The organism is Streptomyces sp. NPDC052023 (assembly GCF_044548465.1).
Taxonomy (GTDB): Bacteria; Actinomycetota; Actinomycetes; order Streptomycetales; family Streptomycetaceae; genus Streptomyces.
This window is the reverse complement of record NZ_JBIUBW010000002.1, coordinates 26772-137610: the sequence shown is the minus strand read 5'-3', so window position 1 is coordinate 137610 and position 110839 is coordinate 26772. Positions and strand designations below refer to the sequence as shown.

104 protein-coding genes, 9 tRNA genes, 1 other RNA gene and 4 pseudogenes (1 of these 118 running past the window's edge) are annotated in these 110839 nt (G+C 70.9%); 58 read left to right on the top strand and 60 right to left on the bottom strand.

Annotation, left to right across the window (positions count from 1 at the left end):
- From ACIHCM_RS04740 to ACIHCM_RS04730, 3 genes are all read left to right on the top strand, one after another.
- A protein-coding gene (locus tag ACIHCM_RS04740) for an ArnT family glycosyltransferase (protein WP_399889084.1) crosses the window boundary here: on the top strand, positions 1-86 show its 3' end. Its footprint begins 2068 nt before the window's first position; the window shows 86 of its 2154 coding nt (coding positions 2069-2154); the start codon falls outside the window, past its left edge; the stop codon is at positions 84-86.
- A 58-nt stretch (positions 87-144) separates the two neighbouring features.
- Complete coding sequence (locus ACIHCM_RS04735; protein ID WP_399889081.1) at positions 145-1647, top strand: MFS transporter; 1503 nt, start codon at positions 145-147, stop codon at positions 1645-1647.
- Between the two features lie 129 nt (positions 1648-1776).
- On the top strand, positions 1777-2538 hold the full coding sequence (locus tag ACIHCM_RS04730) for a TetR/AcrR family transcriptional regulator (RefSeq protein ID WP_399889078.1): 762 nt from the start codon (positions 1777-1779) through the stop codon (positions 2536-2538).
- A 207-nt stretch (positions 2539-2745) separates the two neighbouring features.
- On the opposite strand, the gene ACIHCM_RS04725 is transcribed toward ACIHCM_RS04730, so the two are convergent.
- The gene (locus ACIHCM_RS04725) at positions 2746-3216 is read right to left on the bottom strand and encodes a PPOX class F420-dependent oxidoreductase (RefSeq protein ID WP_399889075.1); all 471 of its coding nucleotides are present in this window, start codon (positions 3214-3216) and stop codon (positions 2746-2748) included.
- 56 nt (positions 3217-3272) lie between these two features.
- On the bottom strand, positions 3273-3626 hold the full coding sequence (locus ACIHCM_RS04720; RefSeq protein ID WP_399889072.1) for an STAS domain-containing protein: 354 nt from the start codon (positions 3624-3626) through the stop codon (positions 3273-3275).
- Positions 3627-3829: 203 nt separating this feature from the next.
- Between ACIHCM_RS04720 and ACIHCM_RS04715 the strand changes: the two genes are divergently transcribed.
- Positions 3830-4594 carry a GAF and ANTAR domain-containing protein gene (locus ACIHCM_RS04715; protein ID WP_399890533.1) on the top strand — a complete coding sequence of 255 codons (765 nt, stop codon included), beginning with the start codon at positions 3830-3832 and terminating at the stop codon, positions 4592-4594.
- 12 nt (positions 4595-4606) lie between these two features.
- On the opposite strand, the gene ACIHCM_RS04710 is transcribed toward ACIHCM_RS04715, so the two are convergent.
- The 3 genes from ACIHCM_RS04710 to ACIHCM_RS04700 form a co-directional block, all read right to left on the bottom strand.
- On the bottom strand, positions 4607-5428 hold the full coding sequence (locus tag ACIHCM_RS04710; RefSeq protein ID WP_399889069.1) for a YceI family protein: 822 nt from the start codon (positions 5426-5428) through the stop codon (positions 4607-4609).
- 77 nt (positions 5429-5505) lie between these two features.
- On the bottom strand, positions 5506-8013 hold the full coding sequence (locus ACIHCM_RS04705; protein ID WP_399889066.1) for an MFS transporter: 2508 nt from the start codon (positions 8011-8013) through the stop codon (positions 5506-5508).
- Positions 8014-8030: 17 nt separating this feature from the next.
- Positions 8031-8480 carry a MarR family winged helix-turn-helix transcriptional regulator gene (locus ACIHCM_RS04700; protein WP_393113888.1) on the bottom strand — a complete coding sequence of 150 codons (450 nt, stop codon included), beginning with the start codon at positions 8478-8480 and terminating at the stop codon, positions 8031-8033.
- Positions 8481-8662: 182 nt separating this feature from the next.
- On the opposite strand from ACIHCM_RS04700, the gene ACIHCM_RS04695 reads away from it, so the two are divergent.
- Positions 8663-8857 (top strand): hypothetical protein, encoded by a 195-nt coding sequence (locus ACIHCM_RS04695; RefSeq protein WP_399889062.1) that lies wholly within the window; start codon positions 8663-8665, stop codon positions 8855-8857.
- 8 nt (positions 8858-8865) lie between these two features.
- Here ACIHCM_RS04695 and ACIHCM_RS04690 read toward each other — a convergent pair whose 3' ends face one another.
- The 5 genes from ACIHCM_RS04690 to ACIHCM_RS04670 all read right to left on the bottom strand — a co-directional run bounded on the left by ACIHCM_RS04690 (position 8866) and on the right by ACIHCM_RS04670 (position 12634).
- The gene (locus tag ACIHCM_RS04690; RefSeq protein WP_399889060.1) at positions 8866-9660 is read right to left on the bottom strand and encodes a hypothetical protein; all 795 of its coding nucleotides are present in this window, start codon (positions 9658-9660) and stop codon (positions 8866-8868) included.
- 49 nt (positions 9661-9709) lie between these two features.
- On the bottom strand, positions 9710-10645 hold the full coding sequence (locus tag ACIHCM_RS04685) for an RNA polymerase sigma factor SigF (RefSeq protein ID WP_399889057.1): 936 nt from the start codon (positions 10643-10645) through the stop codon (positions 9710-9712).
- Between the two features lie 423 nt (positions 10646-11068).
- Positions 11069-12019 carry an RNA polymerase sigma factor SigF gene (locus tag ACIHCM_RS04680; RefSeq protein ID WP_399889054.1) on the bottom strand — a complete coding sequence of 317 codons (951 nt, stop codon included), beginning with the start codon at positions 12017-12019 and terminating at the stop codon, positions 11069-11071.
- Positions 12020-12164: 145 nt separating this feature from the next.
- Positions 12165-12458 (bottom strand): Dabb family protein, encoded by a 294-nt coding sequence (locus ACIHCM_RS04675; protein WP_399889051.1) that lies wholly within the window; start codon positions 12456-12458, stop codon positions 12165-12167.
- Complete coding sequence (locus ACIHCM_RS04670) at positions 12455-12634, bottom strand: hypothetical protein (protein WP_393113901.1); 180 nt, start codon at positions 12632-12634, stop codon at positions 12455-12457. Before ACIHCM_RS04670 ends, ACIHCM_RS04675 begins: the two co-directional genes overlap by 4 nt.
- A 151-nt stretch (positions 12635-12785) precedes the next feature.
- On the opposite strand from ACIHCM_RS04670, the gene ACIHCM_RS04665 reads away from it, so the two are divergent.
- From ACIHCM_RS04665 to ACIHCM_RS04650, 4 genes are all read left to right on the top strand, one after another.
- Positions 12786-13379: an HhH-GPD-type base excision DNA repair protein gene (locus ACIHCM_RS04665; RefSeq protein ID WP_399889047.1), complete on the top strand. Its 594-nt coding sequence runs from the start codon at positions 12786-12788 to the stop codon at positions 13377-13379.
- Positions 13380-13446: 67 nt separating this feature from the next.
- On the top strand, positions 13447-14124 hold the full coding sequence (locus ACIHCM_RS04660) for an HdeD family acid-resistance protein (RefSeq protein ID WP_399889044.1): 678 nt from the start codon (positions 13447-13449) through the stop codon (positions 14122-14124).
- A gap of 481 nt (positions 14125-14605) precedes the next feature.
- Positions 14606-14935, top strand: coding sequence for a hypothetical protein (locus ACIHCM_RS04655; protein WP_399889041.1), 330 nt, complete (start codon positions 14606-14608; stop codon positions 14933-14935).
- A 48-nt stretch (positions 14936-14983) separates the two neighbouring features.
- Positions 14984-15109: a hypothetical protein gene (locus tag ACIHCM_RS04650; RefSeq protein WP_365450025.1), complete on the top strand. Its 126-nt coding sequence runs from the start codon at positions 14984-14986 to the stop codon at positions 15107-15109.
- 20 nt (positions 15110-15129) lie between these two features.
- Here the strand turns inward: ACIHCM_RS04650 and ACIHCM_RS04645 are convergent, their stop codons facing one another.
- On the bottom strand, positions 15130-16719 hold the full coding sequence (locus ACIHCM_RS04645) for a helicase HerA-like domain-containing protein (protein WP_399889037.1): 1590 nt from the start codon (positions 16717-16719) through the stop codon (positions 15130-15132).
- Positions 16720-16823: 104 nt separating this feature from the next.
- Here ACIHCM_RS04645 and ACIHCM_RS04640 point away from each other — a divergent pair, with 104 nt between their 5' ends.
- Together ACIHCM_RS04640 and ACIHCM_RS04635 are read left to right on the top strand one after the other, a co-directional pair.
- Positions 16824-17120, top strand: a complete 297-nt coding sequence (locus tag ACIHCM_RS04640) for a type II toxin-antitoxin system VapB family antitoxin (protein WP_003991361.1) — start codon at positions 16824-16826, stop codon at positions 17118-17120.
- Positions 17121-17268: 148 nt separating this feature from the next.
- Positions 17269-17889 (top strand): LytR C-terminal domain-containing protein, encoded by a 621-nt coding sequence (locus ACIHCM_RS04635; protein WP_399890530.1) that lies wholly within the window; start codon positions 17269-17271, stop codon positions 17887-17889.
- A 785-nt stretch (positions 17890-18674) separates the two neighbouring features.
- On the opposite strand, the gene upp is transcribed toward ACIHCM_RS04635, so the two are convergent.
- A complete protein-coding gene (gene upp, locus ACIHCM_RS04630; protein WP_393113913.1) occupies positions 18675-19310 on the bottom strand; it encodes a uracil phosphoribosyltransferase in 636 nt (211 codons plus the stop codon).
- Positions 19311-19406: 96 nt separating this feature from the next.
- Between upp and ACIHCM_RS04625 the strand changes: the two genes are divergently transcribed.
- The 4 genes from ACIHCM_RS04625 to ACIHCM_RS04610 all read left to right on the top strand — a co-directional run bounded on the left by ACIHCM_RS04625 (position 19407) and on the right by ACIHCM_RS04610 (position 21127).
- Positions 19407-19610: a hypothetical protein gene (locus ACIHCM_RS04625; protein ID WP_399889033.1), complete on the top strand. Its 204-nt coding sequence runs from the start codon at positions 19407-19409 to the stop codon at positions 19608-19610.
- A 303-nt stretch (positions 19611-19913) separates the two neighbouring features.
- Entirely contained in the window at positions 19914-20450 is a 537-nt protein-coding gene (locus tag ACIHCM_RS04620; RefSeq protein ID WP_399889030.1) for a hypothetical protein, read from the top strand.
- Positions 20451-20506: 56 nt separating this feature from the next.
- Positions 20507-20938, top strand: coding sequence for a tRNA adenosine(34) deaminase TadA (gene tadA, locus ACIHCM_RS04615; RefSeq protein WP_399890526.1), 432 nt, complete (start codon positions 20507-20509; stop codon positions 20936-20938).
- Between the two features lie 101 nt (positions 20939-21039).
- A tRNA-Ser gene (locus ACIHCM_RS04610) sits at positions 21040-21127 on the top strand.
- A 62-nt stretch (positions 21128-21189) separates the two neighbouring features.
- On the opposite strand, the gene ACIHCM_RS04605 is transcribed toward ACIHCM_RS04610, so the two are convergent.
- From ACIHCM_RS04605 to ACIHCM_RS04585, 5 genes are all read right to left on the bottom strand, one after another.
- Complete coding sequence (locus tag ACIHCM_RS04605; RefSeq protein WP_399889027.1) at positions 21190-23088, bottom strand: copper resistance CopC/CopD family protein; 1899 nt, start codon at positions 23086-23088, stop codon at positions 21190-21192.
- 184 nt (positions 23089-23272) lie between these two features.
- On the bottom strand, positions 23273-24037 hold the full coding sequence (locus ACIHCM_RS04600) for an SDR family NAD(P)-dependent oxidoreductase (RefSeq protein WP_399889023.1): 765 nt from the start codon (positions 24035-24037) through the stop codon (positions 23273-23275).
- Positions 24034-24507: a cupin domain-containing protein gene (locus tag ACIHCM_RS04595; RefSeq protein WP_399889020.1), complete on the bottom strand. Its 474-nt coding sequence runs from the start codon at positions 24505-24507 to the stop codon at positions 24034-24036. The genes ACIHCM_RS04600 and ACIHCM_RS04595 overlap by 4 nt, the downstream gene beginning before the upstream one ends.
- Positions 24504-25112: a GNAT family N-acetyltransferase gene (locus tag ACIHCM_RS04590; protein WP_399889016.1), complete on the bottom strand. Its 609-nt coding sequence runs from the start codon at positions 25110-25112 to the stop codon at positions 24504-24506. The genes ACIHCM_RS04595 and ACIHCM_RS04590 overlap by 4 nt, the downstream gene beginning before the upstream one ends.
- Positions 25105-27210 (bottom strand): penicillin acylase family protein, encoded by a 2106-nt coding sequence (locus ACIHCM_RS04585; protein ID WP_399889013.1) that lies wholly within the window; start codon positions 27208-27210, stop codon positions 25105-25107. The genes ACIHCM_RS04590 and ACIHCM_RS04585 overlap by 8 nt, the downstream gene beginning before the upstream one ends.
- Before the next feature lie 92 nt (positions 27211-27302).
- Here ACIHCM_RS04585 and ACIHCM_RS04580 point away from each other — a divergent pair, with 92 nt between their 5' ends.
- The 5 genes and pseudogenes from ACIHCM_RS04580 to ACIHCM_RS04560 all read left to right on the top strand — a co-directional run.
- Entirely contained in the window at positions 27303-28013 is a 711-nt protein-coding gene (locus ACIHCM_RS04580; RefSeq protein WP_399889010.1) for a siderophore-interacting protein, read from the top strand.
- Positions 28014-28323: 310 nt separating this feature from the next.
- Positions 28324-28686: pseudogene (locus ACIHCM_RS04575) on the top strand (DNA-formamidopyrimidine glycosylase family protein); the annotation flags it as partial.
- Between the two features lie 141 nt (positions 28687-28827).
- Positions 28828-29847: a hypothetical protein gene (locus ACIHCM_RS04570; RefSeq protein WP_399889007.1), complete on the top strand. Its 1020-nt coding sequence runs from the start codon at positions 28828-28830 to the stop codon at positions 29845-29847.
- 121 nt (positions 29848-29968) lie between these two features.
- Positions 29969-30397: pseudogene (locus tag ACIHCM_RS04565) on the top strand (zinc finger domain-containing protein); the annotation flags it as partial.
- Between the two features lie 260 nt (positions 30398-30657).
- Positions 30658-30932, top strand: a pseudogene (locus ACIHCM_RS04560) (response regulator transcription factor); the annotation flags it as partial.
- 37 nt (positions 30933-30969) lie between these two features.
- On the opposite strand, the gene ACIHCM_RS04555 reads toward ACIHCM_RS04560, so the two are convergent.
- From ACIHCM_RS04555 to ACIHCM_RS04540, 4 genes are all read right to left on the bottom strand, one after another.
- Entirely contained in the window at positions 30970-31161 is a 192-nt protein-coding gene (locus ACIHCM_RS04555; protein WP_393113935.1) for a hypothetical protein, read from the bottom strand.
- A gap of 74 nt (positions 31162-31235) precedes the next feature.
- A complete protein-coding gene (locus tag ACIHCM_RS04550) occupies positions 31236-31457 on the bottom strand; it encodes a hypothetical protein (RefSeq protein ID WP_393113937.1) in 222 nt (73 codons plus the stop codon).
- A gap of 406 nt (positions 31458-31863) precedes the next feature.
- Complete coding sequence (locus ACIHCM_RS04545; protein WP_399889002.1) at positions 31864-33099, bottom strand: SWIM zinc finger family protein; 1236 nt, start codon at positions 33097-33099, stop codon at positions 31864-31866.
- Positions 33096-35903, bottom strand: coding sequence for an SNF2-related protein (locus tag ACIHCM_RS04540; protein ID WP_399888999.1), 2808 nt, complete (start codon positions 35901-35903; stop codon positions 33096-33098). Before ACIHCM_RS04540 ends, ACIHCM_RS04545 begins: the two co-directional genes overlap by 4 nt.
- A 295-nt stretch (positions 35904-36198) precedes the next feature.
- Here ACIHCM_RS04540 and ACIHCM_RS04535 point away from each other — a divergent pair, with 295 nt between their 5' ends.
- Complete coding sequence (locus ACIHCM_RS04535; RefSeq protein WP_399888996.1) at positions 36199-36447, top strand: hypothetical protein; 249 nt, start codon at positions 36199-36201, stop codon at positions 36445-36447.
- A complete protein-coding gene (locus ACIHCM_RS04530; RefSeq protein ID WP_399888993.1) occupies positions 36444-36845 on the top strand; it encodes a DNA-binding protein in 402 nt (133 codons plus the stop codon). Before ACIHCM_RS04535 ends, ACIHCM_RS04530 begins: the two co-directional genes overlap by 4 nt.
- A 535-nt stretch (positions 36846-37380) precedes the next feature.
- Here the strand turns inward: ACIHCM_RS04530 and ACIHCM_RS04525 are convergent.
- Positions 37381-37596, bottom strand: coding sequence for a hypothetical protein (locus ACIHCM_RS04525; protein ID WP_399888990.1), 216 nt, complete (start codon positions 37594-37596; stop codon positions 37381-37383).
- Between the two features lie 379 nt (positions 37597-37975).
- Positions 37976-39472: an NAD(P)-binding domain-containing protein gene (locus ACIHCM_RS04520; RefSeq protein ID WP_399888987.1), complete on the bottom strand. Its 1497-nt coding sequence runs from the start codon at positions 39470-39472 to the stop codon at positions 37976-37978.
- Between the two features lie 104 nt (positions 39473-39576).
- Between ACIHCM_RS04520 and ACIHCM_RS04515 the strand changes: the two genes are divergently transcribed.
- On the top strand, positions 39577-40635 hold the full coding sequence (locus ACIHCM_RS04515) for a flavin-containing monooxygenase (protein ID WP_399888984.1): 1059 nt from the start codon (positions 39577-39579) through the stop codon (positions 40633-40635).
- 47 nt (positions 40636-40682) lie between these two features.
- Entirely contained in the window at positions 40683-41060 is a 378-nt protein-coding gene (locus ACIHCM_RS04510) for an ArsR/SmtB family transcription factor (RefSeq protein WP_399888981.1), read from the top strand.
- Positions 41061-41079: 19 nt separating this feature from the next.
- Here ACIHCM_RS04510 and ACIHCM_RS04505 read toward each other — a convergent pair whose 3' ends face one another.
- From ACIHCM_RS04505 to ACIHCM_RS04485, 5 genes are all read right to left on the bottom strand, one after another.
- Positions 41080-41319, bottom strand: coding sequence for a hypothetical protein (locus ACIHCM_RS04505; protein WP_399888977.1), 240 nt, complete (start codon positions 41317-41319; stop codon positions 41080-41082).
- Positions 41320-41354: 35 nt separating this feature from the next.
- Entirely contained in the window at positions 41355-42020 is a 666-nt protein-coding gene (locus ACIHCM_RS04500) for a hypothetical protein (RefSeq protein WP_399888973.1), read from the bottom strand.
- A 148-nt stretch (positions 42021-42168) separates the two neighbouring features.
- Positions 42169-43233 carry an ArsO family NAD(P)H-dependent flavin-containing monooxygenase gene (locus ACIHCM_RS04495; RefSeq protein ID WP_399888970.1) on the bottom strand — a complete coding sequence of 355 codons (1065 nt, stop codon included), beginning with the start codon at positions 43231-43233 and terminating at the stop codon, positions 42169-42171.
- On the bottom strand, positions 43230-44009 hold the full coding sequence (locus ACIHCM_RS04490; protein WP_399888967.1) for an aquaporin: 780 nt from the start codon (positions 44007-44009) through the stop codon (positions 43230-43232). The genes ACIHCM_RS04495 and ACIHCM_RS04490 overlap by 4 nt, the downstream gene beginning before the upstream one ends.
- Positions 44006-44314, bottom strand: a complete 309-nt coding sequence (locus ACIHCM_RS04485; protein WP_399888965.1) for an ArsR/SmtB family transcription factor — start codon at positions 44312-44314, stop codon at positions 44006-44008. The genes ACIHCM_RS04490 and ACIHCM_RS04485 overlap by 4 nt, the downstream gene beginning before the upstream one ends.
- Before the next feature lie 91 nt (positions 44315-44405).
- Here ACIHCM_RS04485 and ACIHCM_RS04480 point away from each other — a divergent pair, with 91 nt between their 5' ends.
- The 8 genes from ACIHCM_RS04480 (at position 44406) to ACIHCM_RS04445 (ending at position 50556) form a co-directional block, all read left to right on the top strand.
- Entirely contained in the window at positions 44406-44819 is a 414-nt protein-coding gene (locus ACIHCM_RS04480) for an arsenate reductase ArsC (RefSeq protein WP_399888962.1), read from the top strand.
- Positions 44816-45793 carry a thioredoxin-disulfide reductase gene (gene trxB, locus ACIHCM_RS04475; protein ID WP_399888959.1) on the top strand — a complete coding sequence of 326 codons (978 nt, stop codon included), beginning with the start codon at positions 44816-44818 and terminating at the stop codon, positions 45791-45793. The genes ACIHCM_RS04480 and trxB overlap by 4 nt, the downstream gene beginning before the upstream one ends.
- Positions 45794-45810: 17 nt before the next feature.
- Positions 45811-46134 (top strand): thioredoxin, encoded by a 324-nt coding sequence (gene trxA / locus ACIHCM_RS04470; protein WP_399888957.1) that lies wholly within the window; start codon positions 45811-45813, stop codon positions 46132-46134.
- Positions 46135-46208: 74 nt separating this feature from the next.
- Positions 46209-47642, top strand: coding sequence for an FAD-dependent oxidoreductase (locus ACIHCM_RS04465; protein ID WP_399888954.1), 1434 nt, complete (start codon positions 46209-46211; stop codon positions 47640-47642).
- An 82-nt stretch (positions 47643-47724) separates the two neighbouring features.
- A complete protein-coding gene (locus tag ACIHCM_RS04460; RefSeq protein WP_399888951.1) occupies positions 47725-48420 on the top strand; it encodes a helix-turn-helix domain-containing protein in 696 nt (231 codons plus the stop codon).
- Entirely contained in the window at positions 48413-49075 is a 663-nt protein-coding gene (locus ACIHCM_RS04455; RefSeq protein WP_399888948.1) for an arsenate reductase ArsC, read from the top strand. Before ACIHCM_RS04460 ends, ACIHCM_RS04455 begins: the two co-directional genes overlap by 8 nt.
- A gap of 425 nt (positions 49076-49500) precedes the next feature.
- Positions 49501-49815, top strand: a complete 315-nt coding sequence (locus tag ACIHCM_RS04450) for a type II toxin-antitoxin system RelE/ParE family toxin (protein WP_399888944.1) — start codon at positions 49501-49503, stop codon at positions 49813-49815.
- 231 nt (positions 49816-50046) lie between these two features.
- Positions 50047-50556 carry a toll/interleukin-1 receptor domain-containing protein gene (locus ACIHCM_RS04445; protein WP_398015190.1) on the top strand — a complete coding sequence of 170 codons (510 nt, stop codon included), beginning with the start codon at positions 50047-50049 and terminating at the stop codon, positions 50554-50556.
- A gap of 126 nt (positions 50557-50682) precedes the next feature.
- On the opposite strand, the gene ACIHCM_RS04440 is transcribed toward ACIHCM_RS04445, so the two are convergent.
- Entirely contained in the window at positions 50683-52137 is a 1455-nt protein-coding gene (locus tag ACIHCM_RS04440; protein ID WP_399888941.1) for a toll/interleukin-1 receptor domain-containing protein, read from the bottom strand.
- A gap of 397 nt (positions 52138-52534) precedes the next feature.
- Here ACIHCM_RS04440 and ACIHCM_RS04435 point away from each other — a divergent pair, with 397 nt between their 5' ends.
- Entirely contained in the window at positions 52535-53023 is a 489-nt protein-coding gene (locus ACIHCM_RS04435) for a TIR domain-containing protein (protein WP_399888938.1), read from the top strand.
- Complete coding sequence (locus ACIHCM_RS04430) at positions 53017-53880, top strand: HIT family protein (protein WP_399888935.1); 864 nt, start codon at positions 53017-53019, stop codon at positions 53878-53880. Before ACIHCM_RS04435 ends, ACIHCM_RS04430 begins: the two co-directional genes overlap by 7 nt.
- A 54-nt stretch (positions 53881-53934) precedes the next feature.
- Here ACIHCM_RS04430 and ACIHCM_RS04425 read toward each other — a convergent pair whose 3' ends face one another.
- The 7 genes from ACIHCM_RS04425 to ACIHCM_RS04395 all read right to left on the bottom strand — a co-directional run bounded on the left by ACIHCM_RS04425 (position 53935) and on the right by ACIHCM_RS04395 (position 61852).
- Positions 53935-54933, bottom strand: a complete 999-nt coding sequence (locus ACIHCM_RS04425; protein ID WP_399888932.1) for a thiopeptide-type bacteriocin biosynthesis protein — start codon at positions 54931-54933, stop codon at positions 53935-53937.
- Entirely contained in the window at positions 54915-56147 is a 1233-nt protein-coding gene (locus ACIHCM_RS04420) for a lanthionine synthetase C family protein (protein ID WP_399888929.1), read from the bottom strand. The genes ACIHCM_RS04425 and ACIHCM_RS04420 overlap by 19 nt, the downstream gene beginning before the upstream one ends.
- The gene (locus tag ACIHCM_RS04415) at positions 56144-59209 is read right to left on the bottom strand and encodes a lantibiotic dehydratase (protein ID WP_399888926.1); all 3066 of its coding nucleotides are present in this window, start codon (positions 59207-59209) and stop codon (positions 56144-56146) included. The genes ACIHCM_RS04420 and ACIHCM_RS04415 overlap by 4 nt, the downstream gene beginning before the upstream one ends.
- A 119-nt stretch (positions 59210-59328) precedes the next feature.
- Positions 59329-59520 carry an FxLD family lanthipeptide gene (locus ACIHCM_RS04410; RefSeq protein WP_012380187.1) on the bottom strand — a complete coding sequence of 64 codons (192 nt, stop codon included), beginning with the start codon at positions 59518-59520 and terminating at the stop codon, positions 59329-59331.
- A 52-nt stretch (positions 59521-59572) separates the two neighbouring features.
- Positions 59573-60805 carry a methyltransferase, FxLD system gene (fxlM, locus tag ACIHCM_RS04405; RefSeq protein WP_399888923.1) on the bottom strand — a complete coding sequence of 411 codons (1233 nt, stop codon included), beginning with the start codon at positions 60803-60805 and terminating at the stop codon, positions 59573-59575.
- A 205-nt stretch (positions 60806-61010) separates the two neighbouring features.
- Positions 61011-61430 (bottom strand): DUF6415 family natural product biosynthesis protein, encoded by a 420-nt coding sequence (locus tag ACIHCM_RS04400; protein ID WP_399888919.1) that lies wholly within the window; start codon positions 61428-61430, stop codon positions 61011-61013.
- Positions 61427-61852 carry an ATP-binding protein gene (locus ACIHCM_RS04395; protein ID WP_121548484.1) on the bottom strand — a complete coding sequence of 142 codons (426 nt, stop codon included), beginning with the start codon at positions 61850-61852 and terminating at the stop codon, positions 61427-61429. Before ACIHCM_RS04395 ends, ACIHCM_RS04400 begins: the two co-directional genes overlap by 4 nt.
- 589 nt (positions 61853-62441) lie before the next feature.
- On the opposite strand from ACIHCM_RS04395, the gene ACIHCM_RS04390 reads away from it, so the two are divergent.
- Both ACIHCM_RS04390 and ACIHCM_RS04385 read left to right on the top strand, forming a co-directional pair.
- The gene (locus ACIHCM_RS04390) at positions 62442-63344 is read left to right on the top strand and encodes an XRE family transcriptional regulator (RefSeq protein WP_399888916.1); all 903 of its coding nucleotides are present in this window, start codon (positions 62442-62444) and stop codon (positions 63342-63344) included.
- Entirely contained in the window at positions 63341-63868 is a 528-nt protein-coding gene (locus tag ACIHCM_RS04385) for a GNAT family N-acetyltransferase (protein WP_399888913.1), read from the top strand. Before ACIHCM_RS04390 ends, ACIHCM_RS04385 begins: the two co-directional genes overlap by 4 nt.
- Positions 63869-64058: 190 nt before the next feature.
- Here the strand turns inward: ACIHCM_RS04385 and ACIHCM_RS04380 are convergent, their stop codons facing one another.
- The 4 genes and pseudogenes from ACIHCM_RS04380 to ACIHCM_RS04365 form a co-directional block, all read right to left on the bottom strand.
- Positions 64059-65828 carry a relaxase/mobilization nuclease domain-containing protein gene (locus ACIHCM_RS04380; protein ID WP_399888911.1) on the bottom strand — a complete coding sequence of 590 codons (1770 nt, stop codon included), beginning with the start codon at positions 65826-65828 and terminating at the stop codon, positions 64059-64061.
- A complete protein-coding gene (locus ACIHCM_RS04375) occupies positions 65818-66495 on the bottom strand; it encodes a plasmid mobilization protein (protein ID WP_399888908.1) in 678 nt (225 codons plus the stop codon). Before ACIHCM_RS04375 ends, ACIHCM_RS04380 begins: the two co-directional genes overlap by 11 nt.
- A 338-nt stretch (positions 66496-66833) precedes the next feature.
- Positions 66834-67796 carry a DUF2637 domain-containing protein gene (locus ACIHCM_RS04370; RefSeq protein WP_399888905.1) on the bottom strand — a complete coding sequence of 321 codons (963 nt, stop codon included), beginning with the start codon at positions 67794-67796 and terminating at the stop codon, positions 66834-66836.
- Between the two features lie 426 nt (positions 67797-68222).
- A pseudogene (locus ACIHCM_RS04365) lies at positions 68223-69499 on the bottom strand (DUF3631 domain-containing protein).
- 293 nt (positions 69500-69792) lie between these two features.
- On the opposite strand from ACIHCM_RS04365, the gene ACIHCM_RS04360 reads away from it, so the two are divergent.
- The 3 genes from ACIHCM_RS04360 (at position 69793) to ACIHCM_RS04350 (ending at position 72050) form a co-directional block, all read left to right on the top strand.
- Positions 69793-70308, top strand: coding sequence for a helix-turn-helix domain-containing protein (locus ACIHCM_RS04360; RefSeq protein ID WP_399888902.1), 516 nt, complete (start codon positions 69793-69795; stop codon positions 70306-70308).
- 189 nt (positions 70309-70497) lie between these two features.
- Entirely contained in the window at positions 70498-70803 is a 306-nt protein-coding gene (locus tag ACIHCM_RS04355; RefSeq protein ID WP_398015178.1) for a helix-turn-helix domain-containing protein, read from the top strand.
- A gap of 11 nt (positions 70804-70814) precedes the next feature.
- On the top strand, positions 70815-72050 hold the full coding sequence (locus ACIHCM_RS04350) for a tyrosine-type recombinase/integrase (RefSeq protein ID WP_399888899.1): 1236 nt from the start codon (positions 70815-70817) through the stop codon (positions 72048-72050).
- Between the two features lie 93 nt (positions 72051-72143).
- Here the strand turns inward: ACIHCM_RS04350 and ACIHCM_RS04345 are convergent, their stop codons facing one another.
- Positions 72144-72932: an HNH endonuclease gene (locus ACIHCM_RS04345; RefSeq protein ID WP_399888896.1), complete on the bottom strand. Its 789-nt coding sequence runs from the start codon at positions 72930-72932 to the stop codon at positions 72144-72146.
- A 175-nt stretch (positions 72933-73107) separates the two neighbouring features.
- Positions 73108-73195 (bottom strand) — tRNA-Ser (locus ACIHCM_RS04340).
- Positions 73196-73268: 73 nt separating this feature from the next.
- Between ACIHCM_RS04340 and ffs the strand changes: the two genes are divergently transcribed.
- The 6 genes from ffs to ACIHCM_RS04310 all read left to right on the top strand — a co-directional run bounded on the left by ffs (position 73269) and on the right by ACIHCM_RS04310 (position 82614).
- An RNA gene (gene ffs / locus ACIHCM_RS04335) (signal recognition particle sRNA small type) lies at positions 73269-73363 on the top strand.
- A gap of 84 nt (positions 73364-73447) precedes the next feature.
- The gene (locus tag ACIHCM_RS04330) at positions 73448-75793 is read left to right on the top strand and encodes a DNA polymerase III subunit gamma and tau (protein ID WP_399888893.1); all 2346 of its coding nucleotides are present in this window, start codon (positions 73448-73450) and stop codon (positions 75791-75793) included.
- A 177-nt stretch (positions 75794-75970) separates the two neighbouring features.
- Positions 75971-77224, top strand: coding sequence for a phosphoribosylamine--glycine ligase (gene purD / locus ACIHCM_RS04325; protein WP_399888890.1), 1254 nt, complete (start codon positions 75971-75973; stop codon positions 77222-77224).
- Between the two features lie 304 nt (positions 77225-77528).
- The gene (locus ACIHCM_RS04320; RefSeq protein ID WP_399888887.1) at positions 77529-79790 is read left to right on the top strand and encodes a hypothetical protein; all 2262 of its coding nucleotides are present in this window, start codon (positions 77529-77531) and stop codon (positions 79788-79790) included.
- Between the two features lie 312 nt (positions 79791-80102).
- Entirely contained in the window at positions 80103-81602 is a 1500-nt protein-coding gene (locus ACIHCM_RS04315) for a N,N-dimethylformamidase beta subunit family domain-containing protein (protein ID WP_399888884.1), read from the top strand.
- 112 nt (positions 81603-81714) lie between these two features.
- The gene (locus ACIHCM_RS04310; RefSeq protein WP_399888881.1) at positions 81715-82614 is read left to right on the top strand and encodes a phosphoribosylaminoimidazolesuccinocarboxamide synthase; all 900 of its coding nucleotides are present in this window, start codon (positions 81715-81717) and stop codon (positions 82612-82614) included.
- Between the two features lie 64 nt (positions 82615-82678).
- Here the strand turns inward: ACIHCM_RS04310 and ACIHCM_RS04305 are convergent.
- From ACIHCM_RS04305 to ACIHCM_RS04270, 8 genes are all read right to left on the bottom strand, one after another.
- Positions 82679-82751, bottom strand: a tRNA-Gly gene (locus ACIHCM_RS04305).
- A gap of 23 nt (positions 82752-82774) precedes the next feature.
- Positions 82775-83383 carry a response regulator gene (locus ACIHCM_RS04300; protein ID WP_399888879.1) on the bottom strand — a complete coding sequence of 203 codons (609 nt, stop codon included), beginning with the start codon at positions 83381-83383 and terminating at the stop codon, positions 82775-82777.
- Positions 83380-84609, bottom strand: coding sequence for a sensor histidine kinase (locus tag ACIHCM_RS04295; protein ID WP_399888876.1), 1230 nt, complete (start codon positions 84607-84609; stop codon positions 83380-83382). Before ACIHCM_RS04295 ends, ACIHCM_RS04300 begins: the two co-directional genes overlap by 4 nt.
- Positions 84610-84629: 20 nt before the next feature.
- A complete protein-coding gene (locus ACIHCM_RS04290) occupies positions 84630-85394 on the bottom strand; it encodes an ABC transporter permease (RefSeq protein ID WP_399888873.1) in 765 nt (254 codons plus the stop codon).
- Positions 85391-86350, bottom strand: a complete 960-nt coding sequence (locus ACIHCM_RS04285; protein WP_399888870.1) for an ABC transporter ATP-binding protein — start codon at positions 86348-86350, stop codon at positions 85391-85393. Before ACIHCM_RS04285 ends, ACIHCM_RS04290 begins: the two co-directional genes overlap by 4 nt.
- Before the next feature lie 133 nt (positions 86351-86483).
- Positions 86484-86556: transfer RNA gene (locus ACIHCM_RS04280), tRNA-Gly, on the bottom strand.
- Positions 86557-86651: 95 nt separating this feature from the next.
- Positions 86652-86723 (bottom strand) — tRNA-Gly (locus tag ACIHCM_RS04275).
- A gap of 152 nt (positions 86724-86875) precedes the next feature.
- Positions 86876-87193, bottom strand: a complete 318-nt coding sequence (locus tag ACIHCM_RS04270) for an Lsr2 family protein (protein WP_365454801.1) — start codon at positions 87191-87193, stop codon at positions 86876-86878.
- Between the two features lie 310 nt (positions 87194-87503).
- Here ACIHCM_RS04270 and purS point away from each other — a divergent pair, with 310 nt between their 5' ends.
- From purS to purM, 7 genes are all read left to right on the top strand, one after another.
- A complete protein-coding gene (gene purS, locus ACIHCM_RS04265) occupies positions 87504-87767 on the top strand; it encodes a phosphoribosylformylglycinamidine synthase subunit PurS (protein WP_399888867.1) in 264 nt (87 codons plus the stop codon).
- Positions 87764-88444, top strand: coding sequence for a phosphoribosylformylglycinamidine synthase subunit PurQ (gene purQ, locus ACIHCM_RS04260; protein ID WP_399888864.1), 681 nt, complete (start codon positions 87764-87766; stop codon positions 88442-88444). The genes purS and purQ overlap by 4 nt, the downstream gene beginning before the upstream one ends.
- The gene (purL, locus tag ACIHCM_RS04255; RefSeq protein WP_399888862.1) at positions 88441-90699 is read left to right on the top strand and encodes a phosphoribosylformylglycinamidine synthase subunit PurL; all 2259 of its coding nucleotides are present in this window, start codon (positions 88441-88443) and stop codon (positions 90697-90699) included. The genes purQ and purL overlap by 4 nt, the downstream gene beginning before the upstream one ends.
- Positions 90700-91056: 357 nt before the next feature.
- A complete protein-coding gene (locus ACIHCM_RS04250) occupies positions 91057-91854 on the top strand; it encodes a sterol carrier family protein (RefSeq protein ID WP_399888859.1) in 798 nt (265 codons plus the stop codon).
- A gap of 39 nt (positions 91855-91893) precedes the next feature.
- Positions 91894-92706: an META domain-containing protein gene (locus ACIHCM_RS04245; protein ID WP_399888856.1), complete on the top strand. Its 813-nt coding sequence runs from the start codon at positions 91894-91896 to the stop codon at positions 92704-92706.
- A gap of 61 nt (positions 92707-92767) precedes the next feature.
- Positions 92768-94294: an amidophosphoribosyltransferase gene (gene purF / locus ACIHCM_RS04240; protein WP_399888853.1), complete on the top strand. Its 1527-nt coding sequence runs from the start codon at positions 92768-92770 to the stop codon at positions 94292-94294.
- Between the two features lie 40 nt (positions 94295-94334).
- Positions 94335-95435: a phosphoribosylformylglycinamidine cyclo-ligase gene (gene purM / locus ACIHCM_RS04235; RefSeq protein WP_399888850.1), complete on the top strand. Its 1101-nt coding sequence runs from the start codon at positions 94335-94337 to the stop codon at positions 95433-95435.
- A 71-nt stretch (positions 95436-95506) separates the two neighbouring features.
- Here purM and ACIHCM_RS04230 read toward each other — a convergent pair whose 3' ends face one another.
- Entirely contained in the window at positions 95507-95758 is a 252-nt protein-coding gene (locus tag ACIHCM_RS04230; protein ID WP_393113676.1) for a DUF3073 domain-containing protein, read from the bottom strand.
- A gap of 303 nt (positions 95759-96061) precedes the next feature.
- A complete protein-coding gene (locus tag ACIHCM_RS04225) occupies positions 96062-97162 on the bottom strand; it encodes a Leu/Phe/Val dehydrogenase (protein ID WP_399888847.1) in 1101 nt (366 codons plus the stop codon).
- Positions 97163-97382: 220 nt separating this feature from the next.
- On the opposite strand from ACIHCM_RS04225, the gene ACIHCM_RS04220 reads away from it, so the two are divergent.
- Positions 97383-98234, top strand: coding sequence for a hypothetical protein (locus ACIHCM_RS04220; protein WP_399888844.1), 852 nt, complete (start codon positions 97383-97385; stop codon positions 98232-98234).
- Between the two features lie 511 nt (positions 98235-98745).
- Positions 98746-98952, top strand: coding sequence for a developmental transcriptional regulator BldC (bldC, locus tag ACIHCM_RS04215; protein WP_003949541.1), 207 nt, complete (start codon positions 98746-98748; stop codon positions 98950-98952).
- 415 nt (positions 98953-99367) lie between these two features.
- On the opposite strand, the gene ACIHCM_RS04210 is transcribed toward bldC, so the two are convergent.
- From ACIHCM_RS04210 to ACIHCM_RS04185, 6 genes are all read right to left on the bottom strand, one after another.
- Positions 99368-99565: a DUF6274 family protein gene (locus ACIHCM_RS04210; RefSeq protein WP_399888841.1), complete on the bottom strand. Its 198-nt coding sequence runs from the start codon at positions 99563-99565 to the stop codon at positions 99368-99370.
- Between the two features lie 353 nt (positions 99566-99918).
- Positions 99919-99993, bottom strand: a tRNA-Asp gene (locus ACIHCM_RS04205).
- A 93-nt stretch (positions 99994-100086) separates the two neighbouring features.
- Positions 100087-104016, bottom strand: coding sequence for an ATP-dependent RNA helicase HrpA (gene hrpA / locus ACIHCM_RS04200; protein ID WP_399888838.1), 3930 nt, complete (start codon positions 104014-104016; stop codon positions 100087-100089).
- 131 nt (positions 104017-104147) lie between these two features.
- Positions 104148-104224, bottom strand: a tRNA-Phe gene (locus tag ACIHCM_RS04195).
- Positions 104225-104246: 22 nt separating this feature from the next.
- Positions 104247-104321: transfer RNA gene (locus ACIHCM_RS04190), tRNA-Asp, on the bottom strand.
- A gap of 189 nt (positions 104322-104510) precedes the next feature.
- Positions 104511-105503 carry a CHAT domain-containing protein gene (locus tag ACIHCM_RS04185; RefSeq protein WP_399888835.1) on the bottom strand — a complete coding sequence of 331 codons (993 nt, stop codon included), beginning with the start codon at positions 105501-105503 and terminating at the stop codon, positions 104511-104513.
- A gap of 125 nt (positions 105504-105628) precedes the next feature.
- Between ACIHCM_RS04185 and ACIHCM_RS04180 the strand changes: the two genes are divergently transcribed.
- Positions 105629-105949: a hypothetical protein gene (locus ACIHCM_RS04180; RefSeq protein WP_399888833.1), complete on the top strand. Its 321-nt coding sequence runs from the start codon at positions 105629-105631 to the stop codon at positions 105947-105949.
- Between the two features lie 70 nt (positions 105950-106019).
- Here ACIHCM_RS04180 and ACIHCM_RS04175 read toward each other — a convergent pair.
- Positions 106020-106092: transfer RNA gene (locus ACIHCM_RS04175), tRNA-Glu, on the bottom strand.
- Between the two features lie 80 nt (positions 106093-106172).
- Positions 106173-107702: a metallophosphoesterase gene (locus tag ACIHCM_RS04170; protein WP_399888831.1), complete on the bottom strand. Its 1530-nt coding sequence runs from the start codon at positions 107700-107702 to the stop codon at positions 106173-106175.
- A 139-nt stretch (positions 107703-107841) separates the two neighbouring features.
- Here ACIHCM_RS04170 and ACIHCM_RS04165 point away from each other — a divergent pair, with 139 nt between their 5' ends.
- The 3 genes from ACIHCM_RS04165 to ACIHCM_RS04155 all read left to right on the top strand — a co-directional run.
- Positions 107842-108192 carry a metallopeptidase family protein gene (locus tag ACIHCM_RS04165; protein WP_399888828.1) on the top strand — a complete coding sequence of 117 codons (351 nt, stop codon included), beginning with the start codon at positions 107842-107844 and terminating at the stop codon, positions 108190-108192.
- Positions 108193-108268: 76 nt separating this feature from the next.
- Positions 108269-108808 (top strand): hypothetical protein, encoded by a 540-nt coding sequence (locus ACIHCM_RS04160; RefSeq protein WP_399888825.1) that lies wholly within the window; start codon positions 108269-108271, stop codon positions 108806-108808.
- Positions 108809-109047: 239 nt separating this feature from the next.
- The coding region (locus ACIHCM_RS04155) for a DEAD/DEAH box helicase (protein WP_399888822.1) at positions 109048-110839 on the top strand (1792 nt) is incomplete at its 3' end.

Genomic DNA, 110839 nt, shown 5'->3' with positions numbered 1-110839 from the left:
AGATCACCTCCTGGGTGGAGGAGAACTTCAAGGAGGTGACGGTGGGTTCGGCCACGTTCTACGACCTGACGCAGCGAGCGAGCTGACTCCTGCCAGAAGGCCTCGCCTTGTACGGCGTACAGGATCTGTTCTACGGTGTACAGCATGTCGACGACCCCCCCTGCGCAGGCCGCGGAGCGGATCCCCGGGCCGGTCCCGACCGGTCACCCGCAGCGCTGGCTGATCCTCGGTGTCATCTGTCTCGCACAGCTCACCGTGCTGCTGGACAACACCGTGCTGAACGTGGCGATCCCCTCCCTCACCCAGGAGCTGGACGCCGCCACCTCCGACATCCAGTGGATGATCAACGCCTACTCCCTCGTGCAGTCGGGCCTGCTGCTCAGCGCGGGCAGCGCGGCCGACCGTTACGGCCGCAAGAAGATGCTGCTCGCCGGTCTGACGCTGTTCGGCATCGGCTCGCTGGTGGCCGGGGTCGCGGACACCAGCGGGCAGCTGATCGCCGCGCGGGCCGGGATGGGCGTCGGCGGTGCGCTGCTGCTGACCACCACGCTCGCCGTGGCGATGCAGATCTTCGCGCCCGAGGAGCACCCGAAGGCGATCGGTATCTGGAGCGCCGTCAACGCGCTGGGCTTCGCGACCGGCCCGCTGATCGGCGGATTCATGCTCGACCACTTCTGGTGGGGCGCGATCTTCCTGGTCAATCTGCCGGTCGTGGCGATCGGCCTGGTCGCGGTGGTGGCGCTGGTGCCCGAGTCGAAGAACCCGCAGGGTGACCGGCCCGACCTGCTCGGCGCGTTGCTCTCCACGATCGGCATGGGCTCGCTCGTGTTCGCGATCATCTCCGGTCCTGAGCACGGGTGGACGTCCGGCCAGGTGCTGGCCGCCTCAGGCGTCGCGGTGGTCGTCCTCGCGCTGTTCGGCTGGTGGGAGAGCAGGATCCCGTACCCGATGCTGGATCTGCACTTCTTCCGCGACCAGCGGTTCACGGGCGCGGTGGCGGGCGCGGTGCTGATCACCTTCGGGATGGGCGGCGCGCTGTTCCTGCTCACCCAGCATCTGCAGTTCGTGCTCGGGTACGAGCCGCTGGAGGCCGGCCTGCGGACGGCGCCGCTCGCCCTCGTCGTGGTGCTGCTCAACTTCTCAGGGCTGTCGGCGAAGTGGATGGTGCGGCTCGGCACGCCGGTCTCCATCGGGCTCGGCATGGTGATGATGTCGGGCGGGCTGGTGTCGATCGCGACGCTGGCCTCCGAGGGGTACACCGGGACGCTGCTCGGGCTGGTGCTGATCGGCGTGGGCTGCGCGATCGCCAACCCCGCGATGGCGCACGCCATCATGAGCGCGATTCCGCCCGCCAAGGCCGGTATGGGCGCCGGGATCAACGGCACGCTGGCGGAGTTCGGCAACGGCCTGGGCGTCGCCGTGCTCGGCGCCGTGCTCAACTCCCGGTTCGTGGCGCTGATTCCGGTGGCCGCGACGTCGCTGCCGGCCGCGCTGGCCTCGGCGGGGTCGTCCGCGGAGCGGCAGGAGATCACCGAGGCGTTCTCCTCCGGGCTGCGGACCAGCCTGCTGGTCGGTTCGGTGGCCGTGCTGCTGGGCGGGTTCCTGGCGGCCGCGTTGCTGAAGCGGGCGGAACGGGCGGACGCCTGAGAACTCCAGGGGCGCTGTCCCTGTGGCGGGTACCGGCCACAGGACGTGGCGCGGGCGGTTCCCCACGCCCCCTGCCGGGCGTCGAGGCCTAGCCTTGTGATCAGAACCCACTGTCGAGGAAGGTGCGCCATGGCGAAGGCAGCGGCGGGGCGGGCGGCGCGGACCAGCGTCTGGCTGGAGGAGAAGACGCGCCGCAGCGGCGGCCGGAGCGCTCAGCCGTCGGGCCTCGACCGCCGGCGGATCACCGAGGTGACCGTGCGGCTGCTCGACGCCGAGGGCCTCGCCAAGTTCTCGATGCGGCGCCTGGCCACCGAGCTGAACGTCACCGCGATGTCCGTCTACTGGTACGTCGACACCAAGGACGACCTCCTCGAACTCGCCCTGGACGCCGCCTTCGGCGAGCTGCGGCTGCCCGACCCGGACACCGCCGGGGACTGGCGCGACCAACTGCGGGCACTGGCCACCGAGTACCGGGCGCTGCTGGTGCGCCACCCCTGGCTGTCGCCGCTCGCGGGGACGTACCTCAACATCGGGCCGCATCACCTCGCCTTCCACCGTGTCGTCCAGCGGGTGATGCGCAGGACCGGGCTCCCGGCGCACGGCGTGACGGGCGCCATCTCGGCGGTCTTCCAGTTCGTCTACGGCTACGGCACGATCGAGGGCCACTTCTTCGCCCGCGCCGCGGAGACCGGTATGACCCCGGACGAATATTTCCAGGAGGCCATGAGTTCGGTGACCGACGTGCCGGAGACCGCCGAGGTCGTCGAGGAGTCCAAGAGTCTCATGGCGGCCCGCGGGGGCGACACGGTCGCGGAGATGATGGACCGGGACTTCGTCTTCGCCCTGGACCTTCTGGTGGCCGGCATCGAGGCCATGGTCGAACGCGGCTGACCGGCCCACCGTCTGCGCATACGCCCCTGTCGGCCGCGGGGTACTGCCCGGTGAGCAGGACGGAGCCGGTGCCCGTCGGGCCGGCCGCCGTGCCCGGGAGGATGTGCAGCCGCCCCCTCTCGTTGCCGTGGCGACCAGTCCGGCCGAGCCGCCCTGGTTGCAGGGGAGTCGGGTGAACACCCGGGGTTCCGCGCGTGCGGGGAGTCCTCAGTCGCCTTCGACCAGCCGCGCCGGGAATCCCCCGGTCGCCACCGGGCCCCACCGCTGCGGCGTCACCCTGATGATCGACTTGCCCTGCTTCACCATGGCCCGGCGGTACTCGGCCCAGTCCGGGTGCTCCCCGGCGATGTTCCGGTAGTACTCGACGAGCGGTTCCACGGAGTCGGGGGTGTCGATCACCTCGGCGGTGCCGTCGATCTGGACCCAGGGCCCGTTCCAGTCGTCGCTGAGGACGACGAGGCTGACGCGGGGGTCCCGCTTGGCGTTGCGGGTCTTGGCCCGCTCCGGGTAGGTGGACACGACGATCCGGCCCGAGTCGTCGACCCCGCAGGTCAGCGGCGACGCCTGGGGGCCGCCGTCGGCGCGGCGGGTGAGCAGCAGGGCGTGATGGCGGGGACGTACGAAGTCCAGGAGCTCGTCGAGCGAGACGCGGGTGCTGGTCGCGATGTTCGGTGCCATGGACGGCAGCCTAGGGGCGGCGGGGTCCATCGAGGCTGACCCTGCCGGGGGCAGGTTCACGCGCCGAGCGCCTCCGTCAGGCCGGCGTACACCGGAACGTCGCGCCGGACGCCGGTCACCTCCAGGACGCGGTTCGGCACGCCGCCGGGGGGCGCCACCACGCGGAGCCGGACGTGCGCCGGGAGGTGGTGGCGGACGTCCGAGACCAGGCGGGCGCCCTGGGAGTCCATGAACTCGGTTCCGGTGAAGTCCAGTACGAGCAGCCGCAGCTCATCGGCGCGGGCGTCGGCGACGGCGGTCGCCGCGGCGCGCAGGGCGGCGCCGTTGCCGAGGTCGATCTCGGCGGGGAGGGCGAGCAGGGTGCAGCCGGGCAGGTCGCGCACCCGGCAGGGGGTGGGGAAGGGGGTCACGGCACTCACCTGGCAGACGGCATGTGGCAGACGGCAGACGATCGTCCGGTTCCTGATTCCGAAGAGGCCGCTTCCTGACCCGTCGGCCCATTCCATCACGCCCGCCGCCCGGTTCAAAGGTGTCCGGAAAGACCGTCAGCCGGGCGTCACCTCACCGCAACGGAGCAGATAAAGTGCTGTCCGTCCTGTGCTCGCAGTCGGGAATGTGCTGCGGAGCTCTCCTGCGCACGGCTTTGTGGCCGCGCTCGCTGAAGAGGTTCGTGGTGACTGCGTCCGACTTTTCTGGTTTGCACCGTTTTCCGGCCGGTTTCGAGCTGGCCGAAGCGCTGACGGCAGCGGCGCAGCAACTCCATGAGACGCTCACCCCGGACACCACCCTGAACACCGCCGTGCGGATCGCGGTGCGGCTGCTGCCGGGCGCCGAGTACGCCGCGATCTCCGTGATCGAGCGGGACGGCGACCGGCGCACGGTGGCCTGGAGCGACGAGCTGGTGCGCGCCGTCGAGGCGTTCGGCGGCGACGGTGCCCGGCCGCCCTACTGGACCCAGCTGTGGAACGCCCCTGTCGTCCGGCTCGCCGACGGTCAGGCAGAGGAGGGCGGCGAAGCCCCGGCCGGTCCCGGGCTGCGCTCGGCGCTGGCGCTGCGGCTGCGGGCCGACCGGCGCAGCCTGACCGTCCTGACCGCCTACGCCCGTAAGCCGCACGTCTTCGACGAGGTGGCGACGCGGATCGGCCGCCTGTTCACCGCCCATGTCAGCATCGCCCTGGACTCCGCGACCGTGCGTGAGCAGCTCACCGAGGCCATGCGCACCCGCGACCTGATCGGGCAGGCCACCGGGATCCTGATGGAGCGGATGAACATGGACGCGGGGGAGGCCTTCGAGAGCCTCGTGCGGGCCTCCCAGCGGGAGAACGTCAAGCTGCGCGACCTCGCCCGCCGGCTCGTGGACGCGCATCCTCCGGCGTGAGCCGGGGCAGGCTCACGCCGACGGCAGCGACTTCCCCCGCACCGCCTGCACGTCCAGCTCCACCTTGAGCGTCGTCCCGATGGCGGCGATGCCCGCCTGCACGACCTGGTTGTAGTGCATGGCGAAGTCCTCGCGCCGCAGTTCGGTCGTCGCCCGGAACGCGGCCCGGGTGCCGCCCCAGGTGTCGGCGCCGGTGCCGAGGTAGGCGAGGTCGAGGTCGACGGGGCGGACGACGCCGTGCAGGGAGAGTTCGCCGTGCACCGTCCACCGGTCGGCCCCGGCCGCCGTGAGACCTGTCGACCGGTAGGTGATCTCCGGGTGCCGCTCGACGTCCAGGAAGTCGGGGGAGCGCAGGTGCCGGTCGCGCGTGCCGTTGCCGGTGTCGATGGTCGCGGCCCGGATGACCGCCACGACCCGGGACCTGGTGATGTCGTCCGGGGCGATCTCGATGGTGCCGGCGAAGTCCGTGAACCGGCCGCGCACGCTGGAGATCCCCAGGTGCTGCGCGACGGCGGCCACGCCGGAGTGTGCCGGGTCGATCGTCCACGGCCCCGGCGGCGGCAGCTCCGCCCCGCCCTGCCGGGACAGCGTCACCGTGCCGATCTCGGCCCGCCCGCTCGCCGTGACGATCGCGCCGGCGGCCGCGGGCATGTACCCGACCGCCGTGACGACGACGGTGTACGCCCCCGGCTCCAGCGGCGTGGCGTCCCGCACCGCGCCCTCGGTGTCCGCCTCGGCCCGCAGCACCTGCGTGCCCCTCGCGTCCGTCACGGTGACGACCGCGTGCGACACGGCCCATCCGTCCCGGGTACGGATCCTCGCGGTCAGTCCCATGGCCTTCATGACTCCCTGTACTGGACCGGCCCGTGACGGGGCACCCGCCACGGGCCGGAGCTGTTGCTTCTGCGTGCCTACTCGCCGGGGTGGGCGAGCGTGATGTCGTGGCTGTCGACGCCGGTACCCGTGACCGTCAGCGCGGTCGCCGCCGGCGGGTAGCCGGCCGCGATCACGGTGTAGTCGCCGCCGTCCAGGTCGGTGAAGGCGTACGCCCCGTCCGTCCCGGTCGTCGCGGTGCCGACGACGTTGCCGGCCGCGTCGACCAGCGTCACGCGCGCGTCGGCCAGCGGCCCGTGCGGAGCCCTGACGACGCCCTGCACCTGGGCCCCCGCGTCCAGGTCGACCTCGACCCGGGTGACGCCGGTGTTCGCCACCTCGACGGGCAGCGCGCGCGGCCGGAACCCGGCGGCGTTGACGGCGACCGTCACAGGGCCGGGCACCAGCTCGGCGAAGCCGAACTGGCCGTGTTCGCCGGTGGTCTGGCTGGCCAGCAGGTCACCGCGGACATCGGTCACGATCACCATCGCGTCCTTCACGGGCAGCGCGCTCCCGGCGGCCCGCACCACACCGGTCAGCCCGCTGGTGCCGCTGAGCAGGATGTCGTACGACACCGGCTCGCCACCGACGACGACGGTGGAGGCCTGCGGCTGGAAGCCGTCGGCGGAGGCGATCAGGACGTACGAACCCGCGCCCGGCGCGTCCACCGCGTACGAGCCGTCGGCCTGCGCGACCGAGCGGCCGAGCTGACGGCCCGAGAGGGAGATCAGCGTGACGGCGGCCTGCGGGACCGGCACGTTCTCGGCGCCGCGGACATGGCCGCGGACCGGGATGCCGCCGGGGACCGGCGGTTCGGTGGCCACGGCGACGGCGGCCGCGAGCCGCCGCGTGCCCTCGGGACCGGCCTCGGTGTCCGCCAGGACCGGCCTGCGCGGAAGCGGCTGAGCGGCGGGAGCGGCGGCCTGTGCCGGGATCTCGTCGTCGGCGGCCTGCGCCAGCGCGCCCTTGGTCCGCAGCGGGACCTCCTTGATGAACAGCGAGCACACCAGCGCGAGCAGCGCGACCGGCGCGGCGTACATGAAGACGTCCGCGATGCCGTGACCGTAGGCGCTCTCGAAGAGGGTGCGGAGCGGGCCGGGCAGGGCGTCCAGGTCCGGGATGCTGCCGCTGGAGCTCGAACCGGCGAGCGCGGCCGCCGACTTCGGGTCGAGGGCGGACGCGCCCTCCTCGACGTAGTCCGTGATGCGGTGGGTCAGCACCGCGCCCAGCGCGGAGACGCCCACGGCACCACCGAGGGAGCGGAAGAAGTTCACCACCGAGCTCGCGGCGCCCAGATCGCTCGGGGCCACCTGGTTCTGCGTGGCGAGCACCAGGTTCTGCATCATCATGCCGACGCCGAGACCGAGCAGCGCCATGTAGACGGCCACGTGCCAGTACTCGGTGTCGTACCGGATCGTGCCGAGCAGGCCGAGGCCGCCGGTCACCAGCACACCGCCGGCCAGCAGCCACGCCTTCCAGCGTCCGGTGCGGGTGATGACCTGGCCGGAGACGGTGGAGGAGACGAACAGGCCGCCGATCAGCGGGATGGTCAGGACGCCGGACATGGTCGGCGACTCGTCCCGGGCCAGCTGGAAGTACTGACTGAAGAAGATGGTGCCGGCGAACATCGCGATGCCGACGAACAGCGAGGCGAGCGAGGCCAGCGTGATGGTGCGGTTGCGGAACAGCCGCAGCGGCACGATCGGCTCGGAGGCCTTCGTCTCGATCAGCAGGAAGATCAGGAGCAGCGCGACCGTGCCACCGACCATCGCGTACGTCTGCCAGGACACCCAGTCGTACTTGTCACCGGCGAAGGTCACCCAGATCAGCAGCAGGCAGACCGCGGCCGTGATGAAGAAGGCGCCCGCCCAGTCGACCTTGACCCGCCGCTTGACGACCGGCAGGTGCAGGGTGTGCTGGAGGACTATCAGGGCTATGACGGCGAAGGGGACGCCGACGTAGAAGCACCAGCGCCAGCCGAGCCAGTCGGTGTCGGTGATGACGCCGCCGATGAGCGGTCCGCCGACCATGGCGGTCGCGAAGGTGGCGCCGAGGTATCCGTTGTAGCGCCCGCGCTCACGCGGGGAGATCATCGCCGCGAGGATGATCTGGGCCAGCGAGGACAGACCGCCCATGCCGATGCCCTGCACCGCGCGGAAGGTGATCAGCATCGCGGGGTCCTGCGACAGACCGGCCGCCGCCGAGCCCAGCATGAAGATCACCAGGGCCAGCTGGATCAGCAGCTTCTTGGAGAACAGGTCCGCGAGCTTGCCCCACAGCGGGGTGGACGCGGTCATCGCCAGCAGCGACGCGGTGACCACCCAGGTGTAGGCGCTCTGGCCGCCGCCGAGGTCCTGGATGATGTCGGGCAGGGCGTTGGAGACGATCGTCGAGGACAGGATCGCCACGAACATGCCGAGCAGCAGCCCGGTCAGCGCCTCCATGATCTGCCGGTGCGTCATCGGGGCGCCGGAGCCGTGCGAGCCGTGGGCGCCACCTCCGTGCTTGGCGTGGGCCCGCACACCGGCTGGTGTGGATGTTGCCATGGGCTTCCTTTTCTCTCTCACGTGTTTGCGGGTGTACGGGTGCAGTCGTCGAAGCTCGCCCGGAGCCGGGTCATCAGCTGGATCAGCCGGCCGACCTCGTCGTCGCTCCAGTCGCTCAGCCGCTGGGCGAGCAGGTGCGTGGTCCGCCGGGACAGCTCGTCGAGCTGGTCCAGGCCACTGGGGGTCAGGCGCAGGATGCGGGAGCGCTTGTCCGCCGGGTCCGGCAGGCGTTCGATCCAGCCCCGTCCGGCCACGTGCGCGACATGGCGGCTGGTGACCGACATGTCGACGCTGAGCAGCTCGGCGAGCCTGCTCATACGCATCTCGCCGTACCGGCCGAGCAGTGTGAGGACGGCGGCGGAGCCGCTCGGGCACTCGGACGGCAGGATGCGTCCCATCTCCCGTTTCACGGCCCCGAAGGCGCTGAACTGACGCGCCAGTTCCTCGTACTGCGCCCGCTCCGCCATGATCTCTCCCAGTTCAGTTGCTTAGAGCAACCATAGAAAGGTTGGTTGCCGCAGGCAAACTAAATCGGGGGTGCGGCCATAAAAACTTGGCAAAGGCAAGTATTGCGACCGTAAACGTGCAGGTCGGGTCCGGTGCGACCCCCACTTGGGCCCGTCAGGCCTTTTCGCTAGGGTCTCGGGGCATGGCTAACAACCCGGGTCCCCAGGGCAACCACGACCCCGCAGGCAACACGCAGATGTTCCGTGCCTTCGTCGACGAGGCCCCGCAGGGCCGGCAGCAGGCGGCCGCGCAGTCCGGCCCGCGCATCGGCCTGATCGTCGGCATCGTGGCGGCCGTCGTCATCGTCGCCGCGGTCGCCTGGCTCGCGCTGAAGTAACCGCCCCGTCACTCCCACCGGATCGAGACGTCCCGCGTCTCGACGTGCATGCCGAGCGGCACCCGCCAGGCGTCGACACACACCGTCCAGGTCCGTTCCCTCCGTGCGCCGGCCGCGATCGGCGCCGGGAGTTCCTCGTTCGACTCGATCGTCCCCCAGTCGACGCCGAGCGCGCCGATGACGTGCGTCCCGAAGGTGACCGTGCCCGAACGCACCGCGCTTGCGCCGGTGTTGTGGAAGGTGACGGTCACCCGCTCGCGCCAGCGCTTGTCCGCCGGCTCCCGCACCGGCGTGCCCATGCTCACCTCGGCCGGTCCTGACGGCGCCGGCCGGCCGGGCGCCGGTGTGGGGCCGGACGGGCGGGTGGGGGCCGGAGACGGTGGGCCTGCCGTCGTACCGCCGGGATCGGGGCTGTCGCCCGAAGTGGGCGCCGTGCGGCCGTCGTTCGCGGTGGCGGAGGGGTCGTGCGCGGGCGGCGGTGTCCGGCCCGGCGGCCGCTCTCCCGCGGGGGCGGGGACCGAATCTCCCGGGCTGTCCCGTGAGTCGCCCTGCCGGCCCGTCGTGTCCGGCGTCCCGGTCCCGTCGAGCGGTACCAGCGTGACCCCGTCCGGCGGGGTGCCCGCCGTGCCGGACGCCCTGGGCGGGCCGCCCGCCGCGCCGACCGCGACGTACCCGGCGTCGCCGCCACCGCTGCCGCACGCGGCCAGTACGCCCCCCGTGCACACGAGGGCCGCCGCGGCACCCAGCAGGGCACCGCGGCGGCGAGGCGACTGTGTGCTGAACGCGCTCCATGCCCCACGCATCGCGCCAGTGTGGCTGACGAGGCGTCAGGAAGGAAGCAGCGGGAAGGAGTCAGTCGGAGATGAGGCCCTCGCGCAGCTGCGCCAGCGTGCGGGTGAGGAGGCGGGAGACGTGCATCTGGGAGATGCCGACCTCCTCGCCGATCTGCGACTGGGTCATGTTGGCGAAGAAGCGCAGCATGATGATCCGCCGCTCGCGGGGCGGGAGTTTGGCCAGCAGCGGCTTGAGCGACTCGCGGTACTCCACACCCTCCAGCGCGCTGTCCTCGTAGCCGAGCCGGTCGGCCAGGGAACCCTCGCCGCCGTCGTCCTCGGGGGCCGGGGAGTCCAGTGAGGAGGCGGTGTAGGCGTTGCCGACCGCGAGGCCGTCGACGACGTCCTCCTCGGACACACCGAGCACCGTGGCGAGTTCGGTGACCGTCGGGGAGCGGTCCAGCTTCTGGGACAGCTCGTCGCTGGCCTTGGTCAGGGCCAGGCGCAGCTCCTGGAGCCGGCGCGGCACCCGCACCGACCACGAGGTGTCGCGGAAGAACCGCTTGATCTCGCCGACGACGGTCGGCATCGCGAACGTCGGGAACTCGACGCCGCGTTCGCAGTCGAACCGGTCGATGGCCTTGATCAGGCCGATCGTGCCGACCTGGACGATGTCCTCCATCGGCTCGTTGCGGGAGCGGAAGCGGGCCGCCGCGTAGCGCACGAGGGGGAGGTTGAGCTCGATCAGGGTGTCCCGGACGTACGCGCGCTCCGGGCTGTCCTCATCGAGCGCGGCGAGCCGCAGGAACAGGGAGCGGGACAGGGTGCGGGTGTCGATGTCCGCCGGGGCCTGCGGGACCGGGACCTCCGGAGCCGGGAGGGCCGGGGCCGGCACGGCTGCCAGGGCCGGGACGTCATCGATGGGGTCGAGCGCGTCGTGCGCGTCGAGCGCCTCGGGCGCTGTCTCGCTCTTGGTGAGCGTGAGCACCTTCGAGCTGCCCTGGTCTGCGGACATGCCACCCCCTTTGGGTCGCGGGACGGTCGCGGCGGACGCTCCTCGTTGCGGAGCGCAGCCTTCACCTGAATACCGGCGCCGGGGCACCGGCAAACGCGCTTCCCGCAGAATGTCACATGTCGGCAACGCGCTGTAGTGACATGTCGACATGCGAGATGCGAGAACCCCCTGGCAGAAGGGGGTCTGACGGATGTTCGGGGCGAAAAAGCCGCCAAAGGGCCTGGTGAGCGATTCGCTCTCCACGGTGACGTGTCGAGCCCGCTTTCGGTTGTGCGCCGGTTCGATTCGCGGCCGCGTGGTGATCCCGTTCGCTCTTGCGTTGGACGGGGTCCCTGGGTTAGGGCGTGTCGTTGGGATCAGGTCGCAGAGAATCGACGGTAGTTCGTCAGCCACGCGTCTGCGGCGTGCTCCAAAGGACAGGCCCTAGGCGTCGATGCGGTTCGCCGACCGCAGGCGCTGGAAGCTACGGGCGAGCAGCCGGGAGACGTGCATCTGGGAGACGCCGAGTTCGGCGCTGATCTGCGACTGCGTCAGATTGCTGTAGTAACGCAGCAGCAGGATCCGCTGCTCGCGTTCGGGAAGCTGGACGAGCAGATGCCGCACGAGGTCGCGGTGCTCCACGCCGTCCAGGGCCGGGTCCTCGTAGCCGAGCCGGTCGAGAAGTCCGGGCAGCCCGTCGCCCTCCTGGGCCGCCTCCAGCGAGGTGGCGTGGTACGAGCGCCCGGCCTCGATGCAGGACAGCACCTCGTCCTCGGTGATGCGCAGCCGTTCGGCGATCTCGGCGGTGGTCGGGGAGCGTCCGAACGCGGTGGTCAGGTCCTCGGTGGCGCTGTTCACCTGCACCCACAGCTCGTGCAGCCGGCGTGGTACGTGGACGGTGCGGACGTTGTCCCGGAAGTACCGCTTGATCTCGCCGACGACGGTGGGCATCGCGAAGGTCGGGAACTGCACGCCGCGGTCCGGGTCGAAGCGGTCGATGGCGTTGATCAGGCCGATGGTGCCGACCTGGACGACATCCTCCATGGGTTCGTTGCGGGAGCGGAACCGGGCGGCCGCGTAGCGCACCAGCGGGAGGTTGGCCTCGATCAGCGCCCCGCGCACCCGGGTGTGCTCCGGCGTGCCCGGCTCCAGCTTCTTCAGCTCGGCGAACAGCACCTGGGTGAGCGCCCGGGTGTCGGCGCCCCGGCTGCTGCGCTGGGGTGCGGGTTCGGGGGCGGGCGTTTCCGGGGCGACTGCTTCTGGGGCGGCTGCTTCTGGGACGGACGCTTCTGGGGCGGCTGCTTCTGGGACGGACGCTTCTGGGGCGGGTGTCTCCTGGGGCGGGGCTTGAGGCGCAGTACTGGCCGGCACGGTCAACTCCACCTCGTGATCCATCAACTCATCCGTCAAAAGCGGTCATAGCATCACAAGACATGTGCACTGTGTGCAAGCACCGCATAACGCCGTGTTGAGGGCAAGTTGGGGCATAAGGCGCATGAGAGCCCCCCACCGTTCCGGCGGGGGGCCCATGGCGGTCGGTCTAGAACTCGTAGTCCGCGATCACCCAGGTGGCGAACTCCCGCCACGGCGCGACGCCCGCCTGGTGCTCCGGGTGCTCCAGGTACCGGGTCAGCGCGGGCCGGTCGTCGAACGAGGAGTTGATGGCGAAGTCGTACGCGATGGGCCGGTCGCTGAAGTTCCAGCCGAGCTCCCAGGAGCGGATCTCCGGGATCTTCCCTTCGAGGGCGCGGAAGGTGTCCACGCCCGCGACCACGCGAGGGTCGTCGCGCTCGACGCCCTCGTCGAGCTTGAAGAGGACCAGATGGCGGATCATGACTTCCCTCCGTTGGCGACCCAGGTCATGAAGTCGCCGATGGCCTGCGCGGCGTCCGATATGCCCTCAAAGCCTATCTGCACGTAGTCAGCTGCCTTGGCGGGATCGGTGATGATCACGTAGAGCGCGAAGACCACGACGACATAGACGGCGACCTTCTTCGAATTCACCGCCACCGCGGCCTCCCCTGCGCCTGCTGTGCCCGTATGGAACGCCTGTTTGCCGGCCGCGAGTGTAGCTTCACGTCGTATTTGACGACCAACGGCGCGCTGAACGGCGACCGCACGCGGGGAGGCGGCGGGACGGCCGGCGCGGGATCATCGGTGCATGGACGTCACTCTTCACCTCGCACAGGACCCCGAGGCCGACGAACTGCTCGGACGCTCCCCGCTCGCCGCGCTGATCGGGATGCTGCTGGACCAGCAGATTCCGATGGAGTGGGCGTTCAAGGGGCCCGCGACCATCGCCGGCCGGATGGGCGTGGCCGACCTGGACGCGCAGGAGATCGCCGTGTACGACCCGGAGGCGTTCGCGGCGCTGCTCTCCGACAAGCCGGCCGTGCACCGCTACCCGGGTTCGATGGCGCAGCGGATCCAGCAGCTGTGCCAGTACCTCGTCGAGCACTACGACGGTGACGCGAGCGCCGTCTGGGCGGGCGTCGGCGACGGACGGGAACTGCTGAAGCGGCTTCAGGAACTGCCCGGCTTCGGCAAGCAGAAGGCACAGATCTTTCTCGCGCTGCTGGGCAAGCAGCTCGGCGTGACGCCACAGGGGTGGCGGGAGGCCGCGGGCGACTACGGCGCACCCCGGTCCTTCCGCTCCGTCGCCGACATCACCGGGCCCGAGTCGCTCGCCAAGGTGCGGGAGCACAAGCAGGAGATGAAGGCGGCGGCGAAGGCGGCCAAGGCCGCGAAGAAGTAGGGCCGCGCGTCAGTCGTCTGGACCTCTCCGGCGTGCGGCGGGCTCGGTCACGTTCCCAGCATGGAGCATGACCGAGCCACCGAGCGGGGCCCCGCGGGGAGCGGAGTTCGACGACCGGCACGTGCACGCCGCGCGTGACCCGCACACGCCGAGACCGCCGTACGAGGGTCCCGAACCGCCCTTCGAGGGCCCGCTGCACATGCTGTCCAAGGCGGCCTGGCAGGCGGTCCTCGTCACCGGCGTCGCGTCCCTGGTCCTGGGCGTCCTCGTCCTGATCTGGCCCGGCGCCTCGCTGGTCGCCGCCGGTGTCCTCTTCGGCCTCTACCTCCTCTTCAGCGGCGTCCTCCAACTCGTCGCCGCGTTCGGCACGCACAAGACGACCGCGTTGCGCGTGCTGGCGTTCATCAGCGGCGCCCTGTGCATCCTGCTGGGGCTGTTCTGCTTCCGCGGGGCCATGCAGTCGATCCTGCTGCTCGCCCTGTGGATCGGGATCGGCTGGCTGTTCCGCGGCATCACCCAGACCCTGGCCGGCGCCTCCGACCCGGCGATGCCCGCCCGCGGCTGGCAGATCGTCCTCGGTGTGGTGACCTTCCTCGCCGGAATCGTCCTGATCGTCTCGCCGTTCGAATCGGTCGCCGTCCTCACGGTGGTAGCCGGGTGCTGGCTCGTGGTGGTGGGCGTGGTCGAGATCGTCACGGCGCTGCGCATCCGGGGCCGCGCCCGTCAGGTTCCCCGCGAGGTGTGACGACCGTGCCCGCGACCTCACCCCCCACCGGCATATCCCCGCCCCCCGCCCCCGGTCCCCTCCCCACCACGCCCCCACCGGCCGCCGCCCCTGACCCACGACTGCCTGCCACCGCCACGGTGCTGCCGGGCCACGACGGCGACGCCCTGCGTGGCGTCAGCGGGTCGCCGCGCCTCGCCGCTACGTCGTCGGCGTCCGCCTCGACATCACCGGCTGCCGGCGGCGCGTGGGCGGCGTCCGCCGTGCCGTTGCCGGGTGCCGTCGGCTCGTGGGCGGCGTCCGTCATGTCATCGCCGGGTGCCGGCGTCCTGTCGTCGGCCGCGGTCGCCGCGTCGGCGTGGCCTCTTGCCGTCTCACACCGTCCCGCCTGGGCGGTGCTCCGTTCCGCCGGCGTCTCCTCCCGTCGCGCTCCTACGCCGAGCGGGCGGATTCCGCGCGCCATGCGATGGACGCCGTACCTCGGCCGGGGAGATGACCTGCTGTGAGCGCCTCCCCGCAGTCCCGTCGCGTCGTACGCCGGCGCGCCTGGCCACGGATGCTCGCGCTGCTGCTGGTGCTGCTTCTGCCCATGGCGCACGCGGAGGCGGCGGTCGGGCCCGTCTCCGTGGTGGCGGGGGAGGCGGTCGAGGCCGACGTGCTGGACACCGCCCTGCGGCCGCCGGGGCGGGGCGGGCATCGGCCCGTCGTGCCGCAGCGGCCCGCGCGGTCTCCCTCGCCGGGCGGGCGGATCACGCCCGAGCGCCCCGCCCACACGCCGACCGGGCCGCCGTACCCACTGCGGGCCCTGCGCTCGGTGGTCCTGCGCTGCTGACAGGCCTGTGTTTCCCCAGGCCAGTCGGTACGACGCAAGGAGTCAGCCATGCCCTCGGATCCCTACGCCGTTCTGCGCGCACTGGTACGCGCGGAGGCCATCCGTAACGAACCGAAGACGGAACTCAAGGACACCAAGCAGCCGCAGCAACCGCCGAAGAAGCGGGACCGCTGAGCCGTGGGCGGAGGCGGGCCCTACCGCCTCCGCCGCGCCGTCCCGAAGAGGGAGCGTGTGATCTCCCGCCCGATCTGGGTGCCGATGGACCGGGCCAGCGACCTGAACATGCCGCTTCCCACGACTTGTTCGACGACGGATTCCTCCCGCCGGGCCGTGCTCCTGCCCGCCCGCCGCTCCGGCTCGGCTTCCGGCGCCGGCCGCCGCGCCTTCGCCGCCTCCAGCTTCTCGTACGCCGATTCCCGGTCCACCGCCTGTGCGTAGCGGCCGAACAGCGGTGAGGACCTCACCGCCGCGTCCAGGGCGGCCGCGTCGACCGGGCCCATCAGGGACTCGGGCGCGCGCAGCCGGGTCGCGGCGACCGGAGTCGGGGCGCCCTTCTCGCTGAGGACCGTGACCACGGCCTCGCCGGTGCCGAGCTCGGTGAGGAGCTCTTCGAGGTCGTAGGCGGAGTCGGGGAAGGTCCTGACCGTCGCCTTCAGGGCCTTCTGGTCGTCGGGGGTGAAAGCGCGCAGGGCGTGCTGGACACGGTTGCCGAGCTGGGCGAGGACGTCGCCGGGCACGTCCTTCGGGGTCTGGGTCACGAAGAAGACGCCGACCCCTTTCGAGCGAATGAGCCGCACGGTCCGCGTGATCGAGTCCAGGAACGCCTTCGACGCGTCGGTGAAGAGCAGGTGCGCCTCGTCGAAGAAGAAGACCAGCTTGGGTTTGTCGATGTCGCCGACCTCTGGCAGATCGTGGAACAGATCGGCGAGCAGCCACATCAGGAAAGTCGAGAAGAGCTGCGGCTTGTCCTGCACCGCCGGCAGCTCCAGGACCGACACCAGGCCCCGCCCGTCCGCCGCCGTGCGCAACAGCTCCGCCGTGTCGAACTCCGGCTCCCCGAAGAAGGAGCCCATCCCCTGTGCCTCGAAGCTGGTCAGCGCTCGCAGGATCACCCCGGCGGTCGCGGTGGACAGACCGCCGATCGCCTTCAGCTCGGCCCGGCCCTCGTCGGAGGTGAGGAAGGCTACGACCGCGCGCAGGTCCTTGAGGTCGATCAGTTCCAGGCCCTTGGTGTCGGCGTAGTGGAAGATCAGGCCGAGGGACTGCTCCTGGGTCTGGTTGAGCTGGAGGACCTTGGCGAGCAGGACCGGGCCGAAGCTGGTGACGGTGGCGCGCAGCGGGATGCCGTGGCCGATGCCGCCGAGGGCGTAGAACTGCGCCGGGAAGCCGGTCGCGGTCCACCGCTGGTGCACCTCGGAGGAGCGGGAGCGGATCTTGTCGTTCGGCAGGCCGGGCGCCGAGATGCCGGACACATCGCCCTTGATGTCGGCGAGGAAGACCGGGACGCCCTGCGCGGAGAGCTGCTCGGTGATCAGCTGGAGGGTCTTCGTCTTGCCTGTGCCGGTGGCGCCCGCGACCAGGCCGTGCCGGTTCAGCATCGGCAGCGGGATGCGGACCTGGGCGTCCGGCAGGCACCGGCCGTCCCACAGCAGGGCTCCCAGATCCAGCGCGGGCCCGCCGAACGCGTACCCGGCGGCGATTTTCAGGGCCTCCTCCGGGAGGGCGGGAGCGCTGCCGGGCGCCTCGGGGTTGGTGGCCGCGGACACGGTCTCGCTGTCACTCATGTCAGACCCCTGTTCTGTTTTCACCCGAATTGCGGCATCTTTTCCAGCGTTGCACTCCCTCTCCATGGCTGCGCCCGGAAGGTCTTGACCGGTAGGCTTTCCGTGTGATCTTCAAGCGCATCGGAAACGGCCGGCCGTACCCCGACCATGGCCGGGACAGCACCCGGCAGTGGGCGGACGTCGCGCCGCGCCCGGTCCGCCTCGATCAGCTCGTCACGACGAAGCAGCAGCTCGACCTGGAGACCCTCCTGGCCGAGGACTCCACCTTCTACGGCGACCTCTTCGCGCACGTCGTGAAGTGGCAGGGCGACCTCTACCTGGAGGACGGTCTGCACCGCGCGGTGCGTGCGGCGCTCCAGCAGCGCCAGGTGCTCCACGCGCGCGTCCTCGAGCTGGACTGACCCGCCCCGCGCGGACCCCCGGAACGGCACCGGCCGGTAACTGCTTGGCCCTTTCGGGTTCTCCTGTGCGGCGTCCGATGATCATCTAGTAGGCATTGCCGCCCGAGCGCACTACGCTGCGCTCATGAGCATGCTGACTCCCCCTGGCATGGGCGGCCAGTACCGGATCACGGGGGACAAGTACCCGCGGATGCGTCCACCCCGTAGGCGCGGCAGGCTCGTACTCGTCGTCACCGCGTCCGTCGTCGTGATCGGCGTCCTGAGCTGGGGCACCCTCCAGCTCGTCGAGGTCTTCACCGGCGGCGACAGCGCCTCCGCGGCCGGCACCAAGGCGGGCTGCGCCGGCAAGGCGAGCCCTTCGCCCAGCGCGGCCGTGGCCGTGACCGTGCCGAAGCCTGGCGCCGTCACCGTCAACGTGCTCAACGCCACGACCCGCAGCGGCCTCGCCAAGCGGACCGCGGACGAGCTGAAGAAACGTGGCTTCAAAGTCGGCGAGGTGGGCAACGCGCCGAAGCAGTGGGACAAGAAGGTGAAGGGCACCGGGCTGCTGATCGGGCCCACCTCCGCCCTGAACACCGCACTGCCGGTGCTGGCCACGCAGTTGCCCGGCGCCGAGCGCAGCACGGACCGGGCCCGTAAGGGTCCGGCGGTCGACCTCGTCATCGGCAACGGCTTCAAGGAACTGGCGAAGAAGCCGGCCGCCGACCGGGCGCTGGCCGCACTGACCGCGCCGCAGCCGGCGGCCACGGTTGGGAAGAAGGGCTGCTGAGCGCAGCTACGTCCGCTGAGCCGACGCAGTAGCTGAACCCGCCCGCGCGGCACGGCCGCTTACCCGGCCGCCCCTGATGAATCCGCCTACTGGGCCGCGCACGCCCCTTGCTGGGCACGCGGGGTGCGCCTGACTGCTTGGTCGTCGGGTAAGCCCGCCTGCGCGGCACGCCGCTACGCCGGCTTTCCCGGCGGCGCCTGATGAACCCGGCTACTGGGCCGCGCACCCCCCTTGCTGGGCACGCGGGGTGCGCCTGCTGGCTCGGTCGTCCGGTGCGCCCGCCCGTTCGGCTGTCCGGTGCGTCTGCTTGCTGGTCGCCGACTCGCATGCCGGGCAGGCCCGGTGCGCCCGTCGGCTCGGTTGTCCCGCGCACCCGCCTGTTCGACTTCGGCTGTCCGGTGAGCCCACTAGCCGTCGCCGGCTACCCGGCAGGCTCGGCGTGTCCGGTGATTCCGCCTCGACGGCCGTCCGGCGCGACGCCGACTCGGCACGCCCGGTATCCCGCCCTCCATGGCCGCGGTAACCCGCATGGAGGAGCGACCGGGAAGCTGCTTGCATGGCCCGTCCGGTATCCCCGCCTACTCGGCCGCGCGGTCACCCGCATGCCGGCGCGCCCAGGAATCTGTCCCCACGGCACGCCGGGCACCCCGCCTGTTCGCCGTGCCCGGTGCCCGCATGCTGGGCGGCCCCGCAGCGAGTGCGCCTGCTGGGCGCGCCCGCAATGGTCGCGCCGGCTCGGCGGGCCCGCGTCGATCGGGACTGCTGGGCGGGCCGGGGGTTTCCGGTTACTCGGCCGCCCCGTACATCCGGTCACCCGCGTCGCCCAGGCCCGGGACGATGTAGCCGTGGTCGTTGAGGCGTTCGTCGACCGAGGCGGTCACGACCGTCACCGGGGTGCCGGCCAGCTCGCGCTCCATCAGCTCGACGCCCTCGGGCGCGGCCAGCAGGACCACGGCCGTCACGTCGTCGGCGCCGCGCTTGATGAGCTCCTGGATCGCCGCGACCAGGGTGCCGCCGGTCGCCAGCATCGGGTCCAGCACGTACACCTGGCGGCCGGAGAGGTCCTCGGGCATGCGGGTGGCGTACGTGGAGGCCTCGAGCGTCTCCTCGTTGCGGATCATGCCCAGGAAGCCCACCTCGGCGGTCGGCAGCAGCCGGACCATGCCGTCCAGCATGCCGAGGCCGGCCCGCAGGATCGGCACGACCAGCGGGCGCGGGTGGGAGAGCTTGACGCCGGTGGTCGCGGCGACGGGGGTGGAGATGTCGACCTGTGCGGTGCGCACGTCGCGCGTGGCCTCGTAGGCGAGCAGGGTGACCAGCTCGTCGGCGAGGCGACGGAAGGTCGGCGAGTCGGTGCGGCGGTCGCGCAGCGTGGTGAGCTTGTGGGCGACCAGAGGGTGGTCGACGACGTGGAGACGCATGGGCACAACAGTAACCGCGCTTCGTTGCCGCCACTGCCTGGCGTCAAACCGGCCATCCGGGGGAAGGTGAGAGGGACGGATAGGGGTGGTGTGCCTATGCCTGACCTGCCAGAGCTGCCCGAACACGCGTCCCGGCCGGACGCGGGCGCGCAGGAGAACGACGCCGAGCGGAGGCGGCGCCGGGCGAGGTTCCTGCGGGAACTCGCCGAAGCCAGAGAACTGCGTGACCGCGTCCAGCCGCGCCGCGCCAAGGCGGCCCGGTTGCGCCACGCGATGCGCATGCGAACGTTCCGCTGGTAGCCACCGCCACCCGCCGAGGGCCGGGAAGAACCGCGCCACGCGCGGTCGTTGCCGGGGTGGGCGCACCTGGCCCCGGTCGAAAGCCGCGTACGATCCGCTGGTGGCGGCAACGAGTGTGCCGGTGAGCCGTTCGCGGACGTGCGATCAAAACAGCCGGACACAGCGGGCCGAAGACGTCCCCTGAGCGCCTTGTTTCTGCCACGATTCCGAGTGGGTGGGGCTCGGAGCCCGAGCGCTCCCCGCCCGCAGCCTCCGCCGGGGGGACCCCCAACCGGCACGCCTAAGACCAGTGGGAGAGTCACGGTGTACTTCGCCGCACTGCTCGCGCGCACCGAAGACGGGTGGGAAGCGAGCGACACAGAGCTCGACGACGTGGAGACCCTGTCGGATCTGGCTGACCTGGCCCGGGAAGCCTCTCCCGACGACGACACGGTCCTCGTCCTCATCGAGCAGGAGGACGCCTGGTTCGGCGTCGTCCGCATCGATGGTGAGGACGACCCTCGGATCTACGTCTCGGACGCCGCCGCAGCAGCCCGCAGCAGCTACGGCGAGATCCTGCTCACCGACGAACTGCTCGGCCGGGATCCCGCCGACGACGGCAACGACCTGGACGCCCTCGACCTCGACGGCACCGAGGACGGTGAGCCCGACGAGGACGGCGACGACGGCGAGGAGGACGGCGGTGCCGCCGAGGCCGTGCCGCACGGGCCGGTCGGCGACGCCGGCGTCCTCGACGACCTGGGCGTCAGCGAGAAGGAGTTGCTGTCGCTGTCGGCCGACGCCGTCACCGAGATCGCCGACGCCCTGGGTGCCTCGGAGACGCTGGAGACCGTCCGCTGACCCCGTCCGATCCCCGTACGGCCCCGGATCCGGTGCGCGACCCCTGGCGGGCCGCGATGCGGCTCGCCCTCGACGAGGCCGGGCAGGCGGTCCGGGGCGGTGACGTCCCCGTCGGCGCGGTCGTCCTCGCCGCCGACGGTACGACGGTGCTCGCCGCCGGGCACAACGAACGCGAGGCCACCGGCGATCCGACCGCGCACGCCGAGGTCCTCGCGATCCGGCGGGCCGCCGCCGGGCTGGGCGAATGGCGGCTCACCGGCTGCACGCTGGTGGTGACCCTGGAGCCGTGCACGATGTGTGCGGGCGCGCTCGTGCAGTCCCGGGTGGACCGGGTCGTCTACGGCGCCCGCGACGACAAGGCCGGCGCCGCCGGCTCCCTCTGGGACGTCGTACGCGACCGCCGCCTCAACCACCGCCCCGAGGTGATCGAGGGCGTGCTCGCCGAGGAGTGCGCAGGGCTGCTCACCGACTTCTTCCGAAACCGCTGACGGCACCGCGCCGACCGCGCGAAGGCCTTGTGGCTGCCGTGCTCCGGGGCCGCCGGAAACGGATTTCGGAGCATGCCCCACCTTGCTGTAAGGTCTCCCTCGGTAGCGTGTCCGAGCGGCCGAAGGAGCTCGCCTCGAAAGCGAGTGTGGCGTAACCCGTCACCGAGGGTTCAAATCCCTCCGCTACCGCTCGTAGCCGAAAGGGCGGTCCCGTTGGGACCGCCCTTTCGTGGTCTACCGCTCACCCCGGCTCAGCCGATGCGGACGTCCTTCTCCACCGTGACCTGGTCGATGTCCGTCGTGCGGACGGTGATCCTCATGGTCCAGACGCCGGGCAGCGGGAGCCGGAGCTCGTCCGTGTCCCAGTAGCCGCCCCGGTTCTCCAACTCGGCGTCGATCGGGCCCACGTCCTGCGCACGCAGGGTGAAGCTCAGGCTCAGCTCGGGAACCGTGACGATGCCGCCGTCGGGGCCGAAGACGATGGCCTGCACCCGGTTCTGCCCCACTCGCCCAGGGGCGAGGTCGAGCTGCACCTTGCCGCGGCCGTTCGCGGTGCCCACGTCGAAGGGCACCGTACTGCTGGCTGCGGTGGGCCCGTCGGCGCCGGTGGATGCCTGCGCCGCCGCGGCCTCGGTGGCGGCGCGGCCGGGTACCGCGACGGTGAGGAGGGTGGTGATCATCAGCACCAGCACGCCGGTGACGAACTCGGCCAGGACGGAGCGGCGCAGGGCACGGCGGTGGCGGTCGGGACCGGGGTCCTGTTCCTGATCCTGCCCGGCGGGGTGCCCGCCGGCGTCACCGTGCGCGGCCTCGGCGGCGCCGGACATGCCGGTCAGCGGCTCCACCGGTTCGATCGCGGCCCCGCCCGCGCCCACCGTCTCCAGCACCCGCGCCCCGGCCTCCGCCCGCGCCGGTTCGGCCGCCGCCCAGCGATGTGTCCAGCGGCGGGAGAAGCCCGCCGCCGCCAGCAGCACGGCCACCGCGGCCACCTTGGCCACCAGGAAGCGGCCGTACGTCGTACCGGTGAGGGCCTCCCAGGAGCCGAGGCCCCGCCAGGACTGGTAGACGCCGGTGACGGTGAGGACGGCCACCGAGGCGAGGGCCAGCCGGGAGAAGCGGGCGACGGCGGCGGACGTGAGGTCGTGCGGGGTGCGGTGGAGGACGACGAGCAGGGCCGTGAGCCCGCCCAGCCAGACCGCCATGGCCAGCAGATGGAGCACGGACGACGTCATCGCCACCGGTACCTGGATGCCGGCGGAGGCGTGCTCGGCGGCGGCCCAGGTCAGGGCCAGCGCGACGCAGAGCGCGATGCCGGCGACGGGGTGCGCGGTACGGCCCGCCGAGCGGCGTACCAGGACCAGGGCTGCCCCCAGAAGGGCCAGCCGGGCCAGGAGCGCCAGGCCGGGCCGGGTGGTGAGGGTGGCGCCCAGGACGGCCGGGTCGAGGGCGTCCGTGAGGCCGGTGCCGCGTTCGTAGGGGCCGCGCAGGAGCAGCAGGGCGACCGTGGAGATCACCAGGGTCAGCCAGGCGGCGGGAAGGAGCCGGCGCAGGGCGGCGGCCGGGCCGCCGAGGACGGCGGACATGAAGACGGTGACGCCGATGAGCAGGGCGAGGGCGCCGTACGCGGCGTAGCGGGCGATGTTGTGGAGCGCGGCGGTCGCCGGGTCCTCGGCCGGGGCGGTCACCGCGGCGGTCGTCGCCGACGGTTCGCCGACCGAGAAGATGAACGCGCCCGAGACCGGGTGACTGTCCGCCGAGACGACGCGCCAGGCCACGGTGTACGTGCCGTCCGCCAGATCGGCCGGAAGGCCGACGCGGACGGTGTCGGCGCGGTTGCCCGGGTGCGCGGCCTCGCCCGTGTCGACGCTGCGGTTCTTCGGGTCGATGACCCGGACCGAGCCGTCCATGAGACCGACGGACTCGGTGAAGGTCAGGGTGATGTGGCGGGGGGCGGCGTCGAGGACCGCTCCGTCGCGGGGCGCGGTGTCGCCGAGCGCGCTGTGCGCGGAGGCGGGTGAGGCGCCGCCGAGGAGGACCAGGGCGAGCGCCGCGACCAGCAGCAGCGGCCGGCGAAGTCGCCGGAGGACCCCGGATGGAGCGGGTGCGCCGCGCCCGTCGCCGTGCCGTGCCCCGCCGTCGCGCATCCCCATCGCTTCTCCGTCGTCGGATCTGCTCCCGGGATACGTACGGATGCGGCGGCCACTGTGCTCATTCCGGGACCGGCACGGCTACGGCGTCCGCCGACGCGGCCACCGGGGAGGCGTCCGGATGCGGCGGCCGGCGTGGGGCACCGGAGCAGTCCGGGCAGGGCACCCTGGTGGTCACCCGGAGTTGTCACCACGTGGGGCGTGCTGAGATCCCGCCGTCCACCACCAGGTCGTGACCCGTCACCCAGGACGCCAGCGGCGAGGCCAGGAAGACGCACGCGTCGCCGATGTCCTGCGCGCGGCCCAGCCGGCCGAGCGGCACCGCGCGATGCCAGCGCTCCACGCCCTCCGGCCAGGCCTCCGCCAGGCCCTCCCGGTCGATCAGTCCGGGCGAGACGGTGTTGACGCGGATACCGTGACGCCCGTACTCCAGCGCCGCCGACCGGGCGTGCATGACGACCGCCGCCTTGGAGGCGCAGTAGTGCGCGTGCGCGGGTGCCGGTGCGCTCGCCTCGATGGAGGCGAGGTGCGTGACCGAACCCCCTTCGCCGCGTTCCCTCATGACCTCGACGGCCGCCTGCGTGCACGCGAACACGCTGGTGAGGTTGGTGTCCACGACCGTCCGCCAGTCGGCGGCGGTCATCCCGGCGAGTTCCTGCACCGGCTGCACGGCGGCGTTGTTGACCAGCGCGGTCAGCCGTCCACCACCGAACTCGGCGGCCTCGCGCACCACCCGCCGGCACTCGTCCTCGTCGTTCAGGTCGGCCCGCAGGACGACGGCCCGGCCGCCCAGGTCCCGCACCTGGCCGGCCACTTCACGCGCCTGCTCCACCGACGTACGGCAGTGCACGGCGACCGCCGCGCCCTGCTCCGCGAAGCGCAGGGCGATGCCCCGGCCGATTCCGCCGCCGGCGCCCGTGACGAGGGCGACCTGGCCCTCCAGCAGCCTCATGTCCGGCACAGTTCCACGATCCGGTCGGCCAGGTCCGGGTAGCGGGCGGTCAGGTCGGCGGCGTCGCCGTGCTCGTAGCCCTCGAAGGTGAAGCCGGGCGCCATCGTGCAGCCGAGGAACGTCCAGGCGCCGCCCTCGGCGACCCGCCCGCCCATCCAGGTGCCGGCCGGCACGGTGAACTGCGGGTGCTGGCCGCCGAGCACGTCCGGTCCGAGGACGATCGTGCGGGAGGTGCCGTCGGGGGCGAGGAGCAGCAGCTCCAGCGGATCGCCGAGGTAGAAGTGCCAGACCTCGTCGGTGGGCAGGCGGTGCAGGGCGGAGTGGTCGTCCCGCTGGAGCAGGGCGACGATCGCGGTGCCCTCCGGGCGCCCGTCGGGGCGGTCCGGTCCGGCCCAGGTCTGCCGGAACAGGCCGCCCTCGCGCGGGAGCGGCTCCAGGGCGTAGTGCGCGACGAGGTCTTCGGGAGTCACGCGGGGAAGGCTACCGGCCTGGCGAGGAAGGCCAGTTGAGCGTGCTTCTCGGGCAGGTGCACGTCGGGCAGGTTCACCTCCGGCAGTACGACCTTCGGACCGGACACGAACCCCAGTCGCAGGAAGCGCTCGATCGCCTTGCCGTTGCGCACGTCCGGGTCGACCACGACGCGCTGCCGGTCCAGGCCGAGCCACACGTACGAGGAAACGGCGTGCATCAGCGCCGCCGTCCAGCCGATGCGGGCCCCGCCGGGTCCGGCCGGTGCCAGCATCAGGTGGACGCCGATGTCGCCGGGTTCGGGGTCGTAGCACTCGCTGACCCGGTCCGCCTCCGGCTCGTACGTCTGGAACAGCGCGGCCGGCTCGCCGTCCTTCACCACCAGGTACGCGTGATGGGTGTCGAGGGTGTCCAGGTGGGCGTAGATGCCGGCCACCTCGTCCCGGGTGAGCCCGTTCATGCCCCAGAAGGCGGCCCGCTCCTGGCTCACCCAGCCGTGGATCACCTCGGCGTCGCCCTTCGCGTCGAGGGGCAGCAGCCGTACGGTGCCGAAGCCGTCGATCACCTGTTCGTGGACGGCGGTGCGGTCGGCGTACGGGTCAGTCATCGTCGTTCTCCTTCGTCAGACGGGCCCAGTCGGTGACGACCGGGACGAGCTCTCCCCTGGTCCACAGCGGGAGTTGGTCGCGGTGATGCGCGGAGCCGGGCACGCCGGACGCGCCCAGTGGCACCACCCACAGGCTGTCGTCACGCCGGGCCAGGTCCCAGACGTAACGGGCGGCCGGGCCGCGCGCCGCGAGGTCGGTGAGGCCGGGGACGGCCGAGGTGCACAGCACGCAGTCGTGGTCGCCGGACAGGGCCGGTTCGGCGTTCGTCTTCGTGGCGTACGGCGTGCCGGGCAACGCCCGCCACGGGGCCAGACGGTGGGTGTCGCCCCAGGTGCGGACCATCCCGGTGCCCGCCACCTCCTCCAGCGCCGCCCGGACGATCGCCGGGCGGTCGATGCCGTACAGCTCCTCGGCCGTCAGCAGGTTCTCCAGGGCGAAGGCGATCCGTGCGGTGAGTCCGAGCCAGGGGAGGAGGACCTCCGGGTAGGCGGGCGGCTCGGTGAGCGGGCCGAACGCCGGGTGGGCGGCGAGGCGGCGGACGACGGCGCCGCGCACGGCCGCGTAGCCGGCGGCCGGCTCGCTCGTGGCGTCCATGCGGCGGTCCCAGCGCAGCAGCCGGTCGCGCAGGGCGGCGGCCTCGGGGGACAGGCCGTCGAGGGCGGCGAGCAGGCCGAGGAGGGGCGCGGCGGAGGCGAGGTGGGTGTCCATGTGGAGGGTGGGCATGTCGGCCGCCGACCACCGGTCCTTCTCGTCGAGCAGCGCGGCGATGCGCCGGGCGCGGTGCGGCGGGGCGAACTCGACGCCGAGCGGGGCGGACGGGCCGCGCTGGTTGGCCATCACCGCGATGCCGTCGGTCAGGCCCGCGCGGGGCATCTCGTGCCAGCCGCGCCACTCGTGGCCGGGCTCCCAGGCGGGCACGAGCCGGACCTTGTTCGCCTCGGACCGGACCGGCACCCGGCCCGCCACCCGGTGCAGGGTGCCGCCCCGGGTGTCGGCGGCCTGCACGACGTTGACCGGCTCCACCCAGCTGTCGAAGGCGCGGTCGACGTCGGCGACCGTACGGGCCCGCAGCAGCGGGAGCAGGGTGGCGAAGCCGGCCTCGGCGAGGACCCGGGGCGGGTGACGGAGGCTGAGGGCGAGAGGGGGCTCGGGGCCGTCCGGGAGGAGCGTGCCGTCGTCCAGGCCCTCGGGCCCGCCGGCGATCACCGGCCCCCGTGCCGTCTCGATGACCTCGACCGGCACCGGCTCCGCCCCGCGCACCTCGACGAACTCGGTCTGGCGGTGGGCGCGTTCCCACCGCCCGTCCGGGCCGAGTGCCTCTACTCCCGCGCCCGTCCGGCGCAGCCGCTCCCGGTACAGGTCCTGGTAGTCGGCCATGGCGTTGGTGATGGCCCAGGCGACCGCGCCGGTGTGGCCGAAGTGGGCGATGCCCGGGACGCCGGGCACGGCGAGGCCCACGACGTCGAACTCCGGGCAGCTCAGGCGTATCTGCTGGTAGACGCCCGGCTCCTCGATGAAGCGGTGCGGGTCTCCGGCGATCACCGCCTGTCCGGTGACGGTCCGCTCTCCGGCGGCCAGCCAGCCGTTGCTGCCGGAGGTGCCGGGACCGTCCGTGGCGAACAGCGCCACCGCCTCGGGCCCCAGACGCCGTATCACCTCCTCGCGCCAGAGCTTCGCCGGGAACCCCGCGAACAGGATGTGCGTGGAGATCCAGACGGCGAGCGGGGCCCAGGGCTCCCAGTGGCCGGGGGCAAGCCCCGCGCCGGCGAACTCCGGGGTGCGGCGGGCGCCTTCCGCCAGACCCTCGTTGACGCCGTCGACGTAGGCCCGGACCCAGTCGGCCGTCTCGGGGTCCAGGGAGTTGAAGGAACGTTTCGCCGTATCGGCCAGGCGCGCCCGTCTCGCGAGCACGTCCCAGGGCGCAGCGGCCGTACCGAGGAAGGAGGCCGAGGTGCCCCCGGCCCGGTGGCGTTCGACCTCCAGCTGCCAGGCGCGGTCGAGCGCCGTGACCCGGCCCTGGGCGCGGGCGAGTTCACGTGCGTCGGTGGCGCGCAGGTGGGGGATGCCCCAGGCGTCGCGGTAGATCTCGATGGTCACCTGGACATCACCCTGTCATTCCTTCGGTGCTTTAGGTTAGGCTTCCCTAAGTAAGTCGTGGCGGAATGGTACGTGAAATGTGAAGGAGTGCCATGGGGCAGGGGCACGGTTGGCAGGGTGCGGTCCTGAAGCTGATGGGCGCGAAGGACTTCGTCCTCACCGTCACCGGCGCCGAGGACGTCACACCGGACTACCGGCGGGTTCACTTCACCGGCGGAGGCCTGCTCACGGCCAACGGCATCCACCCCACGATGTGGGTCCGGCTGTGGTTCGACAACGCGGGCAAGCCGCACCAGCGGGCGTACACGCTGGTCGACGCGGACCCCGAGACCAGCACCTTCAGCCTGGAGTTCGCACTCCACGAGGGGTGCGCCAGCGACTGGGCGCGGGCGGCGAAGGAAGGCGACACCATCGAGGCGACGGTCCAGGGCACGGGCTTCCAGCATCCCCGGCCCGAGCCCTCGCACGTCTTCGCGATGGGCGACCCTGCCTCGCTGCCCGCGCTCAACTCCCTCCTCGACGCCCTCGGTTCGGCACCGGCGACGATCTGGTTCGAGGGCGAGCTGGACGGCCTTCCGTGCCACGCCGACCCCGACAGGCACGAGATACGCCGGTTGCCCCGCCCCGGCATGGTCGACGAGGTACGGGCCACGCTGCCGTCGCTCCTGGCGGCCACCCCTGACCCGTACGTCTGGATCGCCTGCGACACCGCGACGACCCGGGCCCTGGCCACGTACGTCCGCAAGGACCTCTCCGTCCCCAAGGAGCGGATGCACGCGCTGGGGTACTGGCGGGCCACCTGACACAGGGTGAGCCGCCCCACGGGGAGGTGCCGGTCGGTGAGTCGAGGTACCGGCAGGTGAGGGGAGACGCCGGTCGGTGAAACGCACTGCGGGAAGCGGCGGCCGGCGGTTCCGTGACGGAACGGGGCGGCGCGTGGCGGTACAGGAGCCCCGGTGCGCGGGACCTGACGCCGCCGGCCGGACGGACGGGACGCGGACTCAGCGTGCCGCGCCGCCCGCCCGCGCCGGTAACGGTTCAGATGTGAGGTGCGCGCGCCGGCCTGCCGTGCGCGCCCCCCACGTCGAGGGCGGGCCGCGAGGGAGCTGAGCCATGCCCGAGCTGCCGGACGTCGAGGCCTACCGGAAAGTGTTCCAGTCCTGCGCGTCGGGCAGGGTCGTCCGGCGTGTCGAGGTCCGGGACGCGGGCGTCCTGCACGGCGTGAGCGCGCGGCGGCTGCGCGAGGCGCTGGAGGGCCGCAGGTTCACCGGGCTCGAACGGCACGGCAAATGGCTCCTCGCCCGCACCGGGGGCGGCCTCACCCTCATGCTGCACTTCGGCATGACCGGCCGGCTGGTCTGCGAGCATCCGGACGCCCCCGCCGAACCCCACGACCGCGTCCTGCTCACCGTGAGCCGCGACCGCCAGCTCCGCTTCCGCGACCAGCGCAAACTCCAGGGACTGTGGCTGGCTGATGGCTCTGTACGCGAGATCGGACAGCACGTGTTCACCAGATCGGGAGTCACCCGGTCCGCTCTCTCGAATCGAAATACTCACGAGTTCGGACAGCACGGGCACGTGTGAGCAGGGCCGACGTGGTGGCTTAGTGTCTCCGCCATGACCAGAACCACGCCGCCGCGCCCCGTGCACGTCGAGGAGCTCTTCTCGAAGCTGCGGGCGTATCGGGGGATGACGACGCGCCTGCACCCGCGCCCGGGGCGTCCGGACGCGTCGGTCAGCTCGGTCGGCGGTCCTCTGCTGTGGCCGGCCGACGAACCGTGGCCGGTCTGCATCGAGCCGCACAAACGCAGCCGCGGGCACCGCATCGCGGACATCCGTCGCGGGCGTCAGGTGCTCTCGGATGCCTGGGCCCGTGACCGGCCCACCGACGAGGAACGGGTCCTACTCAAGGAACTGGGCCGCAGGCACCGGGACCCGGACGTCGCCGACACCGATCCGATCCCGCTGGTCGGTCTGGTCCAGCTGTACCGGCGGGACGTGCCCGGCCTCTTGCCGGGCCCGGACGGCTGCGACCTGCTCCAGGTGCTCTGGTGCCCGTTCGAGGCGCATGGCCCGACCCGCTACGGCCTGTCCCTGCACGTACGCTGGCGCCGTTCCGACCGGGTCGCCGTGGCGCTGAACGCTCCGCCGCAGCCGACGCTGGTCGGCTTCGAGGGCTCGGTCGCCGAGCCATGCGTACTGCACCCCGAGCAGGTCGTCACCTACCCGTACGCCGGATCGCTGCCGGCCAGGCTGGGCGCCAAAATCGACGCCTGGGAGGAGCGCCAGGAACAGAAGGCGGAGAAGTACGGGCTGGACGACGAGCTGGTCACTTACCACCACGACCTGTCGATTCCGCCGGGTTGCCGGGTGGGGGGCTTTCCGTCCTGGCACACGACTGACCCGCATCCGATGAACTGCGAGGACTGTGCCGCCCCCATGGTGCTGCTGCTGACCATCGACAGCATTGAGTGGGACGGCGGTAGTGGCAGCTGGATGCCCGCCGAGGAGCGCGATGTCGCGGATCACCTGCGCGAGCCCCGCCCCACGCAGCTCACGATCGGCCGAGACGGACTGCTGAACATCTTCGCCTGCCCCACCGAGCCCGGGCACCCACACCGATGGAGCATCCAATAGGCGGGACAGAGCTTCTCGGACTGCCTGCCGTCACCTCCGGTGAACATCGAACAGGACACCGCGCAGGTGCCTCCCGAACCCGTGGACAACTGACTTCACAACCCATGAATAAAGCCAGGCTGACGATGCCGAGGTCGCCCGGCTGCTGGACCGCCAGGGACCCGACGCGATGGCGGTGGGCCGCGCGGAGTTCGAGACCGCGCTCCGCGGACGCCGCGGGAGCCTGAAGACCGCGCTCACCGACCAGGCCGTCCTGGCCGGGCTCGGCAATCTCCTCGCCGACGAGATCCTCTGGCGTGCGGGGCTGCGCCCCACCGGCCGGGCGAGCGATCTCACCGAGGCCGACCGGCGGCGCCTGTACACCCGGATGCGCAGCACCCTGCGCTCCGCGGTCGGCGCGGGGTGCGTCCCGCCGCGCGACTCCTGGCTCACCGGCCACCGCGACGACCCGGACCCGCACTGCCCGCGCTGCGGCACCCACCTGCGCCGCACCCGCCTGGGGGGCCGCACCACGGTCTGGTGCCCGCGGTGCCAGCCGGAGGGTTCGTGACGGGGCGCACCAGGGGACCTGTGCGGCGGCACGCCCGGCCGGGGGGCGGCACCAGGGAACCTGTCCGGCGGCACGCCCGGCAGGGGGCCTTCGCTGGTCGGTGTCGGCGGGTGGCGTGCATGTCCCGCCGGCCGCCGCCGACGGGCGGGTACGTGATCATTGCCGGTCGGGGTCGCGGTCGGCGGGCTGGTGCGTGAGCTCGGCCGGTGGCGGTCGGCGGGCGGGGTGTCAGCGGACGAGAGCCGAGACGCCCGCCTGCGCGTACTTCTCGTCCAGGTCGCCCTTCGGCACCGGTCGCCGACCGCATGACCGCCCGGCTCCGCGCTCCGTGCTCCGCGTGCGACCCTCACGCCGCGCGAGCACGACATCCTCCGCCCGGCTCTCCCAGGGCCTCACCGATCGTGACATCGCCCGCACCCTTTTCAACAGCGAGGCCAGGCTGAAGACCCACCTCCGCCGCGCCTACGGCAAGCTGAACGTCGACACGCGCGCGGGTGCGGTGGCCGTGGCGAAGGAGCGGCGTCTGGTGCCGTGAGGCCGCGCCGAACGCCGAACCGCAGGCTCCTGGGCTCCTAGGCGACGCCGGAGACGGCCGGCCGTCGGGCGCCGGGATCGTCGTCACTCTCGTTCGGGAAGGACTCGTCCTCCCCGAAGTCCGGGGCCTGGAAGGGGTTCGTCGCCGGAGGCGGCGATGCCGCGGCGCTGCCGCGCGGCTGCCCTTCCAGGGCGGAGAACAGCGAGGTCGAATCGATGAGAGGTCTCACTTTCGTCACGGGCCACGGAGGGGTGTCGCGTGTCCCTTGGGGTGCCGTTGTGCCCGGGACCGGGCACAACGGCGTCAGAGCTTGGTCATCTTGGAGTACGGGCTCAGGATCCGCATCTGCGCCGAGCCGAAATCGACGAGCGCCGCGATTCCGTCCTCGATGCCGATCACGCGGCCGAGGCCGTACATGTCGTGAGTGACCTGGTCGCCCACCGCGAAGTGCTCGGGAACGCGGGTGACGGGGGCCTTGAAGGGGCTGGTAGGCAAATGACGCTTCGGTACATCGGGCTTTGTCATCGTCCTCAGTATGGGCCCACGCGCACGCCACTGGAAACGCCGGAGGGCCGGACCTTCTCGGACGCCGTTGGTTTCTTCGGCCCCTGCTGTGCCCCGTCGAGCGCCGGCTCGACGGGGCACAGCGCTGCGAAGTGGCTGGTGCGTGGTGTGCCGGATGGCGTCGTGCTGGGCCTGCTGTTGCCGCCACATGAGTTCCCGGCGGCTGCCGGTGGCAGAGCTGACGCAGTCCCGCGGGTGAGGACAGGGGCCGCCGCGGCTGGCCGGGGAACCTGACGCGGATGGCCGGCAGGCCCTTGGAGTCAGTGCGGGGATACCAGTCCGTGGCCGTCACACCGCCTGGGCAGTGGAGCAGCGTGCGCGTGTCCAGCTTCTGCTCGTGGTTCCTGGTCAGCGGACAATCGCCTCCTCACCCCCCGTTCTGCGACCAGGCCGCGGTGAGCGCGGTGACCGGGTCACCGTCGGCTGGTGCCGCGGGCCACCACTCGCCGTCGTCGTCCTGAAGGTAGGGGTACCAGCGGGCGTCGGGGCCCAGACGCAGCTGGATGCCGTGGTGGGTGAGGGTGAGGCGGTTGCGCCAGGCTCTGAGGTGTGTGGGGGAGTCGGTCATCTCGGCGAGGGCCGTCTCCAGGGCGGTGCGGGTGGCCTTCATCACCGTCGGGTCGGGGGTGTGGGGCTGTTCGGCGACGGTGAGACCCGTGGGGCCGCCGTGTCGCCAGGCGCGGGTGAGGCGTGCGAAGGCAGTGGGGTTGGCGCCGGTGTTCTGGATCAGGTGGTGGAACCACTCGGGTCCGGGGTTGCTCGCGGCGATGCGCACGGCGTCCTGGTGCTGGGTCAGGTGCAGGTCGGCGGTGTCGCCGGCGAGGAGCCGGGCGGCGCGCGCGGTGGCGTCGGCCATGAGGCGTTCCAGGTCCGCGGCGGCCAGGCCGGTGCCGGGTGGCGGGGTGACAGGCAGGGCTGTGGTGTGGGCGGCGGGTTCCGGGAGTTCGGGCGGTTCGGGTGGCTCCTCGGCCCAGCGGGCGTACGCGGCGGCGGCCGGGATGCCGGCCGGTGCCGGTGGGGCGGCGGTGTCCTGTGCTGCCGTACGGAGTGCGCGCAGCTGGGCGAAGACCTCCTCGCGACCGTGGCCGCGCAGCGCGAAGAGCACGAACGGGTCGGTGTCGATGGTGGCGGCGATGGCGTAGCAGAGCGCGGCGGCGTGCTTGCAGGGGTATCCCCAGTCGGGGCAGGAGCACTCCGGATCGAGCTCGGTGGGCAGGGGGAGCAGTGGGACGCCCGCGTGCCGGGCGTCGTCGACGAGTTCGGCGGGCATCTCGCCGTCGAGAAGTGCTGCGAGATGCCCGGCGCGGCCAGCGATGGTGTCGAGCAGGGTGTCCCACTGAGGGCCGGTGAGGACGGGCAGGTGGACCGAGGAACGGTACGGGCGCGGGCGGCTGCCCTGCACAGCGGCGGTGACCTTGCCCGGAGCGACCGTGACCGGGCCGACCATGTCGTTGCGGGCGTAGGTGCGTCCGCGCGAGAGCCGTCCGGCGTCCAGGGTGGAGTCCTCCAGGGCGGCCACCCATGCCTGGCCCCACCAGGTCGAGGCGAAGGCTCGCCTGCCGCGGGCGGGCGCACGGCGCGGGCCGGGGACAGCGGGGCTCATGACTGCCTTCCCAGGGCGACGAGTTCGGCGAGTTCGGCGTCGGACAGTTCGGTCAGGGCCGCCTCGCCGGAGCCGACGACGGCGTCGGCGAGGGCGCGCTTGGCTTCGAGCAGCTTCGCCACCTTGTCCTCCACGGTTCCCTCCGCGAGGAGCTTGTGTACCTGGACGGGTTTGTCCTGTCCGATGCGGTAGGCGCGGTCGGTGGCCTGGTCCTCGACGGCTGGATTCCACCAGCGGTCGTAGTGCACGACGTGAGTGGCGCGGGTGAGGTTGAGTCCGGTGCCCGCCGCCTTCAGCGACAGCAGGAACACCGGCACCTCACCGCGCTGGAAGCGGTCCACCATCTCCTCGCGCCGCGCGACGGGGGTGGCACCGTGCAGGAAGAAAGTGGGGACGCCACGCTCTGCGAGATGCTTCTCCAGCAGAGCCGCCATCTGTTTGTACTGCGTGAAGACCAGCACGGATTCGCCTTCGGCGGTGATGGTGTCGAGTAGCTCGTCGAGCAGGTCGAGCTTGCCGGAGCGGCCACGCAGGGGAGTGGACTGCCGCAGGCTGTGCTCTTTCAGATACTGGGCGGGGTGGTTGCAGATCTGCTTCAGCGCGGTGAGCAGCTTGAGCACCAGACCGCGCCGGGCCATGCCCTCCGACTCCGCGATCTTCGCCATGGTCTCGCGGACCTGCGCCTCGTACAGGCTGGCCTGCTCGGCCGTCAGCGGGACGACGCGGTCGGTCTCGGTCTTGGGCGGCAGTTCGGGCGCGATGCCGGGGTCGGACTTCTTGCGGCGCAACAGGAAGGGACGTACGAGACGGGACAGGCGCTCGGCTGCCTCGGGATCCTCGCCCGCCTCGATGGCGCGGGCATGCCGGTCACGGAAGGCGGTGAGCGTGCCGAGGAGCCCGGGGGTGGTCCAGTCGAGCAGGGCCCACAGCTCGGAGAGGTTGTTCTCCACGGGCGTGCCGGTGAGCGCGACGCGGGCGCGGGCGGGCAGGGCGCGCAGTTCGCGGGCGGTGACGGCGTAGGGGTTCTTGACGTGCTGGGCCTCGTCGGCGGCCACCAGCGACCAGGCTGTCTCGGCGAGTACTTCGCGGTCGCGGCGCAGCACCCCGTAGGTGACCAGCACGATCTCGTCGGCGGCCAGGTCGTTGAGGTGGCGGTCGCCGCCGTGGTAGCGGCGTACCGGGGTGAGCGGTGCGAATCTGGCGGCCTCGCGCTGCCAGTTGCCGAGCAGGGAGGCCGGGCAGACGACAAGGGTGGGGCCCGTGGTGGTGGGGTCGCTCTGGCGGTGCAGGTGCAGAGCGAGCAAGGTGATGGTCTTGCCCAGGCCCATGTCGTCGGCGAGACAGCCGCCGAGGCCGAGTGCGCACATCTCGGCCAGCCAGGCCAGGCCCCGCTTCTGGTACTCGCGCAACGTGGCCTTGAGTGCGGCGGGCGGGGGCACGGGGGTACGGGACTCGGGGTCGCGGATACGAGTGACCAGATCGCCGAGCGCACCGACCGCCGCACAGGGAACCCGGTCACCGTCCCGCTCGGCCTCACCGGTCAGCGCGGCGCTCAACGCCTCCATGGGGGTGAGCGGTTCCATCCGGCGGCGCCTGGCGCGGGCCACCAGCTTCGGGTCGGCGACCACCCACTGGTCGCGAAGCCGGACGAGGGGACGACGTGACTCCGCGAGGGCATCCATCTCGGCCTCGGTGAGCGGTTCGCCGCCCAGGGAGACCTGCCAGCGGAAGTCGAAAAGGGCCTCGGTGTCCAGCAGGCCGCCCGCGGTGGAACCGGGGGCCGTGCGTTGCCCGATCTCCGCGGTCGCGGTGAGCGCCTTGACCAGTTCGCGCGGCCAGTGCACGTCGACACCGGCCGCGCGCAGCGCGTCCGTGGCGTCCCCGAGGAGCTCGAAGGCTTCGTCGTCGGTCAAGCGGAGCCGATCGGGAGCGGCATCGTCGAGCAGCTTCCGCAGCGGGGGCCAGGCGCGGGCGCCGCGACGCAGGGCGAGCAGGGTCTCGGTCTCTGCGCGTGGGCCGAGCAGCCGTTCCACTTCGGCCGGCTCGCTCCACAGCTGGGCGGCCTCGATGACGAGCGCCGGGTCCGCCGCGGTGTGCAGTTGCAGGACGGCCCGGAACTGCCGTCGGCGTCCTTCGGGTACGTCGACGCGCAGGGAGACACTGACCTCGGAGGTGAGCGCCGCCTGGGTTTCCTCCGCCCATTCACGCAGGGCGGGCACGGCACGGGCCTCGCGCCAGGCGTACGGCAGCGCTCCCATGGCGAGCGGCGCGGCCGGCGTACGGACCAGATCATCGGCGACCGCGTCGCAGAACCGGCGGACCAGCGCAGCCGGTTCGGCGATCCGTACCGGCGCAGGACCAGGCTCGGGGAGGCAGTGGGCGTGGGGCGGGAAGGCGGCGGCCAGGGCGTCCAGCGTCCGGCGCTGGGCGGCGGTAAAGGGGCCCACCTGCCAGGTGTCGTGACCGGCGGGGGTGAGGGCCGGGTGGACGCGGCCGTCGGCGAGCAGCCGGAGCGCGAAGCGAGTGACGGCCTGCCAGGCGGCGGCGGAGGGATGCGTCGGCTCCGCATCGGCCAGGGCGGAGACAGCGACGGCGACAGGCAGCGCGTAACCCTCGACCCTGCGCCGCCTGACCGAGCGGCCGTGCGGCAGGACCAGCTCCACCACCTCGGTCTCGAGGCCGGGGGGCGCCGTACGGTCTCCGGCTGCTGCGCCGGCCGGCTTCCACAGCAGCAGCCGCCCAAGGCGGGCGGGCTCACCGGGCAGGAACACCGCTGCCCAGCCGGCGCCGAGCAGCTCTCTCACGAAGGCGGATGTTTCCTGCCGCGCCAGCGGCGCTGTGTTCCTCGCGCCCGTACTCGGCTCTCGTACGACGACTCGTGCCACTCTCTTCCGCCCTGCCGCTTGCCGGACCCTCGCCTGGCCCGCTCACTACCGAACCCCACCAGGCAACGTCACACGCTGGCAACCGCGGGCCTGTGCCTGACTGCTGGCGATGGCGCCACGGCGGATATGCCGCTGCTGAACACACAGGTCGCTGACCGACAGACTGCGGGGAACGGACAGCACGTAGTGCGCATACCGCAGTATGCTTGCCGCTATGGCTGACACCACACGTATCACGGTGACACTCCCCACCGAGCAGGTGGCGGAGCTGAAGAAGATCACGGACAACGTCTCCGGCTACGTGGCCGAAGCGGTCGCCAGGCAGATCCGGCACCAGCTTCTGGGGGCCGACCTGCGCAGCCACACGGACGAGCACGGGGCCTTCAGTGAAGAAGAGCTGGCCGAGGCGCGGGCGCGGATCTTCGGTACGACGCAGGCCGCAGGCGGCGCGAGCACCGCGTGAGCGGGCACATCGAGACCGTCGTCCTGGACAGCGAGGGGCTGTCGGCGTGGGTGGCGCAGGACCGGAAGGTTCTGGCGATGTTCCAGGTGTTCCACGACATGGGAGCGGACCTTGTCGTCAGCGCCAACACCATCGTGGAGGTGAGCCACGCCAGGGTGAACCTGCCCCGACTGCAATGGGCGCTCTCCCGGGTCAAGGTGGAGCCGGTCACCGAGGCAGCGGCCAGGACGGGGGCACAACTGCTCAAGGACGCCGGTCTGCACGGACACAAGTACGCGATCGACGCCACCGTCGCCGAAGCGGCCTTGCGTCAGCCTGGCCCGGTCGCCATCCTCACGTCGGATGTCGATGACCTGACCCGGCTGTGCGGCAGCAAGGTCCGGATAATCGGGCTATGACCGCGACATCGCCCCGGGACCATGGACAGATCATTCCTGCCGGCGACTCAGGGCGGCGACTGCCTCTTGGTCCACGCCGTTGAGGACCGGCAACTCATCGTGTGGGTCGTGGCGGCCGGTAACCGTCGGAACGTATCCCGTCAGATGGTGTGGGTCCCGCAGTCCGCGCCGGTCGCCCTGTAGGACGGACCCGCGGTCGGGAACGGTGCCCCCTCCATCCCGGTGCCGGCCGGTCCCCCGCCGGAGGCGGACTACCTCGCTCGCGTCCGCGAGCTTGGGCAAGGAACCCCCGGCTTCTTGCCTCAGTAACAGAGGTGCGGCCTACGGCCGCGCAAACCTTGGCAGCTCGCTGCGCCGGCGCGCGACGGCGTTCGGGAGCTCCCGCCCGCCGCGTGCTGCCGGGCCGACTCAGACCTGGCGTGCCCGACGGGTCGGCACAGCCCCTGCGACTCTCCCGGCTACGCTCGCGAGGGAGCGCCCCGCAGCGCGTGGCTGCGGGGCGCCGATCCACTTTCGCAACAGGCCATAGTGGGGTTCAGTCGACTGTCTGCCCGTCGTACATACCGCCCCTGCAGGTCGGGAGCACGGGCGTCGACCGATCGATCGTTCCGCCGCCGTCCGTGCACTCACCCGGGGTGACGCTGTCGGCCAGGGTGACGCTGCCGGCGGTGGCGGTGGCGGCGCCTGTGAGGCCGAGGCCGGCGAGGGCTGCCGTGGCGATGACTGCGGCGAGGATTCGTCGAATGCGCATTGGTTCGCCTTTCACGGATTGCCTCGATAGGGCACTATTCAGCTTCATGTTCACCCATGTGGGTGGCACGTCTTATTAGGCCATTCGAGTGACAGTGCTGTCGGGTGCGGGGTCGGTGACGCGACCCGTCGGACAGGCCCTGGAACGAAGAGACCACCCCGGCCGGATGGGTGGTCTCTTCGTTGTTCCGGAGGGGGCAGCGTCCGCAACCATCGTCTTGGCCGTGGGTCGCTCTATGCGGTGATCGACTCATGGCCACCGGCCCTATCCACATGTGGGCGCGAGTCGGCGCAGCGCGGGCGGAGCGGGCCGAAGGCAGGAGCGGCGCCCGGAGCGGAGCCGGGAAGCGCGCCCGGCGGAGCGGAGCGCAGCCCGCCTGTCAGCTGAACCGGAACCTTCCGAGGAATTGCCTGCGGCGTAGCCGCTTTGAAGGGTGGATGGGGCGTTCAGGTCGACGGGCAGGGCGTGGAGCCACGCGTTGGGGTTGAGGAAGACTCACAACCCCGGCGCGCGGGCCTCTGCGGTCGAGGATGCGGCCGACGATGCCGATCTGGAGGGTGGCGGGGGCGGCGCAGCAGCCGCCGCCGGACTGCTCGGCGTTCTCCGGCTCGTCGAACAGGCCCGCGCCGCCGCAGACCCCGGTCTCCGGCAGGGTGAGTTCGACGCGCTCGGCGGCCTTCTGGTCGCCGGCGATCGCCGCCGTGATGGAGCGGACCTGCTCGTAGCCGGTCATCGCGAGGAACGTGGGGGCGCGGCCGTAGGACTTCATACCGACCAGGTAGACGCCCTTCTCCGGATGGGAGAGCTCGTTCACGCCGTGCGGGTAGACCGTGCCGCAGGAGTGCACGTTGGGGTCGATCAGCGGGGCCAGGGCGGTCGGGGCCTGGAGGCGGTCGTCGAGGCCGAGGCGGAGCTCGGAGAGGAAGGACAGGTCCGGGCGGAAGCCAGTCAGGACGATGACCTCGTCGACCGGGTCGAGGCGGCGGCCGTCCTCGGCAACGAGGACAAGCTGGTCGCCGTCGTGCTCCACAGCCTGTGTACGGAATCCCGTGACCGCGCTCGCATAGCCGGCCTCAACCGCGGCCTTGGCGCGCAGGCCCAGCGCGCCGCGGGCGGGGAGCTGGTCGGCCTCGCCGCCGCCGTACGTGTTCGCGCCGATGCCTCGGCGCAGGATCCACACCGCGTGCGTCCCGTCTCCTTCCTTCTCGGCCAGGTCGGCGAGGAGGGCGAGGGCGGTGAAGGCGGAGGCGCCGGAGCCGACGACGGCGGTGCGCTTGCCCGCGTAACGGGCGCGTACGGCCGGGTCCTTCAGATCCGGGACGCGGTAGGAGATACGGTCGGCGGCCGACTTCTCGCCGAGGGCGGGCAGGCCATTCGCGCCGACGGGGCTCGGGGTGGACCAGGTGCCCGAGGCGTCGATGACGGCGTGGGCGGTGATCCGCTCCTCGGAGCCGCCGGCGGACTGGATGTGCACGGCGAACGGCTGCTCGTCGCGGCCGGCGTCGACGATGCGGTCCCGGCCGGCGCGGGCGACGCCGGTCACCGTGGCGCCGTAGCGGACCTTCTCGCGCAGGGCGTCGGCGAGGGGCTGGATATACCGCTCGGCCCAGTCGCCGCCGGTCGGGTAGGTCGAGGCGTCGGGGCGTACCCAGCCGGTCGGGGCCAGCAGCTTCTCGGCTGCCGGGTCGACGACCTCGCCCCAGGTGGAGAACAGCCTCACGTGCGACCACTCCCGTACGGCACTGCCCGCGGTCCCTCCGGCTTCCAGGACGAGGGGTTCAATGCCCCGCTCGACGAGGTGGGCGGCAGCGGCCAGGCCGATGGGGCCGGCTCCGATGACCACGACGGGCAGCTGGTCGGTGGTGGGCGCGTTCACGAGGTTCCCCCTTTGTTTCGACATCCGTCGATCTCTTGCGTTGTCAGCATGGCAGCTGTATCGATAAGCGTCAACATAGACATTCGTCGAATCTGGAGGCGGGTATGGAACGAGTGGACGTAGCGGTGATCGGGGGCGGCCAGGCTGGACCGGCCGCCGCACACGCCCTGCGCCGGCAGGGGCTGGAGCCGGTGGTCCTGGAGGCGTCCGACCAGCCGGCCGGGTCATGGCCGCGCTACTACGACAGCCTCACGCTCTTCTCTCCCGCCGGATACAGCTCGCTGCCCGGGATGCCCTTCAGCGGGGACCCGGACCGCTATCCGCATCGGGACGACGTCGTTGCTTACCTGCTGCGCTACGCCGACCGCCTGGACGCCGACATCCGCACGGGGGTGCGCGTCCGGGACGTCCGGGCTGCCGCCGACGGCACCTTCACCCTCGCGCTGGCCAGCGGGGATGAATCGTCCGCGCGGGGCGTGGTCGCGGCGTCCGGAACCTTCGGCCGCCCTCATCGTCCGTCGCTGCCGGGCCTTGAGGACTTCGCTGGCACGGTGCTGCACGCAGCGGAGTACCGCGCACCGGAGCCCTTCGCCGGGCGGCGTGTGGTGGTCGTCGGTGCCGGGAATTCTGCCGTGCAGATCGCCGCCGAGCTGGCCGCGCACGCTCAGGTCACCCTGGCCACGCGGCATCCGGTGCGCTTCGCGGCGCAGCGCACGCTGGGCCGGGATCTGCACTGGTGGCTGACGCGGACCGGGGCGGACATCCTGCCCGTGGGCCGGTATCTGCGCACACCACCGACCCAGCTGGTCATCGATGACGGCCGCTACCGGGCTGCTGTCGCTGCCGGTGCTCCGGACCGGCGTCCGGTGTTCACGGGTATCGACGGTGCCAAGGTCGCCTGGGCGGACGGCAGCAGTGAGGAGGTCGACACGATCCTGCTGGCCACTGGCTACCGCCCCGACCTCGGCTACCTGACCCCGCTCGGTGCACTCGACGACCGCGGCCACCCGCTCCACCGGGAGGGTTTCTCACTGACCCACCCCGGCCTCGCCTACGTAGGGCTGGAGTGGCAGCGCAGCCTGTCTTCGAACTCCCTGCGTGGGGTCGGCAGGGACGCCAGACGGATCGCCCGGCGCCTGGTGGCGCACCTGCACCGAGACTGAGGCGCGCACCCTGGCCGCTCTGGTTCGACGTATGTCAACATAGACGCATGTCGAACATCAAGGCGCTGCCGCTGCTGGAACCCGAGGTCGCCGAGGGTGTCGTGCCGTGCTGCCCGCCGCTCACCGAACGGCCGCTGACGGCCGAGGAGGCCGAGCGGACCGCCGCGATGTTCAAGGCGCTGGGCGATCCGGTGCGGCTGCGGCTGTTTTCGGCGGTCGCCTCGCACGAGGGCGGCGAGGCATGCGTGTGCGACATCTCCGACGTCGGCGTCTCCCAGCCGACCGTCTCCCACCACCTGAAGAAGCTCAAGGAGGCCGGGCTGCTCACCTCCGAGCGGCGCGGCACCTGGGTGTACTACCGGGTGGAGCCGTCGGTGGTGGCCGCGATGGGGCAGATGCTGACCGCAGCCGTCCCCGCGGCCTGACCCTCACCGAGCGGGAGGATCAGGCCATCGCGGCGTTGTCGTTCCGCGGCTTGCCGCACTCCGACACGTCTTCGTCCGTCAGGGTGCAGGGTCCGTGGATGCGGGATGTCATGCAGATACGGTCAAATGCCTGCTGCCAGCAGCGCAGATCCGGCAGATCGGTACCGGGCACGTCCACGATCAGCAGGGTGGGCATGGCCCGGGACTGCCGGATCTTTCGCTTCTCGCGCTGTACGTTCCTGGCGACATCCTGGGCCATGGCGATCATGTGAGGGCTGTTGAAAGGGGCAGAGATCAGGGTCGTTCCACCACTGCCGAGAGTGATCGTGAGCCACGACGCGGGATGCCGTCCTCGGGCCGCGCCGGTGCCGCCATTACGCGCAGACTGCGTACAGCAGGGCTGCCGTCGGCGGGGAGGATCTGCTCGATGATGGCGTTGCGTACCTCGCTTCGGATCGCCACCGGCGGAATGGGGTCCGTGCGGATCGACACGCCCAGGTCCAGGCCGCGAGCTCGCAGCCCCTCACGCAGAGTCTGGCTGAGGTCAAACAGGCTCTTGGGCCGTCGCGAGCTGATCTCGATGCCCAGGCAGAGCGGCTCCTCACCCATCAACAGGTCGGGTCCTGGCCCTGTGTTGAACCGAAAAGGCACTTGGGCCTCTGCCAGCAAGGAGGCGACCACCAGTTCCGCGCGGTGCCGCAGGAACTGCTCCTTGCCGGCCCAGGACGAATCGTCGAAGGCACGGAACGTACGAGCCATCGAGTCCAGACCACCTGGCTGGGCTCCCTCGAGAAGAACGAGGGTTTCTTCCAGGCAGGTCAGGACCGGGTCGCGCCACCAGGCGTGAGTGATGCCGGGGTGCCTGCTGGGACGGTCCACGTTGCTGCGCAGAGGGTGAGTCGGCCCGTCGCCCATCCAACGGCGCAGCACAGGAAGGTAGCCCTGGGATGATGTGCTCACCCGCTTCAGGGTAGAAGAGCCCACAATCTTCCTGCCCAGAGTTTTCCGTCGCCCGGTCCAGGGCCGGCCACAGCGGGGCACCGTCGATTGGTGGCACTTGGTCGGCCTGGATGAAGCTGATGGCCGACTGGACTACATCGGCGAACTATCAGCCGTACGCGGTAAGGAATTGGGCGATCTCGCGGGCGGCGTCTCGCGCGGGGCGTCCGATTCCGATGAGAGTGGCGGAGGCGGGGCCGGTCCAGTCGCCGTAGCCGAGCAGGTGCAGGCGCGGCTCGTCCACCACCTGAGTGCCCTCGGTGACGATATGGCCGCGTCGGCCTCGGAGTTGGAGCGGGGATAGGTGGGAGAGAGCAGGGCGGAAGCCCGTGCACCAGATGATGGCGTCGGCCTCGGCTCGGGTGCCGTCGGCCCACTCCACACCGCCGGTGTGGAGGCGGGAGAACATCGGGCTCGCCGTGAGCAGGCCGCGGTCGCGTGCCTCGCGTACGGGCGGTACGGCGACGATGTCCCCAAGCGAGGCCACCCCGCCCGTGTCCGTGCGGCCCTCGTCCAGCGCGCGGCGGCGGGCGGTGGCCACGTCGAACAGGGCACGCCCGTCGATGTCGTCGGCCAGGAAGCGCGGCGGACGCTGCGTCACCCAGGTCAGGTCCGTGTCGTGGGCGAGGTCGGCGGCGATCTGGGCGCCGGAGTTGCCGCCGCCCACCACGATCACGCGCTGGCCTGCGAAGTCGGCGGGGCTGCGGTACTCCACCGTGTGCAACTGGCGTCCCCTGAAGGTCGCTTGGCCGGGGACCGTGGGGAGGAAGGGCCGCCACCAGGTGCCGGTCGCGCTGATCACCGCGCGGGCGTGCCAGGGGCCGGAATCGGTCTCCACGCGCAGTAGCCCGCCGTCCCGGTGGGCGCCGAGGACGCGTACGGGGCGCTCGACGGGCAGCTGGTACCGCTTCTCGTAGTCGGCGAGGTACTCCACGACGTGCTGCGCGTCGGGGTAGGTCTCGCCGGGCTGCGGTGGCATGAGGTGGCCGGGCAGCGAGGAGTACGCGGCCGGGGAGAACAGGTGCAGCGAGTCCCAGGCGTGCTGCCAGGCGCCGCCCGAGGTGGTCTGGGCGTCGAGGAGGACGAAGTCGAGGCCCAGACGGCGCAGGTGGTAGCCGGCGGCGAGCCCAGCCTGGCCGCCGCCGATCACCACCACCTGCGTCTGGTGGCTCATTCGGCCGATCGTCCGGGCATGAAGATCAGGGCCACCAGGGCCAGTCCAACCACGCCGCCCACGAGCTGCATGCCGATGAAGCCCGCGACCGAACCCGGCGCGATGCCCGCGAAGGTGTCGGTGAAGGCGCGGCCGATCGTCACCGCCGGGTTGGCGAAGGACGTCGACGAGGTGAACCAGTACGCCGCGCCGATGTAGGAGGCGACGGCCACGGGGGCGAACTGCAGCCGGTTGGCGCGGGCCAGCCCGAAAATCAGCAGGATCAGGCCCGCGGTCGCGACGACCTCGCCGAGCAGCAGGTGCCCGGCCGAGCGGTCGTGCGTGGACCACTTCACCAGCGGTTCGCCGAACATCGCGTCCGCGAGGATCGCGCCCGCGATCGCTCCCACGATCTGCGCGGGCACGTACACGGCGACCTCGCGCGGTGTGACCCCGGCGCCGCCGCGGCGGGCGGTCCACCACTCGGCGAGGGTGACGACCGGGTTGAAGTGGGCGCCGGAGACCGGGCCGAGCAGCAGGATCAGGATGCCGAGGCCGAAGACGGTGGCCGTGGAGTTGGCCAGCAGCTGCAGGCCGACGTCCTTGGTCAGTTCGGTGGCCTGAATACCGGAGCCGACCACGACCGCCACCAGCAGTGCCGTGCCTATGAGTTCGGCGGCGGCCCGGGCGACCAGAGGGGTACGCGGCGGGGTGGCACCCGGCGCGGACCCGACAGAGGCGGGTGCGGGAGCGGCTGTCGCGGACTCCGCGGTCGGGGCGGCTTCGGCGGCGGTCACGGGCAGGCCCTCTTGTTCTCGGCGGCGGAGCGAGCGGACTCGGCCAGGTCGGCGAACTGGCCGGCGAGCTGGGCGATGACGTCCGCCTTGAGCCGGTAGTAGACGTACCGGCCGCACGGCTCGGTCTCGACCACTCCGGCCTCGCGCAGCACCTTCATGTGGTTGGAGAGGTTGGTCTGCTTGGCACCGGTCTCCTCCACCAGGTGGGTGGTGCACAGCGTCTCTTTGGCGAGCAGGGTCACGATCTGGAGCCTGAGCGGGTCGGCCAGAACCCGGATCAGATCAGTGTCGACTGACGTCATCATGGACTGATACTGTCACATCAGTGGTGGCTGACACCACCGGGTGCTGATGTCATTCGCGCCCGATGTCGTCATGAGACAAGAGAGACCTCTGATGTCCGACAAGCCCTCCGTGCTGTTCGTCTGTGTCCACAACGCTGGCCGTTCCCAGATGGCCGCCGCGTGGCTGACCCACCTGGCCGGGGACCGCGTCGAGGTCCGCTCCGCCGGCTCCAACCCGGGCGCGGGCGTCAACCCGGCCGCCGTCCAGGCCATGGCCGAGGTCGGCATCGACATCTCCGCCGAGGTCCCGAAGATGCTCACCGTGGACGCGGTCAAGGAGTCGGACGTCTGCATCACCATGGGCTGCGGCGACACCTGCCCCGTCTTCCCCGGCAAGCGGTACCTGGACTGGGACCTGGAGGACCCGGCGGGCCAGGGCGTCGAGGCCGTCCGCCCGATCCGCGACGAGATCAAGGTACTGATCGAGGGCCTGATCAAGGAGATCGCCCCGGAGCCCCAGGCATGAGCACGGCGACGGACATACGCAACGTCGTCGTCATCGGCTCCGGCCCCGCCGGATATACCGCCGCCCTCTACACCGCCCGCGCCTCGCTGAAGCCGCTGGTCTTCGAGGGCGCGGTCACGGCCGGCGGCGCGCTGGTGCAGACGACCGAGGTGGAGAACTTCCCCGGCTTCCGCGACGGCATCATGGGCCCCGACCTGATGGACAACATGCGGGCCCAGGCCGAACGCTTCGGCGCCGAGTTGATCCCCGACGACATCGTCGCCGTCGACCTCACCGGCACGGTCAAGACCGTCACCGACAGCGCGGGCACGGTCCACCGGGCCAAGTCCGTGATCGTGGCGACCGGCTCGCAGCACCGCAAGCTGAACCTGTCCGGCGAGGACGCGCTCTCCGGCCGGGGCGTGTCGTACTGCGCGACCTGCGACGGCTTCTTCTTCCGCGAGCACGACATCGTGGTCGTCGGCGGAGGCGACACGGCGATGGAGGAAGCCACCTTCCTCTCTCGCTTCGCCCGCTCCGTGACGATCGTCCACCGCCGCGACACCCTGCGGGCCTCCAAGACCATGCAGGACCGCGCCTTCGCCGACCCGAAGATCTCCTTCGCCTGGAACAGCGAGGTCGCAGCAATCCACGAGGCCGGCGGCAAACTCGCCGGCCTCACCCTGCGCGACACCGTCACCGGCGAGACCTCCCTCCTCGCGGCCACCGGCCTGTTCGTCGCCATCGGCCACGACCCGCGCACCGACCTGGTCACCGGCCAGCTGGACCTGGACGACGAGGGCTACCTCAAGGTCGCCTCACCCTCCACGCGCACGAACATCGCGGGTGTCTTCGGCGCGGGCGACGTCGTCGACCACACCTACCGCCAGGCGATCACCGCAGCCGGCTCCGGCTGCGCCGCTGCTCTGGACGCCGAGCGGTACCTCGCCGCCCTGAGCGACACCGCCGGCGAACCGGCCGTGGCCGCCGTCTGACGCCCCGGAGGAAGATCATGGCTCTCAAGAACGTCACCGAGGACTCCTTCGAACAGGACGTCATCAGCAGCGACAAACCGGTCCTGGTCGACTTCTGGGCCGCCTGGTGCGGCCCCTGCCGCCAGCTCGCCCCCTCACTTGAGGCGATCGCCGCCGAGCACGGCGACAAGATCGAGATCGCCAAGCTCAACATCGACGAGAACCCGGCCATCGCCGCCCGCTACGGCGTCATGTCCATCCCGACGCTGCACCTCTACCAGGGCGGCGAGGTTGTACAGACCATCGTGGGCGCCAAGCCCAAGGCCGCCCTGGAACGCGAGCTGGCCGACCACCTCGCCTGACATGCGACGCCGGTGAGGGCGCCCCCAGTGCCCTCACCAGCCCCGTTTCTCCGATCTCCGACGGAGGTATCCCGGTGGCCAGCAAGCGCATCGTCGCCGTCGGCGGCAGCGACGCCGGCATCAGCGCGGCCCTGCGCGCCCGCGAGCTGGATCCCGACAGCGAGGTCACCGTGGTGGTGGCCGACGCCTACCCGAACTTCTCCATCTGCGGCATCCCGTACTACGTCTCCGGCGAGGTCGGCCACTGGAGCGACCTGGCCCACCGCAGCCTGGCGGACCTGAAGGCCACCGGCATGCAGGTGTGCACCGACACCCTCGCCACCGGCATCGACGTCACCGGAAAGCGGCTGGTCGTGCGTGACGCCGAGGGCCGCACCGAGGAACTGCCGTACGACGCACTGATCGTGGGCACCGGCGCGGTCAGTGCCCGCCCGCCCATCGAAGGGCTGAGCGGCCCCGACGCGCTCGGCCCGGCCGACGGCGTCCACCTCCTGCACGGCATGGGCGACACCTTCAAGGTCATGCAGACGCTCGCCGCACGCCGCCCGAAGTCGGCCGTTGTCATCGGCGCCGGCTACATCGGCCTGGAGATGGCCGAGGCCCTCACCACCCGCGGCCTCAACGTCACCCAGATCGAAGCCCTGCCCGAAGTCCTGCCCACCGTCGACCCGGAACTCGGCGCCCTCGTCCACGATGAGCTCGCCGCGCACGGCGTTGAGGTCATCACCGGCACCCAGGTCTCCGCGATCACCCGCGACCCCTCCGGCGACCTCCTGCGCGTACGGGCCACCGGACCAGACGGACAGGCCATCACGCGCGGCACCGAACTCGTCCTGGTCGTCGTCGGCGTATGCCCTGACACCGCCCTCGCCGCGACCGCCGGAGCCCGGCTCGGCGTGAAGGGGGCGATCGACGTCGACGAGTACATGCGCACCTCGCTGCCCGACGTGTACGCGGCCGGAGACTGCGCCGTCACCCACCACCGGCTCCTCGGCAAGACCTGGCTGCCGCTCGGGACGACCGCCCACAAGCAGGGCCGGATCGCGGGCGAGAACGCCCTCGGAGGCACCCGCTGGTTCGCGGGCAGTCTCGGCACCCAGGTGGTCAAGGTCTTCGACCTGGTTGCCGCCCGCACCGGCTTGCGCGACCACGAAGCCGCAGCCGCCGGGCGCAGCTGGACACCGGCGACCACAGCGAGCCGCCCCGACGACCACAAGGCGTACTACCCCGGCGCCACCCCCATCTCGATCCGCGTCACCGGCGACACCTCCAGCGGCCTCCTGCTCGGCGCCCAGCTCGTCGGACGACGCGGCGCGGAGATCTCCAAGCGCGTGGACACGTACGCCACCGCCCTCTTCCACGCCATGCCGGTCGACGGCATCAGCGAACTCGACCTCTCCTACACCCCACCGCTGGGCTCCCCGTGGGACGCGGTCCAGGTCGCGGCCCAGGCATGGATGAGCGAGCACCACCTCGACGTCCAGCGCCGGATGCTGGGCGTCTTCTGACGCCTCCCTTGCCGCGAACACCACCGCCCTGCCCCCGTCGAGACCATTGACAGCCGAATTTAGCTCAACGAAAATTGACTCAATGAATGCTGAGTGGTCTGCATCGGTGGTGGCGCGAGCGCAGCGGCACGCGGCACTGGGGGAACCCGCGCGCCTGGCGATCGTTGACCGGCTGCTGCTGGGCGACGCCTCGCCCAGCGAACTCGGCCAGGAGTTGGGCCTGCCCAGCAATCTGTTGGCCCACCACCTCAAGCTGCTCGAACAGGTCGGCCTGATCGAGCGGTCCCGCTCCGAAGGAGACCGGCGGCGCACCTACCTGCGCCTGCACACGCAGACCCTGGTCGACACCATGCCGACCCTGCTGCGGACGGCGCCGCGTGTGGTGTTCGTCTGCACCCACAACTCCGCCCGCTCGCACCTGGCCGCTGCCCTCTGGAAGCGCCGTAGCACCGTGCCGGCCGCCTCGGCGGGAACCGACCCCGCCCGGCGCGTCCACCCCCGTGCCGTCGCGACCGCACGGAAGCACGGCCTGTCTCTGGCCCCCGCCCGCACCTCCCACATAGACGAGACGCTGCGCCCGGACGACCTGGTGGTCGCCGTCTGCGACAACGCTCACGAGCAGCTCGGCCCCCGGGTCCCCGACCGCCTGCACTGGTCGGTCCCCGATCCCACCCGCACCGGCACCGACGACGCCTTCGCCGACGCCCTGAGTGATCTCGCCGACCGGATCGACCGGCTGGTGCCCGCCGTCCGCCCTCCTGGAGGCAGCGATGACTGAGACCGCGCCCGTCCCGCACCGCAACCTGAGCATCGACCAGCAACTCGCCCTGCGCACCGCCGCCACCCACCTGAGCCGGGAGTTCGACGGCCTCTTCGGCCAGGAGACCATCGAGCGGTTCCTGCACACCAGCTACGACCAGTTCGCCGGCCGCAGCACCATCCCCAACTTCCTCCCGCTCATCGCCGAACGGTTCGCCCGCCAGCGCCTGCGCGCCTTGGCCAAGGTCGAAGGCCACTCCACCGACGGGAAGCCCGTCGTGCTCTTCCTCTGCGTCCACAACGCCGGTCGCAGCCAGATGGCCATGGGCTTCTTCCAGCACCTGGCCGGCGACAGCGCCGTCGCCTGGTCCGGCGGCTCCGAACCCGGATTCGAGGTCAACCCGGCCGCCATCGCCGCCATGAGCGAGCGCGGTATCGATATCTCCCGCGAGTTCGCCAAGCCCTGGACCGACGAGATCGTGCGTGCGGCCGACGTCGTCGTCAGCATGGGCTGCGGCGACGCCTGCCCGGTCTTCCCCGGCAAGCGGTATCTCGAGTGGACCCTGGACGACCCGGCGGGCAAGACCGTCGACGACGTCCGGCCCATCCGTGACGACATCGAGCGCCGCGTCCGAGGGCTTCTCGACGACCTTGGTGTCCCGGCGCAGCCCTGATCGAAATGGTGAACCAGATCACTGTTCAGCATGGTCCGCCTCAGTCCGATCACGGCAACTGAGACCAAAACTGAGACCACTCACGTCGAAGGGCCCCACCGCGAACGGTGGGGCCCTTCGATTTCGTGCCCGGTGAGGCACTGGCGGAGGATACGAGATTCGAACTCGTGAGGGGTTGCCCCCAACACGCTTTCCAACTGTTCGTCCGGCGATTCATGGTCGTCCGCCACCGTCCTGACCTGCGGCCGGTCGCTGCGATCGCCAGGGAGCGGACGGTGCTGAATGGGGGTGAATGCAACCCGAACTGCAACCCCGGTGATCCCTTGATCGAGCTGGCCGACGAAGCGGAGTCCGAAGGCGTTGAGCGGTCGGTCTCTCTCGAAGAGATGGCTGCCCCGCTCCGTGCCGGCCAAGGCTGATCGGCCATGGGCTACGTCACTCGTTTCACGCCGCATGCCCAGCGGGACATGCTCAAGGTTGAGCGCCCGGACGCCCTGCGGATTCTGTACCGCATCGCCGAACTCCAGAAGGCGATGGACGTCGGGGATGTCGCGGCGTTCGACATCAAGGCCCTCCAGGGGCAAAGCACCCGTTGGCGGCTGAGGATTGGCGACTACCAGGTCGTCTACACCGTCGAGGACGGACAACTGGTCGCGTGGACCCTGGCCGTTGGTAACGTTGGCGACCCAAACGGGCTGAACTGCACTCGGCCGTCTTTTCCTTGCGATAACGCCACCTAGCAGTAGTCACACGAATACCATGTACTTATGAGTCGTTGTACAGCCCCAGTTCAGGGTCATCGGACCGCCAGCGGACGTGCGGCGTGCCCCGCGTGCAGCAGCGGCGGCTACGGGTACTCATCGTCCCGTCCCTACTACCCGCCGCCGGTCTACACGCCGCGGAGCAGTGGCGGGGGCGGTGCGACCAGTAGCGGCAAAATGCGGGCGCCTTGGTCACCGAGCACCTCCTCCGTGATCTACACGCCTGGCGAGGTGAAGGGTCTGGCTCCTGTTCGCGACGCCGCCGTGTTGCGCGCGCGTCAACAGCCTGACCTTCGCGATGTCTTCCTCTGCCACGCGTGGGATGACCGGCGCGGTGCTGCCACGGAGTTGTGCGACCTGCTGGAAGCAGAGGGCGTGTCGGTCTGGTTCAGCGAGAAGGACATCGCGCTCGGCCTGCCGTTCATGCGGGAAATCGACAGAGGGCTGGCGAGGTCGCGTACGGGTCTCGTTCTGGTCACCCCTGCGCTACTGACACGCCTCAAGCGCGGTGGCGTCTCTGACAAGGAGCTCTCGGAGCTCCTTGCACGTGACCTGCTGCTCCCCGTCATACACGAGACGACCTACGGCGAACTCCGGGACGTCAGCCCCCTACTTGCATCCCGAAACGGGTTGGACACGGCTGAGGATTCGATGGCAGTAGTTGCCATCAAGATCGCAGAGCTGGTGGCCGTTGAGGACGACCAGCTCGCGGCGAACTGAGCTTGACTATTAACCCCACCAAGAAACGATCTTGGTGGGGTTAATAGTCAAGCTCAGCTTGCGCTCTGATTGGGTGAACCCAGGTCGCGGTCGTGACCAGGCCCTGTGCCGCTTCACCCGTCCCGCCTAGCGTTCCGTCGCTGTCGTCAGCCGCGTACGCGACGGGAAACTGAGCGTGTCGACCCGCGCCCCTATCAGAGCGAGCCGTCGCACCGCCTCCGCGTGAAACATCCGGCTCTGCCACCGCTGGTAGCGGTAAGCGCACTCCATGGTCGTCCAGGCCAGCAAGAGCCCCACGACCCCAGTGGCCACGGGTGCCGCGTAGAGCCGCGGCCCACCCCCGCCTTCGACTCCGAGGGGCATAGTCCAGGCGAGCGTGAGGGCGACGGTGAGCGCCAACCACAGGAAGTACCCGCTGAAGATCCAGGGCTGCGCCTCACACAGCCATCGCAACCGCCCACGTTCCGCCGCCCGCCCCTGAGCCGCCACCGCCCCTGCCAGTTCTTCGAGCGCGAACCGTGCTCGGTCCCGCTGCTCTCGCCGGATCGGCGCGCCCCACTCTTGTGTACGCACGTCAAGCCGAGCGATCTCCCGCCGTACCACCGCCATCGGGGCTGCCGAGGGCATCGCCTCCGGCCACTGCACCCACCGTTCGCGGTCGTCCTTGAGGGAGCGCACGAAACGGGCTGCCATCGGGCCGACGGCGGCACACATGCCCAGCATCAGTACGACGGCGAAGCCGGGACTCCGCCCCCACACTTGAATCACGAGCACTATTGCGAACAGCAGGAGAAAGGCCGGCACCGGATAGGTTGCCCGAAGGTAGTTCTCCTGCGTGGCGTCCTGCAGGTCACGTTCCCACGCCTGAACGGGGCGGCGCATGAGGCCGCAGGACAGCAGTACAGCGATTAGAACGAAGCCCATCAGCCCAAGGGACGCCAGGGCCAGCAGCAGAGCGACCGGGTCGTCGCCCGGCTCTGGAGGCGACCCGGTCGCCGTTGCTGCCCACGGCACGAGAACGCAGAGTGCGGCGGCGAGGAGACCGGTGGCCCAGCCGAGCAGTCGGCCGGGCCGTCGTGGCGGCCGTACTTCAGACAGGACTGCTGGCACCCACTCCGGTGCCACCAGGGTCTCCAGCGTGGCGATCAGCTCCTCAACGGCCGCGTCCCAGCCATCTGCGGGGATCCGATGTGCCTGGCGAAGGGAGAGATCGCGGATCGACGCGGGAAGCAACTCGGGCGACGGTGGCTCTACGGCGTCAAGGAGCAGGGGGATCACGGTCTTCCCAGCGGCAAGCGCCAGTTCGATCTCGTGCCGCACCCAGTCGCCCGCGCGGTCGAGGGATCGCGCGCCCGACGGGTCCCGCGCCTCCAACCAGCCTTCCGAAATGGTGACGAGCAGAACCTCGCAGTCATGCACTCGGCCTCTGAGGTCGTCTGGGTAGCGGTTACCCGGCAGCATCGACGACGTGTCGAGGAAGACTTGTGCGTCACCGAAGTGACGGCTGAGCCGATCACGCAGCCGGTGCACCGCATCTGTGGCATGCGGACTCCTGCGGTAGTTGATGAAGACGCCCCCCATGGCGGTGTAGCTCCTCCTCGTCCGTTCCTTCTGTCAGGGTGGTGGCTGGGTCATGCTTCTGATCACTCAAAATCGCGGAGGTCAGGACGTCAATGCACGCAGTCGGCTGCGGCCAGGGTGGATGATCTTCGAGGGGGGACACACTGTGATGCTCTGCCCGCCGCGGTCGGCGACCCTTGACCACGCACTTGCGGGCGCCCCGGATCCGCGTGCTGGACTTCTGGGCCATGGCGCTGACGGAGGTAGCCCGGCTGCTTGCGGTTGCGATCCGCGTCAGAGCTGCCTTGCGTGACCACCTCGCCCACAAGGGCATGACTTCTTGCGTTCTCGTACAAGTTGTCGGAGGTCGCAGCTAGAGTCGCAGTCGTTCGCATCGGCACTCTCGATTGACGTTTCCATGGCCAAGACAGTCTTCTACAGCTTCCACTACGAACAAGATGTCCACCGCGTCCAGTTGGTTCGCAATATTAACGCGCTCGAAGCGCAGCCACTGTTGAACTCTCAGGACTGGGAGCAGGTGCGTAGGCGTGGAGACGAGGCAATCAAGAATTGGATTCACGAGCAGATGGCGTACAAGAAGGCCGTCATCGTCTTGATCGGAAAGCACACGGCAAGTCGACCCTGGGTCATGTATGAGATTAAGAAGGCATGGGCTGACAAGAAGCCGCTGCTAGGGATCCGAATCCATGGACTCTCGGCACTGGGGAGCGTTGATAGTGCGGGTTCCGACCCCTTTGCCAAGGCTATTGGTGCAGGGGTAGTGCCGGTATTTGATCCCGCGATGCAGGATTGGTCGGGAAAGACCGACAGTAAGGCGACCTATAACAAACTGCGTGACAACTTGGAGTCTTGGTCGGAGCAGGGGGTGATTAGGCGGTCATGGTAGATCAATCTGCATGCCCCTTTTGCGTGATTGTTGCAGGGGGCGACTCCAGTGCGAGGCTGGTGTATCGCACCCAAGAGGTCACCGCATTCTTTCCATTGGAACAAGCCACTCGCGGCCACACTTTGGTAGTGCCGAACCGTCATGTTTCAGACCTGACAGATCTCAACGCTGTTGAGGGCCGTGATTTGGGTGAAGCGCTCCTCAGGGCAGCACATGCGATCCGCTCGGCCCTAGCTCCGGATGGTTTGAACGTGATTCAGTCGACTGGGGCAGCCGCCACTCAAACCGTACCTCACGTGCATTTTCACCTCGTGCCCCGATGGTCGGGGGATCGCATGGTGCTTAGATGGCCCGCGGGTGCGGCCGAAGATAGTCAAGCCCAAAGTCAGACTCTCGCCGCGATTCAGTCTGCGCTTTTCAACGAAGTAAGCGCGGTTGGGTCAGAGGATCGTCGGCAGCACTTGGCATTTATCCAAGCGATAATTACGCGCATGTCGCAGGCGTCGTCATCCTCGAAGGCGTGGCTGCTTCCGATTGTAACCGCGACTTACGGATACGCGATCACGAAGAGTTCGATCTTCGTGGCGCTTCTCGGCCTCTTGGCGGTACTTGTCTTTGGTGTCCTTGATGCTAATTATCTAAAGCAGGAGCGTGCCTTTCGAAAGCTCTATGACGAGGTGGCGGCCGGTCGTTCAATTCCTGCATTCTCCTTGAATCCTGCTCTGGCATCGCCGGCGGGTTCCAGAGTCAACTATTGGCCCGATTGGCCCGATATTAGATCGTGGGCGGTTGCTCCTGTTTATGGACCCTTGCTGCTTGCGGGGATGGGTATAGGAGCCTGGCTGCTCTACCGTTGAGGTAGTGAATTGATCGCTTCGACGAACCTGGGAAAGGCATCATCGCCATGCGTGTCAGCCTCCCTTGTGCCCATCGCCGTGCAGGATCGCTGTCCTGGCCGCCCAGGCCAGGATGCTCTGCCCTCGCATGGACAACCCGAGCCGGTTCCAGTGGAAGATCACGTGATAGCTGAGCACCTGTCGCAGCCCGCGATCCAGTGACCCGTCCTGGACGCCGTGGGCGAGTGCTTGGCCGGCGCTGCGGAACGCGCCAGCCCACTCGGCGACGGGCTCCAGCGGGCCGTCGAAGCGAAGCAGGACGTCGCTGTCGGCGAGAAGGAGAAGACGGATCTCGCGGGCTCGGGCGTTGAGACGGTCCGGCGGAACGTCGCTGATGGCCGAGCGGTGTTCCGTCGTGATGACGCGGTCCCAGACATCGCCCTGCTCGTACCACTCCAACCGGGCGGCGCGCATCATGATCGTGCACAGCAGGACGGACAGCTCCCTGGGCCCGACGGTGAGATCGTCGCGCTGGCACAACTGCTGGATCTGTCGGCTGTCGGTGACGAACAGGGCGTGCGCGGCCGTCATGCTGGTCTTCCCGCCGAACGCTGGCGTCTCAGGCTCGTAGATACCGGGCCACCAGCGCTGAAGGTGCCCGTCGGAGACTAGGCGGTCGAAGCCGTCCCCGACTGCCAGCTTGGCGCCGCCCGCAGGCTGGACCCGGAGGCGCAGACGCCAGCAGGGGTGCTTTCTGGTGTACCACCAACCGTCGATCGCGCCAGCGGTCTCCGCTTCGCGCAGGATGGGCAGGACGTGCGTGGTGAAGGTGGTGTCGGCGTTCGGCCAGTCGGTGAAGTGGAGGTACGTCTGCCACCAGTCGGTGGTGGCCGCGTGGCAGGCCAGCGCTTCCCGGCCGGCCTGGTCGTAGACCGCGACCGCGTCGGAGAGGACCACGGGGTCCATCCGGTACTGCTGTGCTGCGTCGGCGAGCGGCAGGCCAGTCAGGACGGCGAGGACGGCGTGCTGCGTCGGGCTCGGCTCGGCTGCCTGAGTCAGTTGATCAAAAGACATGCGTCCCATCCAGTGCTCGGCGCCTGCTGCGAGGCGAAGGTGGTGAGAGCGAGCGCGGTGCCGGCGGCACCGTTGATCAGGCCGGGAGCCGGTGAGGAGCCGGGCTGGCCGGATGCGGTGAGGGTGTCACCAAGGCGTTCCGGGAGGGCGTGCAGCCGTGGGTCGAGCGCGTCTGCGGCCGCGCGGTGAGCGGTCTGATAGATGCCCGCCCATCCGTGGCAGAGGCCGTTGTCGGTGACCAGGGCGAGTTGCGCGGGATCGCACAAGGCCCGGTACAGGGCGTGCTCGTAGAACTTCTGGAGCGTGGGCGAGCGCAGGGCGAGCCCGGCGAGCTGGCCGGCCCGTGCGATGCCTGTCGTGCCGTAGCACCAGCTCGGACGGGCGGGGGCGTCGTGGTGGGGGCGTCCGCGGTCGAAATCGCGCCGCGAGATGTGTTCGGGCCACCAGGGGCCGGAGTCACCGTGCTGGCACCAGGCGTCGAGGTGGGCGCAGATGGTGAACATGGCGTCCTGGTGGCCGTGGACGGTGATGCCGCGGCGCAGGGCCTGGGCCAGGAGGAGGAGCGGGCCAGTGATGCCGTGCGCGGCACCGAAGTTGCCGTCTCCGCCCGGGAAGTGGGGGGACTCGCCGCGCGCCGGGTCGTGGCGGACCCACCAGCCGGGGAGCCCTCGCCCTTTGGGGGCGAGCGGCCGGGTCAGGGCGACGAGGTACTGCAAGATCCTCTCCAGGGCTGGGCCCGCGGGCTCGGTGCGCAGGAGGTAGGCGCCGATCCCCGTGAGGCCGTAGAAGAGGTCGTACTCCGCGAAGGTCGGAAGGTCTCCCCTGTCGATGCGGGCGAGCGCGGCGTCCACGCGGCGGTTGGCGAGGTCGGTGATGTGCTGGTGCAGGATCGTGCGCGCCGAAGCGTACAGATGCTGGTAGGCCGGAGGGACGGCGCTGAGGAGGAAGCCGACGGCCGGGGCGCCGAGGAACAGGCCCGTCTGGTCGGCCGCGCTGATGGGCCCGGAGGCCGCGCTCGTGATCCATCGGTGGGCGGAAAGCCAGGAGCCGCCGTTCCGGCTGGCCGTCTCGATGTGCAGCAGGCTGATTCCGGCGGCGCCGTCGGCGAGCGACTGCACCGCCCAGGGCTCCTCCGGGGGCGGGGGAGGGGGTTCCGCCAGATGGGCGGTGTACTGCTCCAGGATCGCTGCGGCGGTGGCGGCCAGTGTGGTCATCGGGCTGCCATCCGGTGCTGGAGGGCCGCCGTTCGCACGAGCCGGATCGTGGTCTCCTCGGTGCGCGGATCGACGCCCAGAGCCCGGACGTGGTGCTGGTGCAGCAGCGACCGGGCGACATCGAGCGGATCACGCTCACCGGCCAAGGCCGTCCGGTAGGTGTCCACGGCGGTCGCGCGGGCACGCCACGCTTCGGTGACCTGTGGGCCGCCGGGGAGGGCCGCGAGCGCGGAGGTGCCGTTCGGCGCGGCGAGTTCGAGTACCTGGCTGCGCAGGGTCCGGCTTAACCGTCCGGTGCCCTGGGGGAGGCTGCGCACCAGCCACTCTTCGGCCGCCGCAGCGTCCGGTGCCAGGGGTGTGACGAGGCGCAGGGCGCTGGCGGCGGCGAGGGCCTGCGGGGCGAAGGCGTCGGGGCGCTCGGTGAGCTGGATCTGCGCAAGGGCGGCGGCAGAGTCCGCGGCGAACACCTGGTGCGCGGCGTCCATGACCGGCCCGTGGCCGAAGCGCCCTGTCTGCGGCTGGTACGGGCCCAGGACGAGCCCGGACGCCAGACCCATCCTGTGCAGGTTGTCCGCCCAGGCGCGGACGTACTGTGAGCTGGCCCCGTGTGTGTCCGGTGGCAGGTGCAGCGTGAGGTCGAGGTGCTGGTCGGCGTCCGGCCGGGCCATCTCCCGGTGACGGGTGAACCACCAGGTCGGCGGCTCCTCCCCGAACGCGGCGAGCAGGTGGGGGAGGTGGTGGCTCAGGATCTCGTCGTAGCGGCGCGGGTGGGCGTGGAGCTGCGCGAGAAGGACGCCGCCGGCCCCCGGGAAGTGCCTCCTGGTGGCCGTCACCGTGGCGGGGAGCGGCCGGGGCACGTAGGGGGTGTCCGGCTCGGCCCGGCCCAGGGAGAGCCAGATCTCGTGCGCCCGCCCGATCCAGCCGTGGGCGTCTGCGTCCGAAACCTCGCGCAGCTCCACGCGCCGGGCGTTGTCGAGATGGGCGCGAAGGACCCGGAGGTGGACCGGGTGGGACAGGTCGAGGGGGAGGCGCTGGTCGTACTCGATGACAGCGACCTGCATCGGAACCCGCAGCCGCTCCTGCCAGGCGGTGAAGGCGTCCTCCCACTCCTGCCGCGGAGCCTTCCGGCCGGGCAGGTCGTCGGCCATCAGCAGCCATCGGGCCTGCGTGAGGATGGTGCGGCGGTAGCGGACCCGGGGGAGGAACGGGAGCCGGGAGCCGGCGCCGAAATCGAACGGCTTGTAGGCGGCGTACCGCCCGTGTGCCACCTCGGCGAGGAACCGGGCCAGCGGCGGGGTCTGGGTCCCGCCTTCCAGGGCGTGCAGGACCCGCACGTCGATGCGCCGGCCGGTGGAGAGCTGCACGAGCTGGAAACTGCGAGGGTCAGCGGTAACGGCGATGTCGGCGAGCCGGACCGTCGTCTCGTTGCTCTCTTGGTGGCCGGACAACTCGATGACGTGCGACAGCAGCCGCGGTGTGCGGGTGACGTTCTCGTTGCGGTGCCGGCGCGGCGGGAACACGAGCTGTGCCGTGAGGCCATCCGGCGCCCCTCGATAAGTGGTGGCGAGGGCGTCTTGGTGCTCGGGCGGCAGGACGTGGGCGAACCGGCCCGCCATGCTGCTGCCGGGGCGGGGTGCCGCGGTGAGCAGGAGGTCGAAGGTGCCGTTGGACAGCGCCCGGGTGCTGGGGGCGTGGACCTCGAAGGCGGCCTCCACCCGGGGCACGAACAGCCGCTCGTCCGCTCCGGCGGCCTTCTCCAGGGCGTTGACCATGTCGTCCGTCAGCCGCAGTTCGTCACGGCCATCGAGGAGGACTTGCTGCATCAGCGCGAGCAGCAGTTCGTCGCGTTCGGTGCGCACCTTCAGGGCGGCCCCGCGTTCGGAGCCGATGTATCCGGCGGGGAGCCCGAGGCCGCTGTCGGCAACCAGGTCCATCACCGGTACGAGGGCGCCGACGCCGTACCGGGCCCGGAACCGGCGGTGGTAGTCGCGCCAGTGCTGGTAGCCGTAGGGCTGTGGGGTGGTCCGGTAGAGGGCCGACACGGCTGCCTGCGCTTCCGCAATCACGGCCTGCGGGAGCTGGGTCTCGCAGTCGAGGGCGGTGTCAATGAGCAGCGGTGTCGGCGTGACGGGGGTGAGGGCGCGCATCCGCGCGGCGGTGGCGCTCACGTTGGTGTCGGAGAGCGTCGGCTGGTGGGCGGACATTTCGTCGCGCAGCGCGTACAGCTCGTGGACCAGGTCCCGCACCTCGGGGATGCCGTCCGCGCCGTGCCGTTCCAGCTCGTGGCACAGGTGCTGGAAGGCGTCCACCGTGGTCATGGGCGCCCACAGGCTGGTGATGAGGAACTGCTGCTCGACCAGGCTTGTGAGAAGAGCGTCGATCTGCTCCGGGGCGGCCTGCGGGAAGCCGTCGCGCAGGTGGCCGTGAAGATTGCCGTAGGGGATGGGGGTGCGGGCCGCGCTCATCGCGGCGGCCACCGGCCGGGCGTTGCGGACAGATATCTCGACCGGGGCCAGAAGGACGGCGTAGCCATCGGAGGGCGGGCCCGGCGCCACGAGCCGATCGCCCCGAGTGTGGGCGGCGTTGTTGGCGACGAGCGGGAGCCGCTTCAGTAACGCGGGGGTGCGCTGGAGCCGGAGGACCAGGTCGGTGACCCACTCGGAGTCCGGCCGGATCAGCACGCGGTGCTTGTCGCGCCACCGCGCGGTCGCCCGGGGCCCGACCGTCACGGGACCGGTGCCGGCGAACAGCCCGAGCGGGGTGGGCCGGTGCTGCCACCGCAGGAGGTAGGAAACCGTCGATACGGCGGTGCGGCGGACGTGACGGGGCTCGGTCTGCCGGCCCTGGACGACTGCCTCGATGGCGTCGGACAGGACGGGGGTGGCCAGCCCCAGCGCGCTGCGGAAGTCCTCGCGCTGCCAGATGCGGTTCAGCCACCCGCGGGTGACGGCCATGTTGTCCAGGTCGAGGGTGCGGGGGATGTCTGCCGGCCCGGGGCTGGTGGTGGCGCGCAGCAGAGCGGCGCCCTGCCACTGGTAGTCGGCGACTGTTCGGGAAGCCATGGTGCCCTCCGTCTGGCGGGGCAGGTGAGGGGCCGGTGAGCCGGGCGAAGCACTTCGCCCGGCTCACCGGCAGGGAACGGCCTGCAATCAGGCCCAGTCCTCTGTGAAGGAGCCGCGGATCAGGCGGGGTCCTCCGTGAAGGAGCCGCAGGCGGAGGCGCCGGTCGCGCAGGTGGTGCCGCAGCCGTCGCCCGTCGAGCACATGAGCTTGCCGTACGCGTGCTCGGCGATGACGACCTTCACGTCCAGGGGCGCGAAGTCGTCGTCCAGGCCCGCCAGCGGGGCGGGCGGGGCCAGGGTGGCGCTCGTCATGGTGATGCCCTTCCTCTTGTTCGGATGGTGCGGGACGACCTGGCTCCCGGCGTTACGCCAGAGGCCAGGAGAGCGAGATCCGGCTGTGCACCTTGTCGATGATCCGGTCGGCCGGGATCTGGTCATCGGGGGTGTCGGCCGGATAGACCCGGATGACCGGGCTGGGGCCGCCGCGCCGGTTGGCCTCCCAGTCGCGCAGCATGTCGGCGACCTTGCCGGCGAGCTGCTTCGCGTTCGGGCCGAGGGCGTGCACGCCGTACTCGATGTGCTTGTTGTCCTCGGTGCGGCGGGTGACGAGGTAGGCGAAGGTGTCGTCGTCGACGGCGGCGAGGGAGAACCGCTTGTTCACGGGTGCGACCAGACCCGTGTCCAGGTCGTCATCGACCGCCATGGTGCAGAAGCCGGGCAGGCCGATCGCCATGGCCATCTGGAGGGTGTCGATGAGTTCGGAGAGGCCGATGACGACGCCGGTCCACAGCTCGTGGCGCGGGAACGTGACCGCGTTGTCCAGCCGGTGCGGATCGGCCGGCAGACCGTCATCGAACTTCAGCCCGATCTCCGGGGTTCCGTTGACCAGGAGGAGTTCTTCGCGGTGGGCGGTTGAGCCCTGCATCGGGACGAAGCCGCAGATCCGTGCCGACTCGCTTTCCAGGTAAGGGCCGCGCTCGCCCGTGACCTGGGTGAAGGCGATCGAACGGGTCAGGCCGCACATCCGCAGCGGCACCACGAGACGGCCGCCCTGCTTGAGCTGCGCGGTCCACGCCGGGGCGATGTCCCAGGCCCCGGCGGTCACCATGACGACATCGACCTCCCCGATGGGGAGGGGTTCGGCCGCGTCGGCGGTGACGACGCGGACCTTGTCGTAGCCGTTCTCCTCCAGGAGACGGGACGCGCGGTCGGTGACGGAGGAGTCGATGTCCACGGTGATGACTTCGCCGGACGGGCCGACGAGTTCGGCGAGATAGGCCGCGTTCAGTCCGCCCGAGCCGACCTCCAGCACCCGCATCCCGGGCTCCACCTGGGCCTGCTCCAGCATCATGGCCTGGATCTGCGGGGCGGAAACGGAGCTGAGCTGCACCCCGTGCTCGTCGGTCTTGGTGATCACCGCGGCGTACGTCTCGTACGCCCTGTCGAGCGGGGTGTCGGGGATGAACGCGTGGCGGGGCACCTTGCGCATCACGGCTTCGACCTCCGGGGAGGAGATGTTGCCGTCCGCGCACAGCTCGTCCACCACCTTGTTCCGCAGGCGGGTCGCCTCGTCGGGCTCGACGGTCGTGTTCGTCATGGACTTCCTTCGGTCGTACGTGTTGGGGATGCAGGTCGGTTCGTGTGCCGGATGGGCCGGGAGGCTAGGGGCGAACGTTCTCCGTTCTTGTCAGCTCACCAACGGGGCGGTGTGCTGGACGGCGAGCTGGGAGGCCCACGCCCGCAGAGGGCCGGTGCGTGGTGACCAGCCCGCCGAGCGGCACGCGGGTGGGTGGAGGCGTGGATCACTCGGTCCCCTTGATGTAGCGGGCCTCGATCAACTCTTCGATCAGGTCAGCGGTCACGAAGGCGAGACGCCGGGCGAGTCCGACAGCCTGCTGATGGGCGGCCGGCGTGCACTCCTCCCGCAGGGGGCGCGCTCGCTCGACGAGTCGGGTCATCTCGGCGGTGGGCGGAAACCTGTCGTCAGCCACCGTGATGTCGCTGAGCTGCTTCAGGTGGCTGCGGAGGCGGTCGACCAGGGCGACGGTCGTCGCAACGGGCGGGGAGTGATTGCCAATCACCGCGTCGAGATCGTCGAAGACCTCTTCGATGTCGAGCGGCTTCCAGACTCGGAATCGGTCCAGCACGAGCCGTAAGCCGTCTGCGTCGAGCGGTGGCGTCCACTCCTCGGCTGGGCGTTTCGGAGCCACTGCGGTGCTCACTGCTCTTTCCCCACCGAAGCCTCGACCACAGCCCAGGTGACCTTGCCCCACGGGTGTGTGTCGTAGCCCCACCGCGAACTCATCGTCGCGACCAGACTCAGACCCCGGCCGCTCTCAGCGTTCGGGTCGGCCGTCTTCAGGTGGGGCGCGCCGTGCGAGCGGTCGGAGACTCCGATGCGGACGGCACCGTTACTCGGACGCTCGATGAGGATCTTCGACACCGGGGTATCGGTGTGCTCGACGGCGTTGGCCAGCAGTTCGGTGACGATGATCTTTCCGCAGTCGGCCACGTCGTCGTCCATGCCCCAGGCCGCCAGCACATTGGAGACGAGAGCGCGGGCGCGGCTCACGGACTCGCGGACGCAGGGCAGCTCCGTGGTGTAACCCGGGGCGCCGATCGCATTCGGTTTAGCGACGGTCATGGTCACGAGGTCTTTCCCTCCGGCGTGGGGCGCCCGGTCCTGACGAGGAGGCAGGGCCGAGCTTTCCTCCGTGCCGCCGTGCCGAACTCGACTCGGCGACCGATGACCAGTCAACGAGCGACATGCCGGGCGCAACAGGAAGGGTCCCGGATTCGTGCATGCCCACCAACCGGAAGACTTTGCGTTCCCATTACCTGAGGTCTGGGCATCAGAGTGACGGTGGTACTACGTTCGGTACATGGGAGCGAATCTCGTTCTTCAGCGTCGATTGGATCAACTCGGTTTCACACAGGAGGAGTTGGCGGCTCGACTGAACGCTGCCCTGCAGGAGATCACCGGTCGGTCCGGTGAAATCTCCTCCCGGACGGTCCGTAACCTGCTCAACGGATCGAGCCGACGTCCAATCGGACGCACTTGCGCCGCACTTGAGCGTGTGTTCGGCTGCCCCGTGGCGGACTTAGGGTTCAGCGCACCCAGCTCCATGCAACATCCTCCGGAGGGCCCCGTGCGGCGTCGCGACTTCATCGTTTCCACCACCGGAACGGCAGCCGCAGCCGTTCCGGTCGTCAAGCAACGTCGGTCGGTAGGCATGGCGGACGTAGCCCGCGCCTCGGCCAGCATGAACCAGCTCGTGGAGGCCGACGACCGCCAGGGCGGACACGCCTCCCTGGCGACCGCAGCCCTCGAAGCTCGCGCCAAGGTGCTGGAGCTTCAGCAACGGAACGCCAGCGAACGCGTGCGCCGCGCCCTGTACGCGCTTGCGGCCGAGTTCACCACCATCGCCGCCTGGTCGTGCATCGACCTACGCGATCTGGACACGGCCCAGACGTACCTGCACGAGTCGTCCACGTTCGCCGGCCTCTCCCAGGACCCGCCCACGGGCATGCGCGTGTGGGTCAACATGGCCATGCTCGCCTACCAGCGGAAGAACTGGCCGGAACAGCTCGCGGCAGCGCAGGCGGCCAACGCCTCCCCCGCCGCCCGCAGGGATCCGTTCTTCGGCTCCATGGGCCGCGTCCGCCTCGCGCTCGCCCATTCGTCACTGGGGGACCTGCGAGCCGCTCGGCGGGCCCTGGGCACAGCGCAAGAGACCTTCCGGAAGGCGGCCGAGGACGAGCGTCCCCGGTGGACCGCGTTCTACGGGCCGGCCGAACTCAACCACCTCGCGGCGATCATCCTCAACCGCAACGGAGAACCCGCCGAAGCCGAGGCGATGGCGCACCGAGCCCTGGCGAAAATCCCGGCGGAGTTCCAGCGCAACCGCGCGCTGGCCACCTGCCAACTCGCGCTGGCACAACTCCGCCAGGGAGAGCCCGAGCAGGCCACAGCGACCGCGGCCACCGTCTTCACGATCATGGAGGGCGCTCCACTGCCTGGGCGCATGCGCACCCTGATCGGGGACTTCCACCGAGACCTGTTCCGGCTGGCGCCGTCGACGACGTACGCACGCGACTGGGCAGACCGAATGCGAGATGAATGGAGTCGAACGTGACCAGGGTGATCGACCTGCGGCACTACGCCCAGGAGAACCTCCCCGAGGGCTTCAGGCAGATGCTGATCGATGTGCACGCCGACGCCTACGCCGATGCGATGGACGACGAGTTCAACCAGCGGTTTCCGTGGTTCGTCGATCACTGGTCAGGGATGAATGGCTTCACCTGCGTCGTCGCCTTCGACGGCGACGAGCCGACCGGCTTCGCGTACGGCGCCCCCCTCCAGCCCGGCCGTGAGTGGTGGCGTTCCACCGCGTTCGAGCCGAACAACGGGTACACCGCGACCTACGCCGTCTCCGAGGTCATGGTGCGCCCTCGGTGGCGGAAGCAGGGGATCTCGGAGCGGCTCCACGAAGCCCTGCTGAAGGAGCGCAGTGAAGATCTCGCGGTGCTCCTGGTCGATGTGGCGCACCCGAAGGTGCAGGACCTGTACGAGACGTGGGGCTACGAGAAGGTGGGCGAGCAGCAGCCCTTCGCCGACTCCCCGGTGTACGCGGTCATGGTGAAGAGGTTGCACCCCTAAGGGGCCTTGCCTGCCCCACGTACGGCGTTACGTACCGGCCAAGCTCGTTATCACCGTCCTCCGCGAGGTCGTGGCCAGCACCCCCGCATGCCGCGCTCTCGCCAGAAGCAGGTCGAAGTGTCCGGGAAACATGCTGCCGTCGTGCTCCTGCTGAAGCGCGACGGCAGCTTCCAGCATGGGAAGGGTCACGTCAGCGGCTCGGACGTCGGCGGTTCACGTCCGCCGGTTGCGGCTGCACGACCGGAACAGCGGGTGCACCCGTGTCCGGCGGCAGGTGGGTGCTGCGAGCACTGCGGGTGGCCGCGCTCCGCACCCGCTGGCTGACTCGCTCGGCGGTGGCGTTCCGCAAGCGCCAGACCAGGACCTCGGCCGGTCGGTCCGCGGTGTCGAGTTCCCGTTGCCCGGACAGGTCGGCCAAGGCCCGGCGGGGCGGGGTGCCAGCGGACTCGGCCTGGGCGAGGGCGGTGGCCAGCGCGGGCCAAGCCGGGTCGGCCAGGATGCGGTGTGCGTGCTCGGGGATCGTGGCTCGGACGGCTGCCGCGAGCCGATCCTGTGCTTGGGGACTCGGGGCGCGTGCGGCGAGCTGAGCAAGGGCCGGCCGGGCGGCCTGCTGGCGGGCGGCCCGGAGGTGGACGAGGGACTGCTGGGCGGCTGCCGCCTGCTGCTCGTGACCGCGCTGGGCGTGCCACTCGGTGAGGGCAATGAGTAGGAAGACGGCTGAGGCGAGCACCGCGGCGACGAAGTCGCCGTCCTTGCCGGTGGGTGCGGTCAGCAGCGTCCTTCCGGCCTGACGCAGGGCGTCGGCGGCCCGGTGCTCGGCTCGGATGGCGGAGCGGTTGGCGCGGTTGAAGGCGATGGCTGCCGCTTGCAGTTCAGCCCGGAGCTGGCGCGGCGCCGAGACTGCGGTGTTGTGCAGCAGCTCGGCGAATGCCGCAGCCTGAGCCTGCACTTGGGCGTCGACTTCACCTCCTTCCGTTTCGCCGTTGGCCCTGGTGACGAGCGCATAGGCGGTGCGCAGCTCCCCATCGGCGTGCCGCCAGGAGTCGCCTGCCTCTGCCCGGCTCGCGTGCAACGCTGTGGCCTGCCCTGCAGCCTCGCCTTCGGCCGGACCGAAGCGCTCGCGGAGCCGGTTCAGGGACAGGTCCGGAGCGAGTGCGGAGCCGCTGTAGAAGATGGGCTCGCCCTTGGCATCGGTGTCGTCGGCGGTGGCGAGGCTGTAGCCGGTGACTTCCCCGGTGACGGGACCGAGACGGGGTCGGACCTTGATCCCGAGAGACGTCAGCACGGCGAAGAACTCGTCCTCGTCGCGGGCTGCCGCCGCGGCGGCGTAGGCGTGCTCGCGAAGCCAGACCCGTGCTGTGTTCTTGTGGCCCTGCCGCTCGGCCTTGGCGACCTCCGGCCCGGTCGGCGTCTTCGGCGCTGTCGCGTCACCGGACTTCAGCCGGCGCAGGCCGAGTTCTGCCTCGATTCTGCGGCATTCGGCCTGGGCCCGTCGGCCGTCACCCTTGTTGCGGGGGCGGCGGCCGTCTTCTCGGACACTGGTCGCCATGATGTGAATGTGGTCCTCGGCGTGCCGTACGGCGATCCACCTGCAGGCCGCGTCGTCACCGTGTTCGGCGATGCCAGTGGCGTGGACGATGCGGCGGGCGACCTCGGCCCACTCTTCGTCGGTGAGGTAGCGGTCGCCCGGTGCGGTGCGGACGGGGCAGTGCCACACGTGCTGCGGCACCTTCTTGCCCAGCCGCTGTTCGCGAAGCTTCACCGGCTGGTCGAGGTAGTCGGCCAGTTCGCTGAGAGCGTCGTGGTGTTGGTCGAGGGGAATGCGGCCGGGGTCGTTGATGCCGGGCATCGCGAACGCGGCGACGATGTGCGGGTCGGTGTGCTCGTTACGGCGGCCGGGGCCGAAGAGGTAGGAGAGGAGGCCGCGGCTGCGGTCGCCGGTGGAGACGTCAGGCACCACGGTGACCACCTCCGGCCAGGGTCTGGTCCAGCAGCAGACGGGTGCGCTGGGCGACCTGGTGAAGCTCGTTGAGGATCTCTTCGGCTCGGTCGGGCAGCTCTCCTTGGTGGACAGCGCGGACGAGCTGGTTGAGGTTGTTCCCGGTGCGGCCGAACTCCCTGATCAGCCTGCCGAACAGAATCATCAGGTCCTGGGTGGCCTGTGGGGACGGGAGCGGGGCGACGCCTTCGGGACGGCGGTCGGACAGGTAGGCGTGGGCGAAGGTGAGGGCGCAGTCCATGAGGTAGGCCGAGCGGGAGCGCTTCGCCTTACGGGCGGCGAGGTCGATGAAGGCACGCTCCGCCGGTTCGGCCGAGCAGGTCAGTTGCAGGGTGCGCTTGGTCCCGGAGCGGGGCCGGTAGAGCACCTCGCTCAGGTGCCGGCGGCGCTCGGCGCCGGGTGCGATGTCGGCGTGAGCAAGGGCAGGGACATCGTTGGCGGCGACACCGTGGTGCATGAACACGTCGGTGTTCACGGTCGGCGCGATGCGTACGACAGGGGCGGCGGTTGGCTCGCTCGGCTCGGCGGGCGGCTGCGTGTTCTGGTGGAGGCCGCGCTCGGCCTCCCCGCCCGTTTCTGTCCCGGCCCCGTGGGCCGGGCCGGCCTCCGCCCCCGCGGGAGCGGACACGAGCGCGAAGTCCGCATCGCCCCAGGCGATGTGGACTTCGCCCCAGCTCGCTCCGCTGTCGGGTGGAGGGCGACCCCGTCAAAGCCCTGGTCGGGCGTGGGCGGGTGCGCTGCGAGGAGGCTACGGGGCGGCGAGGACTTGGCGGGCTTGGCCTTGCGGGAGAACGGATTACGGCTCACGGGAAGTTTGGAGGCTCCTGCCTGTGTGTGGTGTGGAGTGGGCGAGGCGAGTGCCCGGGGACTCGACGGCTTGGCCCAGCCGGGCATCTCGTGTAGTGGACCGGGAAGAGGGCGTTGCCCGGAATCGGTTCGGTTCCGGGCAACGCCTTGCGATGAAGGTCAGTCGACCGGGTGCGGACGGGCGTTGGTGCCCTCCCGCACCAGGGCCATCGCTTCAACGAGCCGACCGGTGCCGGCGCCGAGTCCGGCGTCTGTGATGGCTTTACGGGCGCTGTCGCGGGTCAGTCCGGAACACCCTGGATGGGCGGCGCTGATGACGCTGGCCAGCTCGGCGATGGAGGCCATCGCGGGGCGTCCACCGAGGTTGGTCGCCGGAGGTTGACCAGAATCCCCTTGGGTGCTTTGGCCTGCGCTTTCACGCCCCCGTCCGGGCCCGTCGTCGCCGTCGTCCGGATCATCGTCCTTGTCGCGTCCTGTTTCGGACGGGGTTTCGTCCGCCGCAGGTGAGGGGGCGGTCTCGGCGGCCACTCGGGTGGGCTCCTGCTGCTTCGGCGGGGCTGCCGTGGACAGGCCCGCGCGGGCGGTGTACGGAATCCCGGCCGCTTGCTCCGGTGCAGGTTGCGTACCGTCCTGATCTTCAGGGGCGGTCGTGGTCACCGACGTTCGGGCGGCGGAGGTACCGCCGTAGCGGGTGATCAGGATGTGCAGGTGGGTCGCTCCGGCCAGGGCGAGCGGTGCGACGGCGGACAGCACGGTGACGGTGCCGTCGCCCAGGCGGAGGGTGGCTGCGCCGGGCCTGTTCAGGGCCAGGGCGTGCAGACCGTTGGCCCAGATGCTGGCGGCGGTCGCCGTGCTGAACAGCGTCCACGCGTACAGCCGTGCGGGCATCGGCGCTTCGCGCAGGACCAGCAGGGCGCGGACGCCGTAGGCGATGAACCCGTCGATCACTACCGGGAAGAGGTAGGCCAGCTGGTCGCGGACGTGGACGGCGGTGGCCATCTGCCGCAGCGCGTCGTAGGAGAGGGCGCATCCGGCGATGCCGAGCAGGATGATGGCGAGCCGGTCCCACCAGGTGGCGCGGTGACGGCTGGCCGGTGCGGCGGGTATGGCGGTGTCGGTCATGGGCGTGGGTACCCCTCGGGGTGTGGTCTGGAAGGTGGTGCGTGGTGATCCGTCTTGGCCGTCTTGTCGTTGACGCAGCAGGTCAGAGGCGGTACGGCAGGCGGGCGACATGGCGTCTCAGCGCCGTGCGGGAGGCGTCCCCGCCGAGCGGTCACGATCCGCTGGCGGACACGTCGGTGGGCGGGCGCGCCGGAAGTGCCGTGTCGTCGCATCGGGTGCCGGGACGGATGGCTATCCGTCTTGGGACGCTGTGCCGTCTTGGCTAGAACGGCTCTGACCTGCACTTATACGGCTGGGACGGCAGGGACGGCACGAGACGGATATGGATGGGGTCGCCTGCAGGGTTCGCGATGGCAGGCGGGCGTTTCGCGCTGCGGTCGCCCGGTATGGGTGCCGCCGACGAGCGGCCGACGGCACCCACGCGGGTCACTTGGCCGGTGTGTCTCTGCTGTCGTCCGAGCCGGTGTCGGGGTGAACGGTGGGGCAGTAGCGCTTCCAGGCGTCGGCGAACTTCGCCCGGGTGTAGCCCTTGAGCTGATTCCCGTCGGGCATGCGGACGTTGCCGGAGCGGATGCCGTACTCGCGCAGCAGCCCGGACAGCGCGCGCGGGTTCAGGCCACCGCGCCCGGCTTCGGCCCAAGGGCCTCGGGGTCGGAGTTGAGCCGGTAGAGCAGGGCGTCGGTGCACACGCTCTCGGGGTCACCTGCGGCGGCGAAGGCGCGGCGGATGTCGGCGAGGATCCGGGCGTTGGAGGGGTTGTCCTCCTCGGCCTGGGCCTCGGCGGTGACCATCTGCGCGCATGCGGCGCGGGCGCGCTCGGGCCAGGTGCCGCCCGCGAGGTCGGCGACGATCACCAAGGGCTCCCAGGTGTCGGCCGCCCGGTCCTCGACCGGCATCTTCGGCTCCAGGTGGAGGGCCTGTTCGGCCACCGAGGTGGTCCAGCACGCCAGGCGAGCCCGTAGGGAGCGCAGGGCGGGGCTGTCGCGGCGGGTGCGGTACGGGCTCACCTGCTCGCCCTCCGCGCGGCGGCGCATCCGGATCACGACAGACCGGTCCATGATCGTGTCGGGCAGGTCGCCGATGCCGGCGAGCGCCGCCATGGCGAAGGTCGCGAAGGAGTGGGGTGTGTGCTCCTTGCCGACCACCCGCAGCACCGGTCGGCCGCGCTGGTGCCCGGCGTTGAGCAGGCCGCGCATCTCCTCGTTCTTCTCGGCGACCTTGGGGCTGCCGAAGATGGTGTCGGCTTCGTCCACGAGGAGGGTCGGCGGCTCGTCCGAGATCGATCGGAAGATGGCCGCTGCCGTGGAGTTCACGGTGATGACGGGCTTGTGGACCGTCTCGGTGAGCAGGTCGAGCAGGCGGGATTTCCCGCACCGCTTCGCCGGGCCGACCACGGCCAGACGCGGGGCGTGCTGCCACACCTGTTGGAGGTGGGTGGCTGCGATCCACAGCACGGTTGCGTCCAGTGCCTGCTCGCTCGGGAGGACCACGAAGCGGGCCAGGGCGGTGCGCAGCTCGTCCAGCAGCGCGGCGGCGTCCGGCTGCCCGCGGTCCGGTGACGGGGCGCCGGTCGGATGGGGTGCCGCAGGGGCGGAGGGGGCGGTACTCTCGTTCACGGAGATCCTCACTCGGCGGCTCCGGGGGGCAACCCGGTCCGCCGCAGTCGACTGTCCTGGGATGGGCGGTGGCGAGGTTTCCTGCAGCCCCCGGTGTTCGTAGCGCCGGGGGTTTTCGCGTTCCTCGGGACACCTACGTGATTCAACCTCCTGGCGATTCGATTGCAGATGCCCTTATGGCATAAGTGTGCACGAGCGTCCGTCTCAAGTCAACCGTTCAGTGCATGGAAAGATTAACCTCCTCTGGCATGTTCGATGCTCAAGCCCATAGTGACGCGCGCCACATGTGCGAGTATTCGCTTGCAGGTTGGGGTATCCATGCTGGTATGGTTTAGGGGTGGAGGCGTGACGACCTCCGCTTGCCGAGAAGGAGAAGGGAGGTGAAAGAAGTGGACGATGCCAAGCCGCAGCGCTGGGCTCCGCCGGAGGGGGAAGCCCTGGTGGCGCACAACCTGAAGGTCCTACGGATGACGGCCCGCCTGTCCCAGGAGGACATGGCGGAGCGCATGCGCCGCCTGGGCTTCAAGATGCACCAGACCCAGATCGCCAAGATCGAGAACGGTACCCGGGGCATCAGCTTCAACGAGGCGCTCGGCTTCGCCAAGGCCCTCGGCGTCCCTGCTGGCAACTTCATGCTCGAAGCCGTCGCCAGCCACGACGATCCCCACCGGGAGCTGCAGGAAGCCGCCTTCGACATCCAGAAGGCCGAACAGGAGCACCAGGTCGCCCAAGACCTCGCCGACGCCGCGAAGGCCAGACTTGAGGCCGTGGAAGCCCGATACGACGAGATCGCCGAGCGCCTCGGCGTCGAGCCCGACCCGGGGAGTCTCTCCTTCTACCCGGCTCCGAACTCGCCCGGGGACCCGCTCCGCAGCGGCTCAGCCGACGACGAGTAGCCGCTCGGCGGAGATCTTCTCAGACGCCTGGGCGCGGTCCCTGTAGCCCGTCCGCCGCCCCCACCCACCGCTGTCCCTCGGTGCTACGAACACCGAGGGATACCAGCGTGGATACCGATCCAAGCCCACCGCCCATCCCGGACAGTCCAGCGGTCGCGTTGCCCCGTGACCGCCGAAAGGCAATCCTGCATGCCCACCACCCCGCCCCCTCTCGCCCGCATCGCCGACGCGCTCGGCGTCCCCGAGCAGCGGCTCCGCACCCTCGTGCTGGAACACGCGGCACCCACCCCTGACACGACCCTCGCCGCGCTCACTGTCGAGGAGGCCGCCCGCCGCCTCGGCGTCGGCCGCACCACCATGTACGCGCTCATCGCCTCAGGCGAGGTCGGCTCCGTCCTGATAGGCCGCCTGCGTCGAGTGCCGGCCGAGGCCCTGGCCACCTACCTCGCCAGCCGCTCCCAGGCAGCCGACCCGACCGCCGCCCACGCGGCCTGAAGGGGGCGGACATGGCCAAGACTCGCCAGCCCAACGGTGCCTCCTCGATCTTCCTCGGCAAGGACGGCAAGTGGCACGGCTACGTGACCGTCGGCGTCAAGGACGACGGCAAGCCCGATCGGCGCCACGTCAAGCGCAAGACCCGCGCCGACGCCACCAAGGCGGTCCGCGAACTGGAGCGCAAGCGCGACTCCGGCACCGTCGGCAAGGCCGGGCAGACCTGGACCGTCACGACCTGGCTGACCCATTGGGTCGAGAACATCGCCGCACCACACGTGGGCGAGAACACCATCGACGGCTACCGCGTCGCCGTCCACCACCACCTCATACCCGGCCTCGGCGCGCACCGTCTCCCCAAGCTGGAGCCCGAGCACTTGGAGCGCTTCTACGCCAAGATGCAGAAGGCCGGCAGCGCCGCCGGTACCGCGCACCAGGTCCACCGCACCGTGCGCACGGCCCTCAACGAGGCGGTGCGCCGAGGCCACCTCACCGTCAACCCCGCCTCCGTCGCCAAGGCGCCGCGCCTGGAGGAGGAAGAGGTCGAGCCCTACACGGTCGAGGAAGTGCAGAAGCTCCTCGACCTGGCCAACAAGACCCGGCACCCGGCGCGCTGGGTCATATCCCTGGCACTCGGGCTGCGCCAGGGCGAGGTCCTCGGTCTCAAGTGGACGGACGTCGACTTCGAGCTGCGGGTCATGACGGTCCACCGCAACCGGCTGCGGCCACGGTACGAGCACGGCTGCGGCAACCGCTGCGGGCGCAAGCCCGGCTTCTGCCCGCAGAAGGTCAACATCCGCCGCGAGACCAAGGACACCAAGTCTCGCGCCGGACGCCGGCCGATCGGCATCCCCGACCCGCTGGTACAGCTCCTGCTCCAGCACCGGCGTGAGCAGGAGCGCGAACGGCGACTGGCCGGCGACCTCTGGACGGAGAAGGGGTACGTCTTCGCCTCCCCGACTGGCGAGCCCCTCAACCCGAACACCGACCACCATGAGTGGAAGGATCTCCTCAAGGCGGCGGGCCTACGCTCGGGCCGCCTCCACGACGCCCGTCACACGGCGGCGACCGTCCTGCTGATCCTCGGCGTACCGGACACGGTCGTTGACGCGATCATGGGCTGGGAGCCCGGCAAGTCCGCCCGGATGCGTCGCCGCTACCAGCACCTCACCAACCGGGTGCTCACGGACACCGCCGACAAGATCGGCGGCCTCCTCTGGCCGCTGCCTGAGGAGCCTCCTGCCGGTTGACCGGCTCTGGTCCCAGGCCGGCAAGGGGTCGGCCCGAACGCATCGGGGTTCGGGCCGACCCCATCGAGCTGGCTGTGCACGCCCACCGAAGTCCTACTCTTCGGCGAGCTGCTCTTCGCCTTGCTCGGTGGTGTAGGGCCGACCAGCCTGGTCCGTGATGACGGCGACTGACGTGGGCAGAACCTCGACCCGGAGCATGGGCCATGCCAGGGGATCGCCACGACCATCGACGTAGAGCAGGTGACGCACGTAGGCGCCCACGAGGAAATCCCGTTCGGCGAGCTCGTGGACGTAGCCCTCAAGTGTCTTCTCCGCGTCCCGGTTGTCACGCACACTGTGAAGCTCTGGGGCGATGTCCAGGTAGTCCCGGAGCAGGTCCAGGAACTCCACGATCAAGGACTCTTCGTCGTCAGGAAGACCGTCCGGCAGGGCGTACTCGAACGCCACACTTGTCTTGATCATGTTCCATAGAGGGTTTCCCCGGGTGATCAGTGCCAACGCCCGGGGCTGCGGGAAAGCCGGGTCGGGAACGAGCTTCACGCCGCCTGAGGCGCCGTCGTCCAGTGAGCGCCGGACCCAAGCGGCATGCCGCTCCTTGATCTCCCTGAGTCGCTCAATCGTGAAGTGGGCTGGTTGATCATCGACCTGCTTGTGGTGCCTACTGCACAACAGCAGCAGATTCGTATGGCTGTGCTTGGAGGCGTCGTCCAGGTCCCCCGCCCGCGGACCGCCTTTGGAACGAGCCACGATGTGTGCCTCTTCGCCGAACACAGACGGATCATCACAGTCCGTCCCTGGGGTGATCACCTCGCCACGGCAGATTGAACATCTCCCGCCGGCTTCAGCCCACACAATCTTGCGCGTCTTCTCGGAGACCCCCATGCGTGGCACCTTGCCAGAAGTTCAGGTCGGCGCAGAAGAACCAGGCCAGCTTCTTCTGCGCGCAGGGAGCCGTCACCGCCGGATCGCGGCAACTGCAACCCGAACTGCAACCCTCAACGTCGAAGGGCCCCACCGCAAGCGGTGGGGCCCTTCGACATCGTGCCCGGTGAGGCACTGGCGGAGGATACGAGATTCGAACTCGTGAGGGGTTGCCCCCAACACGCTTTCCAAGCGTGCGCCCTAGGCCTCTAGGCGAATCCTCCGCCGGAAACATTACATGACCGAGAGGAGTGCTCGCGAACTCGTTCCCGCACCTCAGCATCAGGTAGGCTGTGCGAAGCCCCTCACGCGGCGCTATCTGACTGAACTCCCCCAGGGCCGGAAGGCAGCAAGGGTAGGTCGGCTCTGGCGGGTGCGTGGGGGGCGTTTGCGTGTCCGGGGTCTCGGAGGATCCCGCAGACCCTCGGGTTCCGGGGCGGATCCCGTTGTCGGTGGCCGCCTATAACCTCGTAGGCGTGTCGTCTCTCGCGCTGTACCGCCGCTATCGCCCGGAGTCGTTCGCCGAGGTCATCGGGCAGGAGCATGTAACCGACCCGCTGCAGCAGGCGCTGCGGAACAACCGGGTCAATCACGCGTACCTGTTCAGCGGTCCGCGTGGCTGCGGCAAGACGACCAGCGCCCGGATCCTGGCCCGCTGCCTGAACTGCGAGCAGGGGCCGACGCCGACGCCGTGCGGTGAGTGCCAGTCGTGCCAGGACCTCGCGCGCAACGGCCCCGGTTCGATCGACGTCATCGAGATCGACGCCGCTTCGCACGGTGGTGTGGACGACGCCCGTGAGCTGCGGGAAAAGGCCTTCTTCGGGCCCGCGGGCAGCCGCTACAAGATCTACATCATCGACGAGGCCCACATGGTCACGTCGGCCGGTTTCAACGCGCTCCTCAAGGTCGTCGAGGAGCCCCCGGAGCACCTGAAGTTCATCTTCGCCACCACCGAGCCCGAGAAGGTCATCGGGACCATCCGATCGCGTACGCACCACTACCCGTTCCGCCTGGTGCCCCCCGGGACCCTGCGGGACTACCTCGGCGAGGTGTGCCGCCAGGAGGACATCCCGGTCGAGGACGGTGTCCTGCCGCTCGTCGTGCGGGCCGGCGCCGGATCCGTACGTGACTCCATGTCCGTCATGGACCAGCTGCTCGCCGGCGCCGGTGCGGACGGTGTGACGTACGCCATGGCCACGTCGCTGCTGGGCTACACGGACGGTTCCCTGCTCGACTCCGTCGTCGAGGCGTTCGCCACGGGTGACGGCGCCGCCGCCTTCGAGGTCGTCGACCGCGTGATCGAGGGCGGCAACGACCCGCGCCGCTTCGTCGCGGACCTGCTGGAGCGGCTGCGGGACCTGGTCATCCTCGCGGCGGTTCCGGACGCCGTGGAGAAGGGGCTGATCGACGCCCCCGCCGACGTGCTGGAGCGGATGCAGGCCCAGGCGGGCACGTTCGGCCCCGCCGAGCTGAGCCGCGCCGCCGACCTCGTCAACGAGGGCCTGACCGAGATGCGCGGCGCGACCTCCCCGCGCCTGCAACTCGAGCTGATCTGCGCGCGCGTCCTGCTGCCGGCGGCCTACGGCGACGAACGTTCGACGATGGCCCGCCTCGACCGCCTGGAGCGGGGCGTGAACTTCTCCGCGGGCGCCGGCGCGCCCGCCATGGGGTACGTGCCCGGTCCCGACGTGCACGCGGGAGCGCCCGCGGGCCCGGCCACCGGTGCGCCCGTTCCGCCGGGCGGCGGGGTCGCGGCGGCCCGTGCCGCCGTACGGGCCTCGGGCGGCGGTACGCCGGAGCCGGGCGGGGGCCAGGCCGGTCCCGGCGACCAGCGGGGTGACGTACCCCCCGGCGGTCAGGGCGCCCCCGCGGCCCCCGGCGCGGGCGAGCCCGCCCCGCAGCCGCCCTCGGCACCCGCGCCCACCGCGCCCCCGGCGCAACCCTCCGCCCCGGCCGCGCCCGGCGCCTGGCCCACCGCGGTTCCCGCCGGTTCCGGCGCAGCCGCCCGGCGCCCCGGCGGCTGGCCCACGGCCGCGCCTCCCGGCGGCGCCCGCTCCTCGACGGCTCCCGTTCCCGCCCCACAGGCACCCGCACCGGCGCCCACACCCCCGCCCGCGTCGGCCCCGCCGGCCTCCCCACCCGCGCAAGGCGGCCTCGACCCCCGTTCCCTCTGGCCGAACATCCTCGAAGCGGTGAAGAACCGCCGCCGTTTCACCTGGATCCTCCTCAGCCAGAACGCCCAGATCGCGGGCTTCGACGGCACCACCCTGCAACTCGGCTTCGTCAACGTCGGCGCCCGCGACAACTTCGCGAGCAGCGGCAGCGAGGACGTACTGCGGCAGGCACTGGCCGAGCAGTTCAACGTCCACTGGAAGATCGAGGCCCTCGTCGACCCCTCGGGCGGCGGCTCGGTTCCCCCGCCGCCGGGCAGCGGCGGCGGGGGCGGTTACGGCGGCGGGACGTCCGGCGGTCACGGCGGCGGAGGCGGCGCCACGGGTCAGGGCGGTGGCAGCGCCGCGAACGGTGGCTACGGCGGCGGCACGCAGGCAGGCACCGGCGGCGGTGCCGCGACCGCCCAGCGCCCGGCGCCCACGCAGCCCACCTCGGCCGCGCCCGCCCAGGCCGGTGCGTCACCGGCTGCGGCGGCCGTCCCCACCCACACCCCGGCGCGGCCCTCCGCGCCGGAACCGCCTCCCGTCTCCATCGAGGACGACATCCCCGAGGACGACGACCCCGACCTGGACGAGTCGGCCCTCTCCGGCCAGGAACTGATCGTGCGGGAGCTGGGGGCGACGGTGATGGACGAGTTCTCGAACGACTGAGGCCCCGCCGCCGCGGGGGCGTGCGGGGACCGGGGCGGAAGCTGCGGCGGCCCAAGAGCGGCGGCTCGTCACGATGCCCGGCAGGCGCCCCCTTCGGAGAAACGCACAACGCCTCGCCCTCCCCTCCTTGGGCATCCCCCACAAACCCGCCCCGCCCGCTCCCGTTAGGCTGACCCCGTGAAGGTCCTCGTCATCGGTACCGGCGCCCGCGAACACGCCCTGTGCCGCTCCCTGTCCCTCGACCCCGCCGTCACCGCGCTGCACTGCGCCCCCGGCAACGCCGGCATCGCCGAGGTGGCCGAGCTGCACCCGGTCGACGCGCTGGACGGCGCTGCCGTGACCGCCCTGGCCGAACGGCTCGGCGCCGACCTGGTGGTCGTCGGCCCGGAGGCCCCGCTGGTCGCGGGGGTCGCGGACGCCGTGCGTGAGGCGGGTATCGCCGTCTTCGGCCCCTCGAAGGAGGCCGCGCGACTGGAGGGCTCCAAGGCGTTCGCCAAGGACGTCATGGCCGCGGCCGGGGTCCCGACCGCCCGCTCGTACGTCTGCACGACGGAAGCGGAGGTCGACGAGGCCCTCGACGCCTTCGGCCCGCCGTACGTCGTCAAGGACGACGGCCTCGCCGCGGGCAAGGGCGTCGTCGTCACCGCCGACCTCGCCGCCGCGAGGGCGCACGCCGCCGCCTGCGACCGGGTCGTCATCGAGGAGTACCTGGACGGCCCCGAGGTCTCCCTCTTCGCGGTGACCGACGGTGAGACGGTCCTCCCGCTCCAGCCGGCCCAGGACTTCAAGCGCGCGCTCGACAACGACGAGGGCCCGAACACCGGCGGCATGGGCGCGTACTCGCCGCTGCCCTGGGCCGACCCGAAGCTCGTGGACGACGTCCTGGGGAGCGTGCTCCAGCCCACCGTCGACGAGCTGCGCCGCCGCGGCACGCCCTTCTCCGGCCTCCTCTACGCCGGTCTGGCGATCACCGGCCGGGGCGTACGGGTCATCGAGTTCAACGCCCGTTTCGGCGACCCGGAGACCCAGGTCGTCCTGGCCCGCCTGAAGACCCCGCTCGCGGGCATCCTGATGGCCGCCGCCACCGGCAACCTCGCGAGCCTCGAACCCCTTCGCTGGAGCGACGAGGCGGCCGTCACCGTCGTCATCGCCTCGCACAACTACCCCGGCACCCCACGTACGGGCGACCCGATCACCGGCCTCGACGCGGTGGCCGCGCAGGACGCCCCGCACGCCTACGTCCTGCACGCGGGCACCAAACGGGACGGCGACAGCGTCGTCAGCGCGGGCGGCCGGGTCCTGTCCGTCACCGCGACGGGCGGCGATCTCACCGAGGCCCGCGAACGGGCGTACCGCGCCGTCACCCGCGTCCACCTGGACGGCTCCCAGCACCGGACGGACATCGCGGCGAAGGCGGCGACGGGCGCCTAGCCCGAATCCTGCCCCGCCCCCTCGCCAGCCGCCTGACCAGGCACTCCGTAGGCCCCGGATTCCTCTCGGATCCGGGGCCTGATCCTTGCCCTGCGTCATGCACCTTTCCCCAGAGCCATTCCATCGAGTGACCGATGTCCTATCCGGCTGACGGGGGCCGGGGCCCCAACTAGGGTGCGGCGCAAGCGTTCCGGCACTTGGCCCACCGGCATTGCGATGTCAGTGGTGGGTGCCACAGTGGGGGAGTGAGCAACGCCAGGACAGCCAGCAATGCCAGGACGGGAGGGGGTGAGGTCCGGACGTGATGGGCATCGGTGTGGAGACAGGGACACTGACGGCGCGTGCCCGCGCGCTGGCCGTGCTGCGGGTCCGCAGCAGGGCGCTCGCCGTCGCCGTGCTGCCCGCGGCCGTGGCCGTGGTCCTGCTGGCGGGCGGTTCCACCGGCCATCTCGCAGGCAGGGGGTGGGACGGCGCCCGCTGGGCGGTGAGCGTCGTCGCGCTCTTCGTGCTGCTGGCCGCCGGTGGCTTCGCGCTGCTCCTCGCCCGCGCCCGCCCCGCCATGAGCCCGACGGTCCCGATCGCCGAGGCGGCCGCCCCCGACCTGTACCGGCTGGTGCGCGACCTCGCCGACCGCCTCGACGTCCCCGCCCCCTCCGCCATAGCGCTCACCCCGGACTGCGACAGCTGGCTGGAGGACCGCACCCATCCGTCCCACGGGCCACCTCCCGGGCCGGACGACCGCGACGAGATGGCGGGTCCCGAGCGACGGCACGGCCATCGCCGTACGACGGCCAGCCCCGTGCTGGTCATCGGCTCCCCGTTCCTGTGGTGGATGCGCGTCGGCGAACTGCGGGCGGTCCTCGCCCCGGTCGTCGCCGGTACGGGACCCTCGGCGCACCCCGACATAGCCGCCGCCCGGCGCTTCGTACGAGCCCTGGACGCCGCGGTTGCCGTGGCCTCGGCGCCGGGCCGCGGGCCAGTGATCCGTACGGTGTACGCGGGCGCCGGCCGGCTGGCCCGCCTGCTACTGCGCAGCTGCCGGGAGCACGCGGCCGAGATGGAGCGCGGGGTCGCCGCCGCGGCGGCCGAGCGTGCACAGGCTGTGGATTACGGGCTGCGGATCGTCGCGCAGGAACAGGTGGGGCTCGCCTACGCCGGCTGGGACCGCCTGCTCACCCGGGTCGCGCTGCCCGCCTGGCGGATGGGCCGCTGGCCGTCACGGCTGGACGCGGGCGTCGTCGCGGCCCTCACCGAGCTGTCCCGGCGCGACCGCCTGGCCGAGGGCTTCGCCTCCCGCCTCGGCGAGCGCCCCGCGTGCGACCTGCTCGAAGAGCCAGGCCTGGTGGACGAAGCCACCTCGCTGCTCGCCGCCCGCCTCTTCCACGGGGGCCCGGCGGAGTCCGGCCCCGACTGGTCGCCGGTGGCCTGGCAGGAGTATCCGGACGAGGTGGTGGACCGGAAGTGGCGCGCCGACGCGGCCCGCCTGCATCGCGTCCTGGACACTCTCGGCGTACGCCGCACCACCCGCGACGCCGACCACGGCCCGACCCTGGCCCGCGTCCTGAACCACCTGACGGACCCGGCCCCCACCTCGGACCCCGAGGACCACGACGCACTGAGCAGCACAGCATCGCCCTCGGTCACGACCCGGAACGCAGCCACCGCTCCCGCGCCCCCGGCCACCCCTGACACAGCCCCGGCCTCGTCCCCGGCCACCGACCCGGCCTCGTCTCAGTCCCCGGCCACCGACCGGCCTTGGTCCCCGGACACGCCCCAGCCCCAGGCCTCGGCCACATCCCGGTCTTCGGCCACGGACCCCGCCTCGGCCACCGACCCGTCGCCGGCCGCCGACCCGACCCCGGCCACCGACCCGACCTCGGGCATCGGGACGGCCCCGGTCACAGGCTCGGCCCCCACCGCCGACCCGGCCCCGGCCCCGAACGCCGCCTCAGCCCCCGGCACCGACCGGGAGAACCTCAACTCCCTCGAAAACTCCGGAGGCCTCAAGACCCCCGCCACCGCCAGCGACTTCACAGACCCCACAGACCCCAAGCACCCGGCAGCCCCCACAGCCCCTACAGCCCCCACAGACCTCATAGCCCTCCAGGACCTCGACGATCCGGACGCCCCGGAGACCCTGGACGACCCGGAGGACCCCGCCCCCTCCGACCCCCGCAGCGCCGCCCTCGCCGCAGGCCTCCGCGCCGAGCTCGCCCGTGAGGAGGCGACCGGCACCCCACCGCGCACCACCGCGCCCGCCCTCACCCCCGACGCCCTCTGGGACGACGGCGCCCTCCCCCTCTTCCCGCTCCAGCCCCCGCGCACCCCCCGCGAGTTGCTCGCCGATCACGTCACGGCGATGGTCTGCTGCGCCGCGATGGACACCGCCGGCGCCACCCCCGGCCTGGACTGGCTCGACGGCCCGTCCCTCCTGGTCAAGGGCGAACGTGCCGCCGACCTGACCCCGCGGGTCCTGAGCCTCATAGAGGACGGCGACCCGGCCCCGCTGAGAGCCTGGCTGGCCGAGGTCGGGATACGCCCGGAGAAGCCCGTACGGCTCGTCTGAGCCCGGCCCGTCCTCGGTCACCGCTCCGGCCCCTCCGTCCCCACTCCTCCCGGAGTCACAGCTTCCGCTTTCGGTCAATTCGAAACGAACAGTGACGGAGTCCGTGCGTAATGTGATGTGCTGGGTACTGAACGCGCACATGGCAAACGCACTCGACATAAGACAGCCCCAGCAAGACAGCCCCAGCAAGACAGCCTCAGCCAGGCAGGCGCAGCAAGACAGCCGCACCGTGCCACGCCACAGCGCACTCACCACCACCGAAAGAGCCACCGCACCACCGGAACGAACGGCGCCGAGGGAGGGGAAGCGACCATGGGGTCGGAGCAGATTCGCCGCTGGGAGTCGGGAGCCCTGGCACACGCCGTGACGGATCCTTTCGGCCAGGGCCCACTTCCCTGGCTGCGCGGCAGCGAGACGTACTTCGACGACACCGGACAAGTGGTCCCCTGGTACGTGGACCCGGTCCCCGGCGCCCGGCAGCCCCCCGGCGCCGCCGCGTCCCGTGTCCCCGCCCCCCGCTCCGGCGGCCCCCGGGCCGCCGACGACGTGCGCCGCCAGATCAAGGGCTTCATCTCCACCGGCGCGGTGGCCCCCGGTGAGGCCGTGGACTTCCACGTGACCGTCGACCCGCCCCAGGAATTCGCCGTCGACATCTACCGCATCGGCCACTACGGCGGCCACGGCGCGGCCAAGATCACCACCAGCCCCCGCCTCTCCGGCATCGTCCAGCCGCCACCGCTCACCGCCGACCGCACGGTCTCCTGCCACCACTGGTGGCTGTCCTGGCGGCTGCAGATCCCGTCGTACTGGAGTGTGGGCGCATACGTCGCGGTTCTCACCACCGCCGACGGCTACAGGTCCCACGTGCCCTTCACGGTCCGCAACGACCACCCGGCCGACCTGCTGCTGGTGCTGCCCGACGTCACCTGGCAGGCGTACAACCTCTATCCCGAGGACGGCCGCACCGGCGCGAGCCTCTACCACGCCTGGGACGAGAACGGCCGGCTGCTCGGCGAGTCCGACGCCGCGACGACCGTCTCCTTCGACCGGCCGTACGCCGGCGCGGGCCTGCCCCTGCACGTGGGCCACGCCTACGACTTCATCCGCTGGGCCGAGCGCTACGGCTACGACCTGGCCTACGCGGACGCCCGCGACCTGCACGCCGGACGCGTCGATCCGGCCCGGTACCGCGGCCTGGTCTTCCCGGGCCACGACGAGTACTGGTCCACGCACATGCGCCGCACGGCGGAGCTGGCCCGCGAGCACGGCACGTCCCTCGTCTTCCTCTCCTCCAACTCCATGTACTGGCAGGTGGAGTTGGGCCCGTCCCCGTCCGGCACCCCGAACCGGCTCCTGACCTGCCGCAAACGCAAGGGCCCGGGCAGGCCGGTGCTGTGGCGGGAGATCGACCGCCCGGAGCAGCAGCTGATCGGCATCCAGTACGCGGGCCGGGTCCCCGAACCGCGTCCGCTGATCGTCCGCAACGCCGGCCACTGGCTGTGGGAGGCGACCGGCGCGCACGAGGGCCACGAGATCGAGGGCCTCGTGGCCGGGGAGGCCGACCGCTACTTCCCGCGCACCCCGCTGCCCGACCACGACGAGCGCATCCTGCTCGCCCACTCCCCGTACACCGACAGCGAGGGCGTCCTCCGCCATCAGGAGACGTCCCTCTACCGCGCCCCTTCCGGCGCCCTGGTCTTCGCGGCCGGAACGTTCGCGTGGTCCCCGGCTCTGGACCGCCCCGGCCATGTGGACGCCCGTATCCAGCGGGCCACCGCAAACCTTCTGGACCGCATCTGCAAACGCGACTGAACGGTACGGCCGCCCGGCGCGACCGATCACGACGCCCCCGTGACCCGCTGTCCGCGCCCCCGCCGGCATACGGGAGAATCGACCCACTTGGACAGAACCACGGGGAGGAACCGTGTCCGGATTCGTCGAAAAGCCCGAGCCGACCGAGGTCCCCGGCCTGGTGCATCTGCACACCGGCAAGGTGCGAGAGCTGTACCGGAACGAGGCGGGCGATCTCGTGATGGTCGCCAGCGACCGTATCTCCGCCTACGACTGGGTGCTGCCGACCGAGATCCCCGACAAGGGCCGCGTCCTCACCCAGCTGTCGCTGTGGTGGTTCGACCAGCTCGCCGACCTGGTCCCCAGCCATGTCCTGAGCACCGAACTCCCGCCGGGCGCCCCCGCCGACTGGGCGGGCCGCACCCTGATCTGCACGTCACTGCGGATGGTCCCCGTGGAGTGCGTGGCCCGCGGCTACCTCACCGGCTCCGGCCTGGCCGAGTATGTCGAGTCCCGCACGGTCTGCGGCCTCGCCCTCCCGGAAGGCCTCGTCGACGGCTCCGAGCTCCCCGCCCCGATCTTCACCCCGGCCACCAAGGCCGAGGTCGGCGAGCACGACGAGAACGTCTCCTACGAGGAGGTCGCCCGTCAGGTCGGCGCCGAGACCGCCGCCCAGCTGCGCCAGGCCACCCTCGCCGTCTATCAGCGCGCCCGCGACATCGCCCGCGACCGGGGGATCATCCTCGCGGACACCAAGTTCGAGTTCGGCTTCGACGGTGAGGACCTCGTCCTCGCCGACGAGGTCCTCACCCCCGACTCCTCCCGCTTCTGGCCGGCCGACCGGTGGGAGCCGGGCCGTTCGCAGCCGTCGTACGACAAGCAGTACGTCCGTGACTGGCTGACCTCGGCCGAGTCCGGCTGGGACCGGGCCGGCGAGCAGCCCCCACCGGCGCTGCCGCAGCACGTCGTCGAGGCGACCCGGGCCAAGTACGTGGAGGCGTACGAGCGTCTGACGGGCCTCAGCTGGTCGTAGCCGGACGAAGAAGCCCAGCAGAAGACGAAAAAGCCCCCCGGCCGGAACCGGGGGGCTCATCCAGAGCGGACGACGAGGCTCGAACTCGCGACCTCAACCTTGGCAAGGTTGCGCTCTACCAACTGAGCTACGTCCGCAGTGCGCCGCGGCGCGACAGCAACTATACCCAACCCCGCTCGCGGGCGAGACGGACAGCCGCATGCCGGTTCTCCACCCCGAGCTTGGACACGGCCGACGACAGATAGTTCCGCACGGTTCCCTGGGACAGCGCCGCCCGCTCGGCGACCTCGGCGACCGGCGCCCCGTCGGCGGCCAGCTCCAGCACCTCGGCCTCCCGCGCGGTGAGCGGCGAGTCCCCGGCGGAGATGGCGTCGGCGGCCAACTCCGGGTCGACATACCGGTTCCCGGCGTGGACGGTGCGGATGATCTCCGCGAGCCGCTGCGCGCTGACCGTCTTCGGCACGAACCCCCGCACGCCCGCCGCCAGCGCCCGCTTCAGATGCCCCGGCCGGCCGTGACTGGTGACGATCAGCGTCCTGCAGCCGGGCAGTTCGGCCCGCAGCGATGTGGCGACCTTCACACCGTCGGCGCCGGGCATCTGGAGATCCAGCACGGCCACGTCGGGCTCGTGCGCCCGTGCCATCGCCAGCGCCTCGGGCCCGCTGGCCGCCTCGGCGACCACCATCAGGTCGTCCTCCAGCGACAGCAGGGCGGCCAGCGCCCCCCGGATCAGATGCTCGTCGTCGGCGAGCAGTACGCGTACCGTCACGACGCCACCTCTCGCACGGCGGCCGCCAGCGGCACCTCGGCCACCACCCGGAACAGCCCCCGCCCGGTGGGCCCGGCCTCCAACGTCCCGTCGACCGCCGCCAGCCGCTCCCGCAGCCCCGCCAGCCCGGATCCCCCTCCGCCACCGGCGGTCCCGGCAGCCCCGTTGTTCTCCACCGTCAGCACCACACGCCCCTCGACCACCCGCAGCCTCACCACACACAACGCGGCATCCCCGTGCCGCAGCACATTGGTGGTGGCCTCCCGCACCACCCACCCCAGCGCCGACTGCACTTCGCCCGGCAGCCCCGCCGCCGCGTCCTCCCCGGACACCTCGCAGGAGATCCCGGCGGCCGTCAGCACGCCGTGCGCACCGGCGAGTTCGACCCCGAGGTCGGCCTCCCGGTATCCCCGTACGACCTCCCGCACCTCACGCTGGGACTCCTGCGCGATCCGCTGCACCTCGATCATCTGGTCCACCGCCTCGGCCCGCCCCCGCCGCGCCAGCTGCACGGCCAGCTCGCTCTTCAGCGCGATCACGGCGAGGTTGCGTCCCATCACGTCGTGCATGTCCCGCCCGAACCGCAGCCGCTCCTCCGCGACGGCGAGCCGCGCCCGGGTCTCACGTGCGGCGTCGAGTTCGTAGACGGCGTCGAGCAGCCAGACGGAGAAGACGGAGGTGAAGGCGAGAAATCCGGTGCCGAGCAGCACGACGAACGAGACGACCAGCGCGGAGGTCACGGAAGCGTGCATCGGGAACGCCAGGAGTCCGGCGCCCACCGCGAAGCCCCCGACGACCGCGAACACCCGTCGCCGGTCACGCACCCCGAGCGCGATGATGCCGCCGCCGAAGACCACGACGACCCCGAAGACCGACCCCGCGGCCGAATCGACGCCGTCACGGTCCGGGCCGTGCTCCGAGACCGCCAGGGCCACCACGGCGTAGGCCGCGGTGACCACGGCGAGTGTCCACATCAGCCGCACGGGCTGCTCACGCCGACCCCGGGTCCAGTCCAGCGCCCGCGAGGCGGTCACGGCGCCGATCGCGCAGTGCGCACCCACCACCAGCATCAGCAGGCCGCCGAGCCGAGGCCCCACCGCGCCGGCGGCGGGAAGCCCGGCCGTGAGGAACTCGATCACCGCGAAGAAGTGGAACGACCACCGCGTGTACGTCTCCACCTTCGCCGGCGTGCTCTTCCCCCGCCACCAGCTCCCCGGCCTGGACACCTGCCCGCCCCTTCTCTCCGTCAGCGTCGCGGTTCCCAGCGGAACCATCGGCGTACAGCAAACACGGCGACGGCGATCCAGACCAGGGCGACCGCCATGGCGCCGAGCGCCTCGGACGCCGGCAGATTCCCGGTCCATCCCCCGCGCACCAGCGTGATGGCAGGCGTCAGCGGCAGCAGCTCGCACACCGAGGCCAGCCGGTCGGGCAGCACCTCCAGCGGCACGGTCACACCCGAGCCGAGCATGGACACGAACATCATCGGCAGGCTGGTCACCTGGGCGCTCTCGGCGGTCCTGGTGAACGTGGCCGTGACCGCGGCGAGCGCCCCGCACAGCACCAGCCCCAACAGCACACCCGCCACCGCGAGATGAGGGGCGGGCGGCGCCCCGAGGTCGAGAACGACCGTGCTGCCGGCCGCCAGCAGCACGCACTGCGCCAGCCCGATGCCGGAGGCCGGCAGCGCGGCCCCGACGAGGATCTCCGCGTCCCGCAGCTCACCGGTGCGCAACCGCTTGAGCACGAGCTCCTCACGCCGCACCACATAGACATTGGTGAGCGCCGCGTAGACCGCGAAGAGCAGCGAGAACCCGATCGCGGCGGGCAGCAGGACGGTCCCGACCGTGAGCCCGGCGTCCGCGAGATCCATTCCGTCGATCGCCGCCCGCACGCTCAGCGGAAGCAACAGCGGCACGAGCACGGCCGTGACGAGTGTCGCCCGGCTCCGTCCCAGCAGCGTCAGCTCCGCCCGCGCGAGGGCGTTCATCCGTCCGGTGACCGTGGTCATACGGCCGCCACCTCCTCCTTCTCCGCGGCGGACATCCGCCCGGCGATCTGCAGGAACGCCTCCTCCAGCGAGGCGCATCGCACATCGAGTCCGCGCAGTTCGACCCCGGCGCCCCGGGCCCACACCAGCACTTCGGTGGCCGTCCGCTGCACCTCGTGCGTGCGCAGCCGTACGGTCCGCCCGCGCACCTCGTGGCCGACGACCCCCAGTTCAGCGAGGGCCGGCAGATCTCCGAGGTGGTAGGCGTCCGGCAGCTCGAAGGAGATCCGGGCCGGCTGGGACGCCGTCACCTCCGCGGGCGTGCCGGCTGCCGCGATCCGCCCCTTGTGCAGGATCGCCAGCCGGTCGGCCAGGCCCTCGGCCTCCTCCAGGTAGTGCGTGGTCAGCAGGACCGTCGTCCCGGCGTCCCGCAGCTCCCGCACCAACTCCCAGGTGTCCCGGCGCCCTTCGGCGTCCAGCCCGGTCGTCGGCTCGTCGAGGAACAGCACCTCGGGCCTGCCGAGCAGCGCCAGCGCAAGATCCAGCCGCCGTCGTTCACCCCCGGAGAGCTGCTTCACGCGGACGCCGGACCGCCGGCCGAGCCCGACAAGCTCCAGCGCCTCGTCCACCGGCCGCGCCCCGCTCGTACAGCCCGCCCACATCCGGACGGTCTCCGCGACGGTCAGCTCGGAGGGAAAGCCCCCCTCCTGCAACATCACCCCCGTCCGCGACCGTACGGCGGCCCGCTCGGCGCAGGGATCGTGCCCCAGCACTCGCACCCGGCCCCCGGTCGGTGCCGCGAGGCCTTCCAGTAGTTCGACGGTCGACGTCTTGCCCGCCCCGTTGGTGCCCAGCAGCGCGAAGACCTCGGCATGTTTCACGTGGAACGTGATCCCGCGCACCGCCTCGAACCCGCCCCCGTAGACACGCCTCAGGTCGGAGACCTCAATCACGTGCTCGTGCTCGTTCGTGTTCATGCCTTCAGCATCACGGCGGCGAAAGCCCGGAAGCAGTGCGCGGTGTCATCACTGCGCATGACAAATGTCAGAGGCCCGATGCATGGGGAAAACGCCGAAGGCCCCGGTCATTGACCGGGGCCTTCGAAGAGAGAGCGGACGACGAGGCTCGAACTCGCGACCTCAACCTTGGCAAGGTTGCGCTCTACCAACTGAGCTACGTCCGCATGCACCCTCGATCGTCAGCCAGAAAACGACGGCCATCGATCGGTGCGAGCACCAGCCTACCTGATCCACAAGAGTGGTCCGGACGGTGATGCAGAGCGGGTGACAGGAATCGCACACTGCGCCTTCCCCCTGGAAGGGGGATGTTCTACTACTGAACTACACCCGCATGTACTCCGTGAGCTGGGGTTTTTCTTCCCCGCCCGGCGGCGTGCTCCAGACTCTAGCTGATCACCCGGGGTGCTGTGCAAGTCGGTTGCTCCGGGCGGCCGCTGAACGCGCGTCGGAGTCCGGCCCACGGAGTCGGTTCGGGCGGCCGGCTCACTGCGCCGCGGTGAACGCCTCGTAGACCTTCTTGGGGATGCGGCCCCGCGCGGGTACGTCCATCTTGTTCGCCTGCGCCCAGGCCCGAACGGCCGCCGGGTCGGGGGCGACCTCCGTCTGCCGGTAGGCCTTGCCCGACCTGGACCGCTTGCGGCCGGCGTCCACGTAGGGCGCGAGCGCCTTACGCAGTTTCTTGGCATTGGCTTCATTCAGGTCGATCTCGTACGACTTGCCGTCGAGTCCGAAGGCGATCGTTTCCGCCGCTTCCGAGCCGTCGATGTCGTCAAAGAGAGTGACCACGACCTTCTGCGCCACGAATATCGGTCCCTTCGTACGGCACGTCTATCCAGCTCAGCTGCGACGACATGCCGAGTGTCGGCTTTTGCCAATTCATTTGTACAGTGCCCGGCAAAGCATTGTGAAGCCCGACTAAATCTCTCCGCGTGTCCCGGCGCAATAGCTCTCGCGGGTGGATCTCGCATCTTTCCCGGAACTTTTCGTGAACGCGCGCTGTCGATGCATGACCGTGACCATCGATCCGTAGCTTCCTACAACTCTACCCGCGTAGAAATTTTGTGCGGGTAGTCTGAAGGAACCTGCTCAGCACCACACACCGGGAGTGCCAGTGGCACGCGTCGTAGTCGACGTCATGCTCAAGCCGGAGATCCTCGACCCCCAGGGCCAGGCGGTGCAGCGCGCACTGCCGCGCCTCGGTTTCGACGGCATCTCCGACGTACGTCAGGGAAAGCGATTCGAACTGGAAGTGGACGGACCGGTCGACGAGGCCGCGCTCGCCCGCATCCACGAGCTCGCGGAATCCTTCCTCGCCAACACCGTGATCGAGGACTTCACCATCAAGGTGGAGGAAGTCGCGGAGGCCGCCAAGTGACCGCTCGTATTGGCGTCGTCACTTTCCCGGGCAGCCTCGACGACCGGGACACGCAGCGCGCGATCCGTATCGCCGGCGCCGAACCCGTCGCCCTCTGGCACAAGGACAAGGACCTCAAGCAGGTCGACGCGGTGGTGCTGTGCGGAGGTTTCTCCTACGGCGACTATCTGCGCGCCGGCGCCATCGCCCGCTTCTCGCCGGTGATGGAACCCCTGATCGAGCAGGCGAAGTCCGGACTGCCGGTGCTCGGCATCTGCAACGGCTTCCAGATCCTCACCGAGGCCCACCTGCTGCCCGGCACGATGCTGCGCAACAACCACCTGCACTTCATCTGCCGCGACCAGAAGCTGCGGGTGGAGAACGACCGGACCGCCTGGACCAGCGACTACAGCGCCGGCCAGGAGATCCACATCCCGCTGAAGAACATCGACGGGCAGTACGTCGCCGACGAGCGCACCCTCGACGCACTGGAGGCGGAGGGCCGGGTCGCCTTCCGCTACCTGGACGTCAACCCCAACGGGTCCCAGCGCGACATCGCCGGCGTCACCAACGAGACCGGGAACGTCGTGGGCCTCATGCCGCACCCGGAGCACGCAGTCGAGTCCCTCATCGGCACCGGCCGCACCGACGGCCTGCCCTTCTTCACCTCGATCCTCAAGAAGCTGGTCAACGCATGAGCAGGACGCCTCTGGACACGGTCGAGCACGCGGCCGCGACCCCCGACGTCGAGCTGCCCTGGGCCGAACTCGGCCTGAAGAAGGACGAGTACGAGCGGGTGGTGGAGATCCTCGGCCGCCGCCCGACCGGCGCCGAGCTCGCCATGTACTCGGTGATGTGGTCCGAGCACTGCAGCTACAAGTCCTCCAAGGTCCACCTGCGCCAGTTCGGCGAGAAGGCGCCGCAGAGCGACGCGCTGCTGGTGGGCATCGGTGAGAACGCCGGTGTCGTGGACGTCGGCCTCGGCTACGCGGTCACCTTCAAGGTCGAGTCGCACAACCACCCGTCGTACGTCGAGCCCTACCAGGGCGCGGCCACGGGTGTCGGCGGCATCGTCCGCGACATCATCGCCATGGGCGCCCGCCCGGTCGCGGTGGTCGACCCGCTGCGCTTCGGCGCCGCCGACCACCCCGACACCAAGCGCGTGCTGCCCGGCGTCGTCGCCGGCATCGGCGGCTACGGCAACTGCCTGGGCCTGCCCAACATCGGCGGCGAGGTCGTCTTCGACTCCTGCTACCAGGGCAACCCGCTGGTCAACGCCGGTGCCATCGGCGTGATGCGGCACGAGGACATCCACCTCGCGAAGGCGTCCGGCGCGGGCAACAAGGTCATCCTCTACGGCGCCCGGACCGGCGGCGACGGCATCGGCGGCGCGTCCATCCTGGCCTCGGAGACCTTCGACGACGCCAAGCCCTCCAAGCGCCCCGCCGTCCAGGTCGGCGACCCCTTCCAGGAGAAGCTCCTCATCGAGTGCACCCTGGAGGCGTTCGCCGAGAAGCTGGTCGTCGGCATCCAGGACCTGGGCGCCGCGGGCCTGTCCTGCGCGACCAGCGAACTCGCCTCCAACGGCTCCGGCGGCATGACCGTCGTCCTGGACGACGTACCCCTGCGCGACTCGACGCTCTCCCCCGAGGAGATCCTGATGAGCGAGTCGCAGGAGCGGATGTGCGCGGTCGTCGAGCCCGGCAAGGTCGACCGCTTCCTGGAGATCTGCGAGAAGTGGGACGTCATCGCCACGGTCATCGGTGAGGTGACCGACGGCGACCGCCTGGAGATCTACTGGCACGGCGAGAAGATCGTCGACGTCGACCCGCGAACCGTAGCCCACGACGGCCCGGTCTACGAGCGCCCGTACGCCCGCCCGTCCTGGCAGGACGCCCTCCAGGCCGACGACGCGAACAAGCTGCCGCGCCCGGAGACCTCCCAGGAGCTGAAGGACCAGGTCCTCAAGCTGGTGGCGTCCCCGAACCAGGCCTCGAAGAAGTGGATCACGTCCCAGTACGACCATTTCGTCCAGGGCAACACCGTCCTCGCGCAGCCCGAGGACTCCGGCATGATCCGGATCGACGAGAAGACCGGCCTGGGCGTCGCCATCGCCACGGACGGCAACGGCCGGTACGCCAAGCTCGACCCGTACAAGGGCGCCCAGCTGGCCCTCGCCGAGGCCTACCGGAACGTGGCCACGACCGGCGCGAAGCCGCTCGCGGTCTCCGACTGCCTGAACTTCGGCTCCCCCGAGGACCCCGCGGTGATGTGGCAGTTCGCGGAGGCGGTGCGCGGTCTGGCCGACGCCTGTCAGCAGCTGGGCACGCCCGTGACCGGCGGCAACGTCTCGCTCTACAACCAGACGGGCGAGGCGGCCATCCACCCGACCCCGGTCGTGGCGGTGCTCGGCGTGATCGACGACGTGGCGCGCCGCACGCCGGTCGCCTTCCAGGAGGAGGGTCACCTTCTCTACCTCCTCGGCGACACCCGTGAGGAGTTCGGCGGCTCGGCCTGGTCCCAGGTCGTCCACGACCACCTCGGCGGCCTGCCGCCCGAGGTGGACCTGGAGCGCGAGCGCCTGCTGGCCGAGATCCTGATCTCCGCCTCCCGCGACGGCATGATCGACTCCGCTCACGACCTGTCGGACGGCGGCCTGATCCAGGCGGTCGTCGAGTCGGCACTGCTTGGCGGCAAGGGCGCCCGCCTGGTCGTCCCCGACGGCCTGGACGCCTTCACGTTCCTCTTCTCCGAGTCCGCGGGCCGCGCGATCGTCGCGGTTCCGCGCTCCGAGGAACTCCGCTTCACCGACATGTGCGGCGCCCGCGCCCTCCCGGCCACCCGCGTCGGCGTCGTCGACGGCGACACGGTGGACGTCCAGGGCGAGTTCACCCTCACGCTGGAGGAACTGCGCGAGGCGCACGAGGCGACGATTCCGGCGCTGCTCGCCTGAGCGCCCCGGCACCGACCGTGAAGGCCCCGCCCCGTCACCAGGGCGGGGCCTTTCCGCGCGGGGGTGGGGTCGCGAAAGTGCGCGACCCTGTCACCGGCCGCCGCCGCACGGACGTGAAGCTCCCGGCCTCCTCGGCCTTCGCCGCTGACCTAGTGCCGCAACAGGCAACGTTCGCCCCGTCGCGACGCCCGGCACGCTCCCCCAAGCTCTTCGAGCAGGGGGGACCCCCACTCGCCGTACGGGGCACAAGCCCCAGTACATCCAGAACGAGGGCGTGCACCCGGCACGCCGAGAGCACGCACCAGACGCCGCTCCTCAACGGGCGAACGTCGCCTGTCGCGGCACTAGGCTCCCGTCATGCCCCCGGCCAGGAAGCGCCCCCGCGCCTACGACCCCGTCAAGACCCGTGCTGCCGTGCTTGCCCAGTTCGGCGAGATCCGCCAGGCCGTCCGCGGTCTCACCCCGGGGCAGCTCGCCCTGCCCACCGGCCTGGGCGACTGGACCGTACGGGACCTCGTCGCGCACATCGGGACCGCCCTCACGGCCGTCTGCCGGCTGCTCGGTGAGCCCGAGCCCGCCCGGCAGGACGCCCGGCCGACCGACTGGCCCGCCGCCATCGCCGCCGACGCGCCCGCCATCGCCGGCACCGCGCACCGCCTCGCCGAGGACCACCCCGACCTGGACGCATACCTCGCCGACGCGGAGCGGCGTTTCACCGCGGGCCTCGACGCGCATCCGGGCACCCGCCTGCTCCCCACCAGCGCCGGCGCGCTCCCCCTGGCCGACTACGTCGTCACCCGCACGGTCGAGCTGATCGTGCACACCGACGACCTGAACGCCGCCGTGCCGGGCCTGGACATCCCCTGCGACCGGCAGGCCCTGGCCGCGGCCACCCGGCTGCTCGCCGACACGCTCGCCGCGAAGGCCCCCGGCGGTTCGACCGAGGTGCGGATCCCGCCGTACGCCGTGGTGCAGTGTGTCGAGGGGCCGCGGCACACCCGTGGCACCCCGCCCAACGTGATCGAGACGGACCCGCTGACCTGGGTCCGGCTCGCGACCGGACGCCTCACCTGGGCGGACGCCGTGGCCGGGGCGAAGGTGAGCGCCAGTGGCGGACGGGCCGATCTGGAGAAACTCCTTCCGCTGCTGGCCTGAGAGGGGAACCGATCACCCCACCTGCCCCGTCGAATCGGCATGTACAGGAAGAAGCAGAGCATCACCCTCACCGCGGCCCTCGCCCTCCTCCCGCTCGCCGTCGCCTGCGGCAGTGAACAGGCGGGCAGTACGACGGCCGATGCCCGCCGGCCCGTCACGGGCGTCCACTGGACCGTCGACAGCGTCACCGTCGACGGCACGAAGCACGACGCCCCCGCCGACGCGCACGTCACGATCGACGACAGCGGCAAGGCCGAGGGCAACTACGGCTGCAACCACTTCAGCGCGCAGGCCTCCTTCGACGGCGACCGGGTCCGGCTCGGCGACGCCACGGCGACCGAGATGGCCTGCGAGGAGAAGCCCATGACCTTCGAGAAGAACCTCGCCCGCACTCTCGCCGACGGCCCCCTGAAGACCGAGGTCACCGGTGAGCGCCTCACCCTCACCACGGACGCCGGCGACACCGTCCAGCTGACGCAGGAGGAGCCTGCCCCGCTGTACGGGACGAAGTGGACGGTCACCACCCTCGGCAAGGGCGGCCCGGACGGCGCCGCGGAGCCCCTCCCCCAAGGCGCCGAGGGCAAGGCGCATCTCACCTTCGACAAGGACGCCGGCACGGTCAGCGGCCGCCTCACGTGCAACAAGGTGACGGCCGAGGCCACCGTCCGCGACGGCCGGATCACCCTCGGCCCCGCGTCCACCACGCGCATGATGTGCGAAGCCTCACTCATGGCGACCGAAAAGCGCCTCCTGCGGCTCTTCGACGGCACGGTGACCTTCCGCCTGGACCACCGCAGCCTCACGCTGACCAGCGAAAACGGCGAGACGGTGACAGCGGCCGCCGCGAAGTGATCCGTTACCGCCCGGTATCCCCAATTCGGACCAGTGGTCGACCTCGCCTACACTCGGTGGCGTGCCACGTGGTGACGGTCGACTCAATCACGATCTGCTTCCCGGCGAGAAGGGCCCCCAGGACGCATGCGGCGTCTTCGGTGTCTGGGCGCCAGGCGAAGAGGTCGCAAAGCTCACGTACTTCGGGCTCTACGCCCTCCAGCATCGGGGCCAGGAGTCCGCGGGAATCGCGGTCAGCAACGGCTCCCAGATCCTCGTCTTCAAGGACATGGGCCTGGTCTCGCAGGTCTTCGACGAGACCTCGCTCGGTTCCCTGCAGGGCCACATCGCGGTCGGTCACGCCCGCTACTCCACCACCGGCGCCTCGGTGTGGGAGAACGCCCAGCCGACGTTCCGCGCGACCGCGCACGGCTCCATCGCGCTCGGCCACAACGGCAACCTGGTCAACACGGCCAAGCTCGCCGAGATGGTCGCCGAACTGCCCAAGCAGGACGGCCGTACCACCCGGGTCGCCGCCACCAACGACACCGACCTGCTGACGGCCCTGCTGGCCGCCCAGGTCGACGCCGACGGCAAGCCGCTGACCGTCGAGGAGGCGGCCCCGGTCGTCCTGCCGCAGGTCAGGGGAGCCTTCAGCCTCGTCTTCATGGACGAGAACACCCTGTACGCCGCCCGTGACCCGCAGGGCATCCGCCCGCTGGTCCTGGGCCGCCTGGAGCGCGGCTGGGTCGTCGCCTCCGAGTCCGCGGCCCTCGACATCGTCGGCGCCAGCTTCGTGCGCGAGGTCGAGCCGGGCGAGTTCCTCGCCATCGACGAGAACGGCCTGCGGACCTCCCGATTCGCGGACGCGAAGCCCAAGGGCTGTGTCTTCGAGTACGTGTACCTGGCCCGCCCCGACACCGACATCGCCGGCCGGAACGTGTATCTGAGCCGGGTCGAGATGGGCCGCCGCCTCGCCAAGGAGGCGCCCGCCGAGGCCGACCTGGTCATAGCGACCCCGGAATCCGGCACCCCGGCCGCCATCGGCTATGCCGAGGCCTCGGGTATCCCCTTCGGTGCGGGTCTGGTGAAGAACGCGTACGTCGGCCGTACGTTCATCCAGCCCTCCCAGACGATCCGCCAGCTCGGTATCCGGCTGAAGCTGAACCCGCTGAAGGAAGTCATCAAGGGCAAGCGGCTGGTCGTCGTCGACGACTCGATCGTCCGCGGCAACACCCAGCGCGCCCTGGTCCGCATGCTCCGCGAGGCCGGCGCCGCCGAGGTGCACATCCGGATCTCCTCGCCGCCCGTGAAGTGGCCCTGCTTCTTCGGCATCGACTTCGCCACCCGCGCCGAGCTCATCGCCAACGGCATGACGATCGACGAGATCGGCACCTCGCTCGGCGCCGACTCCCTGGCGTACATCTCCATCGACGGCATGATCGACGCGACCAGCATCGCCAAGCCGAACCTGTGCCGCGCCTGCTTCGACGGCGAGTACCCGATGGAGCTCCCGGACCCCGAGCTGCTGGGCAAGCAGTTGCTGGAGACGGAGCTGGCGGCCGGTCCGGCGGCCACGGCCGCGGCCGACGCGATCCGCCGTCCGTAGGCACCCAAGCCTCGTATCACCAACCGAAAGATCCCAGGCAATGTCTGCTGCAGACAATCAGTCGCCTTCGGCGACGGGTCCTGTCACCGGTGCCTCCTACGCGGCTGCCGGTGTCGACATCGAGGCGGGCGACCGCGCGGTCGAGCTGATGAAGGAGTGGGTGAAGAAGACGCAGCGCCCCGAGGTGCTCGGCGGCCTCGGCGGCTTCGCCGGCCTCTTCGACGCCTCCGCCCTCAAGCGCTACGAGCGCCCGCTGCTCGCCTCGGCCACGGACGGTGTGGGCACCAAGGTGGACGTCGCCCGCCAGATGGGCGTCTACGACACGATCGGCCACGACCTGGTCGCGATGGTCATGGACGACATCGTGGTGTGCGGCGCCGAGCCGCTGTTCATGACCGACTACATCTGCGTCGGCAAGGTCCACCCGGAGCGGGTCGCCGCCATCGTGAAGGGCATCGCCGAGGGCTGTGTGCTGGCCGGCTGCGCCCTGGTGGGCGGTGAGACGGCCGAGCACCCCGGCCTGCTGGGAGCGGACGACTTCGACGTCGCCGGCGCCGGAACGGGCGTGGTGGAGGCCGACCGGCTGCTCGGCGCGGATCGCATCCGAACGGGTGACGCCGTCATCGCCATGGCGGCCTCCGGTCTTCACTCGAACGGGTACTCGCTGGTCCGGCACGTCCTGCTGAACCAGGCGGGTCTGTCCCTCGACGCGCACATCGACGACCTCGGCCGCACCCTCGGGGAGGAGCTGCTGGAGCCGACGAAGATCTACTCGCTGGACTGCCTGGCGCTCACCCGCACCACCGAGGTGCACGCCTTCAGCCACATCACCGGCGGCGGCCTCGCGGCCAACCTGGCCCGTGTCGTCCCGGACGGCCTGCACGCGGTCGTCGACCGTTCCACCTGGACCCCGGCACCGGTCTTCGACCTCGTCGGCACGACGGGTGAGGTCGAACGCCTGGAGCTGGAGAAGACCCTCAACATGGGCGTCGGCATGATCGCGATCGTCCCCGAGGAGTCCACCGAGGTGGCCCTGGCGACGCTGGCCGACCGCGGGGTCGAGGCCTGGGTCGCCGGTGAGATCACGGACCGCGGCGAGCACACCACGGGCGCGGCACTGGTGGGTGACTACGACAGCTGAGCTCCGCGCGGGCAGCACAGAACCCGGTCGGTAACCAGGGGTCACCGACCGGGTGAGTGCTCAGTGCAAGGTCAAGCGCCGCGACGATGTGAGGACTGGCCTTCCTCGTCCTCGTCGTCGTCCTCATAGAGGTCGGCGTACCGTGCGTACAGGTCGTCGTCGTGCTCATCGTCCTCGAATTGGTCACCGTTCGTGTTCGGTGACGTATTCGCAGTCGATGCGCCCAGCTCCTCGGCCAGGCGTGAGAGGTCCGTCCCACCGCTGTTGTACTTCAGCTGGCGGGCGACCTTCGTCTGCTTGGCCTTGGCCCGGCCGCGCCCCATGGCTCGACCCCCTCAACGACGGGGCTCGACGGCCCCAGAGTCTTGACACGCGTTCATGATCCGGCACGGGCTCTCCGTGGAGAGACCGGTCCGTAGGGCTTCCACGGTACCTGAGCCCGCGCCCATACGGTACGTCGCCCGCAGCACGCGCGTGTGCCCAGAACCTTTGAGGCGCCCCGTCCTCGCTGGTCAGTGGCGATTTTAACCACTTATCGGCGGCCGACCCGCCGGTCGAAGTGAGAGTTCTCTCCAACTGTCCACCGGCAGGTACCGCTCAAACCCTCGGACGAGCCCCGCGGAACGTCACCATCCGCGGGCCGTACGGGCCTCCGCCATCCGCTGCTCGGCGATCCGGTCGGCCGCGGCGGCCGGCGGGATCCCGTCGGCCTTCGCACGTGCGAATATGGCCAACGTGGTGTCGTAGATCTTCGCGGCCTTCGCCTTGCACCGGTCGAAGTCGAAGCCGTGCAGTTCGTCGGCGACCTGGATGACGCCGCCGGCGTTCACCACGTAGTCGGGCGCGTAGAGGATCCCGCGGTCGGCGAGGTCCTTCTCGACACCCGGATGGGCGAGCTGGTTGTTGGCCGCGCCGCACACCACCCGCGCGGTGAGTACCGGTACGGAGTAGTCGTTCAGCGCCCCGCCGAGTGCGCAGGGCGCGTAGATGTCGAGGCCGTCGACGCGGATCAGCGCGTCCGTGTCGGCCACCGCCGTGACAGCCGGGTGCCGCTCGGCGATCCGGCGCACGGCCTCCTCGCGCACGTCCGTGACGAAGACCTCGGAGCCCTCCGCCATCAGGTGCTCCACCAGGTGGTGGCCGACCTTCCCGACGCCCGCGATGCCGATCCGGCGGCCCCGTAGCGACGGGTCGCCCCACAGGTGCTGGGCGGAGGCGCGCATGCCCTGGTAGACACCGAAGGCGGTGAGGACGGAGGAGTCGCCCGCCCCGCCGTTCTCGGGGGACCTGCCGGTGGTCCAGCGGCACTCGCGGGCCACGACGTCCATGTCGGCGACGTAGGTGCCGACGTCGCAGGCGGTGACGTACCGGCCACCGAGCGAGGCCACGAAGCGGCCGTAGGCGAGCAGCAGCTCCTCGGTCTTGATCCGCTCCGGGTCGCCGATGATCACGGCCTTGCCACCGCCGTGGTCCAGCCCGGCCATGGCGTTCTTGTACGACATCCCGCGCGCGAGGTTGAGCGCGTCGGCGACGGCCTCCGCCTCGTTCGCGTAGGGGTAGAAGCGGGTACCGCCGAGGGCGGGGCCGAGGGCGGTGGAGTGAAGGGCGATCACGGCCTTCAGGCCGCTCGCGCGGTCCTGGCAGAGCACGACTTGCTCATGTCCGCCCTGGTCCGAGTGGAACAGGGTGTGCAGTACATCAGCAGGTGCGCCGGTTACGTCGGTCACGGTGGTGACTCCTGAGGCAAGAAGCGGCGATGGGAGGGGTCCCGTGCGGGTGGCGGGGCCTGTGAGCACGAGATTAGAGCCTCCGGGCCGCGCCGACCGAGCAGTGCTCAGGATCACCTCCGCACGGAGTACGTCCGTGCGACGATTTGCATAGTTTTCCCGCGCGTTTGTGGGCGGGTTCCGCAGGTTTCCCCGGCAGGTGGCGGGGGAGGGAGCAGGCGTGCCCAAGGTGTCCTCGGTGATCGTCCCGTATGCGGCGTACCTGCGCGTGTACGAGCCGCTGGCCGCCTTCCCGGAGCCGGAGCGCGCTCACTGGGCGCGCTACGCCCGCCGTCCGGACCGCCCCTCGTACCAGGTCGAACTTCGCCGTTCCCTGGCCGACTTGCTGCCCACCCCGCCGGTGCCGGTGCCGGTCCACGAGAGCAGCGACGCCTTCGTGCTGGAGGCCGACGGGGTGATCCACATCTGCCCGTGGCGGACCCGGCTGCGGGGCTGGCAGGCGCTGGGTGACCTCGCGGAGGAGCTTGCGCCGCCCCTGCTGGACGCGGTGCTGCCGCCGGTCCTGCGCCATCAGGCGACACAGGACTACGAGCGGTGGCTGGCCGGCAACCCGGACGCCCGCCCCTGGATCCGCACGGCGACCTGGCAGGTGCCGCTGAACTGGTTCGTGCTCGTCTCCGACGAGGAGCGGGAGTACGACAAGGGCTCCGGGGGCACCGACGACGCCCCGCCCGTGCTGCGCTACCGCACGCCCATGGTCCAGGCCCGCCGCCGGGTGGCCCGCGGCCTGCGCACGCTGAGGAACGCCATGGACGAGGGGCCGCTGATCGACGGCCTGGTGGACGTCGGGCGATGGCTGGAGGAGTTCCACCCGCGCTCGCTGGTCGAGCTGGACTACGGCGGGCTGGTGCACGCCCTGCCGGCCGGTGACCTGGAGGGCGACCACTCGGCGGCCGACGTGGCCGAGGGGATCGAGGCGCTGCGCACCGGCGACGGGGCCGCGGCGGGCGAGGCGTACGCGCGGCTGGTGGAGCGCTGGCGCTCGGTGCGAGACCTGCGTTCGGCGAACTGACGTACTGTTCTGTGACGCACCTTACGGGGCGTCAACAAGGGATCTAGAGCCCGATCTGGGCGTATGCGTCAAGAGTGTGATGCATGCGACAAGGGTGACGGAGCGCACGTACATGACTCTTGCGTCCCTTGCCCCTCCCCATGCCAAAATAGGACAAGGAGTCCGGGGAGGACTCTGTCCGTCCTGGTGTGCTCAACTATGGGCGGAATCTACGTATTGCGCGCTTTGGGGGGTCTGATGACTCCTGATCGCCCTGTGACTGATCGTCACAGTGGCGTGACTGTCCGCTATGGCATGGTCCATCGGCATCCGTCGCTGATGAACACCTGGGAGGGCAATTCCATCGGTTTGGCCGACGCGGCTGGACAGATGGTGTAGTTGTAGTGCCGAGGACAAGCCGTTCGTCCTATAACCGACTCGACTCGCGTCCGCCATTTCGGGCAACGCGGGTCAAGGTGCAGAATTTAGAGGAAAGAACCGAGAAGGTTCGGTTCTCCCGAGGAGGCCGCTCATGACCGCTCGCACCCCTGATGCCGAGCCGCTGCTGACCCCGGCTGAGGTCGCCACGATGTTCCGCGTCGACCCGAAGACGGTCACGCGGTGGGCGAAGGCCGGCAAGCTCACTTCCATCCGTACGCTCGGCGGGCACCGCCGCTACCGCGAGGCTGAGGTGCGCGCTCTGCTCGCGGGCATCCCGCAGCAGCGCAGCGAGGCCTGAACAACTGAATAACAGGGCAAATCGGCTGGTCCCCCAACCTGCCGAGGCGTCCGGAACCAAGCTCCAAGCGACGTGGGTCCTGCCCCAACAGGGCCTCGCCCAGGGCCTTCGGGCAACTGACAGGGTGCGTCGTCGATCGCGCTGGACTCCGCCGGGTCCAGCGCGATCTTTTTTGTGCGCGGGGTGGCGAGTCCGTGGGCGGGCTTGTCGGAGTCTGGGGAGGGGCGTCGGGGCTGCCGCGGCAAGGCCCCGCCGGACAGTGCAATTGCACATATTAAATTGACCAGTTGTAGGAGATGGGTAAGTACCGCTGTTTCAGAAACTCATGCGGTGACTCCCGTCACATGCCAACGTGCTTGTTGCCTCTGTCCTATGTGCGGTAGGGGAGTTGGGACTCAAGGGGCCACGGGGGTGGTCATCCACCGGCGGGGCGCTCGTCCTCGGCGCTCTCCTCAGGGGCGTCCGTCGCAAGCGGCACGGAGTCCATGGCGAGGGCGAGGCGCAGCAGGCGATGGCAGATCGGGCAGTGCCGGGTCACATGCCGGTACGACGACGCGGCCGACAGATGCGCCCGGAGCAACGCCCGCGTCTCATGCCTCACCGATGCCGCCATATGCCACCTCCGGGGGCCCAGCGGGCGGGTTGCCCTGGTTTCTGAGTACCGACCGAAGGTGACGCCGTCAAGGCGGCGTACGGGCCACGTGGGCGGGCGAGCGCCCCCGCACGCGAGAGAGCCCGGGCTCCGAAGAACCCGGGCTCTCCCCTGGGTGCGGTCATGACTGAGGCCCGCTCCCTTGAGGGGATGCGGGCCTCGGTCGTGTTGCGGTCCTGACGGGATTTGCTGCGTCGACTGCGGCTGCGCCGCGGGCGCGGCCTCTCGCACGGCGAGGCCGCGTGGCGTGTGCGCGGGATGCGGTCATGACTGAGGCCCGCTCCCTTGAGGGGATGCGGGCCTCGGTCGTACTGCGGTCCTGACGGGATTTGAACCCGCGGCCTCCACCTTGACAGGGTGGCGAGCACTCCAAACTGCTCCACAGGACCAGGTTTCGCGGCGCGATTTCTGCGTTGCGCTGCGAGAAGAGACTGTACAGGAGCCGGACCGCCTGGTCGAACTCACTTAGCGTGCGGGGCTCCTCACGGTGCCGCCGCGTCGATCGCCTTCACGATCCGCTTGTCCGACACCGGGTACGCCGTGCCCAGCGCGTGCGCGAAGTAGCTGACGCGGAGCTCCTCGATCATCCAGCGGATGTCCAGGACGGCGGCGGGGACGGGCCGGCCCTGGGGCATCTGCTCCAGGAGCCACGCGTACTCGTCCCGCATCTCCTGGACCTTCTCCATGCGCGTGGTGTCCCGCTGGACGTTCGTCGGCATCTGCTGCAGACGGCGGTCCGCGGCCACCAGGTAGCGCATCAGGTGCGGCAGCCGGCTCAGCCCCGTCGCCGTGACGAAGCCGGGCTTCACGAGGGCGTCCAGCTGCCCCCGGACGTCCTGGAGGTTCGGCAGCAGCGCGGGGCTGCGTACGGCCTTCAGGCGGCGCTCACAGGCCTGCCAGGCGGCGAGGACCTGCTGCACCTGGCCCACCGTGCGCACGGTCGTGTCGACGATCTCCGCGCGCACCTTGTCGTAGAGCTTGCGGTACGACTCCTCGTCCCACGCCGGCCCCCCGAAGTCGGCGATCAGCTTGTCCGCCGCTGCCGTCGCGCAGTCGTCGAACAGGGCCTGGACGGATCCGTGCGGGTTGGCGGAGAGGGCGAGCTTGTGGGCGTTGGTCAGCTTCTCGGACGCGAACTTCGCAGGGTTGACCGGGATGTTGCGCAGGATGAGCCGGCGCGTGCCCTGCCACATGGCCTCGGCCTGCTCCGCCTCGGTGTCGAAGAGGCGTACGGAGACCGTGTCGCCGTCGTCCACGAGCGCCGGGTACGCCTTGACCGGCTGGCCGGCGCGGCGGGTCTCGAAGACGCGGGTGAGGGTGCCGATCGTCCAGTCGGTCAGGCCCTTGCGCTCGACCGACTCGCCGCCGCTGCGCTCCGCGGTGGCCGCGGCGGCCTGCGAGAGGGCCTTGCGGGCCTTCGGCTTGAGCTGGAGCCTCAGCGCCTCGAGGTCCTTGTCCTCGGCCAGCTTGCGACGCCGCTCGTCGACGATCCGGAAGGTGATCCGCAGATGGTCGGGGACCTTGGCCCAGTCGAAGTCGTCGGCGGTGAAGGGCACACCGACCATCCGCTTCAGCTCGCGCGCCATGGTGGTGGTCAGCGGCTCCTGGAGGGGGACGGCCGTGTCCAGGAAACGCTTCGCGAAGTTCGGCGCGGGCACGTAGTTGCGGCGGATCGGCTTGGGGAGGGACCGGATCAGCTCCGTGACCACCTCCTCCCGCAGCCCCGGGATCTGCCAGTCGAAGCCCTCGTCGGTGACCTGGTTGAGGACCTGGAGCGGGATGTGGACGGTGACGCCGTCGGCGTCCGCGCCCGGCTCGAACTGGTAGGTGACCTTGAACTTGAGCGGGCCCTGGCGCCAGGAGTCGGGGTAGTCGGCCTTGGTGACCGCCTCCGCCGACTCGCGGATGAGCATCTCGCGCTCGAAGTCGAGGAAGTCGGGCTGCTCGTGCCGCTTGTGCTTCCACCAGGAGTCGAAGTGCGCGCCGGAGACGACGTGTTCGGGCACCCGCTGGTCGTAGAAGTCGAACAGGGTCTCGTCGTCGACCACGATGTCGCGGCGCCGGGCGCGGTGCTCCAGCTCCTCGACCTCGCTCAGCAGCCGGCGGTTGTCGGCGAAGAACTTGTGCGGGGTCCGCCAGTCCCCCTCGACCAGGGCGTTCCGGATGAACAGTGCACGGCTGGCCTCCGCGTCGATCCGGCCGTAGTTCACCTTGCGCTGGGCGATGATCGGGACGCCGTACAGCGTCACCTTCTCGTACGCCATCACGGCCGCCTGGTCCTTCTCCCAGTGCGGTTCGCTGTACGTCCGCTTGATCAGGTGACCGGCGAGGGGTTCGACCCACTCGGGTTCGATCTTGGCGTTGACCCGTGCCCAGAGCCGGGAGGTCTCCACCAGCTCGGCGGACATCACGAAGCGCGGCTGCTTCTTGAAGAGCGCCGAGCCGGGGAAGATCGCGAACTTGGCGTTGCGCGCGCCCAGGTACTCGTTCTTGTTGCCGTCCTTCACGTCCTTCATCCCGACGTGGGAGAGAAGACCGGCGAGGAGGGAGGTGTGGATGCGGTCGGCGGGGGCGTCGTCCTCGTTGAGGTGGATGCCCATCTGCTTGGCGACCGTGCGCAGCTGGCTGTAGATGTCCTGCCATTCGCGAATGCGCAGGAAGTTGAGGTACTCCTGCTTGCACATGCGGCGGAAGGACGAGGAGCCGCGCTCGCGCTGCTGCTCGCGCAGGTAGCGCCAGAGGTTGAGGTAGGCGAGGAAGTCGCTGGTCTCGTCCCGGAAGCGGGCGTGCTGCTGGTCGGCCTGGGCCTGCTTCTCCGCCGGGCGCTCGCGGGGGTCCTGGATGGAGAGCGCGGCGGCTATGACCATGACCTCGCGGACACAGCCGTTCTTGTCGGCCTCCAGGACCATCCGGGCCAGCCGCGGGTCGACCGGCAGCTGGGCGAGCTTGCGGCCGGTGTCGGTGAGCCGCTTACGGGTGTCCTTCTGCGCGGGGTCCAGCGCGCCGAGCTCCTGGAGCAGCTGCACGCCGTCGCGGATGTTGCGGTGGTCCGGCGGGTCGATGAAGGGGAACTTCTCGATGTCGCCGAGACCCGCGGCGGTCATCTGCAGGATGACGCTCGCCAGGTTCGTACGGAGGATCTCCGCGTCCGTGAACTCCGGGCGGGCCTCGAAGTCGTCCTCGCTGTAGAGGCGGATGCAGATGCCGTCGGACGTACGGCCGCAGCGGCCCTTGCGCTGGTTGGCGCTGGCCTGGGAGATCGCCTCGATGGGCAGCCGCTGGACCTTGGTGCGGTGGCTGTAGCGCGAGATGCGCGCGAAGCCGGGGTCGATGACGTACTTGATGCCCGGGACGGTGAGCGAGGTCTCGGCGACGTTGGTCGCCAGAACGATCCTGCGTCCGGTGTGCGGCTGGAAGACCCGGTGCTGCTCGGCGTGCGAGAGCCGCGCGTACAGCGGGAGCACCTCGGTGAATCTGTACTTCTTCTTCTCCAGCGCGTCCGCCGTGTCGCGGATCTCCCGCTCACCGGAGAGGAAGACCAGGATGTCGCCCTTGCCCTCCCCCATCAGCTCCTCGACGGCATCCGTGATCGCGGTGATCTGGTCGCGGTCGGCGTCGTCGGAGTCCTCTTCGAGCAGCGGCCGGTAGCGCACCTCGACGGGGTACGTCCGACCGCTGACCTCGATGATCGGGGCGTCGCCGAAGTGCCGGGAGAAACGCTCGGGGTCGATGGTCGCCGAGGTGATGACGACCTTGAGGTCGGGCCGCTTCGGCAGCAGCTGCGCGAGATAGCCCAGCAGGAAGTCGATGTTCAGGGACCGCTCGTGGGCCTCGTCGATGATGATCGTGTCGTAGGCGCGCAGCTCGCGGTCGGTCTGGATCTCGGCGAGCAGGATGCCGTCGGTCATCAGCTTGATGAAGGTGGCGTCCGGGTTCACCTGGTCGGTGAAGCGGACCTTCCAGCCGACGGCCTCGCCGAGCGGCGTGTCGAGTTCCTCGGCGACCCGTTCGGCGACCGTGCGGGCGGCGATCCGGCGGGGCTGCGTGTGGCCGATCATGCCGCGGGCGCCACGGCCTAGCTCCACGCAGATCTTGGGGATCTGCGTGGTCTTGCCGGACCCGGTCTCGCCTGCGACGATCACGACCTGGTGGTCGCGGATGGCGTCGGCGATCTCGTCCTTCTTCTGGCTGACCGGAAGCTGCGGCGGGTAGCTGACCGCGGGCGCCTGCGCCCGGCGCTCGGCCATGCGCGCCTCGGCCTTCTCGATCTCCGCCTCGATCTCGGCGAGTACGGCGGCACGGGCCTCCGGCTTGCGGATCTTGCGTGCGCCTTCGAGCCTGCGGCCGAGCCGATGCGCGTCGCGCAGGGAGAGGTCCGTCAGGCGGGGGGCGAGGGCAGGCTGCGTAGACATACGGGTTCCAGGATCTCATCCTCGGGAAATCCGTGGCGAATGATTTCGTGCCGGTGCGGGGGCCTGCGGGTCTGCGGGTGTCCGGGGCGGCAACGCGAAACCCCCGCCGATGATCTCGACGGGGGTTTCTGTGGTGGCTGGGGCCGGGGTCGAACCGGCGACCTTCCGCTTTTCAGGCGGACGCTCGTACCAACTGAGCTACCCAGCCACGGGGTTTGTGTGACCCCGAGCGGTCCTGACGGGATTTGAACCCGCGGCCTCCACCTTGACAGGGTGGCGAGCACTCCAAACTGCTCCACAGGACCAGGCTGTTGCGTACGACAGTGTCGCACACGGCGATGTGGGTCTCCAAAACGAGTGGAAGAAATCCGCCGGAAAGTTGCTTCTCCGGTGGCTGACCTGCACTTTCTTGGTGCCCGATGTCGCTGGATCAGCATATCAGAGGGTGGATGGTGCCCCGTACCGGTTAATTCCGCGCCCTCCGGGAGTGGACGTCAAGGACCGGTGTGCACGTACGCCGCCCACCACAGGGGGGTCGCTGTTCTGGCGGCGTAGTTGCTGGAGGTGCCGGCCAGGTGGGCGGCCTCGTCGGGCAGGGTGGCGGCGCCCCGTGCGGTCTCGCAGGCGGAGAGGTAGGCCAGCCGGGCGTCCGCCAGGCGGAGGCGGGAGATGTCCGCGACGGTCAGGGGGCCGGACCGCTCGTGGTCGTGGAGGTAGAGGGCGCCGCCCGACGGGTCCGTGGGGTCCTGGGTGCCGTGGCCGGAGAAGTGCAGGTAGGGGTGGTCCGGAAGGGTGTTCAGGAGTTTCTCGCGGGTTGCCTGGGCGCCGGTGAGGACGGTGGTGCGGGGGAGGCGTCCGGAGAGGCGCCGTACCTCCGCCGCGGCGTGCGGGAGGCGTGGCAGGCCCGGGGTGTCCGACTGGTCCACGGCCGGCACGCGGGGTGCCGCCGGCGCGGGGGCGGGGCGGGACCGGGCGGCCGCCAGGGCTCGCAGGGTCGTGGTGTAGGAGCAGACGTGGCGGTCGGGGAGGGAGTCGCGGTGCGCTCCGGAGTAGTGGCCCGCCGCGTGCAGCGGGAACAGGGTGAGCAGGCCCGTGGGACACCACCAGAGGCGGCTCGGGGCGGGGGTGTCCGGCAAGGCGTCCAGCACGGGGGCCGCCACCGTGTCCCACAGCCAGGCGAGGGTGCGCGTCAGGATGCGCTGGGCCCGCCAGGCGTCGGCCGGGGAGCGGCCGACGAGGGCCAGGGCGTTCAGGAGGGCCTCGGCGCGGTCGATCAGGCCGCCGTCCCCGGCGAGGTGGAGGCCGGGGAGCGGGACCGTGCGGACGTCGGTGCGGGTGACGACCAGGGCGTCGCAGCGCACGGTGCTGGTGTTCACGACGACCACGGGGCCGTGCGCGGCGGCGGACCGGAGACGTTCGAGCGAGGGCAGCCGGAGGAAGTCCTCCAGGCCGGGCAGCTCCCGGACCCGGGCCACCAAGTCGTCCATCCCCTCGGCGAGTTCCCGGCGCTGCTCGGCCGCCGCCCGCCGGCCGGGGCCCGGAAGGGGGCCGCCCGTGGCTCCTCGGCAGGGGTGTCCAGCAGGGCGCGGATCTCCCGGATGCGGCCGGCGAGGTGCGGGGCGCGCTCGCGCAGTTCGGTCATGTCGTCGCGGGCGTCCAGGGCCTGCGCCAGGAGGACGCCGCCGGGTGGGGCCTGCTGACCGTGCCGCTGGCCGCGTGGTGGTGGCTGGCCCTGCCGATGGCGGCCGCCCTGTCGTCACCGGGCTGCGCCGTACCCCGCGCCGCCGTGGACACGCTGGCGCATCTCACCGAGGCCGCGTTCGACCTGCGGGGTGCGACGCTCGCCCGGGAGCTGGGCTTCGACGTACCGTCCGGGCGGCTGTCCCCGGCGGTCGGCATGCAGGTGACGGCGCATCTGCGCAAGCACGCGTGAGACGGCACGGCGCGCACGGCACACAAAAAACCCACTCCGGCAAGGAGTGGGTTTCCGTACGTCTCGCGAGTGCCCCCAACGGGATTCGAACCCGTGCTACCGCCTTGAAAGGGCGGCGTCCTAGGCCGCTAGACGATGAGGGCTATCGGCCCGCCTGGGCGCTTCTCAGCGCGTCGGGGACGTGAGAAGCATATGGGATGGCGGGAGGGATCGCCAAAACGGTTTACGGACTCCGTTCCCCGGAGGGGGTCCGCGACGGGGTGGGGGACGGCTCGCCCGACGGTGTGACCCCCGGCTTGTTCTCCTCCACGAGGTGGCGGCTGACCTCCGCCGTGCTGAGTCCGAGGCCGCCCAGGCGGATCGCGTCCCAGGCCTGGAGCCGGCGGGTGTCACGGTCGAAGTAGAGGATCGACGCCTCGATCGGGTCCGGGTGCGCGTCCTCCACCGCGCGCAGACCGCTGCCGCCGGTCGAGCCCTCGATGCGCAGCCGGGTGCCGTACGGCAGCACCTCCATCTCCTGGTGGTGCACATGGCCGGCCAGGACGAGCGGGACCTCGCCGTCCGTCTGCCGGGCGGCCTGCGGCTCGTGGGCGACGGCCACGTCCACCGGGGTGCCGGCCGCGCTCTGGTCGCGCAGTGCGGTGGCCAGGCGGGCGCCGGCCAGCTCCTGGGAGGCCTCGGCGCCCGGCTTGTTGCTGCGGTCGGGGGTGAACTGGGGGTCGCCGATCCCGGCGAACCGCAGCCCCGCCACCGAGACGGCACGGCCGTCGTCGAGGACGTGCACGTTCTTCAGGTCCTGCAGATAGCGCTGGGTGATCCGCGAGTCGTGGTTGCCGCGCACCCAGACGTACGGCGCCCCGAGGTCCTCGATCGGGTCGAGGAACCCGTTCTCGGCCGAGGTGCCGTGGTCCATCGTGTCGCCCGAGTCGACGATCACGTTCACCTCGTACTGCTCGACCAGCGAGGCGATGATCTTCCAGCCGGCCGGGTTGAGGTGGATGTCCGAGACGTGCAGCACGCGGATGGTGGTCGGTTCGGGCCGGTACGCGGGGAGCGTGGAGGTGGCGTCGTAGAGCTTGGTCACGTTGGTCACCAGGCGCGCCAGTTCCTGCTGGTAGACGTCGAACTCGGTGACGATGCTGCGGGCGTCGCCGACCAGGGAGGGCGCGGAGGAGAGCAGGCCCGAGAACCTCGGCTCCAGGACCGACTTGGGGTTCCAGGTGGCGTACGCCGTCGCCCCCGAGGCCGCCAGCAGGGTGAGCGCGAGGCCGCCGGCGGCCAGGGCGCGGCGCGGGCGGCGGTAGACGGCGAGGCCGAGGGCGGTCGCGCCGGCGACGACGGCCACGCACGAGCGCACGGCGAGGTCGAGGGCGCCGTGGCCCACGTCCCGGGTGACCTCGTCCTGGAGGCCGGAGAGGCGTTCGGGGTGGTCGACCAGGGCCTGGGAGCGGTCCGGGTCGAGCTGGTCGACGTTCACGTCGAGCCGGACCGGGGCGACGTGGCTGTCCAGGTGCAGGGCGCCCAGCGGGGAGACGTTGATCTTCGTGCCGCCGGCCAGGGACGGGCGCAGGGTCATCGTCGTGTCCATCGGGCCGACCGGGACCCGGACGTTCCCGACGACCAGCAGCCCGAGCCACGCGCCCAGCAGGACGACGGCCGTGAGGCCCAGGGCCCGGGTCCAGCGGTGGGGAGGCGGCGGGACGAGTGCGGCTTCGACGGCGGGGCGGGGGCGGCGGAGGCGGAAACGGCTCATTGCGGTCAGGACTGCGGCTGGGACGCGGGCCATCGGTCCCGTATGCCCAGGCGCGCTGGAGGATATGCGACGCCGAGTGGGTCGAACGCGGCTTGGTGGCGGGGTCTCGTGGCGCGGGGTCTTACCGGACAATGGGCCTGTGCTGGAGATGACGCGCGAGGAGTTCGAGGAACTGGTCGCCGAGGCGCTGGACCGGATCCCGCCGGAGCTGACGAGGCTGATGGACAACGTCGCGGTGTTCGTCGAGGACGAACCGCCCGCCGACGATCCCGAGCTGCTCGGGCTGTACGAGGGGACGCCGCTGACCGATCGCGGGGAGTGGTACGCGGGGGTGCTGCCGGACCGGATCACGATCTACCGGGGGCCGACGCTGCGGATGTGCGATTCGCGCGAGGACGTCGTCGCCGAGACCGAGATCACGGTCGTCCACGAGATCGCCCACCACTTCGGGATCGACGACGCGCGGCTGCACGCGCTGGGATACGGGTAACGGGGCGCGTGTCCTCTTGTGGGCGGCGGGAGTTGGGCAGGTTGACTCCATCACCCCGCCCCGGAGGTGGCTGCCCGTGCGCCGCTTGTACGTACCTGTCCGCCTGGCCGCCACCGTCGTGGCCGCCGCCGCTGCCGCCGGCTGCATGAGCGTGGGTGACGACGACGGTGACCGGGCCAGGCCCTCGCACTCGGCGGGACCGCGGGGCGGCGAGGCGCCCGACGGAGGCTCGGCCTGGTCCGGCGGCGGTGTCGCGGGCGGCGGGGCAGCGGGCGGCGCGGATCCCGCGCGCGGCAAGGACGGCAAGGGCGGCCGCTCGGCCTCGCCGGGTGCGAAGCCCGAGCCGTCCGGCTCGGCGAAGGCGCCACGGGCGTCCGCGTCGGGGCATGCGCCGGCCGACCCCGGGCACCCCGTCGACCCGGGCGACCCGCCGCCGCCCCCGCCCGAGCCGACCCCCACCCGGACCACCCCGGCCCCGGAACCGCCCCCGCCGACGCCCGAGCCGCCGACCAGCCCGGAGCCGACGGTCGCGGAGCCGTCCTCGTCGGCCCACGAGGACACGAGCCCGCAACTGGTCCAGCGGGAGCCGGCGCCCCAGGCGGGGGCGCCGGTCTAGTGCTCGCCGGGCTTCCGGTGGGGCGCCGCCGAGCAGCCGTTTCCGGCCCGGTTTGCCTTTCGGGGTGGTGGGTGCGTATGGTGGTAGATCGTTTGATCCCATTTGCCCGGCGCCACCGCAGAGCGCGCCGTGTGGCGCGTACTCTCCCTTGCCGTGGCGGACCGCATTGAGGCGGTCGTGTGCGAATCACGGAGTTGACGGGCGCGTGCCGATGAGACTCCGGAAGGTTTCGCAGACGTATGTCTATCGCCAGTACTGATCACGCCGTCATGCCCTCGGGCGACGACCAGTCCCCCGAGGTCCCCGAGATCACCTTCGACGCCCTCGGCCTGCCCGAGGGCGTCGTGCGCAAGCTCGCGCAGAACGGTGTGACCACCCCCTTCCCGATCCAGGCCGCGACCATCCCGGACGCCCTGCTCGGCAAGGACATCCTCGGCCGTGGCCGCACCGGCTCCGGCAAGACCCTCTCCTTCGGTCTGCCCACCCTGGCCACCCTGGCCGGTGGCCGCACCGAGAAGAAGCGCCCCCGCGCCGTCATCCTCACCCCCACCCGCGAGCTGGCGATGCAGGTCGCCGACGCGCTCCAGCCGTACGGGGACGTCCTCGGGCTGAAGATGAAGGTGGTGTGCGGCGGTACGTCGATGGGGAACCAGATCTACGCCCTGGAGCGCGGCGTGGACGTGCTGGTCGCCACGCCCGGCCGGCTCCGCGACATCATCAACCGCGGTGCCTGCTCCCTCGACGACGTGCAGATCACCGTCCTCGACGAGGCCGACCAGATGTCCGACCTGGGCTTCCTGCCCGAGGTGACCGAGCTCCTCGACCAGGTCCCGGCGGGCGGTCAGCGGATGCTGTTCTCCGCGACGATGGAGAACGAGATCCAGACCCTCGTCGACCGCTACCTGAACGAGCCGGTCTCCCACGAGGTCGACGCGGCCCAGGGCGCGGTGACGACCATGTCGCACCACATCCTGATCGTGAAGCCCAAGGACAAGGCCCCGGTCACCGCCGCGATCGCCTCCCGCAAGGGCCGCACCATCATCTTCGTCCGCACCCAGCTGGGCGCCGACCGTGTCGCCGAACAGCTGCGCGACTCCGGGGCGAAGGCCGAGGCGCTGCACGGCGGCATGACGCAGGGCGCCCGGACCCGGACGCTGGCGGACTTCAAGGACGGCTACGTCAACGTGCTCGTCGCCACCGACGTCGCGGCGCGCGGCATCCACGTCGACGGCATCGACCTCGTGCTGAACGTCGACCCCGCCGGTGACCACAAGGACTACCTGCACCGCGCCGGCCGCACCGCGCGTGCCGGCCGCACCGGCACCGTCGTCTCCCTGTCGCTGCCGCACCAGCGCCGCCAGATCTTCCGCCTGATGGAGGACGCGGGCGTGGACGCCTCGCGCCACATCATCCAGGGCGCCGGCGCCTTCGACCCGGAGGTCGCCGAGATCACCGGCGCCCGGTCGATGACCGAGGTGCAGGCCGAGTCCGCGGGCAACGCCGCGCAGCAGGCCGAGCGCGAGGTCGCCCACCTCACCAAGCAGCTGGAGCGGGCGCAGCGGCGCGCCGCCGAGCTGCGTGAGGAGGCCGACCGGCTGGTCGCCCGGGTCGCCCGCGAGCGCGGCGAGGACCCGGAGGCCGCCGTCGCCGAGGCGCAGACCGCGGTGGCCGAGGCGGCCGCGGCGACCGAGGCGCCGGACGTGATCGAGGTGTCGGTGCCGGAGCAGGTCGCGGCGCGGGACGCCGAGCGGCCCGAGCGTTCCGGGGCCTCCTCCTACGAGCGCCGGGAGCGTCGTGACGGTGGCGAGCGTGGCGGTTTCCGTCGTGACGAGCGCCGTGACGGTGACCGTGGTGGGCGTTCCTTCGAGCGCCGTGACGGCGACCGTGGGGGCCGTTCCTTCGAGCGCCGTGACGACCGTGGTGGCTTCCGCCGGGACGAGCGCCGTGACGGTGACCGTGGTGGGCGTTCCTTCGAGCGCCGTGACGGCGACCGTGGGGGCCGTTCCTTCGAGCGCCGTGACGACCGTGGTG

What these genes read in the sequence shown, in the direction of transcription:
- ACIHCM_RS04505 (WP_399888977.1), bottom strand. Translation starts at nt 41,319, where the DNA reads ATGGCCCAGGATGTCGCCAGGAACGTACAGCGCGAGAAGCGAAAGATC.
- ACIHCM_RS04675 (WP_399889051.1), bottom strand. Translation starts at nt 12,458, where the DNA reads ATGATCCGCCATCTGGTCCTCTTCAAGCTCGACGAGGGCGTCGAGCGC.
- ACIHCM_RS04320 (WP_399888887.1), top strand. Translation starts at nt 77,529, where the DNA reads ATGGGCATCGGTGTGGAGACAGGGACACTGACGGCGCGTGCCCGCGCG.
- ACIHCM_RS04210 (WP_399888841.1), bottom strand. Translation starts at nt 99,565, where the DNA reads ATGGCGGCATCGGTGAGGCATGAGACGCGGGCGTTGCTCCGGGCGCAT.
- ACIHCM_RS04665 (WP_399889047.1), top strand. Translation starts at nt 12,786, where the DNA reads ATGGACGTCACTCTTCACCTCGCACAGGACCCCGAGGCCGACGAACTG.
- ACIHCM_RS04415 (WP_399888926.1), bottom strand. Translation starts at nt 59,209, where the DNA reads ATGGCTTCCCGAACAGTCGCCGACTACCAGTGGCAGGGCGCCGCTCTG.
- purM (WP_399888850.1), top strand. Translation starts at nt 94,335, where the DNA reads ATGTCTGCTGCAGACAATCAGTCGCCTTCGGCGACGGGTCCTGTCACC.
- ACIHCM_RS04515 (WP_399888984.1), top strand. Translation starts at nt 39,577, where the DNA reads ATGGAACGAGTGGACGTAGCGGTGATCGGGGGCGGCCAGGCTGGACCG.
- ACIHCM_RS04735 (WP_399889081.1), top strand. Translation starts at nt 145, where the DNA reads ATGTCGACGACCCCCCCTGCGCAGGCCGCGGAGCGGATCCCCGGGCCG.
- purL (WP_399888862.1), top strand. Translation starts at nt 88,441, where the DNA reads ATGAGCAGGACGCCTCTGGACACGGTCGAGCACGCGGCCGCGACCCCC.
- ACIHCM_RS04700 (WP_393113888.1), bottom strand. Translation starts at nt 8,480, where the DNA reads ATGGCGGAGCGGGCGCAGTACGAGGAACTGGCGCGTCAGTTCAGCGCC.
- ACIHCM_RS04245 (WP_399888856.1), top strand. Translation starts at nt 91,894, where the DNA reads ATGTACAGGAAGAAGCAGAGCATCACCCTCACCGCGGCCCTCGCCCTC.
- ACIHCM_RS04250 (WP_399888859.1), top strand. Translation starts at nt 91,057, where the DNA reads ATGCCCCCGGCCAGGAAGCGCCCCCGCGCCTACGACCCCGTCAAGACC.
- trxA (WP_399888957.1), top strand. Translation starts at nt 45,811, where the DNA reads ATGGCTCTCAAGAACGTCACCGAGGACTCCTTCGAACAGGACGTCATC.
- ACIHCM_RS04545 (WP_399889002.1), bottom strand. Translation starts at nt 33,099, where the DNA reads ATGAGCCCCGCTGTCCCCGGCCCGCGCCGTGCGCCCGCCCGCGGCAGG.
- ACIHCM_RS04395 (WP_121548484.1), bottom strand. Translation starts at nt 61,852, where the DNA reads ATGACCGTCGCTAAACCGAATGCGATCGGCGCCCCGGGTTACACCACG.
- ACIHCM_RS04230 (WP_393113676.1), bottom strand. Translation starts at nt 95,758, where the DNA reads ATGGGGCGCGGCCGGGCCAAGGCCAAGCAGACGAAGGTCGCCCGCCAG.
- upp (WP_393113913.1), bottom strand. Translation starts at nt 19,310, where the DNA reads ATGCGTCTCCACGTCGTCGACCACCCTCTGGTCGCCCACAAGCTCACC.
- ACIHCM_RS04485 (WP_399888965.1), bottom strand. Translation starts at nt 44,314, where the DNA reads ATGATGACGTCAGTCGACACTGATCTGATCCGGGTTCTGGCCGACCCG.
- bldC (WP_003949541.1), top strand. Translation starts at nt 98,746, where the DNA reads ATGACCGCTCGCACCCCTGATGCCGAGCCGCTGCTGACCCCGGCTGAG.
- ACIHCM_RS04185 (WP_399888835.1), bottom strand. Translation starts at nt 105,503, where the DNA reads ATGGACGACTTGGTGGCCCGGGTCCGGGAGCTGCCCGGCCTGGAGGAC.
- ACIHCM_RS04440 (WP_399888941.1), bottom strand. Translation starts at nt 52,137, where the DNA reads ATGGGGGGCGTCTTCATCAACTACCGCAGGAGTCCGCATGCCACAGAT.
- ACIHCM_RS04570 (WP_399889007.1), top strand. Translation starts at nt 28,828, where the DNA reads ATGACCAGAACCACGCCGCCGCGCCCCGTGCACGTCGAGGAGCTCTTC.
- ACIHCM_RS04590 (WP_399889016.1), bottom strand. Translation starts at nt 25,112, where the DNA reads ATGACTGACCCGTACGCCGACCGCACCGCCGTCCACGAACAGGTGATC.
- ACIHCM_RS04345 (WP_399888896.1), bottom strand. Translation starts at nt 72,932, where the DNA reads ATGGGGGTCTCCGAGAAGACGCGCAAGATTGTGTGGGCTGAAGCCGGC.
- ACIHCM_RS04600 (WP_399889023.1), bottom strand. Translation starts at nt 24,037, where the DNA reads ATGAGGCTGCTGGAGGGCCAGGTCGCCCTCGTCACGGGCGCCGGCGGC.
- ACIHCM_RS04645 (WP_399889037.1), bottom strand. Translation starts at nt 16,719, where the DNA reads ATGAGTGACAGCGAGACCGTGTCCGCGGCCACCAACCCCGAGGCGCCC.
- ACIHCM_RS04510 (WP_399888981.1), top strand. Translation starts at nt 40,683, where the DNA reads ATGTCGAACATCAAGGCGCTGCCGCTGCTGGAACCCGAGGTCGCCGAG.
- ACIHCM_RS04450 (WP_399888944.1), top strand. Translation starts at nt 49,501, where the DNA reads ATGGGCTACGTCACTCGTTTCACGCCGCATGCCCAGCGGGACATGCTC.
- ACIHCM_RS04705 (WP_399889066.1), bottom strand. Translation starts at nt 8,013, where the DNA reads ATGGCAACATCCACACCAGCCGGTGTGCGGGCCCACGCCAAGCACGGA.
- ACIHCM_RS04460 (WP_399888951.1), top strand. Translation starts at nt 47,725, where the DNA reads ATGAATGCTGAGTGGTCTGCATCGGTGGTGGCGCGAGCGCAGCGGCAC.
- ACIHCM_RS04430 (WP_399888935.1), top strand. Translation starts at nt 53,017, where the DNA reads ATGGTAGATCAATCTGCATGCCCCTTTTGCGTGATTGTTGCAGGGGGC.
- ACIHCM_RS04290 (WP_399888873.1), bottom strand. Translation starts at nt 85,394, where the DNA reads ATGACCACGGTCACCGGACGGATGAACGCCCTCGCGCGGGCGGAGCTG.
- ACIHCM_RS04660 (WP_399889044.1), top strand. Translation starts at nt 13,447, where the DNA reads ATGACCGAGCCACCGAGCGGGGCCCCGCGGGGAGCGGAGTTCGACGAC.
- ACIHCM_RS04420 (WP_399888929.1), bottom strand. Translation starts at nt 56,147, where the DNA reads ATGACCACACTGGCCGCCACCGCCGCAGCGATCCTGGAGCAGTACACC.
- ACIHCM_RS04710 (WP_399889069.1), bottom strand. Translation starts at nt 5,428, where the DNA reads ATGGGACTGACCGCGAGGATCCGTACCCGGGACGGATGGGCCGTGTCG.
- ACIHCM_RS04535 (WP_399888996.1), top strand. Translation starts at nt 36,199, where the DNA reads ATGGCTGACACCACACGTATCACGGTGACACTCCCCACCGAGCAGGTG.
- ACIHCM_RS04635 (WP_399890530.1), top strand. Translation starts at nt 17,269, where the DNA reads ATGGGCGGCCAGTACCGGATCACGGGGGACAAGTACCCGCGGATGCGT.
- ACIHCM_RS04650 (WP_365450025.1), top strand. Translation starts at nt 14,984, where the DNA reads ATGCCCTCGGATCCCTACGCCGTTCTGCGCGCACTGGTACGCGCGGAG.
- ACIHCM_RS04580 (WP_399889010.1), top strand. Translation starts at nt 27,303, where the DNA reads ATGGGGCAGGGGCACGGTTGGCAGGGTGCGGTCCTGAAGCTGATGGGC.
- ACIHCM_RS04370 (WP_399888905.1), bottom strand. Translation starts at nt 67,796, where the DNA reads ATGACCGACACCGCCATACCCGCCGCACCGGCCAGCCGTCACCGCGCC.
- hrpA (WP_399888838.1), bottom strand. Translation starts at nt 104,016, where the DNA reads ATGTCTACGCAGCCTGCCCTCGCCCCCCGCCTGACGGACCTCTCCCTG.
- ACIHCM_RS04715 (WP_399890533.1), top strand. Translation starts at nt 3,830, where the DNA reads ATGTGCTGCGGAGCTCTCCTGCGCACGGCTTTGTGGCCGCGCTCGCTG.
- trxB (WP_399888959.1), top strand. Translation starts at nt 44,816, where the DNA reads ATGAGCACGGCGACGGACATACGCAACGTCGTCGTCATCGGCTCCGGC.
- ACIHCM_RS04315 (WP_399888884.1), top strand. Translation starts at nt 80,103, where the DNA reads ATGGGGTCGGAGCAGATTCGCCGCTGGGAGTCGGGAGCCCTGGCACAC.
- ACIHCM_RS04695 (WP_399889062.1), top strand. Translation starts at nt 8,663, where the DNA reads ATGGCTAACAACCCGGGTCCCCAGGGCAACCACGACCCCGCAGGCAAC.
- ACIHCM_RS04730 (WP_399889078.1), top strand. Translation starts at nt 1,777, where the DNA reads ATGGCGAAGGCAGCGGCGGGGCGGGCGGCGCGGACCAGCGTCTGGCTG.
- ACIHCM_RS04455 (WP_399888948.1), top strand. Translation starts at nt 48,413, where the DNA reads ATGACTGAGACCGCGCCCGTCCCGCACCGCAACCTGAGCATCGACCAG.
- ACIHCM_RS04285 (WP_399888870.1), bottom strand. Translation starts at nt 86,350, where the DNA reads ATGAACACGAACGAGCACGAGCACGTGATTGAGGTCTCCGACCTGAGG.
- ACIHCM_RS04685 (WP_399889057.1), bottom strand. Translation starts at nt 10,645, where the DNA reads ATGTCCGCAGACCAGGGCAGCTCGAAGGTGCTCACGCTCACCAAGAGC.
- ACIHCM_RS04725 (WP_399889075.1), bottom strand. Translation starts at nt 3,216, where the DNA reads ATGGCACCGAACATCGCGACCAGCACCCGCGTCTCGCTCGACGAGCTC.
- ACIHCM_RS04170 (WP_399888831.1), bottom strand. Translation starts at nt 107,702, where the DNA reads ATGAGCCGTTTCCGCCTCCGCCGCCCCCGCCCCGCCGTCGAAGCCGCA.
- ACIHCM_RS04605 (WP_399889027.1), bottom strand. Translation starts at nt 23,088, where the DNA reads ATGGGGATGCGCGACGGCGGGGCACGGCACGGCGACGGGCGCGGCGCA.
- ACIHCM_RS04350 (WP_399888899.1), top strand. Translation starts at nt 70,815, where the DNA reads ATGGCCAAGACTCGCCAGCCCAACGGTGCCTCCTCGATCTTCCTCGGC.
- fxlM (WP_399888923.1), bottom strand. Translation starts at nt 60,805, where the DNA reads ATGACGAACACGACCGTCGAGCCCGACGAGGCGACCCGCCTGCGGAAC.
- ACIHCM_RS04355 (WP_398015178.1), top strand. Translation starts at nt 70,498, where the DNA reads ATGCCCACCACCCCGCCCCCTCTCGCCCGCATCGCCGACGCGCTCGGC.
- ACIHCM_RS04495 (WP_399888970.1), bottom strand. Translation starts at nt 43,233, where the DNA reads ATGAGCCACCAGACGCAGGTGGTGGTGATCGGCGGCGGCCAGGCTGGG.
- ACIHCM_RS04425 (WP_399888932.1), bottom strand. Translation starts at nt 54,933, where the DNA reads ATGTCTTTTGATCAACTGACTCAGGCAGCCGAGCCGAGCCCGACGCAG.
- ACIHCM_RS04410 (WP_012380187.1), bottom strand. Translation starts at nt 59,520, where the DNA reads ATGACGAGCGCCACCCTGGCCCCGCCCGCCCCGCTGGCGGGCCTGGAC.
- ACIHCM_RS04480 (WP_399888962.1), top strand. Translation starts at nt 44,406, where the DNA reads ATGTCCGACAAGCCCTCCGTGCTGTTCGTCTGTGTCCACAACGCTGGC.
- ACIHCM_RS04390 (WP_399888916.1), top strand. Translation starts at nt 62,442, where the DNA reads ATGGCGGACGTAGCCCGCGCCTCGGCCAGCATGAACCAGCTCGTGGAG.
- ACIHCM_RS04435 (WP_399888938.1), top strand. Translation starts at nt 52,535, where the DNA reads ATGGCCAAGACAGTCTTCTACAGCTTCCACTACGAACAAGATGTCCAC.
- ACIHCM_RS04690 (WP_399889060.1), bottom strand. Translation starts at nt 9,660, where the DNA reads ATGCGTGGGGCATGGAGCGCGTTCAGCACACAGTCGCCTCGCCGCCGC.
- tadA (WP_399890526.1), top strand. Translation starts at nt 20,507, where the DNA reads ATGCGGCTCGCCCTCGACGAGGCCGGGCAGGCGGTCCGGGGCGGTGAC.
- ACIHCM_RS04550 (WP_393113937.1), bottom strand. Translation starts at nt 31,457, where the DNA reads ATGACAAAGCCCGATGTACCGAAGCGTCATTTGCCTACCAGCCCCTTC.
- ACIHCM_RS04680 (WP_399889054.1), bottom strand. Translation starts at nt 12,019, where the DNA reads ATGGATCACGAGGTGGAGTTGACCGTGCCGGCCAGTACTGCGCCTCAA.
- ACIHCM_RS04625 (WP_399889033.1), top strand. Translation starts at nt 19,407, where the DNA reads ATGCCTGACCTGCCAGAGCTGCCCGAACACGCGTCCCGGCCGGACGCG.
- ACIHCM_RS04525 (WP_399888990.1), bottom strand. Translation starts at nt 37,596, where the DNA reads ATGCGCATTCGACGAATCCTCGCCGCAGTCATCGCCACGGCAGCCCTC.